The sequence below is a fragment of the Actinacidiphila oryziradicis genome (assembly GCF_005047355.1).
GTDB classification, from domain to species: domain Bacteria; phylum Actinomycetota; class Actinomycetes; order Streptomycetales; family Streptomycetaceae; genus Actinacidiphila; species Actinacidiphila oryziradicis.
This window is the reverse complement of sequence record NZ_SUMC01000036.1, coordinates 1-84,232: the sequence shown is the minus strand read 5'-3', so window position 1 is coordinate 84,232 and position 84,232 is coordinate 1. Positions and strand designations below refer to the sequence as shown.

Here is an 84,232-nt window from a genome sequence, read left to right as displayed (position 1 = left end):
CGAGTACTTCGACCAGACCTACCAAGCCATCGCCGGCCTGGTCTCCGACCGCGCGGCCATGCGGTAATCAACCACCAGCCAACCCGCCAGGCCAGCACAGCCCGACCTCAATCGAGCACCACGTCGTAAGTACGGCGGGATACGTGGGCCCGTTCACACCAATCTCAAAGACTTTTCCCCAATGGGTTTTGACCGTTGACGGCCGGTCAGTGGCGGCTGAGCACCGTCTCCAGAACACCGGCGAGCGTCTGGTCCGGATCAGGCGCGGCTCCGGGCGCCCGCCAGGCGACGAAGCCGTCGGGGCGTACCAGCACCGCGCCGTCGTCGGCGGTGCCGTGGATCTCCGCCCAGTCCGCTCCGGGCTCGGGGACCAGTTCCTGGTCCGGTCCGACGCCGTACGCGTCCAGCGGAACACCCAGCCGGCCGGCCACCCGCTGGGCCGCGGCGAGCCACGGCCGGCCGGCCGGGCCGGTGAGCAGGACGAAGGACCTCTCGTACAGGTCCAGGGTGGAAAGCCGCCCCCCGGCTCCGGTCGGGCGGACATTCCCGGCGTCGCGGCGCAGCCACATGTGCGGGGCGCGGCTGCCGGGCTCGCCGCCGGCATCGAAGCGCTCGGGCACGGGCGGGGCGTCCGGGTCGGTGCCGAAGACGGCGCCCCGGGGGTAGCGGTAGCCCAGGGCCACGGCGAGGACGCCCGCCTGGCGGCCGATGCCGGGGAGGGCGGAGTAGCCGGGGTGGCTGTGTTCGGCGGCCCGGGAGGCGGCGCGGGCGCTGGTGGCTTCGGCGACGGGCTGCCGTTCGGCACCGTAGGTGTCCAGCAGGCCGGGGCCCGCCCAGCCGCCGAGGACGGCAGCGAGCTTCCAGGCGAGGTTGTGGGCATCCTGGATGCCGGTGTTGGAGCCGAAGGCGCCAGTGGGGGACATCTCGTGAACGGAGTCACCGGCGAGCAGGACCCGGCCTTCACGGTAGCGCTCGGCGACGCGTTGGGCCGCGTGCCAGGGAGCCTTGCCGGTGATCTCGATCTCGAGTCCGGGTACGCCGACGGAGTTGCTGATGTGTGCTGCGCAGCGCTCGTCGGTGAAGTCGTCAAGGGTCTCGCCGGCGTCGGGGTGCCAGGGGATGTGGAAGACCCACTGCTCGCTGTTGTCCACCGGGAGCAGTGTCCCGCCGGCCTGATGGTTGGTCAGGTAGCAGGCGATGAAGCGGCGTTCGCCCACCACTTCGGCCAGCCGCTTGGCCCGGAAGGTGACGCTGACGTTGTGGAAGAGGTCGCCGGGGCCGGACTGCCCGATGCCGAGCCGCTCCCGGACGGGGCTGCGCGGCCCGTCGGCGGCGACGAGGTAGTCGGCGCGGACGGTGTGCCGCTCGCCTGTCGGGCGGTCGAGCAGCACGGCGGTGACGCCGTCGGCGTCCTGCTCGAAGGAGACCAGTTCGGTGGAGAACCGCAGGTCGCCGCCGAGTTCCCGGGCGTGCTCCAGCAGCACCGGCTCCAGGTCGTTCTGGCTGCACAGGCACCATCCGGTGGGGCTGAAGCGGGCCAGCCCGCCGCCGGGGTCGATCTCCTTGAACAGCCACTCCTGGTCCGCCCCGGTCAGTGACCCGGCCTGGAGGATGCCGTGGTTCTCGGCCAACACCGAGGCGGCGTCCCGGATCCCCTGCTCGGCGCCGGCCACCCGGAACAGCTCCATGGTGCGTACGTTGTTGCCGCGGCCCCGGGGGTGGTGCGAGGTGCCGGCGTGCTTCTCGACCAGCAGGTGCGGGACGCCCAGGCGGCCGAGGAAGAGTGAGGTGGACAGGCCCACCAGGGATCCGCCCGCGATGAGGACCGGAATCCGGTCGTCGGTCTTGGCAGTCATCAGTCGCTCCAGCGCTTACGAAGGTGGGTCCGCCCGATCCAGCTTCTCCTTGCCCGACCTGGGATGTCCCGCTCTGCCCGGACCACTCATTCGCTCGTATGGACCACAGATCTCGCGCCATCCGTACCAACGGACCACGATCGAGACCGGGCCTCGCCGTCGGATTTTCGGCGGGCGACCAGGCCACGCGCACCGGCCCCGCCACCCAATCGGGTGCCGCCAAAGGCGACGGCGTCCCCAGGCGCGGGCCCCGAAGGAGATGTGGAACATGACAACAACCCTGTCCGAACGGACACCTCAGTCGGCGCTCGACACCACTCGGCTCCGCGTGGTGCTGCTTGTGGAGGTCAACGAGGGCCAGCAGCACCGGTTCCTCGAAGCCTACGAAGCACTCCGCCACCAGGTGGCCGGCGTCCCGGGGCACGTCACCGACCAGCTGTGCCAGTCCATCGAGGACCCCTCGCAGTGGCTGATCACCAGCGAGTGGGAGAGCGCCCCGCCCTTCCTGGCCTGGGTGGAGAGCCCGGAGCACATGGAGATGGTGAAGCCACTCCACGGGTGCGTCCGCGACACCCGGTCGCTGCGGTTCAGCATCATGCGGGAGACCGGGTTCGCTCCCCCGCCCGAAAGGCAGCGCGGCCGGCTGCAGTCCGCTCCCCGGGTGGGTGACGGCGTCGTCCGCCACGCGCTGACCTTCACCGTCAAGCCCGGCAGCGAGCCGAAGGTCGCCAAGATCCTCGCCGGGTACACCGCTCCCGAGGCGCGGGTCGACGACCGCACCCGGCTTCTGCGCACCTCGCTCTTCATGCACGGCAACCGGGTCGTGCGGGCTGTGGAGATCAAGGGCGACCTCATCGCGGCGATGCGCCATGTCGCCCAGCAGCCCGAGGTCCGGGCGGTCGAGGAGGCCATCAACCCGTATCTGGAGGCGGACCGCGATCTCACCGACCCGGAGTCGGCGCGCGTGTTCTTCACCCAGGCCGCGCTGCCGTCGGTGCACCACATGCCGGCGGCCGGGAAGTCCGGGACGGTAGCGCGGCACGCCCTGCTGTACCCGGTGAAGCCCGGGTGCGGGCTCGCGGCGGCCCGGCTGCTGGCCCGCCATGACGAGCTGGCGGGAGGGGATCCGGAGAGCCCGGTCGCGTCCAGCACCATCTTCCTGCGCGGCGACATCCTCGTACGGATGGTGGACATGCGGGCGAAGTTGGAGCAGGTGCCGGTCCTGACGGCCGGTGTCAACGGGACGCGTACGGCGGCGGTGCTCGGCCGGCTGCTGGAGCTCTCCGACAGCCGCGTGCTGACCACCCCCGACGGGCTGCGGCGCTTCCTCGCCTCCTGCGACATGAACCTGGTCACCGACCGCCGGCCGCCGGAGGAGTCCTGAGCCCCTGTACTGCCAACTGGAGGGAGCAACCATGACCACTCACTCCGAACACCGGGGCAGCCGGAGAGTGGCTGTCACCGGGGTCGGCGTCATCGCCCCGGGTGGCGTGGGAGTACCCGCGTTCTGGGATCTGCTCACCGCCGGGCGTACGGCGACCCGGGGAATCACGCTCTTCGACCCGGAGGGGTTCCGCTCGCGGATAGCCGCCGAGTGCGACTTCGACCCGGCGGCGTGCGGCCTCGGAGTCAAGGAGACCGAGCGCGCCGACCGGTATGTGCAGTTCGCGATGGCCGCCGCCGACGAGGCGGTCCGGGACTCGGGACTGGATCTCCGGGAGGAGGACTCTTGGCGGGTGGGGGTGTCGCTCGGCACCGCAGTCGGCGGCAGCACCCGCCTCGAACAGGACTACATCGCGGTCAGCGACTCCGGGCAGCACTGGGACGTGGACCACCGCCAGGCCGGCCCGCATCTCCACCGGGTGTTCTCACCGAGCACGCTCGCGTCGGAGGTGGCGGAGCGCACGGGGGCCCACGGGCCCGTACAGACCGTCTCCACGGGCTGCACCTCCGGGCTCGACGCGATCGGTTATGCCTTCCACGCCATCGAGGAGGGCCGGGCCGATGTGTACATCGCGGGCGCGGCGGACTCGCCGATCACCCCGATCACGGTGGCCTGCTTCGACTCCATCAAGGCGACGTCCACGAACAACGACGATCCCGCCCACGCCTCCCGGCCGTTCGACGCCGGGCGGGACGGCTTCGTCCTCGGCGAGGGTGCCGCCGTGCTCGTCCTGGAGGAGATGGAGCACGCCCTCGGCCGCGGCGCGGCCATCTACTGCGAGATCGGCGGCTATGCCACTTTCGGCAACGCGCACCACATGACCGGCCTCACCCGCGAGGGCCTGGAGATGTCCCGGGCGATCGACCGCGCGCTGGACCACGCCCGGCTGGACAGCTCCGCGGTCGACTACGTCAACGCGCACGGCTCGGGCACCCAGCAGAACGACCGCCATGAGACGGCGGCGGTCAAGCGGTCGCTCGGCCGGCACGCGTACGACATCCCGATGAGTTCCATCAAATCCATGGTTGGGCACTCACTCGGGGCGATCGGCGCGCTCGAGGTCGTCGCGTGCACCCTGGCTCTGGCCAACGGTGTCGTGCCGCCGACCGCGAACTACGAGACGCCCGACCCGGAGTGCGACCTGGACTACGTGCCGCGCGTCGCGCGCGCCATGAAGCTCCGGACCGTGCTCTCGGTCGGCAGCGGCTTCGGCGGCTTCCAGTCCGCCGTGGTGCTGAACCGGGCGGAAGGGAGCTCGCGATGAGTACCGGGGCAAAACGGCGCCCGGTCCTGACCGGCATGGGCGTGATCGCCCCGAACGGCATCGGCACGGACGCCTTCTGGAAGGCGACCCGGGAGGGAGTCAGCGTCCTGGACCTGATCTCCCGCGAAGGGTGCGGGCATCTGCCGCTCCGGGTCGCGGGCGAGGTCCGGACCTTCGATCCGGCCTCGGTCATCGAGGAGCGCCTCCTGGTCCAGACCGACCGGTTCACACACTTCGCGATGGCCGCGGCGGACTTCGCTCTGGCCGACTCCGGGCTCGACACCGCCAGTGGCTCGCCGTTCGACGTGGGCGTGGTCACGGCGACCGGGTCCGGCGGCAGCGAGTTCGGGCAGCGCGAGATGCAGCACCTGTATGTGCAGGGACCGCGCTATGTCGGCCCGTACCAGTCCATCGCCTGGTTCTACGCGGCCAGCACGGGGCAGATCTCGATCCGCGGCGGCTTCAAGGGCCCCTGCGGTGTGGTGTGCAGTGACGAGGCCGGCGGCCTCGACGCTCTCGGGCACGCCGCCGGGAACATCCGGCGCGGCGTGGACGCGATCGTGGTGGGCGCCGCCGAGGCGCCGCTGGTGCCGTACTCGATCGTCATCCAGCTCGGTTACGAGGAGCTCAGCCGCTCCGCCGACCCGGGCCTCGCCTACCGGCCGTTCACTTCGGCCGCCTGCGGGTTCGTGCCCGCGGAGGGCGGCGCGATGTTCGTCGTCGAGGAGGAGTCGGCCGCCCGCCGGCGCGGGGCCCGGATCCGGGCGGTGGTCGCGGGGCACGCCGCGACCTTCACCGGGGCCGGCGCCTGGGAGGAGTCCCGCGAGGGGCTCGGCCATGCGATCCGCGGCGCTCTGGACCAGGCCGGGTGTGTGCCGTCAGATATCGATGTCGTCTTCGCCGACGCCCTCGGTGTCGCGGCCGCCGACCGCGCCGAGGCGCTGGCGCTCGCCGACGTCCTCGGCCCGCGGGCCGGACATGTCCCCATCACCGCCCCCAAGACCGGTATCGGCCGGGCCTACTGCGGCGCCCCCGCGCTGGACACCGCGGCCGCGGTGCTCGCGATGGAACACGGCCTCGTACCGCCCACTCCCAATGTCACCGATGTGTGCCACGACCTCGATCTCGTGACCGGCCGCCCGCGCTCCGTCGAGCTGCGGACGGCACTGGTCCTGAGCCGCGGCCTCATGGGATCCAACGCGGCGCTCGTGCTCCGCCACCCCGAAGGAGAGTCCCTGTGATGATCAGTGAACTGACTTACGCCGACGTGGCCTCGCTTATGAAGAGCTGCGCGGGCCTCACCGCCGACCCGCTGCTGCTGGAGAGCAGGCCCGACACCCCTTTCGCCGACTTCGGACTCGACTCGCTCGGCCTGCTCGGGATGGTGGCCGAACTGGAGCACCGGTACGGCATGCCCATCATCGGCGACGCCGAGGGCGCCAGGACCCCGGCCGACTTCGTCGACCGGGTCAATTCCTCACTCACCGTGGAGGCCTGACCATGTCACACCGTGCACTGATCATCGCCCGTATGAAGCCGGACGCTGCCGACGGCATCGCCGAGGTCTTCGCCGCATCCGACCGCGGCGAGCTGCCGGGGCTGATCGGGGTCACCGGCCGCAGCCTCTTCCAGTTCGGCGAGGTGTACGTCCACCTCGTAGAGGCCGACCAGCCCCCGGGGCCCTCCGTCGCCCAGTACGCCAGCCACCCGGCCTTCCGCGACATCAGCGAGCGGCTCAGCCCGTACGTCAGCGCGTACGACCCGGCGACCTGGCGGACCCCGAAGGATGCCATGGCCAACGAGTTCTACCGCTGGGAACGCTGATGGGGTTCCACGGGCGACGGCACGGACGGGAGGACGGTCATGGCGGTCCCTGATGAGCGGCCCACCGCCTCGGCAGCCGACTGGGTACGGTGCGAGGGCTGTTCCGTCCTGATCTACGGCAAGCGCTTCAGGCGGACCTTGAACGTCTGCCCGGAGTGCGGCTGGCACGCCCGCCTCACCGCGCAGGAGCGGCTCGAGCAACTGCTCGACCCCGGCTCCACGTCGCCCGTGGACCATGTGGAGCCGCTGCACGACCCGCTCGGCTTCACCGACACCCGCCCGTACGCCGACCGGCTGGCGGACGCTCGCGCCGCCACCGGTCTGCGGGAGGCCGTTCTCTGTCTGCGGGGCCGGATCGAGGGCCGGCCGGTGGTCGCCGCCGCGATGGACTTCCGGTTCCTCGGCGGCAGCCTCGGCTGCGGGGTCGGCGCCCTCGTCACGGAGGCGGCCCGCACGAGTCTGCGGCACCGGATCCCGCTGCTGCTGGTCACCGCCTCCGGTGGCGCCCGTATGCAGGAGGGCGTGCTGGCACTCATGCAGATGGCCAAGACCTCCCAGGCCCTGACCGAACTCGACGAGGCCGGGATCCTGGTCGTCTCGCTCATCACCGACCCGACATACGGAGGCGTGGCCGCGTCCTTCGCCACCCTCGCCGACGTGATCATCGCCGAGCCCGGCGCCCGCCTGGGCTTCGCCGGACCCCGCGTCATCGAACAAACCACTGGTGAGCGCCTTCCGAAGGGCTTCCAGACCGCCGAGTTCCTGCTGAAGCACGGCATGGTGGACGACGTGGTCCCCCGCTCCGCGCTCCGCCCGGTGCTCGGCAAGCTCCTCGGCCTGCCGCCCGAGCAGGACCACGGCCACGACCAGGCCGCCGGCCTGCGCGAGCCGCGGCCCGGTGCGATTGTGCGCCGGGTCGAGGAGGTCCAGGAGCGCGACTCGTGGGAGGCCGTGCGGTTGGCGCGGCACGCCGAGCGGCCCACGACGCTGGACTACGCCGGACATCTGCTGGACGACTTCCACGAGCTGCACGGCGACCGGCTGGCCGAGGACTGCGGCGCGATCGTCGGCGGTCCGGGGCGGCTGAACGGGCTGCCGGTGATGCTGATCGGCCATCACAAGGGCGGCCCGGACCTCGCGGAACGGCAGCGCCGGAAGTTCGGGATGCCGACGCCGGGCGGCTACCGGAAGTCGGCGAGGCTGATGAGGCTCGCCGCGAAGCTCGGGATGCCCGTGGTCACGCTGATCGACACACCGGGTGCGAATCCGGGAGCGGACGCCGAGCGGAGCGGCCAGGCGGTCGCGATCGCGGAGAATCTGCGGTTGATGTCCCGGCTGCCGGTGCCGATCGTGGCGGTGCTGACCGGCGAGGGAGGCAGCGGTGGCGCGCTCGCGCTGGCGGTCGCCGACCGGGTGCTGGTCAGCGAGGGCGGGGTGTATTCGGTCATCAGCCCCGAGGGCTGCGCGGCGATCCTGTGGAAGGACTCCGAGTCGGCCCCCGCCGCCGCGGCGGCGCTCCGGCTGCACCCCCGCGAGCTGCTGCGGCTCGGCGTCGTCGACGGTGTCGTACCGGAGCCGCCGGACGGGGCGCACAGCGATCACGCCGCGGCGGCCGGGCTGCTCGGCGAAGCGCTGGCCACGGCGCTCGGCGAACTGGTGCCGTGGGAAGCCGAGCGGCTGGTGCGGGCCCGCAGGGGCCGGTTCGGCCGTTTCGGCGTCGATGGAGACGAAAGAGAAGGTGCGTCGTGACACTGGGCAGTGAGAAGAAGAATCACCACGAGCACAGCCACCCGCCGGTGGTCGTGAACCACAGCACCCCGCCGGGCCCGACGACGCTGGAGTCGGTGTGCCGCAGCGTGACGGAGCTGGCCAGGGCAGCGCCGAAGCCGCCGCGCAGGATCAGGCTCCAGCATGGGCAGACGACGGTCGAGGTGGAGTGGCCGGAGCCGGAGACGGCCGCCGCGGTGCCGGTGACCGTCACGCTCCCCGAAGCTCCGGAGCCCGCTTCCGGCCAGGAGGTGCGGGACGGGCTGCGGTACGTGTGCGCCCCGATGGTCGGCACGTTCTACCACTGCCCCGAACCGGGCACGCCGCCCTTCGTCTCGGTCGGCGATGTGGTCCGGCCCGGACAGACCATCGGCATCCTCGAGGTGATGAAGATGATGAGCCCGGTCCAGGCGGACTCCGGCGGACGGATCGTGGAGATCCTCGCGCCGGACGCGCACTCCGTTGAGTACCAGGAACGGCTCATCGCCATAGCGCCCGCGAACCAGGCCGAGGAGTGATCCGCATGTTCTCCACCGTCCTCGTCGCCAACCGCGGTGAGATCGCGCTGCGGATCGCCCGCGCCTGCCGTGAGCTCGGTATCCGTACCGTGGCCGTGCACTCCACCGCGGACCGCGACTCCGCGGTCGTACGGTTCGCGGACGAGGCGGTGCACATCGGGCCACCGCCATCGAAGGGCAGCTATCTCAGCGTGCCGGCGATCGTGGAGGCGGCGCTGCGCACCGGGGCGCAGGCCGTCCACCCGGGCTACGGATTCCTGTCGGAGGATCCGGACTTCGCGGAGATCTGCGAGGCGAACGGCATCACCTTCATCGGCCCGGCGCCGCACGTCATGCAGCAGCTCGGCGACAAGGCGGTGGCCCGCGCCGTGATGGCGGAGGCGGGGCTGCCAGTGCTGCCGGGCAGCAGGAACGCGCTGGCCTCGTCCGCGGAGGCGAAGGAGACCGCCCGGCGGACCGGCTTCCCGGTGATCCTGAAGGCGGTGGCGGGCGGCGGCGGGCGCGGTATGGCCGTGGTACGCCAGCCGGAGGAGCTGCCGCGCGCCTACAACGAGACCCGGGCGCACGCGAGAGCGGTGTTCGGGGACGACCGGCTCTATCTGGAGCGGTTCATCGAGGACGCCCGGCACATCGAGGTGCAGGTCCTCTGCGACCAGCATGGCTCGGCGGTCCACCTGGGCGAGCGTGACTGCTCGGTGCAACGGCGGCACCAGAAGCTCGTGGAGGAGGCGCCCGCGCCGAATCTCCCGGACACCGTGCGGGAGGCGATGTGCGCGGCGGCGGTGCGCGGTGCCGTCGCGGTGGGTTACGTCGGGGCGGGCACGTTCGAGTTCGTGCTGGCGCCGTCCGGCGAGTTCCACCTCATGGAGATCAACTGCCGGCTCCAGGTGGAGCACCCCGTCACCGAGATGGTCACCGGGATCGACATCGTCAGGGAGCAGATTCTCATAGCCGCCGGCCTGCCGCTGTCCTTCCGCCAGTCGGAGATCGTCGCCCGGGGTGTGGCCGTGGAGTGCCGGGTCAACGCCGAGGACCCGGCCCGGGACTTCGCCCCGGCGCCCGGCCTGCTGACCGAGTTCGTGCCGCCGGGCGGCCCGTTCGTACGGGTCGACACGCACGCCTATCCGGGCTGGCTCATCGGGCCGGACTACGACTCCCTGCTGGCGAAGACCGTCGTGTGGGCGCCGGACCGGCAGCAGGCGATCGCCCGAATGGACCGGGCCCTGAGCGAGTTCCGCGTCGACGGCGGCGGTGTACGGACCACTCTGCCCTTCCTGCGCCGGACACTGGCGCGCCCGGAATTCCGGTCCGCGACCCACACCACGGATCTGGTCGCCACGATGTCCGCCGAGGGGGCGGCTGGTGGCGCGGAGCCCGGCGACCCGGCTGTCGTCGCCGCGGGCTGAAGACGGACGTGAGCCGGTGCCGGTGCCGCGCCGCCCGCCCTCGCAATGGGGGCACGGCGCGGCACCGGCCGGCGCTCCGCCTCGCGGTGCCATGCCCTCCGCTCCCCGGCCGTCCAGCCGATAAAACTGACCCGGCGTCAGAGGGACATTCCGCAAACGGGTGAACCAGGGCCCCCCGCCACCCGAAGGGTGCACATACCCACCCGAATGCAGCCTTCTCGGGTGGCAGGGCCGCGAAAGCTGGCTGACGGTGAGGGTGGCGCCTCCGCGATACCACCAGCTGACGTCGGGTCGGCAGTCGCCCGGAGCGCCGGAAGGAATACCCACATGCGTCCCGCTCGCATTCTTTTCGCCGGCGCCGCGCTAGCCGCGACCTTGACCCTGGCAGCCCCCGCCGCCTACGCCGCTGCCACCGTTGTCTCCGATGCGGGCGGCGGCGACAGCCAGTCCTGGAGCGGCGGCCAGGACGGATCGTCGGGCGGCTACGAATCGAACAACTCTTGGAAGGGCGACAGCAACAGCGACGGCGGCGGCAGTTCCTCGGGCGGTAAGGAGAAGGACAGCTCCGACGGCGGTAGGGAAAAGGACGACTCCTACGGCGGCGGCAAGGAGAAGGACTACTCCGGGGGCGGCAAGGAGCACGAGCACCAGAGTCCGCACGGCGGTATGCACACCGGTGGCGGCGGCATGGCGATGTCCGGAAGCGGTATGACGGCCGGGGCGGTCCTGCTCATCGGCGGCCTCGGCGCGGGGGCGTACGCCCTGCGCCGCCGTCCCCTGGCCGGCAGCGTGGCCTGATTCATGCCGCTGCCGCACACCCGTCCTGTCGTGGCCACCCTCGCTCGGCGCCGGTGGCCACGATGCGCCGGAGAACGCCGGTGCCGTCCGAAGAAAGGCCTCTCCTCATGGACAGCAGCGTCCGCATGCTCCGCTGGGCCGCCGCGGCGGCCCTAGTCGGCCTCCTCCTGATCTACAACTCAGTGGAAGCCTCCCCGACCTCCTCGACCACGTCGACCTCCTCGACCACGTCGGCCGCGTCGCTGCCCGTGGCGTCGGCCCCGGCGGCCACGCGGCTGGCCCCGTCGGGCCCGACGATGAGCAGGTCCCGTCCGGTGCGCCTGGAGATCCCGCAGCTCGGGCTGAGCGCGCCGTTCACCAGGCTGCGGCTGGACCGCTCGGGTGTGCTAATTCCTCCGCCCAGCAACAACCCCAACCTGGTCGGGTGGTACGGGAACGGGGTCACACCCGGCGAGCGCGGCCCGGCCATCGTGGCCGGCCATGTGGACACCAGGACCGGCCCCGCGGTGTTTCTGCTGCTACGGATGCTCGATGCCGGCAACATCGTCGAGATCACCCGGGCGGACGGGACCATCGCGGCCTTCTTCGTCGACGACGTCGAGACGTACAGCAAGGCCGGCTTCCCCGACCGGGCGGTGTACGGGGACACCCCGGACGCGCAGCTGCGGCTGATCACCTGTGGCGGGCAGTACGACCGCACGCGGGGGGGTTACTTGTCCAATGTCGTCGTCTTCGCGCACTTGGTCTCCTACCGGAAGGTCTGAGCGGCACCGACCGTACTGTCGAACGCGTGCAGGTAGCCGTTGACCGGACGGATGTCCCCGATGCTCAGACCCGCTTCCGTCATCCGGGTGACAAGGCTGTCCCTGGAGTGCTTGCGGCCGCCTACGTTGAGCAGCAGCATCAGGTCCATCGCCGTGGTGAACTTCATCGAGGGGCTGTCGTCGACGATGTTCTCGACAACGACGACCCGGGCGCCGGGGGGTGCGGCCCGGACGACATTGCGCAGCGTCGCGAGGGTGCTCTGGTCGTCCCACTCCAGGATGTTCTTGATGATGTACATGTCCGCCCGGACCGGGATCTCCCGCCGGCAGTCGCCGGGCACCAGCCGGACCCGTGCCGCGAACTCGCCGCCGTCGCGCAGCCGCGGGTCGGCGTTGGCGACGACCTTGGGCAGGTCCAGGAGGGTTCCATGCAGGTGCGGGTGCTTCTCCAGCAGGCTGGCGATGACGTGTCCCTCGCCGCCGCCGATGTCGGCGACCGTCTCCACGCCGGCGAGGTCGAGGAATTCGGCCACCTCCGCCGCCGACTGCCTGCTGGAGGTGGTCATGGCCTTGTTGAACACCTGAGCCGATGACGCCGCGTCCTCGTGCAGGTACTCGAAGAACTCCTTGCCGTAGAGACTGTCGAAGACATGCGAACCGGACCGGACCGCCTGGTCCAGGAGCGGCCACGCCGCCCAGGTCCACGGCTCGGTGCACCACAGGGCGATGTACCGCAGGCTGTTGGGGGCGTCCTCGCGGAGCAGCCGGGACAGCTCGGTGTGGGCGAAGCGGCCGTCCTCGGTCTCTTCGAAGATCCCGTAGCAGCACAGCGCGCTCAGCAGCCGGTGCAGCGGCTGCGGCGCGGCGTTCACCGCCACGGCCAGTTCGTCGGGCGTGGCCGGGGCCTCCCCGAGTGCGTCCGCGACGCCGAGTGTGGCGGCGGCACGGACGGCCGCGGCGCACGCGGCACCGAAGACGATCTCGCGCAGCCGCATGACCGGTGGCGGGGCAGGAGGGATGGCCGTAGCGGTGTTGGTGGTGGGGCCTACGGTGGCCATGGGACCGCCTTTCTGACGCAGAAAGTTTGCTGCCGCCAACCCGCCGACGAGCCGGTCGTCCGCGGGTTGGCACACGCCGGGGGCGAGGGACGCACGACAGGCGTCAGCACTTGCCCGTAGGCTCCGAGATCTTGCACGCGTTTGCGGTGAAGGAGTTGCCCGAGCCCTTGTCCCGGTCGGCCAGGTCGGCGGGCCCGTTGCCCTGCAGGACGTTGTCCTTGATGGTGTTACGGGTGTTGGCGATACCGACCATGCTGGGGAAGAGCACGACTCCGCCGGACATCGACGAGGCCCCAGTGTTGTCACGCACCACGTTTCCGGTCACAGTCGTGTCCTCGACGCCGGTGAGGAGGATGCCGGTGCCCTGGAAGTACGGAAGCCGGGAGCTGGCCGCGCAGTACTTGTTGTTCGCGGACACCGTGTTGCGGGTGACGGCCAGGGCGCCCGCCCGGGGCTTGCCTTCGTCACCGACGACCATCACGCCCGCGCAGTTGCCGGTGATGTCGTTGCCATCGACGGTGAGGTTTCTGAGGCGGCGGATGCCGACGCCGATCCGGTTCCCGGAGAGGTTGTTGCCTTGGATGACGGTGCCCTGGGTGTCGGTGGCTCCGCCCTCCTCGCTGATCGTGTTCGCCAGGTAGATCCCGGACTGGCCGTTGTTCTTTGACGTGTTGTCCCGGAAGTCGCCCCGGATGGACTTTTCCTGGCCGATGCCCTGCTGGCCGTTGTCCTGCGCGAGGACCTCGCGCACGCTCATCCGGTCGGTTCCGGTGCCCCAGATGCCGTTCTTGGTGAATCCCCGGACGGTCAGCGCCCGGATGTTCACTCCGGTGAGCTTGGTATCCGCCGTTCCGGTGACGCAGATCCCGTGGCCGGCCAGCGCGCAGGCGTTCTTCGATCCGGCGGTTCCGGGCGAGATCACGGTGGCCGCGCCCGCGCCGGTCAGTGTCAGGCCCGGGACCGTCACCTGGATGCTCTCCCGGTAGGTGCCCGGGCCGATGGCGACGGTGTCCCCCGGCCGTGCGGTATCCACGACCTGCTGGATGGATTCCCCCGCCTTGACGACCCGGCGGGCCGCGCCTTGCGCGGCCGGAGCGGTGCACCCCAGTCCGGCGGTGGCGATGACAATGGAGGTAATCGTGGCCATATTTCTTGATTGGCGTATTTGCATGGTTCATGTCCCGTTTCTCCCAGGGACCCCCGCGAAATTGAAGCTATGGGCGATCCCCGCACCCCGCCACTCGGCGAAGTCAGGCCTGCCCGTCGGTCGGGGCCATGGAGGACAGCGTCACCGGCGGCAGGTACTCGCGTATGAAGGTGCGCTCCCACCAGGCCCCGCTGGCCCGCAGCTTCGGCCAGCCGGTGAAGCGGTAGACGTAGAGCCTGGCCCGTACATAAGTCGGCGGGGAGTCCGGGAAGGGGTTGGTACGCAGCAGCCTCAGGGTCGCGGGGTCGTTCATCAGGAGCCGGGTGACGAACGGCAGGAACCAGGGCTGGGCGAAGCCGGCGGAGATCCCGGCGAACCACATCAGCCAGTCCAGGCGGAGGTGGTACGGCGCGAATTGGCGCGGCATGCGCCGGACATCGCCGGGCTTGCCCTTGAAGCCGTACTCCTTCCAGACCGTGTTGCCGGTGATCTCGGCGTCGTCGGTGCCCTCGACGATGACCTCCTGGCGGATCCGGTTGACGCTGCCGAAGGCACCGTAGGCGTTGACCAGGTGGAGCCGGTTGAAGGAGTAGTTCATCAGCTGGCCGCGGCCGACCAGATTGCGGGCCGGCCAGTAGCTGAGCACCGCCACCAGCGCGGTGACGGCGAGCACCACGCCCACGTACCAGGCCGGGGCGGGCGCGAAAGCCGGGGGCGGGCTCGACGCGGGGACGACCGCCGAGAGGGCGAGCACAATGGTGAGCCAGTTGAGCCAGGCGAAGTTCCCGGAGAGTACGAGCCACAGCTGGGTGACCACGATCAGACCGGCGGCCACTCCCGCGACGGGCTGCGGGGCGAAGAGCGCGACGGGGACGACCAGCTGGGCGACATGGTTCGCGGCGACCTCGACGCGGTGCAGGGGTCTCGGCAGGTGGTGGAAGAACCAGCTGAGCGGGCCTGGCATCGGCTGGGTCTCGTGGTGGTAGTAGAGGCAGGTCAGATCGCGCCAGCAGCGGTCGCCGCGTATTTTGATCAGCCCCGCGCCGAATTCGACGCGGAAGAGCAGCCAGCGCAGCAGCCACATCACCAGGACGGGCGGCGCGGTGCGGGCGTTGCCCAGGAAAACCGCGAGGAAGCCGGTTTCGAGCAGCAGCGACTCCCAGCCGAAGCCGTACCAGGTCTGTCCGACGTTGACGATCGACAGGTACAGCGCCCAGAGCACCGCCCACATCAGCATCGAGGCCCACAGCGGCACCAGGTCGGCCGCCCCCGCCGCCACCGCGGCGGACAGCAGTACGCCCAACCGGGCGACGGCGGCGAAGAAGCGGTCGGAGTAGCGCAGGTGGAAAAGGCTGGGCGACTGCCGGAAAGGCGTCCGGGACACAAAGCGCGGCACCGGCAGCATGCCGTTCTCACCGATGAGGGCACGGAACTGGTTGACCGCGGTGAGGAAGGCGATGACGTAGAGCGCCGCGAGCCCCCGCTGGAAGAGCAGCCTGCCCATCCAGGAGCCGGGCGCCGCGAACCATTCCATGCCCGTACCGCTAGGCGTAGCCGCTGACGATCGACAGCAGCGCGCCTTCCGGGTCACGGATCCCGGCAACGCGGCCGTAGGCGCTGTCCCTGGGCTCGCCGGTGATGTCGCCGCCGAGCTCCTTGGTGAGCTGCACGGCCTCGTCCACGTCGGCGACGCCGAAGTACACATGCCAGCGGGGCCGCACCCTGGGGTCGGCCGCGGCCTCGACACCGCCGCTGAGGATCCCGGCGACACTGTGACCGTCGACCACGAGCACGACGCGGTCGTTCTCCCAGCGGACCTCGTAGTGCTCCGGGTCGCGCTTGTCCCAGCCGAACACCTCTCCGTAGAACATCGCCGACGCGAAGGCGTCCCGGGTCCGCAGCTCGATCCATACGGGCGCGCCGACCCTGCGCAGCCGGGTGCTGAGGCCCTTCTCGCCCTCCCAGATGCCGAAGGAGGCGCCCCCGGGGTCGGAGCAGAGCGCCATCCGCCCCGTGTCGAAGTCCAGCGGTCCGACGGCCACAGTGCCGCCCCGGTCGCGGATGTCGGCGGCGGAGATGTCGGCGTTCTCGACACCGAAGAAGGTGGTCCAGGCGACCGACAGCTCCATGTCCCGGGCGCCCGTACTGATCCCCGCGACCTCGGTACCGTGAACCACGGCTCGTACGTAGTCGCCGAACCGGGTGGGGGCGTGCTCGAATTCCCAGCCGAGCAGCGCACCGTAGAACTCGGTGGCCACCCTCAGGTCGCGAGCGGTGAGGTTGACCCAGCAGGGTGCCCCGGCGACACAGCAGATCTTGGCGCTGGACACAGCCGACTCCTTCCCGCCCCCGCCTCTTCCAGCATGGCGCGGGTTCGCGCCGGGGGCATCTTGGCTACTGCCCAGCTCACGCGGTCCGATGCCTGCGGATCTTGGAGCCTGACCGGCGCTGCCGCGTACGATCGGGGACCGGCCGCCCCGCCCGCCATCTGCTCACTGGAGACGAGTCTGTGACCAACGCACGCATCCCGGTCATCGTTCTTGCGGGATTTCTGGGGTCTTCGACGGCGCGGGGGCGACCATCCATGAGGGCTACGGCCTGACGGAGAGCACGGCGGCGGCCATGTCAACCCTCCCGGCCGGGTCCGGTTCGGCACCGTCGGACAGCCCGTACCCGGATCCACGGTAGGGCTCACCCACGACGGCGAGATCCTGCTGCGCGGCCGGACGGTCTTCTCCGGCTATCTGGGCGACCCCAAGGACACGGCGGGCGCGCTGGGTGACGGCTGGCTGCACACCGGTGACCTCGGGTCCCTCGACGCGCACGGCTATCTCACGATCACCGGCCGCAAGAAAGAGATCATCGTCACCGCGAGCGGCAAGAACCTCTCCCCCGGCCTGCTGGAGGACCGGGTCCGGGAGCATCCGCTGATCGAGCACTGTGTCGTCAACGGCAACGACCGGCCGTTCGTGGCCGCTCTGGTGACTCTCGACCCCGACGCCATGGCCTACTGGCTCAAGATCCGGGAGAAGAACCCGGCCGACCCCCGCGACGTGGTGCGCGACCCCGACCTGGAGACCGAGGTGCGGCGGGCGGTCAGCGCCGCCAACACCCGGGTCTCACAGGCCGAGTCCATCCGGGCCTTCCGTATCCTCCCCGTCGCCTTCACCGAGGAGCAGTGCCTGATCACACCTTCGCGCAAGCTCAGACGGAAGGTGATCGAGGAGGTCTTCGCCGGGGAGATCGAGGCGATCTACGCGCGGACCTGAGCTATGGTTTGGGCAGCGCGCACCCGGTCAGGGTCAGGTCGAGCTTGTTGCCGGTGCCGAAGCAACTGGTGATCCCGTAGGTCTCCTCCGCGTAGTTGATCCCCTGATGAACCGTGACGGTGCCGTACTCGTCGACCTCGCACGGGTTGTTCAGCGTGCATGTCTCGCCGTCCTCGTTGCCCGTGTTGTTGATGGCGATCACCTTGCCGGTGGCGGTGTCGATGACGGGCGAGCCCGAGGTGCCGCCGATGGTCTGGCAGGCGGAGGTGTAGCGGACCGAGTCCTTCCAGGTCCAGCTGCTCTCCTCCAGGCGGTAGACGAACGCGTCGATGTTGCAGGTGTAGATCGTCTTCCAGTAGCCGGAGACGACCTTGATCGCGGCCCCCTGGGTGGGGTGGGTCGCGGACAGCTCCAGGGGGCTGATCCCGTACGCCGACTGGATGGCGGCGTAGGTGCTGCTGAGCTGGTACAGCGTGACGTCGGTGTCGGTCATCGTCGCGTAGGCGACCTTGGTGGCCTGCAACGTGCCGATCCTGGTGCCCGAGGAGTTCAGCAGGCCGAAGGTGCGGGAGGACGACGAGTTGACCAGGACCTGGCCGGGGTTGAGGAACCCGGTGCTGATGCAGTGGCCGTTGGTCATGACGAGGGCGGGGTCGGTGGAGACCGAGGTCGGCAGCTTGATCAACGAGCCGGAACAGTTGCTCAGCGACACGGTGCCGGCGAAGTCGACGGTGACAGCCGCCGGTGCCTTCGCCTGCGGGGCGGAGACCGCACTGTGGCTTGTGGCCGATGCGGGAGCCGCGCCGATGCCGGCAACCGCCGCTCCCACGACAACAACAGTCGTGAGTGCGGCTTTGAGAGGTCGGAACATGTGGGGGATCCTCTCCAGACCGAAGATTGTTCGGTAATTGTCATGCTCATTGTCGTTACTGGAGAGGTTGTGGAACAAGGGGGGAAAACCCTTGGGCCCTGCCCGGGCGATCCCGGAAAGCCGGACGGGCCCGCCGGCCGGCTTTCCGGGAAAGGGAGCCGCTCAGCTCCCGGCGGCTCCGGCAGCGGCCGCCGCCTTGGCCTGGGCCCGGGTCGGGGCGCCCAGGGCCCAGAACACCACACCCATGAGGATGAACACCGCCAGCGGGACGGCCTCCGTCAGCAGATACTTCACCCGCTCGCCCTGCGTCCAGCCGTCCGGCCGGAAGTCGGCGCCGAACCAGTCGTAGAAGGCGCCCGGCGCCAGCAGCTGCACGGTCGCGAAGAGGATGAGCAGCGTCAGCACGATCGTGATCGGCCAGGCGGCGGGAGCCCGGTAGACGCGGTCCGCCTGCGGGTACTTCCGCCGCAGCACGGGCAGCGCCGGGAAGATGCCGAGGTAGCTGACGAGGGTCGTGGAGACGGCCAGTCCCAGCACGGCCCCGAAGAGCTTGCCCGTGTTACCACTGGTGAGCTGGTGGGCGAGGATCAGCACCCCGGTGGAGACCAGCCCGCTGAGCAGATTGACCCGCACCGGCGTCCCGAAGCGCTCGGAGATCACGCCGAGAGAGCGCGGCGCGGCCCCGTCGTAACCGGAGACGGCCAGCGCGCGGTCCGAGCCCATGATCCAGGTGACGCCCGAGGACAGCACCGTCAGGATGAACATCACCGCGGCCAGCCCGCCCAGGATGGTTCCCGCCCCGCTCAGGGTGACCGTGCCGTCGGCGGCGACGCTCCCGCCGTAAACGGTGAACACCTGCCGGATGGCGTCGATGAAGCCGCCGAGGCCGGTGACGGCCTTGACCGGCAGGACGAGCAGGATGCCCAGGATCGGCAGGCCGTACAGCAGCACGCTGAGCCCGGCGGCGCGGAAGATCCCGTACGGGACGTCCTTCTGCGCGTCGGTCATCTCGTCACCCGCGGTGTTGGGCAGTTCGAAGCCGACGTAGTTGAACATCAGGACGGGCACGAGGCCGACGAAGCCGGCATAGGTCGGGGAGAAGTCACCGAAGCCGAATCCGTGCAGGCCGTGTTTGATGCCGTAGATGACCACGGTGAGTGTGAAGAGCCCGAGCAGCACGAATCGGGACCAGGCCCCGGCGGTGGGTATCCACTTGCCGATGTCGAAGGAGAGGATCGCCGCGAGCACGCCCACCCAGACGAAGAGCAGGGTGAAGACATAGAAGGCGGGGGTGCTCAGATCCTTGCCGTTATTGAAGAAGGTGGTGAAGGCGGTGACCGCGGACACGGAGAGGGTGCCGCCGAGCCAGACCGGGTTGGTCACCCAGTAAAGGAAATTATTGACGGCTCCGGCCAGCCGCCCGAAAGCCCGGCTGGTCCAGATGTACGGGCCGCCCTCCTCCGCGAAGGCCGTGCCCAGCTCCGCGATGAGCAGCGCGGAGGGCACGAAGAAGACGATGGCCAGCACAATGAGCCAGGTGAACGCCTCTGCCCCGGAGGAGGCCACGGTGCCGATGGTGTCGACGCTGACGATGGTGCACAGCAGGAAGAAGAGGATGTCGAACCGGCCGAAGTGCTTGCGGAATTTGCTCCGCTCGGACTCAGCCGCCGAGACGGAACCGCTACCGTCCGCCGGAACTTTGGACAGACCAACGGACACCCGGGCCTCCTACAGGACAAGCGATGACATGTGCGGCACATAGTCCATCGCTATTCCCGCAGGTCACAAGGGTTGAATCCAATTCGAGACCAAACTCCCCGCCCAGGACATCGACGGAAACGAAGCCGAAACGTACTCGCTACGTGGCGGGGAACGCGAGCGACAGCGCGAAGCGGCCCGCCGAATCCGTCCACCAGTGGCGCAGCTCGAATCCGGCCTCCGCCAGCTCGGCCCGGATGCCTTCCTGGCGGAATTTGGCCGAGATCTCGGTGCGCAGCTCCTCCCCCTCGGCGAAATCGACGGTGAGATCCAGTGCCGGGATCTTGACCGTCAGCTCCCTGCGGGCGCGCAGCCGCATCTCGATCCACTCCTGCTCCGGGTCCCACAGCGCCACATGATCGAAGTCGGCCGGGTCGAAGTCGGCGCCGAGTTCACGGTCGATGACGGAGAGGACATTCTTGTTGAAGGCGGCGGTGACGCCCTGCGCGTCGTCGTACGCGGCGACAAGTGTGGCCTCGTCCTTCACCACATCCGTGCCGAGCAGCAGGGCGTCGCCGGGCGAGAGAAGTGACCGGACGGAGGCCAGGAACGCGGCGCGCTCGGCCGGCAGCAGATTGCCGATGGTGCCGCCCAGGAAAGCGACGAGCCTGGGCCCGGGGGTGTCGGGCAGGGCCAGGCCGTGCTGGAAGTCGGCGACGAGGGCGTGCACGGTCAGCCCCGGGTGATCGGCGATGAGCGCCTCGGCGGCGCCGGTGAGCGCGGACTCGCTGACGTCCACCGGGAGGTAGCTGAGCGGCGCGCCCAGGGCGCTCAGCAGCAGGCGGGTCTTCTCGGACGATCCCGAGCCGAGCTCGATGAGCGTGCGGGCGCCGGTGGCGCGGGCGATACCGGTGGCGTGGCTGTTCAGGATCTCGCGCTCGGCGCGGGTCGGGTAGTACTCCGGTAGCCGGGTGATCTCCTCGAACAGCTCGCTGCCGTGGGCATCGTAGAACCACTTGGGCGGCAGCCGCTTCGGGTCGTGGGTGAGGCCGTCCGCCACGTCGGCGCGGAGGGCGGCGGCGGTGGCGTCGGCCGGCAGGGTACGGGTGAGGGTGAAAGCGGTGGGGCTCATAGGCGCGGCTCCTTGAGCGGGATGAGTAGTACGCCGTCGGGGCCCGTGTCGCCGGTCAGCAGATACCGGTCGGGGACCTCGGTCCAGCGGGGGTCGTCGTCGTACGGCTCGGAGGCGACGACCAGGGAACGGCCGGGGTCGGCCAGGTACCAGAGCGTGTCGCCCCAGGCCGTGGCGGCGATCGTGCGGCCGTCGGTGAGCAGAAAGTTCAGCCGGGACCCGGGGGCGCCCGAGGCCAGCCGCCCCGTGGTGTCCGCCAGCGCCTCGCCCGGCTCGGCCCCGCCCCGGAGCCGGTGCAGGGCGAGCGCCCAGGCGAGCGCGGAGTCGCACCGCGCCTCCAGGTTCAGCAGCGCCTCGGCCGGCAGCTCCTCGGCGATCTTGGCGACCGACTCCGGCCAGCCCCGGATCGCCCCGTTGTGGCTGAACAGCCAGGGCCCGGAGGTGTACGGGGCCGCCGCCGACTCGTCGGGCGCCGTCCCCTCGGTCGCGTCCCGTACGGACGCCAGCACCGCTGACGACCTGACGACCCTCGACACGTCCGCCAGCGACGGATCCGCCCAGATCGGCCCCGCCCGCCGGTACCTGGCCGGTACCGGGTCGCCGTCCGCGTACCAGCCGACCCCGAAGCCGTCGGCATTGACCGTGCCATGGCGCTGCCTGCGCGGCGCCCACGACTGCCGGTAGAGCGAGTGCGGCTGCCCGCCGATGATCTCCCGCAGCGGCGCGGACGGCCCCAGGTATGCCAGGTGCCGGCACATCAGCGCCTCCCGCGCCGGGTGCGCAGTCCCGGCCGTTTTGCGGTGCCCGGCGGCACCTTCCCGGACCGCCGCTCGCCACCAGCCGGGCCATCGCCAGGGACCCCGGGCCCGAGCCCGGCGGCCACCGGTTGCGGCCGGCTCGAATCCGCCGGACCACGCCGCCCCGGCTCCCACCGCCGCGGCGGACCGGAAGAGCCCGGAGCACCAACCACCGCACCCTCGCCGAACGCACCCATGCCGGGCACAGGCACGGAAGAACAGCCCGCGGGCACCCGGCGTGGACCGGTCGGGGCGCTGGGGCGGGTCCTCATGCGGCCTCCGGGGAAGCGTCGCGGGCGGTGCGGAAGCCGGAGAAGATCTGGCGGCGGATGGGGAGGTCCCAGTTGCGGAAGGTGCCGCGGCAGGCGACGGGGTCGACGGCGAAGGAGCCGCCGCGCAGGACCTTGTGGCCGGGGCCGTAGAAGACCTCGGAGTACTCCCGGTAAGGGAAGGCGGCGAAGCCTGGGTAGGGCAGGAAATCGCTCGCGGTCCATTCCCAGACGTCGCCGATGAGCTGGCGGACACCGAGCGCGGAGGCGCCGGCGGGGTAGCTGCCGGCGGGGGCGGGCTGGAGGTGGCGCTGGCCGAGGTTGGCGTGGTCGGGCGTGGGGTCGGTGTCGCCCCACGGATAGCGGCGGGATCGGCCGGTGGCGGGGTCGTGGCGGGCGGCCTTCTCCCATTCGGCTTCGGTCGGGAGCCGGCGGCCGGCCCAGCGGGCGTAGGCGTCGGCCTCGTACCAGTTGACGTGGAGCACCGGCTCGTCCGGCGGTACGGGCTCGGTGACACCGAAGCGACGGCGCAGCCACTGGCCGCCCTCGCGGGTCCAGAACTGCGGCGCGGCCAGGCTGTGCTCACGCAGATTGGCCCAGCCTTCGGGGGCCCACCAACGGGGGTCGGTGTAGCCGCCGTCCGCTATGAAGTTCAGGTACTCGCCGTTGCTGACCGGGACGGTGTCGATGAAGAAGCCGGGGACGTCGCGGGCGTGGGCGGGGCGTTCGTTGTCCAGGGCCCAGGGCTCCGCCGAGGTGCCCATGGTGAACGGGCCGCCGGGCACAAGGACCTCACCCGGGAGCAGGGCGGCGTCGCCGGGAGCCGGCGGGGGTGCGGCCGCGGTGAGGGCGGCGGGGCCGCGGCGCAGCTGGTGGGTGATGAGCATGGTTTCGTCGTGCTGCTGCTCGTGCTGGGCGATCATGCCGAAGGCGAAGCCCGCGTCGGTGAGGGGGCTGCCGTGCAGCGGGGCGCGTTCCAGGACGTCCAGGACCCGGCCGCGTACCTCGGCGGCGTAGGAATGGGCCTCGGTGGACGACAGCAGCGGGAGGGACGGCCGCTCGGCGCGGGAATGCTCGAAGGCGTCGTAGATCGGATCGATGTCGGGGCGCATGGCCTCGCGTCCGGCAACGGCGCGGAGCAGCCACTGCTCCTCCTGGTTGCCGATGTGGGCGAGGTCCCAGACGAGGGGCGACATCAGCGGGGAGTGCTGAGCGGTGAGGTCGTGGTCCTCGACGCAGGTGGTGAGGGCCCGGGTGCGGTCACGGGCGGTGAGCAGCGCGGCCAGGGCGCGCTGCCGGAGTGCCTCGGTGTCGGTCGCGGGAGCCGTCATACGAGGGGGCCCTTCCATGAGAGGTGATCGAGCATGTCGTCGGCAGGACATCGCCCGCGTAGGACGTAGCGTTCGGTGAAGTCGGCGACCGCCGCCTGGACGGCGGTGCTCGCGCCGAGCCGGGGCAGTGCTTCCTGGGCCGCGGTGAAGCAGGTCACGGCGGTTGCTCGGAGTTCGGGGTCGTCCAGGCCGTGGCGGGCGGCGCCGCGCCACAGTGGATTGCACGGCGCGGGGCTCGGGCCCGCGGTCTCGGCGAGCGGCTTGACGGCACGGTAGGCGGTCTCGCTGGCGTTCGCGTCGTCGAACAGCGCGGCGGTGACCGCCAGCGGCACGGTCCAGCCGTCGGGGCCGGGCTGGGCGTCCATCATCCGCAGTTCCAGGTGGCCGTGCGGCCGGACCGGCGGGAAGAGCGTGGTCAGGTGATAGTCGAGGTCGGCGGTGGTGGGGGGCCGGGGTGCTCCGGTCCGTATCCACTCGCGGAAGGACAGGGCTTCGGGGACGGCCCAGGGCCCGGTGTCGTCCCGTATGCACAGCACCGGTGCTTCCATGGCGTACGCGGCCCAGGCGGCCCGCGGGTCGCGGTCTGCGGCGGGGGCCAGGTTGCGCCCCGGATCCATGGAGGCCCACACGGCCTGCCGGGTGGACTTCCAGCCGGTGAGGCGGCCGTCCTGGAGCGGCGAGTTGGCGAACGCCGCCACCAGCACCGCGCCCAGCAGGTGGGCCAGCAGCCAGCGCCGCTGCTGGCCGAAGGGGCCCGGCTCCTCTGTGCCGGCGTCCAGACAGACCTGGACGGACGCGCTGCTGCTCATCATGACCCGGCCGATGGGCCAGTCACGGTCGTAGTACCGCTCCATCGCGGCATAACGCGGCAGGTCGAGCAGGCGGCGCGGACTGTGCCACGGATCGATGCCGTGGCCCGCGAGGCCCAGCCCGTGCTCGCGCAGACGCTGCCGGACGGCGTCCAGGTCGGCGGTGAGGGATTCCACGCACTGGCTGATGGAACTGGCGGGGAGCGAGCTGAGCTCCAGCTGCCCGCCGGGCTCCAAGGTGAGAAGGGAGCCCAGAGAGAGGTTTCGCAGCGCCTCGACGGCGGCGGTGTGCCTGCCCTCGTCGACGGGTCGTGCGGGGTCTTCGAGATCGTGGACGAACCATTCGAGCTCCACTCCCAGGAGCCGGGGTGGACCGGTTTTGAAGCAGACCCCGTGGACATGGGCTTCTGCCGCTGTTTCGCTGATCGGCTCGGTTGTCTCCGTACGCTGGCTGCCGGGCATGACCGGGACCTCCCGTGGACGTGTGGCGCGGGGTCCGCGCGGCGGGCTGCCGTGCGGTGTCCGTTCCACCTAAGCCGCTGGGCGGGGAGCGCTCAAGGGTGCGTCGCCAGGCTCTTCTCCAGCATGCCCGCGCCCCGGAAGCTCCGCATGTCCAGCGCTCGGAACGTGTACCCAGCTGACACACGCCGTACTCCCCCGGAGATCGCAGCCGTCCCCGGCGCCCCCTCTTCCCGCAGATGGGGGTCCCCGGGGCGCGCCGGGGCACCGTGGTCAGCCGTTCCAGCCGGCCGGTTCCTCCGGGTCGGGAACGACGTGGACGGCCGCTTCCTCGGCCGAGGCCGCGGCTCCGTCGATAGAGCGCTCAAACTCGGCCATGACATCACCTGTCCTCATCGCGGTATTGCCGTTCCGTCCCTTCGCGTACCCGCCACGGCGGCCCGAAACGGGCCGGCGTCAGAGGCCGCGGCGGCGGCCGGATGGGACCGCAGTGCGGTGGCCGCCTCGGGAGCAGCGGGAACAACCTGCGCTGCTTGCCGGTTCAACTACATGCGGGTGACGGTGGAGGGACAGTGTCCCCGGGCCTCAACAATTGCCTGCGGGGAAGATCGTTCGGCTGAAGCCCCGCAGTGCCTGCCGCCGAGAGGCGACCACCTTCACCGCGCCCGCACCCCCAAGCCGGCCCTGGCCAGGTGTCCCCCGTCCTGGCCAGGGCCTTCGAGAAATTCCCGCCGGGGCAGGCCTATGTCCAGGGCAGGGCCGCCCGGTACCGCCAGTAGTCGGACGCGGGCTCGGCGAGGGCCGCCAGCAGGCCGAGCTGGTCGGCGTCGAGGCGTACGGCGGAGGCGGCGAGGTTGCTGGCGAGCTGCCCGGCCGTGGCAGCGCCGGAGAGGACGATGTCGGCCCAGGGCCGGTGGAGGACGGCGGCGAGGGCGAGGGCGTCAGGGGTGGCGCCGGTGTCGGCGGCGAGGCGGTCCAGGACGGGGGAACCCGGCTGGGCGAGTCGGCCGTTGGCCATGGCCTCCTTGACGATGACGGAGCAGCCCGCGTCGTGCGCCTCGGCGAGCGCGGCGCCCGCGGAGGGCTCCAGCAGGTTGTAGGTGGACTGGACGCTGGAGAAGAGCGGGATGCCGTCCACGGTGACCGCCAGCGCGGCGCGGATGGCGGCCGGCTGCTCCGGACCGCTGGTGGACAGGCCGATGGTGACCCCCTCGGCGGCGAGGTCGGCGAGCCGGTCGTGGAGCGCACGGTCGGTGAGGGCGGGACTGTCCGGAGTGACGGAATGGATCTGGTAAAGATCGAGGCGCTCGCCCAGAAGCTCCCGGGTCTCGGCGACCTGACGGTCGTAGGTGGCCGTGCTGTGGTCCTTGACCTCGTGCACCTCGGCGTCGGGGCGCCAGTCGGCGGTGTATGTGTAGCCCCATTTGCTGCCGATCACTACGTCGCGGATCTCCGGGCGGCCCCGCAGCCACTCGGCCAGGAACTCCTCGGACCTGCCGTAGGAGCGGGCCGCGTCGAAATAGCGCACGCCCTGGGCGTAGGCCGCGTCGAGCACCTCGTGGGCACGCTCCCGCATCGCCTCGACCGTCCGCTCGGCGGGCAGGTCCGTCTTCCGGCTGAGGTTGATGTAGCCGGGGCGGCCCACCGCGGCGAGGCCGAGCCCGATTCGGGTGATCGGGGCGGCGGCGAGACGTCTCAATGGCACGGTCGGATTTCCTCCTGGTCGCTGGGGCAGGGACTGCCGGGAGTGCCGGAACGGCGGCGGCATCGTCACCGTACTCCCGGCGCAGTACGCGGATACCGTGCCCCGGGGTGACGTTCGGGTGATCGCCATAAGGCAGAGTAGGAGGCACTTCTCTCCGCGATTTGAGGATCTACCGCATGCGACTGGCCCTGCGCAGGCCCCGGCTCGCCGCCGGGGCAGCCGCGATCGTCGCGCTGGCCGGTATCGGCGTCGTGTCGGTCGCCGCCGCCGACAGCCCGGCTCCCGTCCACCAATCGGACCAGATGTTCTCCATGCCCCAGTCACCGGGCAGCAAGGAACAGGTGCGGATCGACACCTCGTACTTCACCTCCGGAGGCTCCGGCAGGCGCCCGGCTGTGCTGCTCGCACACGGCTTCGGCGGCAGCAAGGACGACATGAAGGGCGAGGCCGAGCAGCTGGCACGTGACGGCTACGCGGTGATGACCTGGTCGGCGCGCGGTTTCGGCCGCTCCGGCGGGGAGACCTCACTGAACGCGCCGGACCGCGAGGTCGCGGACGTCCGGCGGCTGATCGACTGGCTCGGCAGGCGCAGTGACGTCACGCAGGACGGGCCGGACGACCCCCGGGTCGGCATCGCGGGCGGCTCGTACGGCGGCGCGATCTCGCTGCTCACCGCCGGGTACGACAAGCGGGTCGACGCGATAGCCCCGCAGATCACCTGGTGGAATCTGGCCGACTCACTCTTCCCGCAGAGCGCGCAGGGGCAGCCGGCCGACTCCGGCGTCTTCAAGAAGCTGTGGGCCGCGATCTTCTTCACCACCAGTACGACCTCGAAGAACGGTTCCGCCTGCGGCCGGTTCACCGCCGAGCTGTGCGGGGTGTACCAGCGGGCCGCCGTCTCCGGGAAGGCGGACGCCGCGACCGTGAAGCTGCTGGAGAAGTCCAGCCCGTCCTCGGTCGCGAGCCGGATCAAGGTGCCGACCCTGGTCGTCCAGGGCCAGAACGACTCGCTCTTCCCGCTCGGCCAGGGCGACGCCATCGCCCGCGCCGTCGCCGCCAACGGAGCGCCCGTCTCCGTCGACTGGTCCTCCGGCGGCCACGACGGCGGCGACCAGGAGACAACGCGGCTGGACTCCCGTACGGTCGCGTGGTTCGACCGCTACCTCAAGGGCGACAAATCCGCCGACACCGGCCCGGCCTTCCGGGTCACCCGCACCGGCGGCGTCGACACCACCAAGGGCATCGCGGTCCAGCGCGGCGCGAGCGCCGCCCGGTACCCCGGTCTGGACGGCACCAAGGAGCGGGACATCCCGCTGAGCGGTCGCGCGCAGACCGTGTCCAACCCGGCCGGCGGTTCACCGCCGGCGATTTCCACCGTCCCCGGCGTCAGTGCGCTTTCCCAGCTCAGCAGCCTCGGCCAAAGCTTCTCCGTGGACTTCCCCGGCCAGCACGCCGTCTTCGACTCCGCGCCGCTGAAGACCTCACTGCAGCTCACCGGCGCACCCCGGACCCGCATCACCGTCCAGACAGACACGCCCGGGGGCGCGGTGCTCTTCGCCAAGGTGTACGACGTCGCACCCGGCGGCAGCGAGACACTCCCCCACCAGCTGGTCGCCCCACTGCGGATCAGCGGCACCGGCACCATCACACTCCCCGCCCTGGATCACGAATTCGCCGCCGGGCACCGGCTGAGGCTCGTCCTTGCCACCACCGATCTCGCCTACTCCTCCCCCGCCGCCCCGGCCACGTACAAAATCTCCCTCCCGGCCGGTACCGCGCTCACCGTGCCCACGGACACTGCGCTCAGCACCGCACAGGCGGGCCTGCCGGCCTGGGCCTGGGGACTGCCGCTGGGTGCCCTGGCACTCGCCGCCGCCCTGCTGCTCACCGGCCGCCGCCGCACGGGCCGGTCCGGCTCCGGCTCCTACGACGCGGAGCTCGCGGCCGTCCCGCTGGAGATCTCCGGGCTCTCCAAGCGCTACCACGGGGCCGCCGACCGCTACGCGGTGCGGGATCTTTCGTTCCGCGTCGAACGCGGCCAGGTGCTCGGCCTGCTCGGCCCCAACGGCGCCGGCAAGACCACCACCATGCGCATGCTCATGGGCCTGATCCGGCCCGACGCCGGGACGATCCGGATCTTCGGCCACGCGATCCGGCCCGGCGCGCCCGTCCTGTCCCGAGTCGGGGCGTTCGTGGAGGGCGCGGGCTCTTTGCCGCACCTCACCGGGCGGGCGAACCTGGACCTCTACTGGCGCGCCACCGGCCGTCCGGCCGAGGACTCCCACGTCGAGGAGGCGCTGACGATCGCCGGCCTCGGCGAGGCCCTGGACCGCGCGGTCCGTACCTACTCCCAGGGCATGCGGCAGCGGCTCGCCATCGCCCAGGCCATGCTCGGCATGCCCGACCTGCTCATCCTCGACGAGCCGACCAACGGCCTCGACCCGCCGCAGATCCGCGAGATGCGCGCCGTCGTGACCCGGTACGCGGCGACCGGCCGCACCGTCATCGTCTCCAGTCACCTGCTGTCGGAGGTCGAGCAGAGCTGCACGCATCTCGTGGTGATGGACAAGGGCCGGCTCATCGCCGCCGGGCCGGTCGCTGAGATCTCCGGCGGTGGCGACGCGCTCTTCGTCGGTGCGCCCACCGCGGCCGTCGCCGACCTGGAGGCCACCGCCGCCAAGGTCGCGGCACTGCCCGGCGTCGGCTCGGCCGTACCCGCGGAAGGCGGGCTGCTCCTCCGCCTTGAGGGCATGCCGGTGCCCGAACTGCTCGCGGAGCTGCTCCGGCTCGACGTACCCGTGGAGCGGATCGGCCCGCACCGCCGCCTCGAGGACGCTTTCCTCACCCTGATCGGAGGCCCGGCATGACCGCCACCACCACCGGTACCGCCCCGGCGGACCCCGGCACCGCACCGGACCCCGGTACCGCGCCGGACTCCGGCACCGCTGCCGCGCCCGGCTACCGGCCCCGCCGCACGCTTCCGCTGCGGGTGGAGGCGGTGCGGCAGCTGCTGCGCCGCCGCACCCTGATCGCCTTCGCCGTGATGCTGCTGCTGCCGGTGGTCGTCTGGGCCGCCTTCGCCATCGGCGGCACCCCGAGCAGCCGCGATACCGGGCCGACCCTCATCGACGTCGCGACCGGATCGGGGCTGAACTTCTCCCTCGCCGTCCTCTTCGTCGCCTCCGGGTTCCTGCTGACCATCCCCGTCGCCCTCTTCTTCGGCGACACGATCGCCTCCGAGGCCAGCTGGTCGTCCCTGCGGTATCTGCTGGCGGCTCCGGTACCCCGGGACAGGCTGCTGGCCAGCAAACTCCTGGTCTCGCTCGGCTTCAGCGCCGCCGCCGTACTGGCGCTGCCGACCGTCGCCCTGGGCGTGGGCACGATCGCCTACGGCTGGCACGACCTGCAACTGACCACGGCCGGCAGCCTTCCGGCGGGTACGGCGGTGCAACGGCTGGCCATCATCGCCGTCTATGTCTTCGTCAGCCAGCTCGCCGTCGCCGGCTTCGCCTTCTGGCTCTCGACGGCCACCGACGCCCCACTCGGCGCCGTCGGCGGTGCGGTCGGCGTCGCCATCCTGTCCAACATCCTGGACGCCATCACCGCGCTGGGGTCCTTGCAGGACGTGCTCCCGACGCACTTCCAGTACGCCTGGGCGGACGCGCTTCAGCCGCACCTGGAGTGGGCCGGGATGCTCCAGGGCACTTCCGTGGCCGTGTCGTTCGCCATTGTCTTCTTCGCCCTGGCGTTCCGCGGCTTCCGGAAGAAGGACATCGTGTCCTGAGGCGAGGGCTTCCCCGGCGGTAGTTCGTCATGAACTTCCGGGCATCCGGGCGTTATGGTCGCCGCATGCTAGCCGTTCTGGTCAACGGGCTCCCCGGGGCCGGCAAGACAACCTTGGCGAGGGCTCTGGCCAACGAGTTGGAACTGCCACTGTTCAGCAAGGACGCGGTGAAGGAGACCCTGGCGGACACCATGGCCGCCCTCCGGCCCGCGGGCAGCACCGCCCGCGAGTGGAGCCGCGTCCTCGGTATCGCCGCCGCCGAGACGCTGTGGACCCTGCTGGCCGACGCCCCCGTCGGCGCGGTGCTGGAGAGCCCGTGGCTGGCGCATCTACGGCCCGTCGCCGCCGCGGGCCTGCGGCGCGCCGGCGCCTGCGGGGTGCACGAGGTGTGGTGCGAGGTGCCGCTGGAGACCGCCCGCCGCCGCTTCCAGGAACGGGCGCCCGGCAGGCACAGCGTGCACGCCGAAGGCACGCTCTTCTTCGAGGAGGAATGGCGGTTCTGGGCAGGGGTGGCCGAGCCGCTCGGGCTGGGGGCCGTGCACCGGGTGGACACCACCCGGCCGGTGGACGTGGCGGCGCTGGCAGCCCGGATCGCCGACGCCTCCTGACTCCCGGGGACTTTCAATAGTGCTTTTCCTAAGGGGTTGTCCAACGTCTGGGCAAAGCAATAGCCTTGCCGGTCATCAGGGGTGGCACGACGTGGGACGGAGGGGGCTGCGCCATGAAGCGGACGTCCCGGGACATACGTACGGCCAATCGCTACGGAGTACTGCGGCACATCGTCGCCGAGTCCCCCGTCAGCCGGCAGGAACTCGCCGCCGCGACCGGGCTGAGCCTGGCGACCGTCGCCAATCTCGTCGGCGAGCTGCTGGAGCTGGGGCTGCTGCTCGAGGTCGGCTACGAGGACTCCGACGGCGGCCGGCCGCGCGGCCTGGTCGCGGTGAACGCCGATGGCGGGGCGCTGATCGGGGTGGACGTCGCCGAGACATACATCCACGTCGAGCTTTTCGACCTCACGCTCACGGTGGTCGCCCGCGCCGAGGAGGAACTCCGTCCGGGCGAGAACGAACCGGCGCAGGCCGTGGCCCATATCGCCTCGGCCGTGGCGAGCGTTGTCGCGCAGGCCGCAATCCCCACGACGCGGGTGCTCGGGGTCGGGATCAGCATGCCCGGGATGGTGGACCCCGAGGGCGGGGTGTCGGTCTTCGCGCCCAACTGGGACTGGCACGACGTGCCGTTGCTGAGCCTGCTGGCCGAGCACATCCCGTACCGCCTGTACCTGGACAACCCGCTGCGTGCCTGCACCATAGCCGAGCTGTGGTTCGGCGCCGCACGCGGCCATGACGACGTCGTGGTCGTCAACCTCGGTACCGGAGTGGGCGCCGGGATCGCGCTCGGCGGCGCCCTGCACCGGGGGGTGACCAACAGCGCGGGCGAGTGGGGCCACACCACCCTCGTCCTGGACGGGCGGCTCTGCCACTGCGGGAACCACGGCTGCGTGGAGACGTATGTCGGCGCCCCCGGCATTATGCAGAACCTCCGGGAACTGGCTCCCGAGAGCCCGCTGCTCCACCCCGGCGACCAGACCGCGACCATCGCCGCGCTGGCCGACGGGGTGCGGACGGGCGACCCGGTGGCGGTGAAGGTGGTCCGCGACACCGCCCGCTATCTGGGTGCCGCCGTCGCCGATCTCGTCAACCTCCTCAATCCGGAGATGATCGTGCTCAGCAGCTGGGTGGCGAGCAATCTCGGGCCGCCGCTGCTCGCCGAGGTCCGCGAGGCGGTCGCCCGGCACGCACTGCGCCGCCCGCTGGCGAGCACGGAGATCGTGCTGTGCCCGATCTCGTCCAACCCCGTGAGCCTCGGCGCGGCGACCTTGGCTCTCGAAGGGTCGCTCGCGTCGGTGGGACAGAAATCCCAGATCACCCAGAAGACAGCACGCCGCACCACCACGACGGCAAGGACCCGCAGCACACCTTAGGACGCGACTCCTCGGCCGCGCAGACCGCCTCCTGCCCGGCGGCAGGCGGCCAGGCCTGGTCGTACGACGCCCGGGGCCGCCTCACCGACGGCGACGGCGGCTGCCTGGCAGCCGCCGGCACGGCGAACGGCGCGGCCGCCGGCCGTCTGCGCCGGCACCGCCTTGATGCGATGGCAGACCAGTGCCAGCGGCCAGACGTCAACGAGAAGACCGGCAAATGCCTCGACGCCAGCGACTGAGGCACCGCTGACGGCACCCCGGTGATCCTCTGGACCTGCGGCGGGGGCGGCAACCAGTCCTGGCGTCGGCAGTCCGCGGGACAACCGCCGTTCGCAGCCCGGTCGTTCGAGCCGCCGAACGACCGGGCCCGCTCCCGAGAGGCCGTCAAAGTCCCTCCCCTCTGGCTTCGTCTACGCTCCACGAACTGTTCACCGCCTCCGCCGTATCGATCCTTCCGCTCGTGTTCGTCTTCGCCTTCCTCCAGCGGTGGCTGGTGCAGGGTGTGGCACAGACTGGCATCAAAGGCTGACCGTCCCGTATTCCAGGAGATCCATGACCCGCGAACAACCCCTCGCCCTGCCCTACTACGAAGACCCCGCCCCCGGCACCGGAGCCCTGCCACCGCGCGCCTGGTACCCGGCTTCCGACGCGGCACGGCTGAGTCTGAACGGCCGGTGGGGATTCCGCCTGGCGCCGGCCGCGCAGGCCGAGGACGAGTCCTTCGCCCGGCCGGACTTCGACGCCGCGCACTGGGAGACCCTGCCGGTGCCAGCGCACTGGGTGCTGCACGGCCATGGCGCGCCCGCGTACACCAACACCCTCTACCCCTTCCCGGTGGAGCCCCCGTACGTCCCCACCGAGAACCCGACCGGCGACCACCGGTTCACCTTCGACCTCCCCGGGGACTGGCCGGGCGGCGGCGACGCGGCACTGCGCTTCGACGGCATCGAATCCGCCGCCAAGATCTGGCTCAACGGCGAGGAACTGGGCGTCTTCAAGGGCAGCCGGCTGCCCGCCGAGTACTCCGTCGGGCATCTGCTGCGGCCGGAGGGCAATGTGCTGGCCGTCCGGGTGCACCAGTGGTCGGCCGCCAGCTATCTGGAGGACCAGGACCAGTGGTGGCTGCCGGGCATCTTCCGCGATGTCACCCTGCTGCACCGGCCGGAGGAGGCGGCCGGGGACTTCTTCGTGCACGCGGACTACGACCACCGCACCGGCGAGGGCACCCTGCTGGTGGATTCGAACCACGGTAGCCGGATCACCGTCCCGGAGCTGGGCCTGGACATCGCCGCGGGCGAGGCGGCGAGCATCGCCGTGGAGCCGTGGACGGCGGAGACGCCGCGCCTGTACGAGGCCGAGCTGGCCACCGCGGGCGAGCGCGTCCCGTTGCGGATCGGCTTCCGTACGATCGTGATCGAGGACGGCGTCCTCAAGGTCAACGGCAGACGGATCCTCTTCCGCGGCGTCAACCGCCATGAGTTCCACCCCGAACACGGCCGGGCGGTGGACCTGGCGACCATGCGCGCCGATCTGCTGCTGATGAAGCAGCACAACATCAACGCGGTGCGCACCAGCCACTACCCGCCGCACCCCGCCTTCCTCGGCCTCTGCGACGAGCTGGGCCTGTGGGTCATCGACGAGTGCGACCTGGAGACCCATGGCTTCGTCAAGCTGGAGGACTGGCGCGGTAACCCCGCCGACGACGACCGCTGGACCCCCGCGCTGCTCGACCGTGCCGCGCGGATGGTCGAGCGCGACAAGAACCACCCCGCCATCGTGATCTGGTCGCTCGGCAACGAGTGCGGCACCGGTCGCGGCCTGACCGCCATGGCCCAGTGGATCCGGGCCCGCGACCCGCACCGCCCCATCCATTACGAGGGCGACAGGACCTGCGCCGACACCGACATCTACTCCCGCATGTACGCCGACCACGCCGAGGTCGAACTCATCGGCCGCCGCGAGGAGACCCCGTTGGAGGACCCCGCGCTGGACGCCAAACGGCGCGCGATGCCCTTCATCCTGTGCGAGTACGCCCATGCCATGGGCAACGGGCCCGGCGGACTCAGCGAGTACCAGCGGCTGTTCGAGACCCATGAGCGCCTCCAGGGCGGCTTCGTCTGGGAGTGGATCGACCACGGCATCGCGCAACGCATCGCCGACGGCACGCCGTACTTCGCATACGGCGGCGACTTCGGCGAGGAGTTGCACGACGGCAATTTCGTCTGCGACGGGCTGCTCTTCCCCGACCGCACGCCGTCCCCCGGCCTCATCGAGTACAAGAAGGTGATCGAGCCGGTCCGCATCGAGGGCGACCCGGGATCCGGCACCGTCCGGATCACCAACGGCCATGACTTCGCGGACCTGTCACATCTGGCCTTCGGCTGGGCCTACGAGGCGGAGGACGGCACCGTCGCCGAGGGCGCCCTGGCTGTGCCGCCGCTCGCCCCCGGCGAGTCCACCGAGCTGAAGCTGCCCTCACCGGCGCACACGCACGGCGGCGAGGCATGGTGGACCGTACGGGCCGTGCTGGCCGCCGACACGGCCTGGGCGGCGGCCGGGCACGAGGTGGCCTGGGCACAGCTGGCCGCCGTCCGCCCGGAACCGCCCGCCCCGCAGCCGCCCGCCGCCCCGCGCCGGGGCGAGGGCGGGGTGCTGGTCCTCGGGCCCGGAACCTTCGACGCGGCGACGGGCGAGCTGCGTCACCTGCGCGGTTTCCAGGTCACCGGCCCCCGGCTGGACGTCTGGCGGGCCCCGACCGACAATGACGTCGCAGCCCTCTCACCGGCCGGGAGACAGCCCGCGCTGCTCTGGCGCAAGCTGGGCCTGCACCGGATGCGGCACCGGATCGCCGGGGTCGAGATGTCCGGCGACGCGCTGACCGTCACCACCCGCGTCGCGCCCGCCGCCAGCGACCTCGCACTGCGCACCGTGTACCGCTGGACCGCGACCGACGACCGGCTGCGACTGACCGTCGACGTCACCCCCGAGGGCGACTGGAAGGTCCCGCTCCCCCGGCTCGGCGTCCGACTCGGGCTGCCCGGCAGCCTCGGCGACGCCGCGTGGTACGGCGGCGGCCCCGGTGAGGCATACCCCGACACCCGGGCCGCCTCCCGCATCGGCCGCTACACCGCTACGGTCGACGCGCTGCAGACCCCGTACGTCCGCCCGCAGGAGAACGGCGCCCGCGCCGATGTGCGGTGGGCACACCTGCGTGGCGAGGACGGCGCCGGCATCCGGATCGACGGCGAGCCCGCCTTCTGGTTCACCGCCCGGCGCTGGACCACCGAACAGCTCGACGCCGCCGGCCACACCCCAGGCCTGGTGCCCGGCGAGCGGATCTGGCTCAACCTCGACCACGGCCAGCAGGGCATCGGCAGCGCGTCCTGCGGGCCCGGCATCCTGCCCCGGTACCGGCTGGACGCCGCCCCGGCCTCCTTCTCCTTCACCTTCTCCGTCCCGGACAACGGTCAGTGACGACCCTCGCCGAAGCCCCCACGACCGGCCGCCTCTTCTCGCGGCCGGCCGTGGCCGCGTCCTGCGTCGGCTTCATACTCATCGGCGCCCTGCAAGCCCTCTACGGCCCCGCCATCCCGGCCCTCCGGCATGACTACGGCCTCTCCCCCGCGCTGGCCGGGCTCGGGCTCAGCGCCCACTTCATCGGCGGCGTCGCCGGAGTGCTCTCCTTCAACGCCATCCACGGCCGCATCGGCAACCGGGCCCTGCTCACCCTCTCGTACGGGCTGATGGCGGCCGGATCCGCCGCCTTCGCCCTCGCCCCCAACTGGCCCTCCGCCCTCGCCGCGGCCCTTCTCACCGGGCTGGGCTTCGGCGGCATCGACTACGGCCTCAACCAGCTCTTCGCCGTCGGCTTCGGTGACCGCAGCCCCGCCATGCTGAACATCCTGAACGCCCACTTCGGCATCGGCGCCGTCGCCGGACCCGCGCTGCTCGCGGTACTGGGCACCGACCGCTACCCGTACGCCTTCGGCGCGTTCGCCGTGCTCGCCGCGTCGCTGGCGCTGTGCACACGCGGTGTGCGTACGAATCGCGATCCCGTCGCAGCGCCTTCGGCCACTTCCTCCGCTTCCTCCGCCGGCCGGGTTCCGCTGCCGCCCCTCCTCTTCGGCTTCATCCTCCTCTACGTCCTGCACGTGGGCGTCGAGGCCGGGGTCGGCGGCTGGGAGCCGACGCACCTTGAGTCGCTGGGGCGCTCGGCGACCCTCGCCGCCTCCGCCACATCCGTGTACTGGCTGATGATGACCATCGGGCGCTTCCTCATCGTGCCTCTGACGCTTCGCTGGTCGGCGGAGCGGATCATCACCGTCTGCTGCGCCGGCATGACCGCCTGCCTCGCGCCGGCCACCGTCCCTGCCCTGGCCCCTTACGCCTACGCCGGGGTCGGGCTCTTCATCGCCCCCATCTTCCCGACCGGCCTCCCCTGGCTCACTCGCGCCGTGCCCACCGCCCGCCGCGCCGGCGCCTGGGTCATCGCCGCCTCCATGATCGGCGGCGTCGCCGCCCCACCCGCCCTGGGCCAGGGCATCGAGTGGACCAGCGTCACCGCCGTTCCGCTCATGCTTCTCGCCCTGTCGGCGGCCAGCCTGGCCACAACCCTCTGGCTCACCCGCACCGCCACCCGGCCGCCCGGCTGAGGCACCGTCCGGCCGCCCCCACACCGCTACAGCCGAGCGGACTGGCTCCGCCTCGAACACCTGACCGCCTGCGGCGGGCTACGCCTGCGGCGCCTGGCCGGCCGCCAGCGGCCGAGCGCCATCGGAAGCTACCAGCCTGTGGGGACCCGCCACTCCCGCCATTACCACTGAGGGCAGGCCTGGTCGACCGCGATCGACTCCCGCAGCCACCGATGGCGCGCAACCACCCAGTGGGAGACCCGCACCTACCGACGGAGCCGCACGGGTGGGCGGGCGGGAAACACCACCCGCTATGCCAGCCGCAGGCGGCTACGCATTGGCCGTGTCCGGCTGCTCGTCGCTGATCGGCGGCCATACCGTGCCGGCGGGGACGGCGGCGATTCCCCGCCACCAGGGGTCGAGCGGGAGTCCGGCGGCGGGCTCGAAGGGCTCGCCCGGGCGGGGGACGGCGAGCGGGGCGCCGGCTTGGCGGGCGGCGGCGACGGTGCCTTCGGCAGGCTCTTCCCAGGGGTGCAGGGCGAGGTTGAAGGTGCCCCAGTGAATGGGGAGCATGATGCCGGCGGGGGCGCCGCCCTGGAGATCGAGGTGGGCGCGCATGCCCTCGGCGGGGGTCATGTGAATGTCGGGCCAGAATTCACCGTAAGCGCCGATCTGGATCATCGTGGCATCGAAGGGCCCGTAGGAGGAGCCGATGTCGGCGAAGCCGGGGAAATATCCGGTGTCGCCGCTGTGGAAGACCCGGTGCTCGGGCCCGGCGACGACCCAGGAGGCCCAGAGGGTGTGCTGGGTGTTGCGCAGCCCTCGGCCGCAGAAGTGCCGGGCGGGGGTGGCGGTGAGGGTGAGGCCGGCCACGTCGGTGGATTCGTTCCAGTCGAGCTCGGTCGTACGGTCCTCGGGCACGCCCCAGCGGTCGAGGTGGGCGCCCACGCCGAGCGGGACGACGAAACGGGTACCGGTGCCGGCCAGGGCGCGGATGGTCGGCATGTCGAGGTGGTCGTAGTGGTCGTGCGAGATGACGATCGCGTCCACCGGGCCCAGGTCCGCCAGCGGAACCGGCACGGGGTGCAGCCTCTTGGGCCCGGCGAAGGAGAACGGTGAGCAGCGCTCGCCCCACACCGGGTCGATGAGCACCCGGCGCCCGTCGATCTCGACGAGCACGGAGGAATGGCCCATCCAGGTCAGCCTCAGCCCGGAGGCGGGAGGCTCGGCGAGCTCGGCGAGGGTCTTCGCGTAAAGCGGGACGGGGCCGGACGGGGCCCGGCGGGCACGCTCCGCCTTGCTGAGGTAGGAGGAGGCCATTTTCATCAGGGCGCCCGAGGACGGGGTCACCCGCGCGGTCACCGGGTTCGTGAACACGCCGTCGGCGAAGTTCGGCGACCGCCGGATCCGCTCCATACGGTCTCCGGAGGGGTCCGCGCCGAAGGCGGCGGGGCGCAGTGCGGCGAAGAGGCGGGAGCGCTTCGGGCTGGAGCCGGTCACGGCACCTCCTGGATGCTGAAGGATCGCATACGTATGCAGATTTAGTATGTACAGCAACAACTCCCACGACCGGCATTCCGGTTCCGGGTCCCAGGACCTAAGTGAAGATCACAACGGTGCGGTCGTCCACCGGGCGGTAGCCCAGGCGCTGGTAGAGGGCGTTGCTGGTGGGATTGGCGAGGTCGGTGAAGAGCAGTACCTCATCGGCACCGGCGTCGAGGGCCGCCTGGCTGACGGCGGCGGTGGCGGCGCCCGCGTAGCCGTGGCCACGTAACCCAGGTGGAGTATAGACGGGGGCGACCCGTACCGATCGCGCGATGAGCCGGCTGGCTCCGGCCATGGCCACGGGTTGGCCGCCGGCCTCCCAGAGTGTGAGGCCGCCGTGCGTGATGCGGTCGTCGACAGAGTCCGCGTGGTTGCCCCTGGGCGACCGGAGGGCGTCGGCGAAGGCGTCGTACCAGCGGACGAGCAGTTCTCGGTCGGCGGGTCCCGCCACTCTGGCGCGCCCCAGAGGCGCGGGGCGTACCGGCGTCAGCTCGCCGAGCCGGTAGAGCCGCTGGCGCTGGGCGATCCGGGCCCCGGCGCCGGTGCGGGCCTGCCAGGCGGCGGTGAACGCCTCGGCGGTGCGGTCTTCCGCGGCGATGCCCGGCAGCGGCTGAGCCGCGTCCCAGGTCCCGGCCAGGGCCACTGCCGCCGCTTCGGGCACGGTCCCGAGGTTGACGTGGTACGGCGGAGTCTGCATGAACGCGCCGCCGACGGCACCGTCGATCCCGGTCCACCAGCCGAAGAGCGGTGGCTCGTTCCCATAAGCGGTGAGGCCACGAGTACGGAGCTGGTCCGTGAGGGTGAGAAGTACGGTGTTCTGCGCCGGCCGCGCACGGAGGAAGCCGCCCGCTGCCGCGAGAAAGGCGTCGAGGTCGCCGGTGATGTTCCAGGCCATTGGCTGCTACTTGTCCTGGCGGACGGGCCGACGCCCGCCGACCGCTGTGCTGAATTCCGCCCATCGGGCAGTACCCGCGCCCCGCACCGGGGCCTGGTCCAGCGTCTTGCCCAGGCTGGTGCATATGGGCACGTCGTCCTCCTCGGCGGCGGCGGAGCCCGCCCAGGCACGCAGCTCGTCGGATGTCAGGTAGCAGATGGACCGGTCGAGGGGGCTCGAGGTGAACTGCCAGAACAGCGGCGTCCGGCCGGAGGGGCTGGGGCGGGTGGCAGCCTCGGCCTCGGCGTAGGAGGGCGAGCCGCTCCAGGGGTAGGCGGGATACCACAGGGGCGCGTCGGCGGGCGCGTGGCCCTTGGCGATGTCGTCGCCGGAGGTGTAGATGCCGACCCGCCGGTCTGGGTAGGCCTCCTGGACCAGCGCGATCCAGCGTTCGGCCCAGGCGGCGATCTGGGCGTTGGTGCGGCCCGCGTAGTTGGTGCCGTCGGATCTGGGTTCCAGGTCGAGCCAGTGGATGAAGCCGTCACCGGCGTACGCCTTCACCGCGGCGATGTAGTTGGCGGCCTCGGTGGCGACATCCTGGTTCGGCCAGGCGAAGTGGTAGGCGCCGGGGATGAGTCCGGCGTTCTTGATGCCGGTGATGTGGGTCTTGAAGTGCGTGTCGCGCGTGTGCTCGCCTTCGCTGGCCTTGGCGAAGGCGAAGACCACGCCTTCGGCCTTGCGCGCGTCCCAGTCCTGTACGCCCTGATAGACGGAGAGGTCGATTCCGCGGCAGGTACTCATGTACCGCCCCCGTTCGGCGTTGTCCGTTTTCTTGCGCTTCCATGGTGGCAAACCAGCGGCGGGCGCTGCGACCAGGTTTTGCGGATCTGCTCAGCTTCTCCTTCTCCTATTCGGTTCCGTTCGGACATGTTCGGACCCGAATACCCGAATACCCGAATACCCGAATGGCTCCGCTCAGGTCCGGGCCTGGCCGTAGACGCGGTCCACATGCAGTCGCAGGACGAGCCGCTGGTCCTCGACCATGGCACGGCGGTAGTCGTCCCAGTCGGGGTGCTCCCCCTGGACGTCGCGGTAGAGGGTGATGAGTTCCTCGACAGTGGCGTCGTGCGGGTCGGCGGCGACGGGGGTGAGTTCGGCGGTGCCCTCGGCGACGGCGTAGGACCAACGGTCCGGGGTGGTGACGTGGTAGGTGGCGCGCGGGTCGCGGCGGAGGTTCCTGGTCTTGGCGCGGGAATCCGTGATGGAGACCCGGATGATCCGCTCCTTGGGGTAGTACACGTGCGTTACGTTCGACAGCTGGGGCCGGCCGTCACCTTTGAGGGTGACCAGTACGCCGCCCTTGGTGTCGGCCAGCAGTTGGAGCAGGGCGTCCTGGAGTGCGTCGGTGTCCGTCATGGCTTGCTCAACGACCGTTCGCCGCCGCCGATTCCACGGTTACGCCGTCGGGGGTGAGCCGGGCACGGTGGACGGTGCCGTCGGGCCAGCGGGCGGTGATGTGGTGACCGGTGCCCTGCGCCTGGACCCGGACCTGGACCTGGACGAGAGTGCGCAGCGGTGCCGGGTCGGGGCCGGCCGTGAGGCGGGCGAGGCAGACGTGGAGGCTGCCGACGGTGCCGTCACCGGCGCTGACGCTGGTGCCGGCGAGGGCCGGGGCGGTGACCGCGTCGGCGTAGGCGGTGGGGGCCGGAGGGAGGCCGGGGGCTGCGGCGAGGCCGTGGACGGGGTGGAGTTCTGAGCGCAGGGCGTCGTCGGCGGCCCAGCCGGTCTGGCGGACGGGGGTGCCGGCCGGGGCGCCGGTGACGAGGTGGACTCGAACCTCGGTGGGCCCCTGTGCGAGGACAAGGCTGATGACGCGGGCGTCGCCGGCCCGGGAGCGGGAGGCGGCCCAGCCGTCGCCGGTGCCGAGGGGTTCGATACGGGTGCGCGGCGAGGCGAGGCCGTCGGCGCCGAGCAGGCCGAAGTGGTTGTCCTGGGGACGGCCTTGCGGGACCGGGCCGGTGGCCGTCGAATAGGCGAGACGGCTGTAGTGGGGGTCGTAGCGTGCGTCCTGGCTGCCGTGGTTGTGCAGCCGTACGAGGCCGTCGGCGGCGGTGGACTGGATCAGCCAGTTCGGGCCGCGGAACGGGGTGACCGCGTCCGCGAGCTCGGCCGGCCCGGCCTCCTCGACCGCGGTCCACACCCCGTGGCCGGCCGGGAGCAGCAGGCCCAGAAAGCCTTTGCTCGCCCAGTAGGGGGAGGCCGGTCCGGAGTACGCCTGCAGCACGCCTTCGGCGAGCCGGCGGGTGGTCCCGGGGGGGAGCGGGGTGTGGCCGGTGAGGGCGCCGAGCCAGAGCGGGGCGGTGGTGGCCATGCGGTAGGTGAGTGAACGCCCTTGGTGCATGGGGGCGCCGTCCCCGCCGAACATGAGCGGCCGCCAGGACGGTACGTCAGCCCGGCAAGCGCTTCCTAGAGGTGTGCCGCAGGTTTGTGAAACGGTTCACTCCTCACTGCCCGGTACTGCGCCCGAGATAGGTGAGCGGCCCGGGATCGGCCACCGGGATCTCGTGGAACCCGAGGCGATCGTAGAACGCCCGGGCCGGGGTATTCGCGGTGAGCATCCCCAGGTGCACGGCCTTGACTCCCTTGTCCGCGAGCGCGCCGAGGAACCGCTCCATCAACGCCCGCCCATGGCCGGCCCGCTGGTGGGACGGCAGCAGATCGATGTGCAGATGCGCCGGGTAACCGGCCAGCTCGGGCAGGACCATCCGCTCCGGACAGTGCATGAGTCCTGTCATCTCCTCGCTCGGCGTCACCGGTGGCCCCTCCGGCGGCGGATAGCGGTAGGCGAGCGCCGGCAGCCACTCCTTCCGGTAGCGCTCGACGAACGCCTCGGTGTCGGCGGTGCCGACGATGTAGCCGACCGCCCGGCAGCCGTCGTCGGCCACGAAGGCGAGATCCGGCTCCAACCGCGCGTACGGACCGGCGAAGATGCTGGGCAGCAACTCCTGGTCGGAGTACAGGTGCCGGGCGTCGCCGCCCTCGTGGCCGGTGCGTACGCAGATGTCGTAGAGGGCGGCCCGGTCCTCGTGGCGGTAGGGGCGGATCACCGCTTGTGGAGTCATGCGGAGCAGGATGGCCGTCCCGGATTGCCGCTCACAAGAGGTGAGGCCCGAGCAGACCGAACCCGTCCGGCTTTGAGGAGGGCACGGCCGGAGGCCGCGCAGCCCGGGCACATTCCTTCGGCGGCGCTGTGCTCGCCCGCTCGGCCAGCCGGGTCGACAGCTCGGTGCGGGTCACCGGCGCCTCGTCGGCCCGGTCCTCGACGCGACCATGCTCTCCGGCGACTACGGGAACGGGCTGCGCTTCTCCGGGGCGTTCGCCGGGGTGTGCGCGCAGGACCTGAACGGCACCCGCAGAGCCGCCGACGGCGGGCTCTGCGGGCAGGAGGATACGGCCTGGATGTCCTATATCGGGAAGTGGGCGTGTCCCTGCGCCTGGACGGTGATCCAGCGGGTGTCGGTGAAGGCCTCGACTCCCGCCTGGCCGCCGAAGCGCCCGTAGCCGGAGCTCTTGACGCCGCCGAAGGGCGCCTGGGGCTCGTCGGCGATCGACTGGTCGTTGACATGGACGATGCCGGTCCGGATGCGGCGGGCGACGTCGATGCCGGTGCGTAGGTCCTCGGTGATGACACCGGCGGTCAGCCCGTGTGAGGTGTCGTTGGCCAGCGTCACAGCCTCGTCGGCCGAGTCCACCACATGAACGACGGTGGCGGGGCCGAAGATCTCGTCGTAGTAGATCTTGGCGTCCTTGGTGACACCGGTGAGGACGACGGGCTTGATGAGGGTGCCATTGCCCTCGACCGCTCCGGTGCCGGTGGCGAGGGTCGCGCCCTTCGCCACAGCCTCGTCGATGAGAGCCGAGACGCGCTCGGCGGCGCGGGTGTTGACCACCGGGCCGACCGCGGTGGCCGGGTCGGAGGGGTCGCCGTAGGGCAGGGAGTCGACGCGTTTGGCGAACTTGGCCGTGAACTCCTCGGCGACCGAGCGGTGCACGATCACGCGGTCGATACACATGCAGATCTGGCCGGAGTTCATGAACGACCCGAAGACGGCGGCGTCCACGGCGTAGTCGACATCGGCGTCCTCCAGGACGAGCAGGGCGTTCTTGCCGCCGAGTTCGAGGACCGCGGGCTTGAGGTGCTGGGCGGCCTGGACACCGACGGCGCGTCCGACCTCGGTGGAACCGGTGAAGTTGACCATCCGCACCCGGGGGTCGCCGATGAGGGCGCCGACTATGGCGGGAGCGTCGGCGCGGTCGTTGGTGACGACATTGAGCACACCGGCAGGGAGACCGGCCTCGTGGAGTACGTCGGCGATCAGTAGCCCGCAGGCGATGGGCGCGTCCTCGCTGGGCTTGGCCACGACCGTATTTCCCACGGCGAGCGGCAGCGCGACCGCACGCACCCCGAGGATGACCGGCGCGTTCCACGGCGCGATCGCGGCGACGACGCCGACCGGTACCCGTATCTGGAGGGAGTAGGCGCCCGGTATGTCGGTGGCGAGGGTCTGGCCGGTGGGCTGGGAGACCGCGGCGGCGGCTTCGAAGAGGATGTTCGCGGCAAGGTGGGCGTTGAAGCCGGCCCAGGGGGCGGCTCCGCCGACCTCGGCGGCCATCAGCGCGATGATCTCCTCGGTGCGGTGGGCGAGGATCTCGGCGGCCCGCAGGAAGATCTCGCGGCGCCGGGAGGGCGCGGTGGCCGCCCACTCCTCGAAGGCCGCCTCGGCGGCGTCGACCGCGCGGGTGACATCAGCGACCGTGCCGGCTGCGATCTCGGCGTAGGTGTCCCCGGTCCACGGGCTGATGTCCGGCGTGGTGCGGCCGGAGGAGGCCGGGACCTCCTGGCCATTGATGATGAGCCCGCGGGAAATGGTCATGGCTGTCCTCGAGAACGTCGGGGCAGCGGGATCCGGCGTCCCTTCCGGCGCCGCTGCCAGGAAGGTTCGTCCAGTGAACTTTTATTCACTGTCGATGGGCCCGAGTGTCCGCCCCTCCCTGCCGACTGTCAACGCTCTCGCCGTACCCAGAGCACGACCTCGGCCGCCAGGCGCTCCGGCACCGACGGGTGCCGCCGGCCCCGACCGGCCCGACGGCACCCAGGACAGGCCCGGTCAGGCAGCCGCGCCCGCCATCGAGCGGCACATCTCGGCGCACTTACGACAGGACTCCGCACATCGCGCCATCTGCGGGTCGTTCGGCATCGACATGCACGCCTCCGCGCACATCTCGCATGCCCGCGCGCACATCGCGCACATCTCCGCCATCAGCGGCGACCTGCGCATCATCATGTCCGCGCAGATCCGGGTCAGCTCGGTGCAGTCCATGAGCGCGCGCATGATCTGCATCTCGGCCTGGCCGCCGCCCATCTGCAGGGTGGAGCTCATCGCCTGCTCGCACATGGTGTGGCAGGCCATGCACGCCTCCACGCAGCGCTGCATCTCCTTGCTCATTGCGGCCATCTGTCCCTGCTGCATGATGCCTCCTCGGCACGGCGGAACCGGCGCTTCCGGCCCCTCTGCCATCCGTAGTACGCCCACGACCCGCTCCGCGCAGACCGGAAACCGCCGCTCCTTGCGGTGCGAACGCCCATATCCGCACCAGTGGTGCCGTCACCTCGGGCCCCTCCGGCGGACCTTCGGGGAGCGGCCGGGCTTTTGGGTCGCGGTGGGCTTGGCACCGCCGGTCTACGCCGTTAGGGACCGACGACCGGCGCTCCGGCGGCTCAGAGCCTGTCGGGTGACCTCTGATCGGGCGGCCACGCCCTGGCACGCACGCTTCCCGCGTTGCCGAAATGCCCTAGTAGCTCTCCCCCAGCCTTCGGCTGGGAGGTACCCCCACCCCCAGGCTCTCGGCTTCGCTCGAGCAGGGGGGACCCCATCGAGGACATCCCGGCGCCTTGGAATCGCACGCACCAGACCGCCTCCGCCCGATCGAAGGTCACCCGACAGGCTCTCAGGCGGTCACCAGTCGCACGGCAGGCGCAGGTCACGCAGGGAGTCGCAGAGCACGGCGGGCGGGTCGGGCCAGCCGTGCCGGTACCAGTGGGCGATGCGCCAGCCGAGACGCTTGGGCCAGAGCGGGGTGGCGGGCAGCTCGCCGACCGGGATCCATACGGGGCAGGCGTCGCCGTCGAGGTCCAGGGTCTCGCGAGGAGCGATCTCGCCCTCCGCCTTCACCAGGAAGTAGTGGCCCGGGTGCGAGCCCCTGATGGAACGGTTGACCTGGGCGATCTCGCGGCCTACCCGTCCCGAGAGCCCGGTCTCCTCGGTGAGTTCACGCAGGACGGCCATCTCGGGTGTCTCACCACGCTCCACGCCGCCGCCGGGGATCTCGTACCCGGTCTCGCGGCGGTCGCGGTATTCGATGAGCAGCATCCGGGCGTCCCGGATGACGACAGCCCCGGCACGGGTCCGCTGCGGAGGCCGGCCGTACGGGTCCTCCACGACAAGGCGGCCCTTCCACCATGGCGTGCCGGACCAGGAGCGCAGGATGGCCTCGCTGGCGGTCCAGGGCGCGAGCGGGGCGTGCAGGGCCTGTTCGCGCGTCAGCAGTTGGCCCCGGCCCGGGGCATCCCTCGACGTCGCACGGAAGTAGACAGTGGTGACAGCGGAGCCGCGCACCTCCAGACACGGCTGGGAGTCGACGGACACCTCGCAGCCGAGCGTCGTGCGCGCCGCGTCGACGGCCGCTGCGGCCAAGTCGCCGCCCCACGGCACCAGGCCGCCGGGCAGAGCGTAGGAGTCATGTAAAGCGAGCCGCTCACCGTGAAAGAGGATTACTCCGGCATGCAGGTCCATTTCACCGACGCTACCGGGAAGGCAATGCCTGCGGCCAGGGCTTTTGTAAGCCTGGCCGAGTCTCGCCGAGAGGCGCCCGGAATGGCCGTCGCCACGAGATCGTCTCGAACACCGTGCCCGGCGGGGACCAGGATGTCGCCACGATCTCCGCTGGGCCGGGTCCAGTGAAATGAAGCTACGTTTCACGTGAGTAGACCCAAGGCTCGTTACGGATTGCCCCCGCGGCAGGTATGAAGACGCGTTTCACGGGCGGACGGTCGCGCCCGTGGCGGAGCGATGGCGGCCACCGGGTCAGCCGCGGCGCCGGCGCCGGCGGGCCCTGCTCCAGAACCAGCCGGCCGGGGGCTCGTCGGCGCGCCATGGCTGCGGATCGGGACTGCCTTCGCGGCGCCAGCGGGCGGCGAGCATACGGGTGCGGGCAGCGGGCTCGCGCGCTCCGGCGGAACGGATGAATTCGGCGTCGAGGACGACGTCGTCCCAGTCGTCCCCCTGGGGTTGTTCTGCCTGGGGTTGTTCTGCGCTCATGGCTGAAGAACGTGCGCCATGAGCGGCGCGTTCCAGGATTTCAGCCGAATTGTTCAGCCGAACTGGACGGAGGTGTCCATCTCCCACAGCAGCACTTCGGCACCGCTGCCCCCGGCGGTCAGCCGCTGTCCCTCGGCGGCGGTGACGCGCACGGCGTCGCCGGGGGTGAGCAGACCGGCGCCTTCCAGGGCGGCCTCGCCCCTGGCGACATAGACATGGACGAAGGGCGCGGTGGGGATCTGCAGGGTCTCGTTCGCGGTCATGCGGGCGGCCTGCAGAGCGGCGTGCTTCTGCCGGATGGAGATGGCACGGTGGTCGCGGTGCTTGGGCATACCGGAGGCCACGGTGGTCCAACCGCCGCGATTGAGCTCCTCGTTGATGTCGAGCTGTTCGTAGCCGGGCTCGATGCCCTGCTCGTCGGGGAAGACCCACATCTGCACGAAGTGCACCGGGTCGTGGTGCTCGGCCTGGCCGGTGAGCTTCCAGGAGTCGTTCTTCTCGCTGTGCAGGATGCCGGCACCGGCGCTCATGCGCTGGGCGAGACCCGGGTAGATCACGCCGTTGTGGCCCTCGGAGTCCTGGTGGACGAGGCCGCCGTCGAGCACCCAGGTGACGATCTCCATGTCGCGGTGAGGGTGGGTCTCGAAGCCGGTGCCGGGGGCGACGATGTCGTCGTTGGAGACCAGGAGCAGCCCGAAGTGGGTGTTGGCGGGGTCGTAGTGGCGGCTGAAGGAGAAGCAGTGGTGGGAGTCCAGCCAGCCGGCGCGGGTGTGGAAGCGGTCGTCGGCCCGGCGGATGTCCAGTTGGGTGTTCATGACTGATGACTCTCCTTGACGGGAGGGGGGTACCGGCGCTTGCAGCCAACGTAACATGTTGAAATCCGAACTATATTCCGTAGCTGCGCAGCTTCCGGTAGACCGTGGCCCGCGCGATGCCCAACGCCTTCGCCGCCCGCGCCTTGTTGCCGCCGTAGGTCCTCAGTGCGTCCAGGATCGCCGCGCGCTCAGCCCTCTCCAGGCTGCTGAGGTGGCGGGCGCCCGCAGCGCCGCGGACCGCGTCCGGCAGTTCCTCGGACCGGACCGGGCCGGAGAGCCGGCGGCTGTCGGCGAGGTGGCGGACCAGCAGGGCCAGCTCGGCGACATTGCCGGGCCAGGTGTGCTGCTCCAGGGTGTGCCTGGCCTCCACGGACCAGGTCAGCGGCGGGTAGCCGGGAGCGGGGCGCGGGGCGAGGGCACGGAGCAGGGCGGGAATGTCCTCGGGGCGTTCGCGCAGCGGCGGGACGGTGACCATGCGGGCGGAGAGATGTTCGACCAGCCGGTGCAGGCAGGGGCCGGGCTGCCCGCCCGGGGTGTGGGTGGCGACGATACGGGCCTGCGGCCGCTTCTCCAGGATCCCGACCAGCACGGCGGCCGCCGACGGGTCCAGCACCTCCAGATGCCGGAGCAGCACGGGGCCGCCGTCCGGCGAGCCTTCCAGCGAGCGGAGCCACTGGCGGGTCTCCGCCGCCGTCGCCCCGGCCGCGTCGAAGAGCGGCGGCGGACCGGCCTGGAGCGCGCGGGCCACGGCGGTCTTCCCGGCTCCCGGCTCACCGGCGATCAGCACCGGACCGCTCTCGGCGGCGAGCGCGGCGGCCCTGGAGACGGCGCTGCGCCATGGCAGCGAGCTGCCGGCCAGCCCCGGCAGCAGCCGGTCGGGCCCGGCACCGCGCCCATGGCCCCCGGCAGCGGCGAAGCCGGACTCGGACAGTACGGCCACCGCTCCGACGACCGTGCCGGAGCTCACGACCGGCTGCAGCCCCGCGATCAGCCCGTCGGCGTCGGGCACCGGACATACCCGCGGCTCGGCGCGACCGTCGCGCACCATGCGGGCGGCGCCCAGTTCGAGTGCCGCCAGCGCTTCGTCGGAGAGCTGCCGGGCGGCTTCCGCGCTGACGATCCGGGTCCTGCCGTTCATCGCCACGACGGGGCGGGTGTCCGGGCCCTCGCGGAGGTACGCGTCCAGCAGCAGTTGTTCGATGGAGCTCACAGCTTCCATCCCACCATGGTGCCCCTCGCTGTATCGAATTGAGACACCACTCCATCCGCGCGATGACTCAAGATCGATCTGTTGACCGTCGTTTGCGTTCCAGCAGTTGCATTCCAGGAGAGCCGTACCAATGGAGACCGTCAAGACCGATGTACTGATCGTGGGCAGCGGGCCGGCCGGGGCGAGCGCGGGGCTTGCCCTCAGTACCTACGGTGTCCCGAACATCATCGTGACCCGCTACAGCAGGCTGGCGGACACACCGCGTGCGCACATCACCAACCAGCGCACCATGGAGGCGCTGCGCGACCTGGGTGTCGAGCAGGAGATCATCGCCAAGGCCACCCCCCAGCACCTCATGGGAAACACGGTGTTCTGCACCAGCATCGCCGGTGAGGAGCTCGGCCGGCTGCGCTCCTGGGGCAACGACCCGCTGGTGCAGGCCGAGCACGAGCTCGCCAGCCCCACCCGGATGTGCGACATGCCGCAGCACCTGATGGAGCCCGTGCTGACCGACGCGGCCGTCGCGCGCGGCACGGAGCTGCGCTTCAGCACGGAGTACCTGGCGCACACGCAGGACGAGCACGGGGTGACGGTCACCGTCAAGGACCGGCTGCGCGGCGACGAGTACCAGATCCGCGCCAAGTACCTGATCGGCGCGGACGGCGGCCGCAGCAAGGTCGCCGAGCACGCCGGGCTGCCCATGGGCGGCCAGATGGGCGTGGCGGGCAGCATCAACATCGTCTTCGAGGCGGACCTGACGCCGTATGTCGCACACCGGCCCAGCACGCTCTACTGGGTGCTGACCACCGGCGCGACCGTCGGTGGCATCGGCGCCGGCCTGGTGCGGTGCGTCCGGCCCTGGAACGAGTGGCTGATCGTGTGGGGCTACGACGTCAAGGGCGCACCGCCGGATCTCACCGACGAGTACGCGCTGTCCGTCGTGCGCAAGCTGATCGGCGACGACGACCTTCCGGTGACCATCAAGTCGTCGTCCGCGTGGACGGTCAACGAGATGTACGCGGAGAGCTACTCCAAGGGCCGTGTCCATTGTGCCGGAGACGCCACCCACCGCCACCCGCCGTCCAACGGGCTCGGCGGCAACACCTCCATCCAGGACTCCTACAACCTCGCCTGGAAGCTCAAGCTGGTGCTCGACGGCACGGCGTCCCCGTCGCTGCTGGACACCTACGACGCCGAGCGCGCCCCCGTCGGCAAGCAGATCGTGCAGCGCGCCAACAAGTCCATCGGCGAGACCGGGCCGGTCTTCGAGTCCCTGGACCTGCTCACCCCGCAGGACCCGGCCCAGCTCCTCGCCAACATCGAGGCTCGCAAGGACGCCACTCCGGTCGCCGAGAAGCGCCGCCAGGCGCTGCGCGAGGCCATCGCCTACAAGGTGTACGAATTCAACGCGCACGGCGTGGACCTCAACCAGCGTTACGAGTCCGCCGCGATCGTTCCCGACGGCACCCCCGACCCCGGCTTCGACCGCGATCCCGAGCTGTACCACCAGCCCACGACACGCCCGGGCGCAAAACTTCCGCACGCCTGGATCACCGCCGGGCGGCGCAATCTCTCCACCCTGGACCTCGGCGGCAAGGGCCGGTTCACCCTCATCACCGGTATCGGCGGCGACTGCTGGCTGGAGGCGGCCCGCAGCGTCGGCGACGAGCTGGGCCTGGAGCTCGCCACCGCGTCCATCGGTCCCGGCCAGGCATACGAGGACCCGTACGGCGACTGGGCGCGACTACGCGGCATCGCGGACTCCGGTGCCCTTCTCCTGCGTCCGGACAACCATGTCGCCTTCCGCTACGAGAGTGCGGCCCCGGATGCCGCAGAGCTGCTCGGCGCCGCTCTGAAGCGCATCCTGGGACGGGACTGAGGAAAGAAGGATTTCCCGATGACCACCGACTTCACCGAGCAGACCGCCACCCCCGCTGTCGTGGAGAGCTTCGCGCGCACCCCGGATCCCCGGTTGCGCGAGATCCTCAGCAGCCTGACCCGCCATCTGCATGATTTCGTGCGGGACATCGAGCCGACGATGCAGGAGTGGGAAGAGGCCATCGGCTTCCTCACCGCCACCGGGCAGATGTGCGACGACACCCGGCAGGAGTTCATCCTCCTGTCGGACGTCCTCGGCGTGTCGATGCTTGTGGAGACCATCAACGACCGGAAGGTGCCCGGTGCGACCGACTCCACGGTTCTCGGCCCCTTCCATGTCGTCGAGTCACCGCCGCGCGCCCTGGGCGACACCATCGACTACGTCAATACCGGGGAGCCCTGCGTGGTCACCGGGCGTGTCATCAGCACGGACGGCACCCCGCTGCCCGGCGCCCTGCTCGATGTCTGGCAGGCGAACGAACTGGGGTTCTACGACGTCCAGCAGCCGGGCGTGCAGCCGCTCGGCAACGGCAGGGGACTGTTCACGGCGGACGGGGAGGGCCGCTTCTGGTTCCGTACCGTCGTGCCCTGCCACTACCCGATCCCGACCGACGGGCCGGTGGGCAACCTGCTCAAGGCGGCCGGCCGGCACCCCTACCGCCCCGCCCACATCCACTTCATCGCCGGGTCCGAGGGCCACATCCCCGTCACCACGCACATCTTCGTGGCCGACAGCCCCTACCTGGAGTCGGACGCGGTCTTCGCCGTGAAGAAGAACCTGGTCCAGGAGTTCAGCGAGGTGGACGACCCCGGGCAGGCTGCCGAGTACGGGGTCGCCAATCCGTTCCGGCGGGCCCGCTTCGACATCGTCCTCCATCCGGCGGCGGTGCCGTCGTGAGCCTGGAATTCACGTACCAGGCCCAGCCCATGCGGGTGGTCTTCCGGGCCGGCGCCGCCAGGACCGCCGTCGCGGCGGAGGCCGAACACCTCGGCCTGCGCCGGGTGCTCGTCCTGTCCGGCCCCCGCGGCGCGGACACCGCGCGGGCCGTCGCGGACTCGCTCGGCGCCGCCAACGCGGGCGTCCATACCGAGGCCGCCGAGCATGTCCCCGTACCGGTCGCCGAGGCCGCCGCCGAGGCCGCGCTCAAGGCGGACGCCGACGGCTGCGCGGCCGTCGGCGGCGGCTCCGCGATCGGCCTCGGCAAGGCCGTCGCGCTGCGCCTCGGCCTGCCGCTGATCGCGGTCCCGACCACGTACGCGGGGTCGGAGATGACGCCCGTCTGGGGGCTCACCGAGGACGGCGTCAAACGCACCGGCCGCGATCCCGTCGTCCTGCCGCGCAGTGTGGTCTACGACCCCGAGCTGACCCTATCCATGCCGCCCGCCCTCTCCGGCACCAGCGGTGTGAACGCCATCGCGCACGCCGTCGAGGCGCTCTACGCCCCCGATGCCTCGCCGATCGTGTCGTTGATGGCCGAGGAGGGCACCAGGGCACTCGCCGCCGCCCTTCCCGAGATCGCCGCCGACCCCGGCGGTCTCGACGCCCGCGGCCGCGCCCTGTACGGGGCCTGGCTGTGCGGCGCCTGTCTGGGCGCCACCACCATGTCGCTGCACCACAAGCTCTGCCATGTCCTCGGCGGCACCTTCGGCCTGCCGCACGCCGCGACGCACACCATCGTGCTGCCCCACGTCCTGGCCTTCAACGCCCCCGCCGCGCCCGACGCGGTCGCGGCCCTGCGCCGCGCCCTTGGCACCGACGACCCGGCGCTCGAGCTGTACCGCCTGGGCGGCCGGCTCGGCGCTCCGCGCTCGCTCGCCGAACTCGGTCTGTCCGCCGCCGGCATCGACCGGGCCGTCGAGACCGCCGCCGCGGTGCCCTACGCGAACCCGCGCGACGCCGGTCCCGACGATCTCCGGGCCATTCTGCGGGCGGCCTTCGAAGGCCGCCCGCCCGGCTGAGCCCCGACTCACTCCGTGACGCCCTCAGCTGACGGCTGATGACGGTCTCAGTTGACGACACCCTTGGGCAGTGCGGTGTCGTTCCTGAGCGCCGTCCAGACCTTCGTGGCCGATGGCTCGGAGGCGACCACCCGGTTGGGGTCCGACGGGGCGGTGACCACCGGCATGGTGACAGCGGTGAGATGCTTCGTGCCGATCTTGCGCAGGTTCTGCCCGAGGCTCATCAGCTCGCTCAGCGAGTCGAGGCCGGTGTCGGTGGTGAGGCTCCCGGTGACGGCGTCGGCGACCTCGTAGAGCTTGGTCGGGCTGGTGAACAGATTGATGCTCATCACCTGCTTCAGCATCGCCTTGATGAGCTGCTGCTGGAGCTGGATGCGGCCGAGGTCACTACCGTCGCCGACGCCGTGCCGGGTGCGGGCGAAGGCGAGGGCCTGGGTGCCGCCCAGGTGGTGGGTGCCCGCTTTCAGGTTCAGATGGCTCTTGTCGTCGTTGATGTCCTTCGTCGTGGTGACGGTGACGCCGCCGAGCGAGTCGATCAGTTTCGCGAAGCCGGAGAAGTCGATCTCGATGTAGTGGTCCATGCGCACACCGGTCAGCTTCTCCGCCGTCTTCACCGCGCAGACCGGACCGCCCACCGAATAAGCCGAGTTGAACATGGCGCCGTACGCGGCCGCCGTCGTACCGCCGCTGGAAGTGGGGCACGACGGCCGGTACACGAGGGTGTCGCGCGGGATGCTGACGACGGTGGCCCGGGTGTGCGCGTTGTTGATGTGTACGACCATCGCGGTGTCCGAGCGGGCGCCGGTGCTGTTGCCGCCGCCGAGCTTCTGGTTCGCGCTGCCGCTGCGGGAGTCGGAGCCCAGCACGAGGATGTTCATCGCGCCGGTCGCGACAGGGGCCAGGGAAGAGGAGGACGACGAGGCTGAGGCCGTGGGGCCGGTCGTCGGGCGGTCGGTGCCGAGCGCGCTGTTGATGTCGACGCCTTTGATGCGGTGATCGAGATGCCAGTACGCCAGCCCGGCCGCCGTCCCGCCGATCGCCAGCACACAGCCGAGCGCGATGCCGGCAGTAAGGAAGACGCGTGATCGGCGTCGTATTCGCGCGCCGTCGGGGTCGGTGCCGGGGGCGTGGCCAGGGGCATGGCCGGCCGGCGGCACCGGCTGTTCTTCCGTCATGCGGACGAACATAAGTCCACAACTGAGCGGAGAGGACGGGCGAAGGACCTTTTTTGGGATTTACTCATGATTCTTTGGAACATCTCATCTTCGGCGCCCTGTTCACCTGCCCACGGGGCGTGCCGCACGGACCTCCGCGCCCGGGCTCGCCGCCAGGGGGACCTCCTCGCCGCTCATGCCGATCCGTCCGGGGTGCGTGCCGGGGCACCGCTCCGAGGCCGCCGTCGGAACGGTCGGCGTCGTCCAGGGCAGCCCAGCCCCGCTCGAAGCAGCCGAAGGGCCCGAAGAACGCATCGGATAAACCCTGCATCGTCCATTGCGTTCGACGCATTCGGCTCCTGCTGTCCCTTTGCGTTGCCGGCGCGGTCGTCACCGCCGGGACACTGCGCCGCAGGGGCGGCACCGTGCTCCCCGCCGGGCTCCGTTGCTCGTCACGACGCGGCGGGAGCGTTCTGGTCCGCCTCGGTCCCGGCCTCCCAGAGGTCGTTGAAGCGGCGGATACGCCGGTTGACCTTGTCCTGCCGCAGCACCAGCCGGGTGGTGGCGATGACCGGGTGGTCATCCGTCTGTTCGGGTGTCACCTCGTAGCTGATCGCGTGATCGAACACAATGAAGTCAAACATGGGGTCGAGCCGCTCCGTGGACCGGAGCGCGGACTTCACGACCGTCCTGACCTCCACTCCCAGATCTTCCTGCTCCCGGCACAGTCTGCGGACGTCCGCGTCATTCACCAGGCCCGGATCATCGAGGATGAAGACCCGGCGGATCTTCACTCCCCGGCCGACTGCCTCACGTTGCGCCACCAGATAGCGCCGGCCGAACTCGCTCACCCACAGATCCGCGTCGACCTCGGTACTGGTCGCGTCGATGGCCGTCTCGGCGTTCTGGGCGAGCGCCAGCAGCCATTCGTGGTCCTCGCCCTCATAGGTCGCCTCGCCGGCGTGGAGGTCCTGCAGCAAAGTGGCCAGCCGGCTGACCTCGGTCCGGGCAAAGCTGTGGAGGAGGGCTGGCGCCTCAGAGCCGATCTCAGCGGCGCTGCGCACCAGTTGGGTGACCGCGTCCGTACGGATGGCCGACTGCTCCACGAGGCTGAACAGCTGGGTCGCCTCGTTGACCCTGGCGAAGCCCCCGCTGACCAGACTCCCCATCTCGTCCCAGTGCTTGCCGAGCGAGATTTCGAGCATGGCCAGACGGTCCTCGAACTCCATTATGAACTGGACGATCAGGATCGCCCCGCCGATGAAGGTCGAGATGGTGATCGACCATATCGTTGGCTGGTTGGCGAAATTGGTGATCAGATAGGCGACCCCACCGGTGATCAGCGCGACCACCGCTTTCAGCAGGATGGGCGATATACCCCGCATCATCCCTACTCCCCCTTCGGACGACGAACCCATCAATTACCCGCTCCGGGCTAGGTCAACGCATGCGGCTTCCCCTGTAAAGTGACGGACTGCAGAGCCAGCTGGTCACGGATCCGCTGGACCAGTGCCTGCCACTGCCGGGTGAACCCGGGTTTGGTCTCCAGGCTCTCCCACAGCGGCATCAAGATCAGGTCCACCCGGGCCATCGGCATCCACAGATGCAACAGATGATCCACCGCCGGGCTCAGCCGGATGACGGCGTCCGGTCCGGGGGTGGTGCCGAGGCCACTGCGATCCACCATCTGGATGAGTGTGGTGAGCAGCCAGTCGTGCAGCGCGAGATCCTCACAGAGCCGGGCCAGGGCCTCCGGGTCGACGCTTCCCACCTCCAGTCGCAGGGTGCGCTCGGTGTCGTCGACGATGGTGAAGCGACCGCGCGGCACCCCGTCCGTGTCGCCGGATCGCACGGCCGACCAGCGCAGCCGGGTGCGGCGGGACTTGAACGGGGGCCGCCGGTCCAGCTGCGGCCGGGCCAGTACTTCCGCCAGCAGCCGTTCCCCCACCGCTCCGAGGTCCGCCGTCCCCGCCAGCGACGCCTGACCACCCCTCAGGAACCCGTCGGCCAAGTCCTCCGGCACTGCCCGGCCCACCGCCTCGACGACGCCCGGCCGCACCAGGTAGTGCCCCCACGGCTGCCGGTGAGCGGCCTCCGCCGCGAGCACCCGAAGGTGCGCGGACGCCTGGAGCACCCGTCCGTCGGTCAGTGTCGCGTGCGACAGTACGGTGCCGATGCCACGCACCCGGCTGCCCGACCCGGTGGCCAGTTGGCAGTCCACGCCCGTCAGCACATCGGGCGAGGTGAGTGCGGTGTTGGGCCGTTTGGAGATCCGTACGCGTTCCCCGGAGCGCAGTTGCAGCAGCTGACTGGCGGCGCCGTCCGCGAGCGCGGCGGAGTGCTGGAGCAGACAGGTCCGGACCTCGCCGCAGGCCACCACCGGGGCGCCGGCCGCAGGGGCGGTCATGGTTCGCCGTAGAAGGCGTAGGAGATCCGGTCGGCCGGCTCACGCGGCACCGGTAAGCCCTCGCGGGCCGCCCGCTCGGCCACTTGGAGCAGCGCCGGCTCCTCCACCGCCAACTGGCCGAGGATGACGCGCACCGCGTGCTCGACCGGAAGGAAGCGGGTGGGCAGCACGGACACCGAACGGTAGGCGGCGAACGGCGCGGCCGCGGGATTGAGCTGGATCAGCGGCGGTAGGTCGTCCCACTGGCCCGGGAAGTCCCCGGTCTGCGGCTGCGGGCGCAGTACCGCCTTCCCCTCGTACCGGACCAGGCCCAGTCGGAGCAGCTGCCACACGGTGGCCAGAAAGGGGCAGGACCAGGTACGGCCGTCGGCGTCCCGGTGATGGTCGTGGCTGTCGTGCTCGTCCCACAGCTCGACGTCCACGAAGACCGAATGGCGGCGCGCGCCGTTCTCGGAGGGCGGCCGCCAGCCGCCACCCTGGCTCATGGCCTCCAGCGGATCGGAGGACGGCGAGCGTTCGCCGTTGCTCAGCCAGCCGGTCTTCGTCACCGCGGGCCGGGAACCGTTGTTCCCCGGCGCCGGGGATTCCACCAGCCGGTGCTGGGCCCACCGTGCCAGGGGCAGCCGGTCGGTTCCGGCGCAGGCTGATTCGCGGGCCAGGTAGTCGATGCGCAGGCCCGCGGCCTCCGCTTCGGAGAGCAGGGTGGGCAGCACCTCCGCCGGTGTGGAGAAGCGGGTGAAGTAGTCGTCCACCAGGAAGCAGGTGCTCAACCGGGGGCGGCGTCCGCCCGCGGCATTCGCACCGGCCGCGAGCGCCGCGTCGGCCCACGGCTTGACCTGCTCGAACTGGCTGCGCAGCCGCTTCGGCCCGGCCGCGAAGTCCTCCATGTAGAGGTGCCCGATCTCCAGGGAGACATGGGAGAGCGGCACGGCTTCGGTGTTCGGGTCCGCGGTGGCCTCGCGGAAGGCCGGGCCGTTCACAGCGCCTCCCATCACAGTGCCTCCCACGACTTGTCGCGGGTGAGTTCGTCCGCCAGCGCCGTCAGCGCCCTTACCGTCTCGATGTTGGCCACCCTGCTCGCCAGGACGTCATCGTCGGTGATGAGCTGCTCGCGCCACTGGAGGACGGGTTCCAGCGGCACCACTCCGAGGGTTTTGCTGCGTCCCAGCTTGAGCTCGGCGGCGAAGTCCTTGAGATCCTGGTCGCACTTGCGCAGCCAGGCGGCCTGGGCCGGCCGCACATGGGCCAGTTCCGGGGAGTCCGGGTCGGGGACCGCGGCCCGTACGAAGCGGATGGAGTCGCGGAGCCCCTCCTCCTGGTGGCCCAGTGCCAGTCCCGCGTCGAGGATCCCGCGGTCCCCGAAGACCAGTCCGGCCGCTGCCGCTATGTGCTGCCGGGTCCAGCGGTGGAACACCAGCCAGCGGACGGTGATGCCGCTGAGCTCGGGCTTGGACGTCGCCGCCAGGACCAGCTCCACCGCGTAGGAACGGCCGGCGCTGAGGTCGATGAGGATGACGTCGAACTCCTCCTCCAGGCGCAGGAAGAGGTCGGTGCAGCGGCGCACCATCTCCCGGTTGACGGCGAACTCTCCGCCGCCGCGGTCGCCCGGGAGCAGCACCAGCTGTCCCGCGCCGGGCGGCCGGAAGCGCAGCGCGTCGCGCTCGGTCTCGGCCCACACATCGACCCGGTCGGGCTCGCTCACCCTGCCCTGCAGGTAGGAGTGCATACCGCCGTGCTCCACTCCCCGGAGCGAGCCGGGGATGTCGAAGACGGTGCCGGAGGTCGGCGAGCCGAAGTCGAAGTCGAGGTAGGCGACATCATCGCCGGACAGGGCGCGCCGGAAGGCGATGTTGGCGCTGGTGACCGACCGTCCGGTGCCTCCCTTGTCGGAGGCGGCGAAGACCAGCATCGCTCACGCCCGCTTCGTCGCGGCTCGCCGGGCGACGACCAGCTCGTCCAGCGAGGTGAGCACTTGCATGGTCAGGGCGAAGGACGTCCCGGGACGGTCGTCGAGAATCTGGCGTGCCCGCGCCATCTTCATCTCGGCGATTCGCAGGCTGCTGTCCAGGGAATTGTTCCCGGCGGAGGACGGCTCCATCATCTCCCTGTCGAAAATGTGCCCGGCCTCGCTCAGCAAGGACGTGGCGAGTTCTGTCAGCTGAGGGCTGCGGATCGGTGGCTGCCCGAAGAGATTCGCGGCCACCACCATACATTCGACGACGCGCTCGGTCATGTTCCACGACAAATGCGCTTTCGCCGTCTCGAGATCCGGGAAGACGGCGCTGATATTGTCCCAGAGCCTGATTCCGGGGCCGGAACTGATACGCCGCAGCCACAGGTGGTCCATTACCTGCTCGGCCAGGCCCAGGAGCCGGTCGTGCGATTCGCTGCGCCGCGACATGCTGCAGAGCTGGAGGGTGCGTTTGAGCAGCTGGGTGGAGAAGTCCGGCACGGACCATTGCATGGCGGGCCCGAGGCTCTCACCGCCGGTGAGCGGCAGCCGTACACCGGGATTGTGCAGGAGGGAGACCGTCGGGTCGTCCGATGTCATCCGGCGGGTGATTTTGGCCCTTACCGCGAGCTCCTCCATGACCGCCACCGTTCGGGTGAGGTCATCGTCCGTCGCCCGGCGCCGGTCGAGGTCCTGGACGAGAATCGAGGCCACCAGAAGGCTGAAGTACTCCGATTCCTGCTGCTGCCCGGTGGTGCGCCAGGGAATGTCCTCCAGTGGCCATTTCTCGTCGCCGAAGCGGGCGATCATCGACCAGTACTGCTGGGTGAGTTCCCAGCGCAGTCGCAGTGCCTGGGCGAGACGCTGCTGTTCCTCGTTGAGCAGACCGAGGATCAGCGTCCGCTCCGAGAACAGGTCGGCGATTCCGTCGAGCGCGACCACGGTGAAATAGAGGTACGGAGCGGGAATCGCCACGCCCTTGGGCTGGGTTCCGACGGGGTCCGTGGTGTCGACCTGCGGCGCGTCCTGGACGATTCCCCAGGACCAGCCGCATTCCATGAGGAGGTTGTTGTTGTCCAGGTCTCCGACGATGTTGAGCCCGAGGGTGAAGTACTCCTTGATGGAGGCACGAAGCGGTCTCAGTTCGCGCTGGAGTTCCTGGACCACAAGGCGGTTGGACATGTTCGACTGGTTCACGGTGCGGCAGAGCGTATGGCCCCGGGGTGAATCGGCGTCGAAGAGATTCACGGTGAAGCTGCGCAGGAGGCTCACCATGGCCGCGGTGAGACGCACGCTGGTGGCCTCGTACAACGCGTCCGCCGTGTCCCTCAGATCGTCCCGGCGGATCTCCCGTTTGAAGATCTTCAGGAATCCGAGGGTGGAGAGCGCCAGCGAGATGGACATGGAGTACGAGTCGACGACTCCCAGTTCTCGCTGCTCCGGCGTCAACTCCTCGTCGGGATCCACGGGGAAGAGGTAGTGACCCGCGGAGAAAGTGGGTGTGGCCGTGTCGCTGGTGTGCATGTCCATGAACCCGGCCAGGGCACTGATCAGCCTGGTGGGGATCTCGACATTGTCACCGATGCCCTTGAGCGCGGCCAGTACGTCCTCTGCCGTCTCGTCAGGAGCGTCAAGCCGGAAGGGCGGCAGTTCCGAAGCCGGGTACATGAGGCAGAGCAACTGCTCCGCGTCGCTCACACTGCTGGAACCGCCCAGCTTCCCCCAGTCCAGAACGCCGTCCGAGAAGGAATGGCGGGCGATCGCCTGCCAGATTTCGAGCAGCTGCTGGCGTGGCCGGATCCGCATCCTCTCCCCCGCCCCTCTCCCGTTGGTATTTCCGTGTGACATACATGCGGATTTCATGCGGTGTTGCGGTCGTTCAGACGGACTACGAGGTCACTCCGCAGGCCAGGATCATTCCTGTGTAGCCGTCCCGGAGGGGCTCTCCCGGGAATCCGAGCCGGGTGATCACAAGATCGTCGGTGCGTGGCGCCAGGCAGTCGCGGACCTGTGGCTCCTCCACCGGATAGGCCGGGAATTCCAGGTCCCCCACCCGGTAGCCCTCCGAATTCTCCATGAACGCGGCGGCGAAAGGCGCCCCCGGAGTGAGGGCGGCGATGAATTTTGCCAGCGCTTCCTCGAACTCCGTACGCGCGGTGGAGAGGGATTCGGCGACGAAGAACATGGTGCCGATGGACCAGCCGCCGGGCCGGAGGTCGAACAGATCGCCCTTTTCGACCGTGGCCAGGCCGGACAGCCGGCCACGTGGGTCCCCGACCCGCCGATAGGGCTCCCGATCGGTGAACAGCTGCCAGAAGCGGTCCCAGTTCGACGAATAGTGCTGGATCTCTCTCTCCAGCCATACGACATTGCCCGCCGACCGCTCATAAAGAGTGATGTCGGAACACCATGGCAGCAGGCTGAGTGAGGGGTAGAGATTGGTGCCGGATCCCACATCAATTCCCGACAGTTTCCCTGCCGGCTGTCGATGCCGGAAGTGCTCGCAGAAATAGTCGCGGACGGCCATGATGATCTGCCGGTCGTCCTGCCGCAGATCCTGGTAGTTGTGATCGAGATACGCACGGGAGTCGAACAGGTCCCAAGGGGCGTCACTGTTACTGATGCCCGACGCGTACTCGGCCTCTGCCGACGGCTGCTCCATGTAGCAACTGTAGCGCTCCGCAACCTTCCCGGCCCGCCGCTGTGGAGAAAATGACCCCAACCGGCGATTGCGGCCACTTTACGGATACGGCTCCGGCGTCAAGCAGCCGCACGCCCTATTCACCCTTGGCGCACGTTGCCCTATGTTTGACCGGAGTGTCGCACTTGGAGCGTCCGCCGGGCGGACGCTCTTACCCGCACTGGTCGGTGGGCCAACGAGGAGGACTGATGTGAGGGCTCGTCCCGGTGATCGGCGCGAGTGGCAGGGCGAAGAGGGCAGGCCGGAGGGCAGACTCCGGGTGAGAATGGTGGCCGAGGAGGACTTGCCCAGACTGGCCCTGCTCGATCAGGCGATCTTCGTGGGGGCCGCCTACCCGTACTTCGTCCTGCGGCAGCTGTTCGACGTCCACGGGGACCGCTTCCTGGTCCTCGACCACGGCGCCGGGCTGTCCGGGTACGTACTGGCGGCCACGGTCCCCCGCGGTCAGGTCAGCTGGATACTGGGCCTGGGGGTGCTGAAGCAGTACCGGGGTCTGGGACACGGCCGGGTATTGCTGGCCGAGATGCTACGGCTGTTGACGGACGACCAGGTCGGCGAGGTGCGGCTCAGCGTGGAACCGCACAATGCGGACGCCGTAGCCCTGTACCGGTCCCTCGGGTTCACCGAGGTCGGCCGCCGCGACGGCTACTTCGGCCGCGGCGGCGACCGACTGATCATGGCGCTCCTGCTGAAGCGGTGACTTCCACTCAGCTCAGCCGCCGCTCTTACGGCGGAACTCCCGCGCCCCTCCGGCCCGGCCGTGGGCGCCATGGATCTTCGTACGGTCCGGTCCGGTGCCGCCGGAGGCGGTACCGGCCTTCAGCCCGCGCTTGCGTTCCAGGGCCTCCCGGAACTTGCGCTTCACATCGTCCTCGGGAGCCTCTGCGGCCTCCGGGACCTCGGACTCTTCGAGGTCCGCTGCCTCGGCGGCCATGGGCTCCTCCTGCTGTGCGTCGGTCATACGCACAGCGTCCCACGTCATGGGCTGGACCGGCGCCAGATTTTGCCGCCACCCTGTCTGGCAGGTATCTCGGACGGCCACCCGGCCGGCCTCGACGAGAGTGGAGCGGCACAGCCATGAGCGACCCGAGAATCATCACCGTTCGCCCCGGGCCGGGCGAGTACGCCTGGACCTTCGGCGGGGCGCCGCCGGTGGCGCGGATCAAGCCGGGCACCGTGCTTGACCTGTACACGGAGGACTGCTTCGCGGGACGGGTGCGGTCCGAGAAGGACCTGGTGTCCGAAGTGTGCGATTTTCCGTTCCTCAATCCTCAGACGGGTCCGTTCTACGTGGAGGGCGCCGAGGTCGGCGACACAGTGGCGGTGCACTTCGTGTCCATCGAGCCGGCGCGTGACTGGGCGGCATCCACCACCGTGCCGTTCTTCGGGGCGCTGACCTCGACCCACGCCACTGCGACGCTCCAGCCGCCGCTGCCGGAGGTGGTGTGGATGTGGCAGCTCGACCTGGAGCGCCGGACCTGCCTGTTCGCGGCGCGCGACAGCGACGTCACGGTCGAGCTGCCGCTCGACCCGATGCACGGCACGGTCGGGGTCGCCCCGGCGAACCTGGAGGTGCGCTCGGCGCTCGTACCGGACGCGCACGGCGGCAACATGGACACGCCCGAGATGAGGGCGGGCGTCACCTGTTACCTCGGTGTAAATGTGGAGGGCGCGCTGCTGAGCCTCGGCGACGGGCACGCCCGGCAGGGGGAGGGCGAGACCTGCGGGGTCGCGGTGGAGTGCGCGATGAACTCGGTGGTGATCGTGGAGCTGCTCAAGGGTGTCTCGACGCCTTGGCCCCGGCTGGAGTCGGACGGCTACATCATGTCGACGGGTTCGGCACGCCCGCTGGAGGACGCCTTCCGGATCGCCCAGCTCGACCTCGTCCAGTGGCTGGCGCGGGACTACGGGCTGTCGCAGCTGGACGCGTACCAGCTGGTGACACAGGGGGTGGAGTCGCCGCTCGCCAACGTCTGCGACACGAATTACACGGCACTGGCGAAGTTCCGCAAGGGATGGCTGCCGGCCGGGGATCCACACCGGGGGCTGCACCAGCAGCTGAGGGAGACTGCGGCGCGACTTTAACAGTTCCTTGGACGGGGGCCGTTGCCCGACACCATTATCGCCATGTACCGTTCAAAAGCTCGTGGCCTGGCAGCATCCCGGCCTATGGTCTACGCGCGAAGAATTGGCACCCGCACCGCCACCACCCACCCCCCACATGGAGGTACGACGGATGCTCGGATCCGGTAAGTCCCGCCGCCGCAGACTCATCGGCGCAATAGCCGTCCTCGGAGCCCTCACCACGGGCGCCGCCGTGCACGCTGTCCAGACCGCCCCCACCGCCGCCGCGGCCACCACCAACCGCGTGCTCTTCGACGACGCGCACGCCGAGGAGGCCGGCAACGCCGACTGGATCATCAGCACCAGCAAGCCGGACCCGCTGGCCCAGAACGCCAGCCCGTCATCGGAGACCGACTGGACCGGCGCCCTCTCCTCCTGGGGTGTGACCCTGCAGAAGACCGGCAACTACAGCCTCAAGACCCTGCCGTCGGGCAGCTCGATCACCTACGGCACCTCCAGCGCGACGGACCTGCAGAACTTCAACACCTTCGTACTGCCCGAGCCCAACATCCTGCTGACCACGGCGGAGAAGACCGCCGTGATGACGTTCGTGCAGAACGGCGGCGGCCTCTTCCTGATCTCCGACCACACCGGGAGCGACCGCAACAACGACGGCTACGACTCCCCCGCGATCATCAACGACCTGATGACCAACAACAGCGTCGACAGCACCGACCCGTTCGGCTTCTCCGTCGATCTGCTCAACATCAGTTCCGGCTATCCGGCCGCGATCAGCGACAGCACCAACGCGGTGCTCAACGGCTCCTTCGGCACCGTCACCAAGAGCCTCTTCGCCAACGGAACCACCGCCACCCTCAAGCCGGCCGACAACTCCGCCGTCAAGGGCCTGCTCTACCGCACCGGTTACTCCGGCAACACCGGCGCCTTCTTCGCCACCAGCACCTTCGGCAGTGGCCGGGTCGCGTTCTGGGGCGACAGCTCCCCCATCGACGACGGCACCGGCCAGTCCGGCAACACCCTCTACGACGGCTGGAACGACTCCGGCGCCACCAACGCCGCCCTCGCCCTGAACGCCACCGAGTGGCTCTCCGGCGCCACCAGCAGCGGTGGCGGAGGCAGCACTGGCGGTAGCACTGGCGGTAGCACTGGCGGTAGCACTGGCGGTGGCGGCACCTGCACCGCCGCACAACTGCTCGCCAACCCGGGCTTCGAGTCAGGCAACACTTCCTGGACCGCCAGCAGCGGCGTCATCACCACCAGCAGCAGCGAAGCCGCCCGCACCGGCTCCTACAAGGCCTGGCTCGACGGTTACGGCTCAGCCACCACCGACACCCTCTCCCAATCCGTCACCATCCCCTCCGGCTGCGCCGCCGCCCTCACCTTCTACCTCCACGTCGACACCGCCGAGACCACCACCAGCACCGCCTACGACACCCTGAAAGCCCAGGTCCTCAACAGCTCCGGCACGGTCCTCGGCACTCTCGCCACCTACTCCAATCTCAACGCCGCCACCGGCTACACGCTGCGCAGCTTCGACCTGAGCAGTTACGCCGGCCAGACCGTCACCCTCAAGTTCACCGGCGTCGAGGGGTCCACGCTCCAGACCTCGTTCGTCATCGACGACACCGCGCTCAACGTGAGCTGACCACCAGCCGGCCCGGGCGCGCGCGGCACACCGCCGCCGGCGCCCGGGCACCGGCCACGGCCCGCCCACGAGGCCCGGACGTCATGGCGCCGGTCGCAGGCCCATGCCCTACGATCGGGGCCCATGACGGACAGACCGGGGACACCGAACCCTTGGAACGGCCCGGCCGTTCCGCGGAATCAGCCGCCCACCACCGCGCCCGGCTGGTCCCCCGCGGCAGAGCCCGACTGGGCCGCGCTCGCCGACCGGCACCAGGCCGAAGGCCGGCGGCGCAGGCGGCTGATGGTCGGTGGCGGCGTGCTCGGCACTTGTGCCGTCGGGGCGCTGGTGGCAACCGCCGTACTGGTCTCCGGGCACAGCCCGAAGAAGGAGCAGACGGTCGCCGCCGCCCACGCAAGCACCCCCGGGCGGGTGTCGCACGGCGCCGCCTCCTTCACCGCATCGGCTACGCAGTCGCCGTCGGCTTCCCCCTCCAACTCGCCTTCCCGTTCGGCGTCCGCCACGAAGAGTCCGCCGAAGTCGGGGCAGTCCCCCGCGCAGTCCTCCGCCGCCGCCTCGCGGACCGCGGCGCCGCCTGACCCGCTGACGATGATCTCGGACCTCGGCACCGACACCGCCCCGCTCACCGCCTCCGGGCTCTTCCCGGCGAAAACCCGGTCGATAGGCGGCCGCACCTGGACCCGGAGCCTCACCGGCACCATCACACCCTGCTGGAAGGCCACCACCGGCGGTCTGGGCAATGTGCTGGAGGCCTCCGCCTGCCGCTCCCTGCTCCGGGCCACCTACGTCTCCGGCGACAGCGTCGTGACCGTCGCAGTGGCGGTCTTCGACCACAAGGCACAGGCCGATCTCGCCCGTCAGCACGACCAGGGCCAGATCCAGGGGCTGAGCGCCGGCGGGGCCATCTCCTTCTGCACCAGCGCGGGCTGCGCCAACACCCACGCGGCGGTGGGCCGCTACGGCTACTTCACCGTCTCGGGTTCGGCGAAGGCCGGGGGCACCGCCGCGGACCCCATCGCGACGGCCGCCGGCCCCGGCCTCGCCGATTACGCGTACCAGCGTCTGCTGCAGCGCGGCAAGGACGAGGTCGCCGCCGCCCGCTGAAACCCGGTGGACCGCGGTGTCCCGCGGTGCCACATTGGCGGCCATGGCTTCTCTGGTGCGACTTGTGACCATCGACTGTGCCGACGCGTACCGGCTCGCCGGCTTCTGGGCCGGGGTTCTCGACGCTTCACTGGCCGACGGCGACAAGCCCGGCGATCCGGAAGTGCTGCTCAAGACCACAGGTGTGACGCTCCTGTTCATCACGGTCCCCGAGCCCAAGACGACCAAGAACCGCGTCCACCTGGACCTGCAGCCCCAGGACCGCACCCGGGACGAGGAGGTTGAGCGGCTCCTGGCCTCGGGGGCCACCCTGGTGGCCGACCATCGGCGTCCCGACGGCACCGGATGGGCGACGCTGGCCGACCTCGAGGGCAACGAGTTCTGCGTCGAGCGCAGCGCCGCCGAACGCGCGGCCTCTAAGGTCACGGGAAAAGGAGTGGCGGGGCACGGTCCCCGTGAGACAGGCTCAGACCCGTGACTGGCGAGAACTCCACGAATTCCGCAGACGAGACCGCGTCGCTGACCCCGGGCGGCGAAGTGACTGTCAGGCTCGTCAAGCACCCCCGCCCCGATGTCCGTTACCCGGCGGTCGTGGTCCACGACGACGGAACGCATGCCGTCGTACGCGCTCCCTGGGCCGGGGCGGCGACACGCGACTTCGGGTTCGTGCGGTTCGAGGCCGGGGATGTGTTCACCGAACATTACTGGCGGGACCGTTGGTACTCGGTCAAAGAGGTCAGGGCCGCGACAGGGAGTCTGAAGGGCTGGTACTGCGATGTGGCGCGGCCCGCGCGGGTGGAGCCGGGCGCGCTGGTCGTGGCGGATCTGGACCTTGATCTGTGGGTGTCGGCCGACGGTGCCACGGTGCTGCGGCTCGACGAGGACGAGTTCGAGGAGAGCGGGCTGACCGACCGCGATCCCGGCGCGGCCGCCCAGGCGCGTCAAGCGCTGGACGAGCTCGAACGGCTCGCAGGCAGTGGCGGCTTCACCGAGCTGCTCGGCTCTACGGGCCCGGACACCACCCCGGCGTAGGGCGAGCGCTCCCCGCCGGCCCCCCTTGCACTGGTCCGCCCCGCGCGGCGAGGATCAGCGCTATGCCGACCTTCGCCGCGTTTGACGGAACCCAGCTCTCGTACGACGTGATCGGCTCGGGCCGCCCGCTGATCTGCCTGCCCGGAGGGCCGGCGCGCGCCTCGGTCTATCTGGGGGACCTGGGCGGGCTGGGGGCGCAGCGCCGGCTCATCCGGCTCGACCTGCGCGGGAGCGGCGGGTCGGCGGCCCCGGCGGACCCGGCCACGTACCGGTGCGACCGTCAGGTCGGCGACGTGGAGGCGCTGCGGGAGCACCTCGGGGTGGAGCAGATCGATGTCCTCGCGCATTCGGCCGGGGGCGATCTGGCGGTGCTGTACACGGCCCGGTATCCGGAGCGGGTGGCGAGCCTGGCGTTGATCACGCCGAGCGCCCAGGCCCTGGGCATCGAGTTCACCGAGCGGGACCGTCGGGAGGCGGCCGGGCTGCGTATGGGCGAGCCATGGTTCACGGAGGCCTACGGGGCCTTGGGACGGATCTGGACGGGGAGGGGGACCGACGCGGACTGGGAGGGCGTCAGGCCGTTCACCTACGGCCGTTGGGACGCGGCGGCGCGGGCGCATGCCGCGTCCGGTGCCGCGCAGCGCAATGCGGACGCGGCCGCGCGGTACGCCGCCGAGGGCGCGTTCGATCCGGAGTCCACACGGGCGGCGCTGGCAGGTTTCGGGGCGCCGGTGCTGGTCCTGGCGGGCGAGCTGGACGGCGGGCCGAGGCCACGGGTGGCGGGTGAGGTGGCGAGGGTGTTCCCCAGGGGGGAGTGTGTCGTGCAGCGAGACGGCGGGCATTTCCCGTGGCTCGACGATGCCGGGTGGTTCGTTGGCGCGGTCGCGGGATTCCTCGGCTGAGGCGTCGACGTCAGTCGAGGCGCCGGTACATGATGTGCAGCCCCACATAGCCCTTGGCGGGGTGGTGGAAGGCCTCGGGGACGGTGCCCAGCACCTCGAAGCCCAGTGAGCGGTAGAGGGCTACCGCATGGATGTTGGTCTCGGCGACAGCGTTGAACTGCATGGCGTGGTAGCCCTCGGCGCTCGCCCAGTCCAGGGCGTGCTCGACGAGGGCGCGCCCGGTGCCGCGCCCGGAGTGCTCGGGGTCGACCATGAAGCTGGCGCTGCAGATATGGGCGCCGGGGCCCATCTGGTTGGGGTTCATCTTGGCCGTGCCGAGGACGGTGCCGTCGGGGGCGGTGGCGACGACGGTCCGGCCCGGGGGCTGGAGCAGCCACATGGAGCGGGCCTGCTCCTCATCGAGGTCGCGTGGGTAGGTGAAGGTCTCGCCGGCGGCGCAGATGCGGCGGAGGAAGGGCCAGATCGCGGGCCAGTCCTCGGAGGTCGCTTCTCGGATCAGCACAGCGCCCAGGGTGCCGTGCGGGGGCGCCTGCCGCCAGCGGGTTTTTAGGGGCTGCCCGGTCGCTGCGGCTGATATGCCTCCCCCAGCTACCGCTGGGTGGTGCCCCCAGCGCGGCGTGGCCGCGGCGTCGCGTGCCCTGGCACCAGCGCTCGCGGAGATCGACCGGGCAGCCCCTAGGGCTTGTCCTGGCCGCTCTCGAATTCGAACGCGTCGAGCACCCGGTTGACCATGCGGCCGAAGGCGGCGTCGTAGTCGATGGGCCCGGCGGCCTCGGCGAGGATCCCGGCGAGGCGCGGGTATTGGCCGCTGCCGATCTGCCGCGCCAGGTAAGCGCCCCGGGCCGCCTGTTCCTCGTCCGGCGACCAGGGGAAGGCGCGGGCGCGCTCCGCCGCGGCGAGTTCATTGCCGGCGAAGGCGGTGACGAGGCCGTTGATCATCGCGATGAGCTCCATCTTGGTGCCGTTGCCGGCGGGGAGGCCCTCCAGGGCGGCAAGGCAGAACTCCAGGTAGCGCAGCCCGTTCGGGCTGAAGCCGTGGACGGGCGACAGGAGGCCGGGCAGCCATGGGTGACGGTGTATGAGGGCGCGGGCCTGCACGGCGAGCATGAGCATGTCCGCGCGCCAGTCGCCGGAGGGCTGCTCGGGAAGGTCGTACTCGCTGCTGAACGCGTCGACCATGAGCTCATAGAGGTCTTCCTTGCGCGGCACATAGTTGTAGAGCGACATGGTGCCGCAGCCGATCTCGGCCGCCACTCGTCGCATGGAGACCGCGCCGATGCCGTCGGTGTCGGCGATGCGGACCGCGGCGGCCGCGATCTCGCCGCGCGTGTACGTGGGACGGGGCCCGCGGCCGGCACGTTCCGGGCGTGCCCAGATCACTTCGGGTCGGGCGGAGCTGCCGCCGGCTGCCATGTGTCATCACCTCGCCCACATCGTAGTTACGGGATGGACCGCTTCCGGACCCTGCCGATGAGCCGGGCCGCTGTCCCGCTCGGCCAGGCCGCCGCGGATGTGCTCGCGATGGCGGTCGGGCTGGTGCCACTGGCCCTGGCCGGCCTCGCGGTCGGCTGGCGGATCGAGGACGGGGCCGCCCCGGCGCTCGCCGCGTTCGGACTGCTGCTGCTGTTCCGCTTCGCGACCGTCTGGGCCGGGATCTACGTCGGGCTGGTGCTGAAGGACGAGGCCGCCGCCGGCCAGCTCGGCAGCACCACCTTCTTTCTGACGCTGCTCTCCAGCGCGTACATCCCCACCGCCGGCATGACGGGCTGGCTGCGCACCGTCGCGGAGTGGAATCCGGTCAGCGCGGTGGTCGCCGCCTGCCGCGAGCTGTTCGGCAATACCGTCCCGGGCCTGGACGACGCCCCGGGCGCGGCCTGGCCGATGACCCACCCGGTCACCGCCGCGCTGGGCTGGTCGCTGCTGCTGACAGCGGTGTTCGCGCCGCTCGCCGTACGGAGGTACGGACGCGGCGACGCGTAGCGCGACGGCCATGGCGTCAGGGCCGTCAGGGCCGCGGTCTGAGGCTACTGGCTACTACCAACTGGTGTCCCGCAACAGCGGCAAGTGCCTCGACATCACGGGCCTCCACCGACCTAAGCAGGCGGCAAACGCCAACGCCCAGGAACGCGTGCCTTCATCGGCTTCCTCCTGTGCCGTGCGGGGACATTCTCCACGCGGCACATACGGTGCCGTCCTCCCGTCCCGTTCCAGGGCCCTCCCAACCGGTTGTCGTCCGGCGAAAGTTTCGGATCGGAGCCAGATGGACGAGACCTTTTCCCCGGGCCCCGGCGCTGCTAACGTCCGTTCCAGCAACCGGTTGTCCCCCTGTCCACGTGTCCAGCTGACCCGCGAGGAGCACCGTGACGAGGAAGAGTCCCGAGGCCCACGGCCGTAACACCATCCGGGACGTCGCCGCCCGCGCCCAGGTCTCCGCCTCGACCGTCTCCCGCGTCCTGGCCGGCGATTACCCGGTGAGCACCGCCACCCGCACCCGCGTCCTGCGGGCGGTCAAGGACCTCGACTATGTTGCCGACGCCCGGGCCCGTGCGGTCGCCGGCGCCGGGACGGCCACCATCGCGTTCGTGCTCGACGACATCACCGGCCCGTCCTTCGCGCACATGGCACAGGGCGTCGAGCGGGAGGCGGCGCAGCGCGGCCACGTCTGCCTGGTGTGCACCACTGAGGGCGACCCCGAACGGGAGCTGGCCGTCGTCGAGCTGATGCGGGCGCAACGGGCCGCGGCCGTGATCCTGGTCGGTGGCACCGTCGACACCCCGGAGTACCGCGAGCGCATGTCCCGGATCGCCCGTGCCCTGCAGTCGGCCGGTTCCCGCCTGGTGCTGTGCGGGCGGCCGCCGCTGGGCGACGGCACTCCTGCCACGGTCATCGAGTACGACAATGAAGGCGGCGCCTACGCCATGACGAGCCATCTGCTGTCCATGGGCCACCGCCGCATCCTCTTCCTCGGCGGCGCCGGATCCACCACCGCGCTCGGCCGGGAGCGCGGCTACCGCTCCGCCCACCGCGCCTACGGCACCGAGCCCGACCCGGCGCTGCTCCGCCCCGGTGACTTCACCCGCGACTCCGGCTACCGCCGCGTCCGCGAGGCCCTGGCGGGCGGGCGGCGCTTCACCGCCGTCTTCGCCGCGACCGACATGGTGGCGGCCGGCGCGCTCACCGCGCTGCACGAGTCGGGCATCCACGTCCCCGGCGAGGTGTCGCTCGCGGGCTACGACGACATCCCGTTCGCGCGTGACCTGCATCCGCCGCTCACCACGGTGCATGTGCCGTACGAGGAGATGGGCCGCACGGCGGTGCGCACTGTGCTCGGCAGAAGGCCGGACGCGGGGGACGAACACCGGATGCTGGGTACGCATGTGGTGCTCCGTGCCTCGGTCCGGGCGGCTGCGCTTGGGGTGGGCGCATGACCGGCGCGCTCTTCGCGATGGACCCGGTCCATCTGCCCGTGCTGTTCCCGGATCCCGTGCTGGACCGGCTCTCCGGGCTGGTCCGGATCCCGCGCGCCGCCGAGCCCGTGCCACGTGCGTCGCAGGACGCGGAGGTGCTGATCACCGGCTGGGGGTGTACGCCGCTGACCGCGGACGTACTGGACCGGCTGCCCCGGCTGCGGGCGGTGCTGCACGCGGCGGGCAGCGTCAAGTCGCACATCACCCCCGCCTGCTGGGAACGCGGACTGCTGGTCTCCTCGGCCGCCGCCGCCAACGCCCTGCCGGTCGCCGAGTTCACGCTGGGCGCGATCCTGCTCAGCGGCAAGGACGCGTTGCGGATGCGCGCTCTCTACGCGGCCGAACACCGCTCTCCCACGCCGGGCGAGACCGCCCGGCTGGGCAACCACGGGCGCCGCGTCGGCATCGTCGGCGCGTCGAAGATCGGGCGCAGGGTGATCGAACTGCTGCGGCCGTTCGATGTGGAGGTCGCGGTCTACGATCCGCATCTCGGGCCCCAGGACGCGGCGGCCCTCGGTGTGCGGCATCTCGGACTGGACGAACTGGTGGCGTGGAGCGAGGTGCTGAGCGTCCACGCCCCCGATCTGCCCGAGACCCGCCACATGCTGGACGCCCGGCGGCTGGCCCTCCTGCCGGACGGCGCGGCACTCATCAACACCGCACGCGGTGCCCTCGTCGACACCGCCGCCCTGACCACGGAGCTGTCGACGGGCCGGATCTCGGCAGTCCTGGACGTCACCGATCCGGAGCCGCTGCCCGCCGCCTCGCCGCTCTTCCAGCTGCCCAATGTGCTGCTCACCCCGCACATCGCGGGCGCGCTCGGCAACGAGCTGGAGCGGCTGGGCTCCGTGGTCGTCGACGAGATGGAACGGCTGCTGTCCGGCCAGGTGCTGCGGCACCGGGTGCTGCGGGCGGATCTGGCCCGCATCGCCTGATCGCGTGCGGTTGCCGGACGGGCAGCTGTCGGGTGGTCGGGTCGGGGGGTGATTGCCAGACCCTCGCGCTACCGTCGGACGGGCCGGGGGCGCGCTGGAGGATGTGCCGCTGCGGGTCAACCGGATCCGGCGGAGCGAGGCGGGGATCGCGGCAGCCGGACAGCCGCCGCAGCGGACCATGCTCTTAGAGGCCGCGCGAATAGGTGGGGCGGCTGGCCGAGTGCCTGGCGAGATGCCTCTCCTCCGATGGGGGCCGGTACGCCAATTTCAACACCCCTGCCGAGGCGTTCGTGGTCTTCGCCGAGCAGGTGTTCCGGTATCCACGGGGTGACCCGGCGGGCCGCGGACGGGCCCAGGAGTACGGCAGATCCGTGGGGGTGCCCGAGCCGCAGCTGGACTGGGAGGACTGATACCGCGTTCCCGGATACTGCCGGTCCGCCAGTGGGCGCGGCCGGGCGGCGGTGCGGGTCCTTCAAGTGCCCACACCCGCCTGAGAGTTCACTCGAATGGGTGACACGGTACCGAGGGGCTCCGCGGCCCCGTACTGCGCCGCCATGACGGCCGGTGGAGCTGACGTCGGCCCACGTCAACGGGGCCTGCCCGAAGGGAGAATCAGCCCCGACCGGGCAGTCGACACAATTCCCCGGGGAAGCCCAGAATGCGCTCAGCAATTGAACCACCGCTAACAAGGAGCACCGATGCCACCACTGCTGCTCGGCGACGACGATGTCCGCGCCCGTCTCGACGCGCCCACCGCCGTCACGGCAGTCCGGCAGGCCCTTCTCGCGCACCACGCCGGGACGCTCACCGCCCCGCCGCGGGTCCGTACCGGACTCGGGGATGGCGATCTGGTCTTCACCGCCGGCCAGCTGCGCGAGCAGGGCCTGCACGGCTTCCGGGTGTACGACGACTGGGACAGGAACAGCGACCAGCTCGTCGCCGTCTGGGACACCGGCACGGGCCGCCTGCGCGGTCTGGTGCACGGCGGTGAGCTCGGGCCGCGCCGCACCGGGGCGATCGGCGCCCTGGCGGTGAACGCGCTGGCCCGGCCGGAGGCGTCGCGGCTGGGCCTGGTCGGGGCCGGGGTACAGGCCTGGACGCAGCTGTGGGCGCTCGCCGCTGTCCGTCACATCGACGAGGTCGTCGTCAGCGCCTCCCGGCCGGCCCGCGCGGCGGCGTTCGCCGAGCGGGCCTGGCGCGAGCTCGACCTCAAGGTCAGGGCGGTGGACTCGGCCGAGCGGGCGGTCCGCGGCCAGGACATCGTGATCGTCGCGACCAACAGCCCGACCCCGGTCCTGAACGAGGAGTGGGTCTCCCCCGGCACCCATCTCACCACCCTCGGTCCCAAGACGGTCTCCCAGCACGAGATCCCGGCGGCCCTCGCAGAGCGCGCCGACGTCGTCGTCACCGATTCACGCGCCCAGGTCGCCGGATACGCCGAGAGCCACATCTTCGGCCTGTCCACGATGACCGAGCTCGGCGCGGTGCTGGCCGGCGCGGCGCCGGGCCGGACCTCGGCGGGGCAGATCACCGTTTTCTGCTCGGTGGGCCTGGCCGGTACGGACGTCGCGGTCGCGGCGGCGCTGCTCGGTTAGGCCGGACACGGCCGAGGGCCTGTCCGGCCGTCTCCGTGGCGTCGAGTCTCCACGGAGACGGCCGGACAGGCCCTAGCATGGGCCAGCACGGGGTGCGGAAGCTGGCGGGAGGGCCGATATGACCACGGCGATGCAGCCGTACGACGTCCTTGTCGTCGGCGGGGCCGGGGTGGACACGATCGTGAACGTCGACGCTCTGCCGGTGCCGTACGAGGACTCGGTGCAGGTGCCGCCGATCCGGGAATGGGCCGGGCACACCGGTACGGGAGTGGCGCTGGGCTGCCGGGCGCTGGGCATGACCACCGGGTTCATCGACTTCGTCGGTGAGGACCGGCTCGGCGACTTGGTCCGCGAGCGCCTGGCGGAAGCGAAGGTGGAGTTCTACCCACTGATCTCCCCCGCCGGCACCCGCCGCGCTGTCAACCTGGTCTCGGCCGACGGCCGGCGGATGTCCTTCTACGACGGCCGTGACCCGCTCGACCTGCGGATGCCGCCCGAGTTCTACCTCCCTCAGCTGCGGCGCGCACGGCATGTGCATGTCTCGATCCAGCATTACGCGCGGTTCCTGTACGACGACGTCCAGACACTGGGCATCCCCGTCTCCACCGATCTCCACGACTGGGACGGGGTCTCCGAACACCACAGGGAATTCGCGCTCCGCTCCGACCTGGTTTTTTTCAGCGCCGCCCGCGCCGGGCAGCGGACCGCCGACATCATGCGCGGCATCCTGCGCGACGGCCGCGCCGAGACCGTCGTCGCCACTGACGGGGCGGCCGGCGCCTATCTCCTCACCCGCTACGGCGCCGGCGGGCAGCCCCGGCACATCCCCTCGGTCGCCCCGCCGGGCCCGGTTGTGGACAGCAATGGCGCGGGCGACGCCTTCGTCTCCGGCTTTCTGCACGGCCGCTCCCGCGGTCGCTCGCCCCGGGAGTGCGCGCTGCTGGGCTCGGTCGCGGGGGCGTACGCGTGCGTCACCGAAGGCACGCACACCTCGCTGATCGACCCGGCGGGACTGGCCGAGGGCTACGCGCGCGCGTCGATTGTCAGTGGGGCTTGATATATCTGCTGTCGAGTCAGACTCTGCCCCGTCGGCGTCAGGAGACCCGCGACATGTCCGCTGTAGAGCAGCTGCAGGAGCTGCACGGCCTGCTTGCCTTCGACTTTCCCGCAGCACCGGAGGAGGGCGGTCTGCCGGAACCGGATTCGGTCGCGTGGCGGCTCTCCGTCGCCCCGGAGGGCGGCCACGGCACGACGGATTTCGAGGAGCTGTGGGAGCGGTTTCTCGGTGCGATGGACGCTTGCCGGGTCCGGGCTCTGATCATCGGCGAGTGGGACGCGCTGGAGGGCAGCGACTCGGGCGCCGCCGTTCAGCTGCTGGCCGCCGCCCGGGACCGGCTGACAGCGCTCCAGGCGGTCTTCCTGGGTGATGTGGAGGGCGAGGAGGCCGAGCAGTGCGATGTCACTCCGGTCCTCGACGCCTATCCGGCCTTGCGTGAGCTCGGCATACGGGGCGGTGCCGGTCTGCGCTTTCCCGCCGTCCGCCACGCGAGCCTTCGCACCCTGGGCATCGAGGCCGACGGGCTGCCGGCTGAGGTGGTCCGCGGGGTCGCGGCGAGCGAGCTGCCGGCGCTGGAGTATCTGGAGTTGTCGCTGGGGGCGGAGGAATGCGGCGGCGACTACACCGCCGACGACCTCGCCCCCATCCTGGCGGGCGACGGCCTTCCCGCGCTGCGCCACCTGGGCCTGGCGCACAGCGACCTCCAGGACGAGATCGCCATCGCGGTCTCCTCCGCCCCAGTCGTGGCCCGGCTCCAATCCCTGGACCTCTCCCTGGGCACGCTGGGCGACGAGGGAGTGGAGGCGCTGCTGGATGGGGTGCCGCTGACCCATCTGGAATGGCTGGACCTGCGCTCCGAATACATCGGCGCGGACACGGCCCAGCGGATCCGGAAGGCCCTGGAACCGCAGGGGGTGGAGGTGGACCTGTCCGAGCCGGGCAGGTCCTGATTCCCCGCGGGTCAGGCAGCGTGCGGTGTACGACTGGCCGGCCGGTGCGGAAGCCCGCACCGGTCACGCCGTGCGCCGTTCGGTGTCGCCCGCGAGCAGGAAGTCGGCGTCGCCGTTCTTCGCACCCTGGATGAACCTGCTGATCTCGTGGTCGGTGTAGATGAGCGCCGGGCCGTCCGGGTCGGTGGACTGCCTCAGCGCCACCCTGCCGTCGTTGAGCTTCTTGGCCTCGAGGCAGGAGCCGCCGTTGCCGCCGCTCCAGGGCTTGCGCCAGCCCTCGATCCCGAGGTCGGTGGCTGGCATGCCGTTGTATATCCGGTCCATGGTTCAGATCCCCCTGTGAATGCCACTAAGAATGGCCTCGGTGCTCAGGGCCGGTGCCGCTTGGGCGCACATCCGGTCCAGAGCCTCCAGATAGGCCGATACATCGTCGCGTTCGTCGAAGTAGGCGGCGCCGACCAGGCTTTCCGTGAAGACGACATCCGGCAGTTCCTGGATCTGGAACCGGAAGATGTGGAACGGTCCGTACATCGCGGAGTGCGGTCCGGCCGAGAACTCCATGATTTGCAGGCGGACGTTCGGCAGCGCGCAGGCTTCGATGAGCCGGGCGGTCTGGGCGCGCATGACTCCGGGTCCGCCGATGGGTCTTCGCAGCACCGTCTCGTCCAGGACCACCCAGAACAGTGGCGCGTCCCGGCGGGTGAGCAGCGACTGCCGCTCCATACGGAGCGCGACGCCGCGTGCGATCTCCTCCTCGGACGCGGTCGGCAGGCCGGCCCGGAGTACGGCGTGGGCGTAGTCGGCCGTCTGTAGCAGTCCGGGGACATAGTGCGGCTCATAGGCGCGGATGACGCTCGCCGCGCCTTCCAGGCTCACGAAGGCGCTGAACCAGTCGGGAAGGACGTCGCGGTAGCGGTGCCACCAGCCGGGCTGGTTGGCCTCGCGGGCGAGTGACACGAAGATGTCGATCTCGGCGTGGTCGGTGACGCCGTAAGTGCGGAGCAGCTTCTCCACGTACGGGATCTTCAGGCCGACCTCGGCCTTCTCCATCCGGCGGATAGTGGCGTGGGTGACGTCCAGGGCCCGGCCGGCCTGTTGATAGGAGAAGCCGGCCTTCTCGCGCAGATCCTGGAGCCGCTTGCCCAGGACTACTCGCAGGACGGTGGGTGCGCCGCCCGATCGCGCGTCCGTCACGACCCACTCCCTCCCCAACTTCCCTCGCGGGGGAGCAGTCTGTCATGTCGTCAGCGCAGCGAACAGCCTGTTGCGATGATTCTGTAATTTACAGATCGCATCTTGCCAACCGTTCGGTGCGGCCCGCATAGTAGCGAAGTGGCTTCCCCCCAAGACGCTCTCCGGTTAGAGCGCCGTGGCGACATCGACGCCCGTCGCTGCCAGTACACGTTTCACTTGCCCGCGCTGGGCGCTTCGGTCGCCGAGGCGCGGCAGCGGGTACGGACGCGGCTGCGCGACTGGGGAGTCCACGAAGAAACCCGGGACGACGCCGAGATGGTGATCTCCGAGCTCTTCACCAACGCCGTGCGGCACACCGACAGCGAACGGGTCATCTGCACCCTGCGGCTGACCGGCACGCTGCTCCGGCTGGAAGTGGCCGACCAGGGTTGTACGCAGACGGAGCCCCGGTCGCGGGAGGCGGAGGCCGACGAGGAGTCCGGGCGCGGGCTGCTGTTGGTGGGCGCGCTGTCAAAGGAATGGGGCTCCCGGCCCAACGACCGTGGCCCGGGTCGCGTCGTATGGGCCGAATTGTCCCCGGTCCGCATCCTCCCGTGAACGTTTCTGTCTGCCGTTGAACGCGGCCCCAAGAGGCCGTCGGCCCGGGCGTCCTGCCTACGGCAGAGGCAGCAGGTCCGGGCGCTTGGGCTCGACGTTGTCACCGGAGGACTCGCCGCGCAGCCGCCGCCCGATCCAGGGCACCAGGTACTCCCGGGCCCATTGGATGTTGTCCCGGCGCACCTCGGCGGGGGCCCGCGCCGGCTCCGGCGGCCACGGCTGGTCCGGGTCGGCCGGCACCTCCAGGCCAAGCACCTGCCCGGCGCGCAGCGCGACCCGGGTGTGCCCCTCCGGGGACAGGTGCAGCCGGTCCCCGTCCCATGCCCGCCGGTCCTGTATCGGGCGGAGCGACCAGAGGTCGAGCACCGGGCAGTCGTACCGGTCGGCGATGGAGCGTACGTGCGCCGTATAGGTAGCGATCTTGCCGCGCAGATGACGCAGCACGGGCACCCCGCGGGTGTCGACGCCGGTGCATACGAGAACTGTGCCGACCGAGGAGGTGAGGTCGGCGACCGCGGCCTCGAAGCGGTTGGCGACATCGTCCGGGTCGCTGCCGGGCCGCAGGATGTCGTTGCCGCCCGCGCAGAAGGTCACCAGGTCCGGGCCGAGCTCCTTGGCGCGCGGCACCTGCTCCGCGACGACCTGGTCGAGGAGCCGGCCTCGTACGGCAAGGTTCGCGTACCGGAAGTCCCCGGGAGCGGAGCCGCCCAGGAGATCGCTGCCGGACCCGCGGTCGGAGAGCAGCACCGCGAGCCGGTCGGCCCAGCCGATGAGGGACCCGTCGGGGCCGGGGTCACCGACGCCTTCGGTGAAGCTGTCGCCGATTGCCGTGTACGACCCGATCACGCCAATGTTGTTTGTCTTCGAATCGTCTGCCACGAGAGCACATACTTCTCCCCGCGAAGTAACTTACGCCACCGTAACCAGAGGTTGACGGGGCGTGATTAATGCCACTGGCAACGGTTTGGAAAATGTCGGAATAGGCCGCCGGAGTTTTGGGTTTCTGCTCCAATCAGCTCGCCGAAGCGCTGGGCGTGCAGGTAGGCGAGGACGACAGTCTCGTCGCCGCGCATGTGCTGGAGCGCCCTGAAGCCGTCCGGGCCGCCGGGCGGACGCAGCCGGTAGAGGGCCGGGACCACGTGACCTTGAGGTTGCCGATCTTGGCCACGTACACCGTGCCGTTCTCCTTCAGGGAGAAGGCGTTCGTGTTGAGGCGGACGGACTGCCGGGTGTCTTTCTTCGATTTGTACCGGGCGGCGCGGTCTTTCGGCCTTTGCGGTGGCCCTTGAGGGAGAAGTTCTTGTAGGCGGTGTCCAGGTCGCGCAGGGACTGCTGGTGTACGACAGCGGATACCTCGGCGAGCCATCCGCGCTCGATGGTGCGTTTGGCCTGGGTGATGTGCACCTTGGACAGTTCGGCCGAGGTCACGTACGGCAGCCCGCCGCGTGTGCTTCCGTGCGGGCGCGCAGGCAGTCGTTCCACACCACGCGGGCGCATCCGAACGCGCTCGCCAGCGCGGTGCGCTGGCGCTGGAGGGCGTCCGGGTACACCCGATAGTCGTACCGTAACTGCATGTGAGTGACCGTACTGGGGCTGGTCCGAGGGAGACAAATGACGGGTTTCGGCGTGGCAGGCATGTGGTTTCGGCGATGCACGTTCACTTGGTCTTTGTGACCACATACCGGCGTGGCGTGTTCAACGACGAGATAGTGCGCCACGAAGTTCTGTGTGACCGAGTGGAGGTGAGAGACCACCACCATCGGGCCGTCGCAGCGGCCCGGTAGAAGCTGGACACATACCTCTTGGTACGCACAATGGACGGCTGTCGTATCGTCGGCTTTGGCTTTGACCCGCGGTGACCACACCGCGGGCCGCGACCCCAGGGAGCGCGTGTGACCCAGCAGCTGCCGCAGACCGCCTCGACCGAACCCGAACCCGAGCTCACCGGCGTACGCAACTTCCGCGATGTCGGCGGCCTCCCGACGGCCGACGGGCGCCGGGTACGGCACGGACGGCTCTTCCGCAGCGGACATCTGGCACACGCCACCGAGAAGGACGCGGAAATCCTCACCGCCCTCGGCCTCGGCACCATCTTCGACTTCCGCAACACCTCCGACATCAAGCTGGAGGGCCCGGACATCGCCCTGCCCGGCGTGCGCAACGTCAACATGCCGCTGAGCGATCCCGCCGCCGGCGCCGACTTCTGGGTCACCGTGCGGCGCGGCGACCTCGCCGCCCTGCGCACCGCCCTCGGCGACGGCAGGGGCGCGGGCCGCATGATCAAGGCGTACCGGCAGCTCATCCTCGACCGCAACGCCGAGCACAGCCGGATGCTGGAGCTGCTCGCCGAGGAGGAGGCCGTGCCGGCGCTGCTGCACTGCGCGGCGGGCAAGGACCGGGCCGGCACCTCGATCGCCATCATCCTGCTCGCCCTCGGCGTCGGGCGCGAGGCCATCGAGCGCGACTACCTCAAGAGCAACGCCACCCACCGCCGCTACAGCGTCCAGCGCGTCGCCGCCGTCGAGCCGGCCGCCCACCCGGAGGTCAGCCAGCTGCTCAGCCCGCTCTTCGAGGCCCGCGCGGAGTACCTGGCGGCCGCCTTCGACACCATGGAGGAGCGCTGGGGGTCCGTCGACCGCTACCTCACCGAGGGGCTCGGTTGCATCCCGGAGCGCCGCGAGCGGCTGGGCGCCCTCCTGCTGGAGTAGCCGGCACCGGCTACTTGGCCCCCGCCAGGTAGAAGATCCAGATGAAGAAGCCCACGATGGCATGGACGGCGACCAGATAGATCCCGACCCGGACGGTCAGCCCGAGCGGTGCCTTGGTCCCCTCGTCGGAATGGCGTACGGAAGGATTTTCTACCGGGGGATTTCCGGCAGGGGGATTTCCCACGGAGGGGGGTACGGACATCAGGGTGCTCCTTCAGCCGCCGAGGCACAGCTCGGCGGGCGCGCTCTGCAACAGGGTGTGGACGAACAGCAGCTCCACGGCGCCGGACGAGGCAGCGGCGATACGGTGCGGTGTCAGCGAGTCGAAGTGCGCGCTGTCCCCCGGCCCCAGCACATGGACGGCCTCGCCGAGTGTGAGCCGCAGCTCGCCGTCCAGCACATGCAGCCACTCCTCACCCGGATGGACCCGGACCAGGCCGTCCTGCGGGCCGGACGGCACCCGCAGCCGCAGCGCCTGCATCGCCCGGCCGGGACCTCCGGCCTGCCAGTACGTCCAGCCGCCCGCGCGGGCCGGCTCCATGCGGTCGGCGCGCACGATCGGCTGCTGAGCGGGAACGGTCTCCCCCAGCAGATCGGACACTGTCGTACCGTAGAGCCTGGCCAGGGCGAGCAGCATGGGCAGCGACGGCTGGCGCCGTCCGGTTTCCAGCCGGGAGAGATGCGCGGGTGACATACCGACCCGCGCCGCCGCCGCCTCGAGCGTCAGGCCACTGCGACGGCGCAGTCCTCGCAGTTGCGGGGCGAGATCCGGCTCCGCCGGTGGAGAGGTCATGTCTCCGGTATAGCCACGTCCGGCCTGACAGGCAAAAGATTTGCCTGTCAGGCAAAACCCCTCAGCGGTTCGCCACCGCCTGCTTCACCAGGGTGCGGCCGAAATCCCACATCAGCCCGCCACCGGAATGCGCCTCATCCATCACGGACGTGAACGCGTCGACAAAACGATCCACCTCCCGCTCGCCGATGATCAGCGGCGGGATCAGCTTGATGACCTCGAGATGGTCGCCCGAGACCTGTGTCAGGATCCGGTGCCGCTGCAACAACGGCACCACCACCATCTGCGCGAACAGCCCCTTCCTGGCCGCCTGCAACATCGTCCACCGGCTGCGCAGCCCCAGCGACTTGGGCCGCCCGAACTCGATCCCGATCATCAGGCCCCGGCCCCGTACCTCGTAGAGCAGCTCGTACCGGTCCACCAGCGCCGCGAGCCGGGTACGCAGCAGATCCCCGGTGCGCCGGGCGTTCGCCACCACCTGCTCGTCCTCCATGACGGCGAGCGTCGCCAGCCCGGCCGCCATCGCCTGCGCGTTCGCTCCGAAGCTCGCCGAGTGCACCAGCACCCGGTCCATGGACGAATAGACCTTCTTGAAGATCCACTCCTTGCCGAGGGTGGCCCCCACCGGCACATAGCCACCGGAGAGCATCTTCGCCACGCACACCAGGTCGGGCTCGACGCCTTCATCGTGGCTGTAGGCGAAGAATTCGCCCGTCCGGCCGAGGCCGGTCTGCACCTCGTCGGCGATGAGCAGCGCCTTGTACCGGTGCAGCAGCTCCTGCGCGGCGCGCAGATACCCCGGCGGCGCGGCATGCACCCCCTTGCCCTGGATCGGCTCGACGATGAGCGCCGCGACATCACCGCGCTTCAGCTCCTTCTCCAGCGCCGCCAGGTCGCCCAGCTCCACGGCGGTGTCCGGGAGCAGCGGAGCGAAGCCGTCGCGGAATCCGTCCTCCCCGTTGACCGAGAGGGAGCCGGTGGTCAGGCCGTGGAAGGCATGCGTGCAATACAGTACGCGCGGCTTGCCGGTGGCGTAGCGGGCGAATTTGAGGGCGGTCTCGACCGCCTCCGTACCGCTGTTGCCGAAGAATACCCGGTCCAGATGCGGCGCGTAGGTGAGCAGCTTCTCGGCGAGCAGCCCGGGCAGCGGCTGGCAGTCGAACCGGGTGAGGTCGGCCAGGCCCGCGTCCAGTACGTCATGGAGCGCCTTGCGGACGACCGGGTGGTGGCGCCCGAGGCCCATCACGCCGAATCCGGCGAGCATGTCGAGGTAGTCCTGGCCGTCCTCGTCCCAGAAGTACGCCCCTTCGGCTCGCTCGTAGACCTTGTCGAAGCCGATGGTGTGCAGCATGCGCGGCAACTGGTGATTGAGGTAGTTGGTGTGCAGGTCATAGCGCTCGCCGCCGCGCTGGGCGAGCAGCGTCGCCAGGTCAAAGGGTTTCGGCTCCGCCGGTTCCATGGTTTGCGGGCTCCTTAGCTTCTCCAGAGCTTCTGCAGCTGCTTCTTCAATTGTCCTCGGGCGCTTGGCCACGGCCGATTCGAGGCCGACGCGGCGCGGGCCGGCGGTCGGGAACCCTTTCGGAGTCCGGGGTGGAGGCGTCACGTCGGCGGCAGCGCCTCGTCGTCGGGGCGGAGGCGGGTGAGGGTGGCGCTGATGCGCCCGGCGATCTCGGCGGGGGTGAGGCCGATGTCGGCCAGCACCTCGCCGCGTTTGGCGTGGGCGAGGAACTGCTGGGGGATGCCGAAGTCGCGTACGGGTATGTCGACCTCCGCGTCCCGGAGGGCCTGGGCGACGGCAGAACCGACGCCGCCGGTGCGGCTGTTGTCCTCGACGACGGCGACGATGCGGTGCTGGGCGGCGAGCGGCGCGAGCGCGGGGTCGACGGGCTTGACCCAGCGTGGGTCGACGACGGTGGCGCCGATGCCGCGTTCTCGCAGAAGGGCCGCGGCGGCGAGGCAGGTGGCGGCGAGGGCGCCGACGGAGACAAGGAGCACCTCGGGCCGGTCGCCGCGGTGGAGGACGTCCAGGCCGCCGATGCGGTCTATGGCGGGGAGGGGTTCGCCGAGGGTCTCCTTCGGGAAACGGATGACGGTCGGGGCGTCGTCGACGTCAAGCGCTTCCCGGAGCTGGGCGCGGAGCTGGTCGGCGTCGCGCGGGGCGGCGATCCGCAGGCCGGGGACGACCTGGAGGATGGACATGTCCCACATGCCGTTGTGGGAGGCGCCGTCGTCACCGGTGACGCCCGCCCGGTCGAGGACGAATGTGACGCCGCATTTGTGCAGGGCGACATCCATGACCACCTGGTCGAAGGCACGGTTCAGGAACGTCGCGTAGACAGCGACGACCGGGTGCAGCCCGCCGGTGGCCAGTCCGGCGGCCGAGACGGCGGCGTGCTGTTCCGCGATGCCCACGTCGTAGATCCGGCCGGGGAAGGCGTCAGCGAATTTCTGCAGACCGACCGGTTGGAGCATCGCGGCGGTGATCGCCACGACATCGGGGCGCTCAGCGCCGATGCGGAGCATCTCGTCGCCGAAGACGGCGGTCCACTTCGGGCCGCTGGACGGGGTGAGAGGCGCGCAGGTGAGCGGGTCCATGGCGGCGACCGCGTGGAAACGGTCGGCCTCGTCCTGCTCGGCGAAGGCGTAGCCGCGGCCCTTCTGGGTGAGGCAGTGCACCAGCACCGGGCCGTGGAACCGTTTGGCCCGGCGGAGGGCGGATTCGACAGCCGGGATGTCATGGCCGTCGATCGGGCCGACGTATTTCAGCCCGAGGTCCTCGAACATGCCCTGGGGCGCGAAGGCGTCCTTGAAGCCCTTCTTCGCGCCGTGCAGGGATTCGTAGAGCGGCTTGCCTATGACGGGGGTGTGCTGGAGCAGCTGTTTGCCCCAGGCGAGGAAGTGCTCGTAGCCGTCGGTGGTGCGGAGGGTGGCGAGGTGGTTGGCGAGGCCGCCGATGGTGGGGGCGTAGGAGCGTTCGTTGTCGTTGACGACGATGATGACGGGGCGGTCCTTGGCGGCGGCGATGTTGTTGAGGGCCTCCCAGGCCATGCCGCCGGTGAGGGCACCGTCGCCGATGACGGCGACGACCTGGTCGGCGCGGCCCAGGACCTGGTTGGCCTTGGCGAGGCCGTCGGCCCAGCCGAGGACCGTGGAGGCGTGGGAGTTCTCGATGACGTCGTGGTCGGACTCGGCCCGGGAGGGGTAGCCGGAGAGGCCGCCCTTGCCGCGGAGCTTGGAGAAGTCCTGGCGGCCGGTCAGGATCTTGTGGACGTAACTCTGGTGGCCGGTGTCCCACAGGATGCGGTCGACCGGTGAGTCGAAGACACGGTGCAGAGCGATGGTCAGTTCGACCACGCCGAGATTGGGTCCCAGATGGCCGCCGGTTCGGGCGACCGCCTGGACCAGGAAGTGGCGGATCTCGGCCGCCAGGTTGTCGAGCTGCCCTTCGGGCAGCGCCTTCAGATCACGCGGACCTCGGACGTTCTCGAGCATCGACACGTTGGGACCTCGTTCCCTGCGCAGATTGCTGGTTTCAGCCCACGCTGACTTGGGGCTCGCCCGAGGCGATGCCGTCGGCCTCCATCTCCTCGGCGATCTTCATCGCCTCTTCGATCAGGGTCTCGACGATCTTCGACTCCGGGACGGTCTTGATCACCTCGCCCTTGACGAAGATCTGCCCCTTGCCATTACCGGACGCCACCCCGAGATCAGCC

General features: G+C 70.6%; 77 protein-coding genes and 5 pseudogenes. 37 read left to right on the top strand and 45 right to left on the bottom strand.

Annotated elements, in window-relative coordinates; genetic code table 11:
• Positions 1-206: 206 nt before the first annotated feature.
• Positions 207-1,856 carry an FAD-dependent oxidoreductase gene (locus FCI23_RS30930; RefSeq protein WP_136727255.1) on the bottom strand — a complete coding sequence of 550 codons (1,650 nt, stop codon included), beginning with the start codon at positions 1,854-1,856 and terminating at the stop codon, positions 207-209.
• 268 nt (positions 1,857-2,124) lie between these two features.
• Between FCI23_RS30930 and FCI23_RS30925 the strand changes: the two genes are divergently transcribed.
• The 10 genes from FCI23_RS30925 (at position 2,125) to FCI23_RS30880 (ending at position 11,641) form a co-directional block, all read left to right on the top strand.
• Positions 2,125-3,240 (top strand): SchA/CurD-like domain-containing protein, encoded by a 1,116-nt coding sequence (locus FCI23_RS30925; protein WP_136727254.1) that lies wholly within the window; start codon positions 2,125-2,127, stop codon positions 3,238-3,240.
• Positions 3,241-3,271: 31 nt separating this feature from the next.
• Complete coding sequence (locus FCI23_RS30920; RefSeq protein ID WP_136727253.1) at positions 3,272-4,564, top strand: beta-ketoacyl-[acyl-carrier-protein] synthase family protein; 1,293 nt, start codon at positions 3,272-3,274, stop codon at positions 4,562-4,564.
• The gene (locus tag FCI23_RS30915; RefSeq protein ID WP_136727252.1) at positions 4,561-5,805 is read left to right on the top strand and encodes a beta-ketoacyl synthase N-terminal-like domain-containing protein; all 1,245 of its coding nucleotides are present in this window, start codon (positions 4,561-4,563) and stop codon (positions 5,803-5,805) included. Before FCI23_RS30920 ends, FCI23_RS30915 begins: the two co-directional genes overlap by 4 nt.
• Complete coding sequence (locus tag FCI23_RS30910) at positions 5,805-6,062, top strand: acyl carrier protein (protein ID WP_136727251.1); 258 nt, start codon at positions 5,805-5,807, stop codon at positions 6,060-6,062. Before FCI23_RS30915 ends, FCI23_RS30910 begins: the two co-directional genes overlap by 1 nt.
• A gap of 2 nt (positions 6,063-6,064) precedes the next feature.
• Complete coding sequence (locus tag FCI23_RS30905; RefSeq protein ID WP_136727250.1) at positions 6,065-6,388, top strand: TcmI family type II polyketide cyclase; 324 nt, start codon at positions 6,065-6,067, stop codon at positions 6,386-6,388.
• Positions 6,389-6,427: 39 nt separating this feature from the next.
• Complete coding sequence (gene accD, locus FCI23_RS30900) at positions 6,428-8,137, top strand: acetyl-CoA carboxylase, carboxyltransferase subunit beta (RefSeq protein ID WP_136727249.1); 1,710 nt, start codon at positions 6,428-6,430, stop codon at positions 8,135-8,137.
• Positions 8,134-8,673, top strand: coding sequence for an acetyl-CoA carboxylase biotin carboxyl carrier protein (locus FCI23_RS30895; protein WP_246144216.1), 540 nt, complete (start codon positions 8,134-8,136; stop codon positions 8,671-8,673). The genes accD and FCI23_RS30895 overlap by 4 nt, the downstream gene beginning before the upstream one ends.
• A 5-nt stretch (positions 8,674-8,678) precedes the next feature.
• Positions 8,679-10,079, top strand: coding sequence for an acetyl-CoA carboxylase biotin carboxylase subunit (locus FCI23_RS30890; protein ID WP_136727248.1), 1,401 nt, complete (start codon positions 8,679-8,681; stop codon positions 10,077-10,079).
• A gap of 327 nt (positions 10,080-10,406) precedes the next feature.
• Positions 10,407-10,877, top strand: a complete 471-nt coding sequence (locus FCI23_RS30885) for a hypothetical protein (RefSeq protein WP_136727247.1) — start codon at positions 10,407-10,409, stop codon at positions 10,875-10,877.
• A gap of 107 nt (positions 10,878-10,984) precedes the next feature.
• Positions 10,985-11,641 carry a class F sortase gene (locus FCI23_RS30880; protein ID WP_136727246.1) on the top strand — a complete coding sequence of 219 codons (657 nt, stop codon included), beginning with the start codon at positions 10,985-10,987 and terminating at the stop codon, positions 11,639-11,641.
• Here the strand turns inward: FCI23_RS30880 and FCI23_RS30875 are convergent.
• The 4 genes from FCI23_RS30875 to FCI23_RS30860 all read right to left on the bottom strand — a co-directional run bounded on the left by FCI23_RS30875 (position 11,626) and on the right by FCI23_RS30860 (position 16,176).
• Positions 11,626-12,699: a methyltransferase gene (locus FCI23_RS30875; protein ID WP_136727245.1), complete on the bottom strand. Its 1,074-nt coding sequence runs from the start codon at positions 12,697-12,699 to the stop codon at positions 11,626-11,628. The genes FCI23_RS30880 and FCI23_RS30875 overlap by 16 nt on opposite strands.
• Before the next feature lie 103 nt (positions 12,700-12,802).
• On the bottom strand, positions 12,803-13,846 hold the full coding sequence (locus tag FCI23_RS30870; protein ID WP_136727244.1) for a right-handed parallel beta-helix repeat-containing protein: 1,044 nt from the start codon (positions 13,844-13,846) through the stop codon (positions 12,803-12,805).
• Positions 13,847-13,949: 103 nt separating this feature from the next.
• Complete coding sequence (locus FCI23_RS30865) at positions 13,950-15,380, bottom strand: lipase maturation factor family protein (RefSeq protein ID WP_136727243.1); 1,431 nt, start codon at positions 15,378-15,380, stop codon at positions 13,950-13,952.
• 10 nt (positions 15,381-15,390) lie between these two features.
• The gene (locus tag FCI23_RS30860) at positions 15,391-16,176 is read right to left on the bottom strand and encodes a VOC family protein (protein ID WP_136727242.1); all 786 of its coding nucleotides are present in this window, start codon (positions 16,174-16,176) and stop codon (positions 15,391-15,393) included.
• Positions 16,177-16,405: 229 nt separating this feature from the next.
• Between FCI23_RS30860 and FCI23_RS30855 the strand changes: the two are divergent.
• Positions 16,406-17,115: pseudogene (locus FCI23_RS30855) on the top strand (AMP-binding protein); the annotation flags it as partial.
• 1 nt (position 17,116) lies between these two features.
• On the opposite strand, the gene FCI23_RS30850 reads toward FCI23_RS30855, so the two are convergent.
• From FCI23_RS30850 to FCI23_RS30820, 8 genes are all read right to left on the bottom strand, one after another.
• The gene (locus FCI23_RS30850) at positions 17,117-17,986 is read right to left on the bottom strand and encodes a S1 family peptidase (RefSeq protein ID WP_136727241.1); all 870 of its coding nucleotides are present in this window, start codon (positions 17,984-17,986) and stop codon (positions 17,117-17,119) included.
• Positions 17,987-18,148: 162 nt separating this feature from the next.
• The gene (locus tag FCI23_RS30845) at positions 18,149-19,705 is read right to left on the bottom strand and encodes an APC family permease (protein ID WP_136727240.1); all 1,557 of its coding nucleotides are present in this window, start codon (positions 19,703-19,705) and stop codon (positions 18,149-18,151) included.
• A 139-nt stretch (positions 19,706-19,844) separates the two neighbouring features.
• On the bottom strand, positions 19,845-20,816 hold the full coding sequence (egtD, locus tag FCI23_RS30840; protein ID WP_136727239.1) for an L-histidine N(alpha)-methyltransferase: 972 nt from the start codon (positions 20,814-20,816) through the stop codon (positions 19,845-19,847).
• On the bottom strand, positions 20,813-21,574 hold the full coding sequence (gene egtC / locus FCI23_RS30835; protein ID WP_136727238.1) for an ergothioneine biosynthesis protein EgtC: 762 nt from the start codon (positions 21,572-21,574) through the stop codon (positions 20,813-20,815). The genes egtD and egtC overlap by 4 nt, the downstream gene beginning before the upstream one ends.
• Positions 21,575-21,881: 307 nt before the next feature.
• Entirely contained in the window at positions 21,882-23,213 is a 1,332-nt protein-coding gene (egtB, locus tag FCI23_RS30830; protein WP_246144215.1) for an ergothioneine biosynthesis protein EgtB, read from the bottom strand.
• Positions 23,210-24,484 carry an ergothioneine biosynthesis glutamate--cysteine ligase EgtA gene (gene egtA, locus FCI23_RS30825; protein ID WP_136727236.1) on the bottom strand — a complete coding sequence of 425 codons (1,275 nt, stop codon included), beginning with the start codon at positions 24,482-24,484 and terminating at the stop codon, positions 23,210-23,212. The genes egtB and egtA overlap by 4 nt, the downstream gene beginning before the upstream one ends.
• A gap of 270 nt (positions 24,485-24,754) precedes the next feature.
• On the bottom strand, positions 24,755-24,877 hold the full coding sequence (locus FCI23_RS60295) for a DUF5709 domain-containing protein (RefSeq protein WP_322973913.1): 123 nt from the start codon (positions 24,875-24,877) through the stop codon (positions 24,755-24,757).
• A gap of 346 nt (positions 24,878-25,223) precedes the next feature.
• Entirely contained in the window at positions 25,224-26,186 is a 963-nt protein-coding gene (locus FCI23_RS30820; RefSeq protein ID WP_136727235.1) for an aldo/keto reductase, read from the bottom strand.
• Positions 26,187-26,362: 176 nt separating this feature from the next.
• On the opposite strand from FCI23_RS30820, the gene FCI23_RS30815 reads away from it, so the two are divergent.
• From FCI23_RS30815 to FCI23_RS30785, 7 genes and pseudogenes are all read left to right on the top strand, one after another.
• Positions 26,363-29,053, top strand: coding sequence for an alpha/beta fold hydrolase (locus tag FCI23_RS30815; RefSeq protein WP_136727234.1), 2,691 nt, complete (start codon positions 26,363-26,365; stop codon positions 29,051-29,053).
• Positions 29,050-29,970 (top strand): ABC transporter permease, encoded by a 921-nt coding sequence (locus FCI23_RS30810; RefSeq protein WP_136727233.1) that lies wholly within the window; start codon positions 29,050-29,052, stop codon positions 29,968-29,970. The genes FCI23_RS30815 and FCI23_RS30810 overlap by 4 nt, the downstream gene beginning before the upstream one ends.
• 65 nt (positions 29,971-30,035) lie before the next feature.
• Positions 30,036-30,578: an AAA family ATPase gene (locus FCI23_RS30805; protein WP_136727232.1), complete on the top strand. Its 543-nt coding sequence runs from the start codon at positions 30,036-30,038 to the stop codon at positions 30,576-30,578.
• A gap of 113 nt (positions 30,579-30,691) precedes the next feature.
• Complete coding sequence (locus FCI23_RS30800; RefSeq protein WP_136727231.1) at positions 30,692-31,951, top strand: ROK family protein; 1,260 nt, start codon at positions 30,692-30,694, stop codon at positions 31,949-31,951.
• 418 nt (positions 31,952-32,369) lie between these two features.
• Positions 32,370-32,480: pseudogene (locus FCI23_RS63955) on the top strand (carbohydrate ABC transporter permease); the annotation flags it as partial.
• A gap of 23 nt (positions 32,481-32,503) precedes the next feature.
• Complete coding sequence (locus tag FCI23_RS30790) at positions 32,504-35,425, top strand: glycoside hydrolase family 2 TIM barrel-domain containing protein (protein WP_136727230.1); 2,922 nt, start codon at positions 32,504-32,506, stop codon at positions 35,423-35,425.
• On the top strand, positions 35,422-36,603 hold the full coding sequence (locus tag FCI23_RS30785; protein ID WP_246144213.1) for an MFS transporter: 1,182 nt from the start codon (positions 35,422-35,424) through the stop codon (positions 36,601-36,603). The genes FCI23_RS30790 and FCI23_RS30785 overlap by 4 nt, the downstream gene beginning before the upstream one ends.
• Before the next feature lie 309 nt (positions 36,604-36,912).
• Here the strand turns inward: FCI23_RS30785 and FCI23_RS30780 are convergent, their stop codons facing one another.
• The 12 genes and pseudogenes from FCI23_RS30780 to FCI23_RS30725 all read right to left on the bottom strand — a co-directional run bounded on the left by FCI23_RS30780 (position 36,913) and on the right by FCI23_RS30725 (position 48,414).
• The gene (locus FCI23_RS30780; RefSeq protein WP_136727229.1) at positions 36,913-38,082 is read right to left on the bottom strand and encodes an MBL fold metallo-hydrolase; all 1,170 of its coding nucleotides are present in this window, start codon (positions 38,080-38,082) and stop codon (positions 36,913-36,915) included.
• Between the two features lie 97 nt (positions 38,083-38,179).
• A complete protein-coding gene (locus tag FCI23_RS30775) occupies positions 38,180-39,022 on the bottom strand; it encodes a GNAT family N-acetyltransferase (protein ID WP_136727228.1) in 843 nt (280 codons plus the stop codon).
• Between the two features lie 6 nt (positions 39,023-39,028).
• A complete protein-coding gene (locus FCI23_RS30770) occupies positions 39,029-39,802 on the bottom strand; it encodes a glycoside hydrolase family 25 protein (RefSeq protein WP_136727227.1) in 774 nt (257 codons plus the stop codon).
• Positions 39,803-39,976: 174 nt separating this feature from the next.
• Positions 39,977-40,417 carry a PPOX class F420-dependent oxidoreductase gene (locus FCI23_RS30765; RefSeq protein WP_136727226.1) on the bottom strand — a complete coding sequence of 147 codons (441 nt, stop codon included), beginning with the start codon at positions 40,415-40,417 and terminating at the stop codon, positions 39,977-39,979.
• A gap of 7 nt (positions 40,418-40,424) precedes the next feature.
• Positions 40,425-41,426 (bottom strand): annotated as a pseudogene (locus FCI23_RS30760) (DUF2264 domain-containing protein); the annotation flags it as partial.
• A 79-nt stretch (positions 41,427-41,505) separates the two neighbouring features.
• Entirely contained in the window at positions 41,506-42,123 is a 618-nt protein-coding gene (locus tag FCI23_RS30755) for a GNAT family N-acetyltransferase (RefSeq protein ID WP_136727224.1), read from the bottom strand.
• Between the two features lie 342 nt (positions 42,124-42,465).
• Positions 42,466-43,935, bottom strand: a complete 1,470-nt coding sequence (locus FCI23_RS30750) for an aldehyde dehydrogenase family protein (RefSeq protein ID WP_136727223.1) — start codon at positions 43,933-43,935, stop codon at positions 42,466-42,468.
• Positions 43,936-44,169: 234 nt separating this feature from the next.
• Complete coding sequence (locus FCI23_RS30745; RefSeq protein WP_136727222.1) at positions 44,170-44,532, bottom strand: four-helix bundle copper-binding protein; 363 nt, start codon at positions 44,530-44,532, stop codon at positions 44,170-44,172.
• Between the two features lie 486 nt (positions 44,533-45,018).
• Positions 45,019-45,855, bottom strand: coding sequence for an NUDIX domain-containing protein (locus FCI23_RS62480; RefSeq protein WP_136727221.1), 837 nt, complete (start codon positions 45,853-45,855; stop codon positions 45,019-45,021).
• 291 nt (positions 45,856-46,146) lie between these two features.
• Positions 46,147-46,380 carry an SGM_3592 family protein gene (locus tag FCI23_RS30735; RefSeq protein WP_136727220.1) on the bottom strand — a complete coding sequence of 78 codons (234 nt, stop codon included), beginning with the start codon at positions 46,378-46,380 and terminating at the stop codon, positions 46,147-46,149.
• A 53-nt stretch (positions 46,381-46,433) separates the two neighbouring features.
• Positions 46,434-47,195 carry a pirin family protein gene (locus tag FCI23_RS30730; RefSeq protein ID WP_136727219.1) on the bottom strand — a complete coding sequence of 254 codons (762 nt, stop codon included), beginning with the start codon at positions 47,193-47,195 and terminating at the stop codon, positions 46,434-46,436.
• 70 nt (positions 47,196-47,265) lie between these two features.
• Positions 47,266-48,414 carry a helix-turn-helix domain-containing protein gene (locus FCI23_RS30725; protein WP_136727218.1) on the bottom strand — a complete coding sequence of 383 codons (1,149 nt, stop codon included), beginning with the start codon at positions 48,412-48,414 and terminating at the stop codon, positions 47,266-47,268.
• A gap of 121 nt (positions 48,415-48,535) precedes the next feature.
• Between FCI23_RS30725 and FCI23_RS30720 the strand changes: the two genes are divergently transcribed.
• Genes FCI23_RS30720 through FCI23_RS30710 form a run of 3 tightly spaced genes read left to right on the top strand, consistent with a single transcriptional unit; the run spans position 48,536 to position 52,242 of the window.
• On the top strand, positions 48,536-50,284 hold the full coding sequence (locus FCI23_RS30720) for an FAD-dependent oxidoreductase (RefSeq protein WP_136727217.1): 1,749 nt from the start codon (positions 48,536-48,538) through the stop codon (positions 50,282-50,284).
• A gap of 18 nt (positions 50,285-50,302) precedes the next feature.
• Complete coding sequence (locus FCI23_RS30715) at positions 50,303-51,181, top strand: dioxygenase family protein (RefSeq protein WP_136727216.1); 879 nt, start codon at positions 50,303-50,305, stop codon at positions 51,179-51,181.
• Positions 51,182-51,210: 29 nt separating this feature from the next.
• Positions 51,211-52,242 carry a maleylacetate reductase gene (locus FCI23_RS30710; RefSeq protein WP_136727258.1) on the top strand — a complete coding sequence of 344 codons (1,032 nt, stop codon included), beginning with the start codon at positions 51,211-51,213 and terminating at the stop codon, positions 52,240-52,242.
• 47 nt (positions 52,243-52,289) lie between these two features.
• On the opposite strand, the gene FCI23_RS30705 is transcribed toward FCI23_RS30710, so the two are convergent.
• The 7 genes from FCI23_RS30705 to FCI23_RS30675 all read right to left on the bottom strand — a co-directional run bounded on the left by FCI23_RS30705 (position 52,290) and on the right by FCI23_RS30675 (position 60,416).
• On the bottom strand, positions 52,290-53,417 hold the full coding sequence (locus FCI23_RS30705; protein ID WP_136727215.1) for an LCP family protein: 1,128 nt from the start codon (positions 53,415-53,417) through the stop codon (positions 52,290-52,292).
• A gap of 431 nt (positions 53,418-53,848) precedes the next feature.
• Positions 53,849-54,784 carry a DUF6879 family protein gene (locus tag FCI23_RS30700; RefSeq protein WP_136727214.1) on the bottom strand — a complete coding sequence of 312 codons (936 nt, stop codon included), beginning with the start codon at positions 54,782-54,784 and terminating at the stop codon, positions 53,849-53,851.
• Between the two features lie 47 nt (positions 54,785-54,831).
• Positions 54,832-55,803 (bottom strand): SCO2521 family protein, encoded by a 972-nt coding sequence (locus tag FCI23_RS30695; RefSeq protein ID WP_136727213.1) that lies wholly within the window; start codon positions 55,801-55,803, stop codon positions 54,832-54,834.
• Complete coding sequence (locus FCI23_RS30690) at positions 55,800-56,795, bottom strand: SCO2522 family protein (protein WP_136727212.1); 996 nt, start codon at positions 56,793-56,795, stop codon at positions 55,800-55,802. The genes FCI23_RS30695 and FCI23_RS30690 overlap by 4 nt, the downstream gene beginning before the upstream one ends.
• On the bottom strand, positions 56,795-57,712 hold the full coding sequence (locus tag FCI23_RS30685) for an SCO2523 family variant P-loop protein (RefSeq protein WP_136727211.1): 918 nt from the start codon (positions 57,710-57,712) through the stop codon (positions 56,795-56,797). The genes FCI23_RS30690 and FCI23_RS30685 overlap by 1 nt, the downstream gene beginning before the upstream one ends.
• 3 nt (positions 57,713-57,715) lie before the next feature.
• Positions 57,716-59,560, bottom strand: coding sequence for an SCO2524 family protein (locus FCI23_RS30680; protein WP_136727210.1), 1,845 nt, complete (start codon positions 59,558-59,560; stop codon positions 57,716-57,718).
• A gap of 82 nt (positions 59,561-59,642) precedes the next feature.
• Entirely contained in the window at positions 59,643-60,416 is a 774-nt protein-coding gene (locus FCI23_RS30675; RefSeq protein WP_136727209.1) for an SCO2525 family SAM-dependent methyltransferase, read from the bottom strand.
• A 322-nt stretch (positions 60,417-60,738) separates the two neighbouring features.
• Here FCI23_RS30675 and FCI23_RS30670 point away from each other — a divergent pair, with 322 nt between their 5' ends.
• A complete protein-coding gene (locus tag FCI23_RS30670; RefSeq protein WP_246144212.1) occupies positions 60,739-61,155 on the top strand; it encodes a GNAT family N-acetyltransferase in 417 nt (138 codons plus the stop codon).
• Positions 61,156-61,167: 12 nt separating this feature from the next.
• Here FCI23_RS30670 and FCI23_RS30665 read toward each other — a convergent pair whose 3' ends face one another.
• On the bottom strand, positions 61,168-61,416 hold the full coding sequence (locus FCI23_RS30665) for a DUF5302 domain-containing protein (protein ID WP_136727207.1): 249 nt from the start codon (positions 61,414-61,416) through the stop codon (positions 61,168-61,170).
• 116 nt (positions 61,417-61,532) lie between these two features.
• Here FCI23_RS30665 and FCI23_RS30660 point away from each other — a divergent pair, with 116 nt between their 5' ends.
• The 6 genes from FCI23_RS30660 (at position 61,533) to FCI23_RS30635 (ending at position 67,223) form a co-directional block, all read left to right on the top strand.
• Positions 61,533-62,540 carry an acetamidase/formamidase family protein gene (locus FCI23_RS30660; protein WP_136727206.1) on the top strand — a complete coding sequence of 336 codons (1,008 nt, stop codon included), beginning with the start codon at positions 61,533-61,535 and terminating at the stop codon, positions 62,538-62,540.
• A 151-nt stretch (positions 62,541-62,691) separates the two neighbouring features.
• On the top strand, positions 62,692-64,185 hold the full coding sequence (locus FCI23_RS30655) for a M6 family metallopeptidase (RefSeq protein WP_136727205.1): 1,494 nt from the start codon (positions 62,692-62,694) through the stop codon (positions 64,183-64,185).
• Positions 64,186-64,308: 123 nt separating this feature from the next.
• Positions 64,309-65,289: a hypothetical protein gene (locus tag FCI23_RS30650; RefSeq protein WP_136727204.1), complete on the top strand. Its 981-nt coding sequence runs from the start codon at positions 64,309-64,311 to the stop codon at positions 65,287-65,289.
• A gap of 43 nt (positions 65,290-65,332) precedes the next feature.
• Positions 65,333-65,767, top strand: a complete 435-nt coding sequence (locus FCI23_RS30645; protein WP_136727203.1) for a VOC family protein — start codon at positions 65,333-65,335, stop codon at positions 65,765-65,767.
• Positions 65,764-66,321 carry a DUF402 domain-containing protein gene (locus FCI23_RS30640; RefSeq protein WP_407646051.1) on the top strand — a complete coding sequence of 186 codons (558 nt, stop codon included), beginning with the start codon at positions 65,764-65,766 and terminating at the stop codon, positions 66,319-66,321. Before FCI23_RS30645 ends, FCI23_RS30640 begins: the two co-directional genes overlap by 4 nt.
• 62 nt (positions 66,322-66,383) lie before the next feature.
• Positions 66,384-67,223: an alpha/beta fold hydrolase gene (locus FCI23_RS30635; RefSeq protein WP_136727202.1), complete on the top strand. Its 840-nt coding sequence runs from the start codon at positions 66,384-66,386 to the stop codon at positions 67,221-67,223.
• Between the two features lie 10 nt (positions 67,224-67,233).
• Here FCI23_RS30635 and FCI23_RS30630 read toward each other — a convergent pair whose 3' ends face one another.
• Together FCI23_RS30630 and FCI23_RS30625 are read right to left on the bottom strand one after the other, a co-directional pair.
• A complete protein-coding gene (locus FCI23_RS30630) occupies positions 67,234-67,725 on the bottom strand; it encodes a GNAT family N-acetyltransferase (protein ID WP_136727201.1) in 492 nt (163 codons plus the stop codon).
• A 173-nt stretch (positions 67,726-67,898) separates the two neighbouring features.
• Complete coding sequence (locus FCI23_RS30625; protein ID WP_136727200.1) at positions 67,899-68,636, bottom strand: TetR/AcrR family transcriptional regulator; 738 nt, start codon at positions 68,634-68,636, stop codon at positions 67,899-67,901.
• Positions 68,637-68,654: 18 nt separating this feature from the next.
• Here FCI23_RS30625 and FCI23_RS30620 point away from each other — a divergent pair.
• The 7 genes and pseudogenes from FCI23_RS30620 to FCI23_RS30590 form a co-directional block, all read left to right on the top strand.
• A pseudogene (locus FCI23_RS30620) lies at positions 68,655-69,203 on the top strand (ABC transporter permease); the annotation flags it as partial.
• A 380-nt stretch (positions 69,204-69,583) separates the two neighbouring features.
• A complete protein-coding gene (locus FCI23_RS30615) occupies positions 69,584-70,651 on the top strand; it encodes a LacI family DNA-binding transcriptional regulator (protein ID WP_136727198.1) in 1,068 nt (355 codons plus the stop codon).
• Entirely contained in the window at positions 70,648-71,625 is a 978-nt protein-coding gene (locus FCI23_RS30610; RefSeq protein ID WP_136727197.1) for a hydroxyacid dehydrogenase, read from the top strand. Before FCI23_RS30615 ends, FCI23_RS30610 begins: the two co-directional genes overlap by 4 nt.
• Before the next feature lie 203 nt (positions 71,626-71,828).
• Entirely contained in the window at positions 71,829-72,035 is a 207-nt protein-coding gene (locus FCI23_RS30605) for a hypothetical protein (protein WP_136727196.1), read from the top strand.
• Positions 72,036-72,323: 288 nt separating this feature from the next.
• Positions 72,324-73,220 (top strand): ornithine cyclodeaminase family protein, encoded by an 897-nt coding sequence (locus FCI23_RS30600; protein WP_136727195.1) that lies wholly within the window; start codon positions 72,324-72,326, stop codon positions 73,218-73,220.
• Positions 73,221-73,338: 118 nt separating this feature from the next.
• The gene (locus tag FCI23_RS30595; protein WP_136727194.1) at positions 73,339-74,277 is read left to right on the top strand and encodes a carbohydrate kinase family protein; all 939 of its coding nucleotides are present in this window, start codon (positions 73,339-73,341) and stop codon (positions 74,275-74,277) included.
• Between the two features lie 53 nt (positions 74,278-74,330).
• Positions 74,331-75,227: an STM4015 family protein gene (locus FCI23_RS30590; protein WP_136727193.1), complete on the top strand. Its 897-nt coding sequence runs from the start codon at positions 74,331-74,333 to the stop codon at positions 75,225-75,227.
• A 63-nt stretch (positions 75,228-75,290) separates the two neighbouring features.
• On the opposite strand, the gene FCI23_RS30585 is transcribed toward FCI23_RS30590, so the two are convergent.
• Positions 75,291-75,551 (bottom strand): DUF397 domain-containing protein, encoded by a 261-nt coding sequence (locus tag FCI23_RS30585; RefSeq protein ID WP_136727192.1) that lies wholly within the window; start codon positions 75,549-75,551, stop codon positions 75,291-75,293.
• A gap of 3 nt (positions 75,552-75,554) precedes the next feature.
• Complete coding sequence (locus FCI23_RS30580) at positions 75,555-76,421, bottom strand: helix-turn-helix domain-containing protein (protein ID WP_136727191.1); 867 nt, start codon at positions 76,419-76,421, stop codon at positions 75,555-75,557.
• Between the two features lie 138 nt (positions 76,422-76,559).
• Between FCI23_RS30580 and FCI23_RS30575 the strand changes: the two genes are divergently transcribed.
• Positions 76,560-77,018, top strand: a complete 459-nt coding sequence (locus FCI23_RS30575; protein ID WP_246144211.1) for an ATP-binding protein — start codon at positions 76,560-76,562, stop codon at positions 77,016-77,018.
• Positions 77,019-77,075: 57 nt separating this feature from the next.
• Here the strand turns inward: FCI23_RS30575 and FCI23_RS30570 are convergent, their stop codons facing one another.
• The 3 genes from FCI23_RS30570 to FCI23_RS63945 all read right to left on the bottom strand — a co-directional run bounded on the left by FCI23_RS30570 (position 77,076) and on the right by FCI23_RS63945 (position 78,592).
• Positions 77,076-77,897 (bottom strand): SGNH/GDSL hydrolase family protein, encoded by an 822-nt coding sequence (locus tag FCI23_RS30570; protein WP_136727190.1) that lies wholly within the window; start codon positions 77,895-77,897, stop codon positions 77,076-77,078.
• Between the two features lie 309 nt (positions 77,898-78,206).
• Positions 78,207-78,446 carry a hypothetical protein gene (locus FCI23_RS63950; protein WP_407646050.1) on the bottom strand — a complete coding sequence of 80 codons (240 nt, stop codon included), beginning with the start codon at positions 78,444-78,446 and terminating at the stop codon, positions 78,207-78,209.
• Positions 78,443-78,592 carry a helix-turn-helix domain-containing protein gene (locus tag FCI23_RS63945; protein ID WP_407646049.1) on the bottom strand — a complete coding sequence of 50 codons (150 nt, stop codon included), beginning with the start codon at positions 78,590-78,592 and terminating at the stop codon, positions 78,443-78,445. Before FCI23_RS63945 ends, FCI23_RS63950 begins: the two co-directional genes overlap by 4 nt.
• A 318-nt stretch (positions 78,593-78,910) precedes the next feature.
• On the opposite strand from FCI23_RS63945, the gene FCI23_RS30550 reads away from it, so the two are divergent.
• Positions 78,911-79,726 carry a tyrosine-protein phosphatase gene (locus tag FCI23_RS30550; RefSeq protein WP_136727187.1) on the top strand — a complete coding sequence of 272 codons (816 nt, stop codon included), beginning with the start codon at positions 78,911-78,913 and terminating at the stop codon, positions 79,724-79,726.
• Between the two features lie 10 nt (positions 79,727-79,736).
• Here FCI23_RS30550 and FCI23_RS30545 read toward each other — a convergent pair whose 3' ends face one another.
• The 5 genes and pseudogenes from FCI23_RS30545 to FCI23_RS30525 all read right to left on the bottom strand — a co-directional run.
• Entirely contained in the window at positions 79,737-79,928 is a 192-nt protein-coding gene (locus FCI23_RS30545) for a DUF6126 family protein (protein ID WP_136727186.1), read from the bottom strand.
• 12 nt (positions 79,929-79,940) lie between these two features.
• Positions 79,941-80,519: a helix-turn-helix domain-containing protein gene (locus FCI23_RS30540; protein WP_136727185.1), complete on the bottom strand. Its 579-nt coding sequence runs from the start codon at positions 80,517-80,519 to the stop codon at positions 79,941-79,943.
• A gap of 61 nt (positions 80,520-80,580) precedes the next feature.
• The gene (locus FCI23_RS30535) at positions 80,581-81,978 is read right to left on the bottom strand and encodes an aspartate aminotransferase family protein (protein ID WP_136727184.1); all 1,398 of its coding nucleotides are present in this window, start codon (positions 81,976-81,978) and stop codon (positions 80,581-80,583) included.
• Positions 81,979-82,118: 140 nt separating this feature from the next.
• Complete coding sequence (dxs, locus tag FCI23_RS30530; protein WP_136727183.1) at positions 82,119-84,017, bottom strand: 1-deoxy-D-xylulose-5-phosphate synthase; 1,899 nt, start codon at positions 84,015-84,017, stop codon at positions 82,119-82,121.
• Between the two features lie 34 nt (positions 84,018-84,051).
• Positions 84,052-84,232: pseudogene (locus FCI23_RS30525) on the bottom strand (flavodoxin-dependent (E)-4-hydroxy-3-methylbut-2-enyl-diphosphate synthase); the annotation flags it as partial.

Bases quoted from the DNA above. Each gene is read 5' to 3' on its own strand.
- egtA (WP_136727236.1), bottom strand. From the start codon at position 24,484: ATGCCCGGCAGCCAGCGTACGGAGACAACCGAGCCGATCAGCGAAACA.
- FCI23_RS30535 (WP_136727184.1), bottom strand. From the start codon at position 81,978: ATGGAACCGGCGGAGCCGAAACCCTTTGACCTGGCGACGCTGCTCGCC.
- FCI23_RS30710 (WP_136727258.1), top strand. From the start codon at position 51,211: ATGCGGGTGGTCTTCCGGGCCGGCGCCGCCAGGACCGCCGTCGCGGCG.
- FCI23_RS30625 (WP_136727200.1), bottom strand. From the start codon at position 68,636: ATGGCAGCCGGCGGCAGCTCCGCCCGACCCGAAGTGATCTGGGCACGC.
- FCI23_RS30875 (WP_136727245.1), bottom strand. From the start codon at position 12,699: ATGGCCACCGTAGGCCCCACCACCAACACCGCTACGGCCATCCCTCCT.
- FCI23_RS30920 (WP_136727253.1), top strand. From the start codon at position 3,272: ATGACCACTCACTCCGAACACCGGGGCAGCCGGAGAGTGGCTGTCACC.
- FCI23_RS30880 (WP_136727246.1), top strand. From the start codon at position 10,985: ATGGACAGCAGCGTCCGCATGCTCCGCTGGGCCGCCGCGGCGGCCCTA.
- FCI23_RS63945 (WP_407646049.1), bottom strand. From the start codon at position 78,592: ATGCAGTTACGGTACGACTATCGGGTGTACCCGGACGCCCTCCAGCGC.
- FCI23_RS30685 (WP_136727211.1), bottom strand. From the start codon at position 57,712: ATGCTGGTCTTCGCCGCCTCCGACAAGGGAGGCACCGGACGGTCGGTC.
- FCI23_RS30805 (WP_136727232.1), top strand. From the start codon at position 30,036: ATGCTAGCCGTTCTGGTCAACGGGCTCCCCGGGGCCGGCAAGACAACC.
- FCI23_RS30725 (WP_136727218.1), bottom strand. From the start codon at position 48,414: ATGGAAGCTGTGAGCTCCATCGAACAACTGCTGCTGGACGCGTACCTC.
- FCI23_RS30650 (WP_136727204.1), top strand. From the start codon at position 64,309: ATGACGGACAGACCGGGGACACCGAACCCTTGGAACGGCCCGGCCGTT.
- FCI23_RS30595 (WP_136727194.1), top strand. From the start codon at position 73,339: ATGACCACGGCGATGCAGCCGTACGACGTCCTTGTCGTCGGCGGGGCC.
- FCI23_RS30690 (WP_136727212.1), bottom strand. From the start codon at position 56,795: ATGGGAGGCGCTGTGAACGGCCCGGCCTTCCGCGAGGCCACCGCGGAC.
- FCI23_RS30770 (WP_136727227.1), bottom strand. From the start codon at position 39,802: ATGAGTACCTGCCGCGGAATCGACCTCTCCGTCTATCAGGGCGTACAG.
- FCI23_RS30635 (WP_136727202.1), top strand. From the start codon at position 66,384: ATGCCGACCTTCGCCGCGTTTGACGGAACCCAGCTCTCGTACGACGTG.
- FCI23_RS30745 (WP_136727222.1), bottom strand. From the start codon at position 44,532: ATGCAGCAGGGACAGATGGCCGCAATGAGCAAGGAGATGCAGCGCTGC.
- FCI23_RS30730 (WP_136727219.1), bottom strand. From the start codon at position 47,195: ATGAACACCCAACTGGACATCCGCCGGGCCGACGACCGCTTCCACACC.
- FCI23_RS30890 (WP_136727248.1), top strand. From the start codon at position 8,679: ATGTTCTCCACCGTCCTCGTCGCCAACCGCGGTGAGATCGCGCTGCGG.
- FCI23_RS30610 (WP_136727197.1), top strand. From the start codon at position 70,648: ATGACCGGCGCGCTCTTCGCGATGGACCCGGTCCATCTGCCCGTGCTG.
- FCI23_RS30765 (WP_136727226.1), bottom strand. From the start codon at position 40,417: ATGACGGACACCGACGCACTCCAGGACGCCCTGCTCCAACTGCTGGCC.
- FCI23_RS30885 (WP_136727247.1), top strand. From the start codon at position 10,407: ATGCGTCCCGCTCGCATTCTTTTCGCCGGCGCCGCGCTAGCCGCGACC.
- egtC (WP_136727238.1), bottom strand. From the start codon at position 21,574: ATGTGCCGGCACCTGGCATACCTGGGGCCGTCCGCGCCGCTGCGGGAG.
- FCI23_RS30545 (WP_136727186.1), bottom strand. From the start codon at position 79,928: ATGTCCGTACCCCCCTCCGTGGGAAATCCCCCTGCCGGAAATCCCCCG.
- FCI23_RS30660 (WP_136727206.1), top strand. From the start codon at position 61,533: ATGAGCGACCCGAGAATCATCACCGTTCGCCCCGGGCCGGGCGAGTAC.
- FCI23_RS30910 (WP_136727251.1), top strand. From the start codon at position 5,805: ATGATCAGTGAACTGACTTACGCCGACGTGGCCTCGCTTATGAAGAGC.
- FCI23_RS30680 (WP_136727210.1), bottom strand. From the start codon at position 59,560: ATGCGGATCCGGCCACGCCAGCAGCTGCTCGAAATCTGGCAGGCGATC.
- egtD (WP_136727239.1), bottom strand. From the start codon at position 20,816: ATGAGCCCCACCGCTTTCACCCTCACCCGTACCCTGCCGGCCGACGCC.
- FCI23_RS30655 (WP_136727205.1), top strand. From the start codon at position 62,692: ATGCTCGGATCCGGTAAGTCCCGCCGCCGCAGACTCATCGGCGCAATA.
- FCI23_RS30695 (WP_136727213.1), bottom strand. From the start codon at position 55,803: ATGACCGCCCCTGCGGCCGGCGCCCCGGTGGTGGCCTGCGGCGAGGTC.
- FCI23_RS30925 (WP_136727254.1), top strand. From the start codon at position 2,125: ATGACAACAACCCTGTCCGAACGGACACCTCAGTCGGCGCTCGACACC.
- FCI23_RS30775 (WP_136727228.1), bottom strand. From the start codon at position 39,022: ATGGCCTGGAACATCACCGGCGACCTCGACGCCTTTCTCGCGGCAGCG.
- FCI23_RS30800 (WP_136727231.1), top strand. From the start codon at position 30,692: ATGAAGCGGACGTCCCGGGACATACGTACGGCCAATCGCTACGGAGTA.
- FCI23_RS30815 (WP_136727234.1), top strand. From the start codon at position 26,363: ATGCGACTGGCCCTGCGCAGGCCCCGGCTCGCCGCCGGGGCAGCCGCG.
- FCI23_RS30810 (WP_136727233.1), top strand. From the start codon at position 29,050: ATGACCGCCACCACCACCGGTACCGCCCCGGCGGACCCCGGCACCGCA.
- FCI23_RS30645 (WP_136727203.1), top strand. From the start codon at position 65,333: ATGGCTTCTCTGGTGCGACTTGTGACCATCGACTGTGCCGACGCGTAC.
- FCI23_RS30865 (WP_136727243.1), bottom strand. From the start codon at position 15,380: ATGGAATGGTTCGCGGCGCCCGGCTCCTGGATGGGCAGGCTGCTCTTC.
- egtB (WP_246144215.1), bottom strand. From the start codon at position 23,213: ATGACGGCTCCCGCGACCGACACCGAGGCACTCCGGCAGCGCGCCCTG.
- FCI23_RS30585 (WP_136727192.1), bottom strand. From the start codon at position 75,551: ATGGACCGGATATACAACGGCATGCCAGCCACCGACCTCGGGATCGAG.
- FCI23_RS30705 (WP_136727215.1), bottom strand. From the start codon at position 53,417: ATGACGGAAGAACAGCCGGTGCCGCCGGCCGGCCATGCCCCTGGCCAC.
- FCI23_RS60295 (WP_322973913.1), bottom strand. From the start codon at position 24,877: ATGAGGACAGGTGATGTCATGGCCGAGTTTGAGCGCTCTATCGACGGA.
- FCI23_RS30735 (WP_136727220.1), bottom strand. From the start codon at position 46,380: ATGAGCGCAGAACAACCCCAGGCAGAACAACCCCAGGGGGACGACTGG.
- FCI23_RS30665 (WP_136727207.1), bottom strand. From the start codon at position 61,416: ATGACCGACGCACAGCAGGAGGAGCCCATGGCCGCCGAGGCAGCGGAC.
- FCI23_RS30720 (WP_136727217.1), top strand. From the start codon at position 48,536: ATGGAGACCGTCAAGACCGATGTACTGATCGTGGGCAGCGGGCCGGCC.
- FCI23_RS30590 (WP_136727193.1), top strand. From the start codon at position 74,331: ATGTCCGCTGTAGAGCAGCTGCAGGAGCTGCACGGCCTGCTTGCCTTC.
- FCI23_RS30870 (WP_136727244.1), bottom strand. From the start codon at position 13,846: ATGGCCACGATTACCTCCATTGTCATCGCCACCGCCGGACTGGGGTGC.
- FCI23_RS30750 (WP_136727223.1), bottom strand. From the start codon at position 43,935: ATGACCATTTCCCGCGGGCTCATCATCAATGGCCAGGAGGTCCCGGCC.
- FCI23_RS30915 (WP_136727252.1), top strand. From the start codon at position 4,561: ATGAGTACCGGGGCAAAACGGCGCCCGGTCCTGACCGGCATGGGCGTG.
- FCI23_RS30600 (WP_136727195.1), top strand. From the start codon at position 72,324: ATGCCACCACTGCTGCTCGGCGACGACGATGTCCGCGCCCGTCTCGAC.
- FCI23_RS30755 (WP_136727224.1), bottom strand. From the start codon at position 42,123: ATGACTCCACAAGCGGTGATCCGCCCCTACCGCCACGAGGACCGGGCC.
- FCI23_RS30930 (WP_136727255.1), bottom strand. From the start codon at position 1,856: ATGACTGCCAAGACCGACGACCGGATTCCGGTCCTCATCGCGGGCGGA.
- FCI23_RS30790 (WP_136727230.1), top strand. From the start codon at position 32,504: ATGACCCGCGAACAACCCCTCGCCCTGCCCTACTACGAAGACCCCGCC.
- FCI23_RS30905 (WP_136727250.1), top strand. From the start codon at position 6,065: ATGTCACACCGTGCACTGATCATCGCCCGTATGAAGCCGGACGCTGCC.
- accD (WP_136727249.1), top strand. From the start codon at position 6,428: ATGGCGGTCCCTGATGAGCGGCCCACCGCCTCGGCAGCCGACTGGGTA.
- FCI23_RS30850 (WP_136727241.1), bottom strand. From the start codon at position 17,986: ATGTTCCGACCTCTCAAAGCCGCACTCACGACTGTTGTTGTCGTGGGA.
- FCI23_RS30700 (WP_136727214.1), bottom strand. From the start codon at position 54,784: ATGATGCGGGGTATATCGCCCATCCTGCTGAAAGCGGTGGTCGCGCTG.
- FCI23_RS30540 (WP_136727185.1), bottom strand. From the start codon at position 80,519: ATGACCTCTCCACCGGCGGAGCCGGATCTCGCCCCGCAACTGCGAGGA.
- FCI23_RS30675 (WP_136727209.1), bottom strand. From the start codon at position 60,416: ATGGAGCAGCCGTCGGCAGAGGCCGAGTACGCGTCGGGCATCAGTAAC.
- FCI23_RS62480 (WP_136727221.1), bottom strand. From the start codon at position 45,855: ATGGACCTGCATGCCGGAGTAATCCTCTTTCACGGTGAGCGGCTCGCT.
- FCI23_RS30715 (WP_136727216.1), top strand. From the start codon at position 50,303: ATGACCACCGACTTCACCGAGCAGACCGCCACCCCCGCTGTCGTGGAG.